The following is an 84,862-nucleotide window of genomic DNA, read 5'->3' on the forward strand; positions in this document are numbered from 1 at the left end:
GGCAGGCGCTGATTCGCCTCGGTGCGGAGGAAGACATCGGTTTCCTCGCCCCCAAACCGCCCCAAGACGGCTGGGATGCCGCAAGCCTCACCCAATTGCTCGACGACACCCGTCCCGATGCCTTGATCAACCTCGCCTACTATTTCGACTGGTTCCAGGCCGAAGCCGTGAGCGAAACCCGCTTGGCCGCCCAGGAGTTTGCCATCGAACGCCTGGCCGAGCTGTGCCAGCATCACAGCATCACCCTGCTGCAACCGTCCAGCTACCGCGTATTCGATGGCTCCCGCGCCACGGCCTACAGCGAGAAAGACGAGCCGGTGCCCCTGGGCCTGCGCGGCCAGGCGTTGTGGCGTATCGAACAAAGCGTGCGCGCTACGTGCCCGCAGCATGTGCTGCTGCGGTTTGGCTGGTTGCTCGATGACAGCGTCGACGGCACGCTCGGGCGCTTCCTGGCCCGGGCCGAGAACGCCGACGAGCTACTGATGGCCGACGACCGCCGGGGCAACCCGACGCCGGTGGACGATGCGGCGCGGGTGATCATCTCGGTGCTCAAGCAACTCGATTGCGCTGCGCCGCTATGGGGCACCTACCACTACGCCGGCCACGAGGCGACTACCCCGTTGGCGCTGGGGCAGGCGATTCTGACTGAAGCGCGCAACTTCCATCCGCTGGCCATCGAGTCCCCCACCGCCCAGGCTCACGCAGCGCGGCCGGATGCGGCGGATGAACCGCAGCATGCGGTGTTGGCCTGCAAGAAAATCCTCCACACCTTCGGCATCAAGCCCAGGGCATGGCGGGCAGGCTTGCCGGCGCTTCTGGATCGCTTCTACCGCCATAGCTGACACCCTCAAAACCAAAATGTGGGAGGGGACTTATGTGGGAGCTGGCTTGCCTGCGATAGCATCACCTGGGTATCACTGATACACCGTGGTGTCTGCATCGCGGGCAAGCCCGGCTCCCACATAAGCCCCCTCCCACATGGGTTATGCGGTGTGGCTTAAACCGAACTCAGAACTTGTAGCCGATACCCACCATGTAAACCATCGGGTCTACATCCACATTGACCTTGGCCCGAGTGCCCTGGCCCAGCGCGTTGTTATCCACAGTCGCCTTGGTGCTGATGTCGATATAGCGCGCCTGGGCGTTGATCATCCACTTGTCGTTGATCATGTAGTCGGCGCCGATCTGTGCAGCCCAGCCCCAGGAGTTCTCGGCCTTGAAGTTGCTGAAACCAGCCTGTTCGGCGCGGCTGCCCACGTGCTCGTCGTAGATCCAGGTGTAGTTGATACCGGCGCCCACATACGGTTGGAACGCGGATTTGTGGTCCAGCGGGTAGTACACGACGCTCAAGGTCGGCGGCAGGTGCTTCAGCGTGCCGAGCTTGCCATTGGCGGCGCCCAGGGCGGTGTTCTTGATCTTCACGTCATGCTCGAACGGTGTGGCCGCGAGCAATTCGATGCCGACGTGGTCGGTGATCATGTAGGCGAAGTTCAAGCCCAGTTGGGTGTCGCTGCTCATGGTCGCCTTGCCGCCCAGATTGGTGCCGGCCAATGGGCCCTGGTCAACCTTGACGCTGCTGCTGTCGGCCTTCGGGTTCACGGTAATTGCACCGGCGCGAACCAGAATATCGCCCGCCTGGTGAGCGTGAGCGACGGGGGCGACGAGGGCGAGCGCGAAGAGGGACGCGCCGAGCAGAGACTTGTTCATGGGAGCTCCAAAGGACGTTTAAAAGTTGTACGTCCAATGGTAAAGATCGTTCCGTACGGTCTTTTGACTCAGCTCAATGAAAGGGTGATCAGTCACTTGCGCCACTGATCTAAACCTGTGGGAGCTTCGGTGTGTGGAGTTATTCCTCAAGCTCGTACATGTAAATCTTCTGTGCATCCATCTGGTAGCCAGCGTCCGCCAACTCGCTGGACGATGGCTTGACCTGCATCGCACCCTCGATCCAGTACGGTTGATACAGCTCATCGAGCTTCACCCCGACTTCACTTTTAACATGCACGATCTGGTTCGATGGCGGTGGGGGCACGTGTATGCATGCGCCGAAATACGGCACCAGCAGAAACTCCGTGGTGCGGCCTTCTTCGCTGACTTCCAGAGGCACGATATACCCCGGCAGGCGAATGTGCTGGCCGTCCAGGCTCTGTACCACTGGCGCGTTAGGCATGTCCTGCTTGGCCGCCGGCGCGGCTTCGACGGACAAGGCATCGGCCATGTTCGACAGGTCGTGCAGCGGCTTCATATTGGGCACTTCAGGTGGCGCATCCGGTGGGATCATCTCCTGCCAGGACAGATCCTTGGGCTGTTCCTGCGCCCAGGCAGGCACGGCTATCAACAACAACAGGGCAAACAGGGCACGACGCATCGAAGCCTTCCTCATAAACGGATGGACAGGCCATCGGCCAAAGATTGGCGGTAGGCGCGCCACGCGGGCACGCTGCCCATCAACAGGGCGGCTGCCAGGATACCGGCGAGCAACGTCCATTCATATTCGCTCGGCCACGACATCGGCAGGTCCAGACCGTAGTTGGCCTGCAAATAACCCCGCGAGGCGGCGATGCACAGGTACAGCAACCCCAGGCCCGCCACCACGCCAGACAAGGCCAAGGCGAAGGCTTCGAAGATCAGCAGCGTTGCGATGTGCCAAGGACGCGCGCCCACCGACCGCAGGATCGCCATCTCGCGGCGACGCTCGTTAAGGCTGGTGAGAATCGCGGTGAGCATGCCGATCAAGCCGGTCAGCACCACGAACAGCGAGATCACAAACAAGGCTTTTTCGGCAGTGCCCATCATGCTCCAGAGTTCTTGCAGCGCGACACCGGGCAGGATCGCCAGCATTGGCTCGCCACGGAATTCATTGATCTCCCGTTGCAAGGCAAAGGTGGAAATCTTGTTGTTCAGGCCGAGCATGAACGCGGTAATGGCCTGCGGCGTCAGGTCCATATTGCGCGCCTGGTCGGCACTGATGCGGCCTTTGCCCTGAGCCGGCACGCCGTTGTGCCAGTCGATATGGATCGCTTCCATGCCGCCGAGGCTGATATGCAGCGTGCGGTCCACCGGCGTGCCGGTGCGCTTGAGAATGCCGACCACCGTGAACGGCTTGTCGTCATGCTTGACCAGGCTGACCACCGCCACGCCGTGGGCCAGCACCAGCTTGTCGCCGAGTTTGTAATGCAGCGCGTCGGCCACTTCGGCGCCGAGCACCACCTCGAACGGGTCGGTGGCGAAGGCGCGGCCGCTGGCCAGCGCGAGGTTTTGCTTGCGCCCGTACTGGTAGTGCTCGAAGTAGGATTCGTTGGTGCCCATCACCCGGTAGCCGCGATGGGAGTCGCCGAGGGAGATCGGGATCGCCCATTTCACTTGAGGGTTGGCGGCGAAGTGCTCGTAGCTGTCCCAACGGATGTTGTTGGTGGCGTTGCCAATGCGGAACACCGAATACAGCAGCAGGTTGACCGAGCCGGAACGAGCGCCGACGATCAGGTCGGTGCCGCTGATGGTGCTGGCGAAACTGTTGCGCGCCTCGACGCGCACACGCTCCACCGCGAGCAGCAAGCAGACGGAAAGCGCGATGGCAAACGCGGTGAGGATCGCGGTAAAGCGGCGGTTAGCCAGGCTGGCCATGGCTAGACGGAACAGATACATCTCAAACCTCTGCGGGCATGGCGGCGCGATTGAGTTCGGCCAGCGACAGGTTGCGGTCGAACAGCGACGCCAGGCTCTGGTCATGGCTGACAAACAACAGGCTGGCGCCCGCTTCGCGGCATTCTGCGAACAGCAACTGCAGGAAGGCTTCGCGGGCGTCGTAGTCCAGGGCCGAGGTGGGTTCGTCGGCAATCACCAGTTCCGGTTGTCCGATCAGCGCTCGGGCAGCGGCCACCCGTTGTTGCTGGCCGATGGACAGCGAATCGGCACGGCGTTCCAGCAGGCTCTGGTCCTTCAAACCCAAATGTGCGAGCAAGGTCGCCGCGGCCTGGTCGACACTGCCGTGGCGCTGTTTGGCCCGTTGCGCGCGCAGCTTGGAAAAGTGGCAAGGCAGCTCGACGTTCTCGCGCACCGACAGAAACGGCAGCAGGTTGAACTGCTGGAAGATATAGCCGGTGTGGTCCACACGGAAACGGTCACGAGCACCGGCCGAGAGTTCGGTCAACTCCTGGCCGAGCAGGCGGATGCTGCCCTGGCTGGATTTCTGCACGCCTCCCAACAGCCCGAGCAGAGTGGTCTTGCCACTGCCGCTCGGGCCCTTGAGGAACAGGGTTTCCCCGGGTTCCAGGCGGAACGCGGGAATGTCCAGCAACTGCGGATGACCGGGCCAGTTGAAGCCCAGGTCGGACAGTTCGATTAACGCTTGAGTCATGGGAAGTCAGTGTCGCCTGGTAGTCGAAAATGGCGCCGATCCACTGTGGGAGCTGGCTTGCCCGCGATGGCATCGCTACGGTGTGCCTGCTGCACCGCATCGCCTGTATCGCAGGCAAGCCAGCTCCCACAGGGACTGTGCTTTCAAGTCAGAACTTCAGGGTGGCGGCGGTGGCCGTCGCTTCAACACCTTGCTGACCGCTAGGGCCGATCAGTTGTACCTGAATTTTCTGCGTGGCGGGGAAGGTCTTGAACACTTGGCTCAAGTCCAGGTTGCCCAGGGCCGCCGGCGTGGCGCAGGTGAACTGGTAATGGGCGTGGATTTCACTGTGGTCGTGATCATGCTTGTGGGCGGCTGCGCCCTTGCCATCGGTGGCGTGGTCATCGTCGTCATGCTCGGCTTCTGGTTTGTCACCGAACAACGGGCTGTTGAGTTCCTGGCTGCTGACCACGCAACCTGCGGCCTTGGGCAGGTTGAACAGTGCCGATGGATTTTCCAACTGCTTGCGTACGGCGGCGACCTTGGCTTTGTCGGCGGCGCTGGTGGCGGCATGTTCGAAACCCACCAGGTTCATGGCCGGGCTGTCCAGTTCCAGCTCCAGGGCCTGGCCGTCCAGTACGGCATTCAGGCGCCCGACGCCATGTTCATGGGCGCCGAGGCTGCCGTGCTCGTGGTCGTGGTCTTCGTGAGCATGAGCGACAGCCAGTGGCAGCAGGGCAAACGGCAAAGCAAGCAGCAAACGGCGCATGAGAGGGCTCCAGGATGAAAGTTTTGTTATGTGATCTTATAACAATTGATCCGAGAGTTTGACCGCCCGCTTGGTGTTGCGCAAGCTGCATGGGAGCATGCCCGTCAGAAAAATGCAGGAGTAAGGACGATGTTGCGAATTCGTGGAACCATCGGTGAGTTGCCGGTGGACTTGACCCTGGAGCTGGACGACGGCGATTGGGCGCGATTAGGCGCTCAACTGCAGGCCGCTCCAACGCCCAGCGCACCGGCTGCGGCGCCGGTCAAACAGAACGAAGACCTGTGGCAGAACGCCCAGGATTTGCTACGCAAGGCCGGGCAACTCAATGGCCTGGAATTGCTCGACCAACTCGAAGGCTTGGCTGGCGATGCCGGGGCGGGCAAGCGCCTGTTGGTGCGTCTGCGCCACAGCGCGAACGTGAAGGTGGCCAGCGGCGGCGACACACCGCTCTACACATGGATTGGCCCTTTGTAGGAGCGAGCTCGCTCGCGAAAAAACCTCAGGCTCCGCGTTCATTCAGGATGCCCGCGTTATCGTTGTCGTTTTTCGCGAGCAAGCTCGCTCCTACAAGGTTGGGTTAATACAACGCGGCAAACAACTTGCGGCGGTACACCGTGACCAGCGGGTGATCATTGCCCAGCAATTCGAACACCTGCAGCAAGGTCTTGTGGGGCAGGCCTTCGCTGTAGCTGCGGTTGCGGATAAACAACTTGAGCAAACCTTCCAGTGCCGCGTCGTATTGCTGGCGCGCCAGTTGCTGGATCGCCAACTGATAGGCCGCTTCGTCATCCTGCGGGTTTTGCGCCAGGCGGCTTTTCAGCTCGGCAGCGTCCGGCAAATCCGCAGCCTGGCCAAGGAAGGTGATTTGCGCCTTGGCCCCGGCCAGGGCGGCCTTGTGGTCGTCGCTCTTGACCGCGTCGAGCACGGCCTGGGCTTCACCCAATTCACCGCGTTCGGCCAGGCAGCGTGCATACAGGATCAGAGCGGCGGCGTTGGTATTGTCCTCGCCCAACAATTGCACCAGCAACGCTTCGGCCTCGCTGATACGCCCTTCGCTGAACAGCGCCTGAGCCTGCTCCAACGGATCCGCCGCAGCCGGCGGTGGCATTTGCACATGGGGCTCCAGCATCGCCCGCACTGCCGACTCCGGCTGTGCACCGGCAAAACCGTCCACCGGTTGGCCATCCTTGAACAGCACCACCGTCGGCAGGCTTTGAATGCCAAAACGCGCCACGATGTCCTGTTCGGCTTCGCAGTCGATCTTGGCCAGCAGCAACTCACCCTGATAACTCTCGGCAATCTTCGCCAGCATTGGCATCAGTGCTTTGCAGGGGGCGCACCACTCGGCCCAGAAATCGACCAATACGGGCTTTTCAAAGGAGTTCTGGATAACGGCCTGGTCGAAGTTGGCGGTGGTGACGTCGAAGATGTACGGCGTGGGCTCACTCATGGGGCGTCTCGAATAAAGCGGGAATGGGGGCAACTATAAGGGCTGGCGAGGTTGGCTGAAAGCATCCTGGATTCAAGACCGCTATCGCAGGCAAACCAGCTCTCACCTTGAAATGCATTCCCCTGTGGGAGCGGGCTTGCCCGCGATGGCCTCAAGCGCGCCGCGAATGGTACAGGCTCACCTTGCGAAACTCCCAAGGCTCGGCCAGGTCCGGCAGGGTCAAGGCTTCGAGGATCTCCAGCCGCTGGTAATCCGGATGCTGGAAGTCCCGTACCCGCGAATCCGCCACCAGCGCTTCGCGGCCGCGGGTGAGGAACTGATCCAGCAACGGCAGGTTGGCGCGGTCGTAGAGCACGTCGGCCACCAGGATCAGGTCGAAGCGGTCGGCTTCGGCAAAAAAGTCTGCCGAATAACTCAGTGACACCTGGTTGAGCTCGGCATTCGCACGGCAAGCGGCCAAGGCCAGTGGGTCCAGGTCGCAGGCCACCACCTCCAAGGCCCCAGCCTTGACGGCGGCGATCCCGGCTACTCCCGAACCTGCGCCGAAATCCAGCACGCGTTTGCCGGCGACCCACTCGGGATGCGCCGCCAGGTAGCGGGCCAACGCCAGGCCGCTGGCCCAGCAAAAGCTCCAGTAGGGCGGCTCATGCAGGATGCGCCGGGTTTCTTCCTGGCTGAAGGCGCGGTCCATGTTGTCGGCGTCGAGCAGCCACAGCGACAATTCGGTGCCCGGCAGTGGGCAGGGCACTAATTGCGCGTCGCCGATCAGTTCGCTCAAGGCACGCTGCAGGTGCAGCGGTGGTGTCATGGTGCCTTGACGAGTTGCAAGGGGCCGGTGCTCTGGGTGATCGCCTGGGTGACGCGCACGGCGGGTAGATGCAGGATCAACTGGCCGGACTGGCTGGCGCGACCGCGCAATTCCACGCGGGCACCGGCCGGGAAGGCTTCAGGGTTGAAGCGCAGGCGGAAGGCCAAAGGCTTGCCGTTGCCGCTCAGTACGCTGCTGGCGAGCAGTTGCTGCGGGCGCGAACGCTCGTCGATCACCAAGAGCGCCATCTCGACTTCGGCACCGGCGGGCACGTTGGTCAGGCTGCCGCTGATTTCGCGCTGATAGGCGGGCAGGGGGCCGAGGTCTTCAATGCCCGGGACTTTCTTCTCTTGCGCGGGTGTCGGTTGAGGCGCGGCCGGCTTGGGGGCTTCGCTGCTGCAGGCGACCAGAAAACTGAACAGGCTGAGTAGAACGAGTGGTCGTAACTGCATGTACGGCTCCAGAAAGGACAAAATCCGTGGCTTAAAAAATATCAAACATATAAGCCTGCCTATATACCGTAAAGGCTATGGCTTGTCTTGCCACAGGGATGCGCTACCATGGCCCTCCCATTTTTTGTTGCCTGCCAACCATGCACTGTCCCTTCTGCGGTGCCAACGACACCAAGGTCATCGACTCGCGTCTGGTCGCCGAGGGCGACCAAGTGCGTCGCCGGCGCGAATGCCTGGCCTGTGGTGAACGTTTCACCACCTTCGAAACCGCCGAACTGGTGTTGCCGCGTCTGATCAAGTCCGACGGCAGCCGCCAGCCTTTCGACGAAGAAAAACTGCGCGCCGGTATGCAGCGCGCCCTGGAAAAACGCCCGGTGAGTGTCGAGCGCCTGGAAGCGGCGCTGGTGCATATCAAGCACAAGCTGCGGGCGACCGGCGAGCGCGAGGTCAAGAGCCTGGTGGTCGGCGAGTTGGTGATGGGCGAGCTGCAAAAGCTCGACGAAGTCGCCTATATCCGTTTTGCCTCGGTGTATCGACGCTTCCAGGACCTCAATGAGTTCCGCGAAGAGATCGACCGCCTGGCCCGTGAGCCCTCCAAACAATGACATCTGAACAGGCTGTGCTTGACGCCCACTACATGGCCCGCGCCCTCGAATTGGCGCGCAAGGGCCTGTACACCACCCACCCCAACCCGCGGGTCGGCTGCGTGATAGTGCGTGACGGGCAGATTGTCGGCGAAGGCTGGCATGAGCGCACCGGCGAGCCCCATGCCGAGCCCAATGCCCTGCGCGCCGCTGGCGACAAGGCCCGTGGCGCGACAGTGTACGTGACCCTTGAACCGTGCAGTCATCATGGCCGTACGCCGCCCTGTGCCGATGCGCTGGTGACCGCCGGCGTCGCGCGGGTGGTGGCTGGCATGCAGGACCCGAACCCCGAAGTGGCTGGCCGAGGTATGCAGCGCCTGGCCCAGGCGGGTATCGAGGTGCGCAGCGGTGTGCTGGAAACCGAAGCGCGGGCGCTTAACCCCGGCTTCCTCAAGCGCATGGAGCACGGTCTGCCGTTTGTGCGGGTCAAGCTGGCGATGAGCCTGGACGGCCGCACGGCGATGGCCAGCGGCGAAAGCCAATGGATCACCGGCCCCGCCGCCCGTGCTGCGGTGCAACGCTTGCGTGCCGAGGCCAGCGTGGTGCTGACCGGTGCCGACACGGTACTGGCCGACGGTGCCCGCTTGACCGTACGCGCCGCCGAACTGGGCCTGGACGACGCAACCACCGCCCTGGCCATGTCGCGCCCGCCGTTGCGCGTGCTGATCGATGGCCGCCTGCGGGTGCCGCTCAACGCACCGTTCTTCAAGGCCGGCCCGGCATTGGTCATCACCTGCGTGACTCCGGAGAACCAGTTCCCCCGCGGGCCTGAGTGCCTTGTGGTTCCAGGTGTGGAGGGGCAGGTTGACCTGCGCTCGGCATTGGTCGCCCTGGCCGCCCGTGGCGTCAACGATGTGTTGGTGGAAGCCGGCCCAAGCCTGGCCGGCGCGTTTGCCCAACAAGGCCTGGTGGATGAATACGTGATATTCATCGCCGGCAAGTTCCTCGGCTCCGCTGCCCGCCCGTTGCTGGACTGGCCGCTTGATAAGTTGGCCGATGCTCCCCAACTCAAGATCACCGAAATGCGCGCTGTGGGCGACGACTGGCGAGTCACTGCCATCCCCGTCCCAGCAGTGAGCGTATAATTCCCGGCCTGCGCTTGAGCGTCAGCCCCCTCGTTTTCAGGAGAACGAAATGTTCACCGGCATTATCGAATCCATCGGCAGCATCCGTGCAATGACCCCCAAAGGCGGGGATGTCCGCCTGCTGGTTGAAACCGGCAAGCTGGACCTCGGCGACGTCAAGCTGGGCGACAGCATCGCCGTCAGCGGCGTGTGCCTGACCGTCATCGAGCTGCCGGGCAACGGCTTTGCTGCCGATGTCAGCCGGGAAACCCTGGACTGCACCGCGATGAACGATCTTGCGGCCGGCAGCCCGGTCAACCTGGAAAAAGCCCTGACGCCCACCACACGCCTGGGCGGTCACCTGGTCAGCGGCCACGTCGACGGTGTCGGCGAAGTGGTGGCCCGCAGCGAAAACGCCCGCGCCGTGGAATTCCGTATCCGCGCGCCAAAAGAGCTGGCCAAGTACATCGCCCACAAAGGCTCGATCACCGTCGATGGCACCAGCCTGACCGTGAACGCCGTGAATGGCGCTGAATTTGAACTGACCATCATTCCCCACACCCTCAGCGAAACCATCATGGCCTCGTACCAGCCGGGTCGCCGGGTGAACCTGGAAGTGGACTTGCTTGCCCGTTACCTGGAGCGCCTGTTGCTGGGCGAAAAGGCCGCAGAGCCTGCATCAGGCAACATCACCGAAAGTTTTCTGGCCGCTAACGGCTACCTGAAATCCTGACCAAGGGGGTGCCGCGTGGCGCTCAATAGCATCGAAGAACTGGTTGAAGACATCCGCCAAGGCAAGATGGTCATCCTTATGGATGACGAAGATCGCGAGAACGAAGGCGATATCATCATGGCCGCCGAAGCGTGCAAGCCCGAGCACATCAACTTCATGGCCAAGCACGCCCGGGGGCTGATCTGCATGCCCATGAGCCGTGAACGCTGCGAATTGCTCAAGCTGCCCTTGATGGCGCCGCGCAATGGCTCGGGTTTCGGCACCAAGTTCACCGTATCGATTGAAGCCACCACGGGCGTCACTACTGGCATTTCCGCCGCTGACCGCGCCCGCACCGTGCAAGCTGCGGCGGCGAAAGACGCCAAGGCCGAAGACATCGTCAGCCCCGGCCACATCTTCCCGCTGATGGCCCAACCGGGCGGTACCCTGGCCCGCGCTGGTCACACCGAAGCCGCCTGCGACCTGGCGCGCATGGCCGGTTTCGAGCCAAGCGGGGTGATCTGCGAAGTGATGAACGACGATGGCACCATGGCCCGTCGTACTGAACTCGAGGCCTTTGCCGCAGAGCACAACCTCAAGATCGGCACCATCGCCGACCTGATTCACTACCGGATGATCCACGAACGTACCGTTCAGCGGATTGCCGAGCAGCCACTGGACAGCGAGCTGGGCCAATTCAATTTGGTGACCTACCGTGATTCAGTGGAAGGCGACGTGCATATGGCCCTGACCCTGGGCAACATTTGCGCAGAAGAACCGACCCTGGTACGCGTACACAACATGGACCCACTGCGTGACCTGTTGATGGTCAAGCAGCCCGGTCGCTGGAGCCTGCGCGCCGCCATGGCTGCGGTTTCCGAGGCCGGCAGCGGTGTGGTGCTGTTGCTCGGTCACCCGCTCGATGGTGATGTGCTGCTGGCGCACATCCGCGAAACCGCCGACGCCGTGCCGGTGAAAAAACCGACCACCTACAGCATCGTCGGTGCCGGTTCGCAGATCCTGCGCGACCTGGGCGTGCGCAAAATGCGCCTGATGAGCGCACCGATGAAATTTAATGCGATATCCGGATTCGACCTGGAAGTTGTAGAATACGTGCCCTCCGAATAAAGGCTGGCGATTTTTGCCCCTTGTTCGCGGTTAAATCATCACTGAGGGACGCACTTTTCGCGTCCCGGCTCTTTAAGAGATTTGTCGAATGACCCTGAAGACCATCGAAGGTACCTTCATCGCCCCCAAAGGCCGCTATGCCCTGGTGGTTGGCCGCTTCAACAGCTTCGTGGTTGAGAGCCTGGTAAGCGGTGCGGTTGACGCCCTGGTTCGCCACGGTGTGAGCGAGAGCGATATCACCCTTATCCGTGCCCCTGGCGCCTTCGAAATTCCACTGGTTGCGCAAAAAGTTGCTCAGCAGGGTGAATACGCGGCGATCATCGCCCTGGGCGCGGTCATTCGTGGCGGCACCCCGCACTTCGAATACGTAGCCGGCGAATGCACAAAGGGCCTGGCCCAGGTGTCCATGGAGTTCGGCGTGCCAGTCGCTTTCGGCGTACTGACCGTGGATTCCATCGAGCAAGCCATCGAGCGTTCCGGCACCAAGGCCGGTAACAAAGGCGCTGAAGCTGCCTTGTCCGCCCTGGAAATGGTCAGCCTGCTGTCGCAGTTGGAGGCCAAGTGATTTCCGACGAAAGCGATCAGTTCAACCCTCAGGACCCGCGTCCTGCCGATGCCGGCAAACCGTCCAAGAGCGAGAAGCGCCGCAAGGCGCGTCAACTCGCGACCCAGGCGCTGTACCAGCGTCACCTGGCGGGCGCTTCGCTGAACGAAATCGAGGCACAGTTTCGCGTCGATAACGATTTCACCTTCGCCGACCAGAGCTACTTCCACGACATCCTGCACGGCGTGCATGCCAACCTGACCGAGATCGACACAGCCCTGGCGCCATGCCTGGACCTGACCATCGAAGAACTCGACCCGGTTGAGCTGTGCGTGATGCGCCTGTCCACCTGGGAGCTGCTCAAGCGCGTCGACGTGCCGTACCGCGTCGTGATCAACGAAGGCATCGAACTGGCGAAAGTCTACGGTTCGACCGACGGCCACAAGTTCGTCAACGGCGTGCTCGACAAGCTGGCCCCACGCCTGCGTGAAGCCGAAGTGAAGGAACACAAGCGCTAATCTGCGCTTGATTCCTCAATGGGTGAGTTTGAGCTGATCCGCACATACTTCGCCGCCGCGCCTTGTGCGCAAGGCGGCGAAGGCATTGCCCTGGGGATCGGCGACGACTGCGCCTTGCTGGCGCTTCCCGCCGGGGAGCAACTGGCAGTCTCCACCGATACGCTGGTGGCTGGCGTGCATTTTGCCGACCCCTGTGACCCGTTCCTGCTCGGCCAGCGCTCGCTGGCCGTGGCGGTGAGCGACCTGGCCGCCATGGGCGCCCACCCCCTCGCCTTTACCCTTGCCCTGACCACGCCGAGCGTCGAAGCCGATTGGCTGCAACGCTATGCCCAAGGCTTGAACGCCATGGCGCAAAGCTGCGGCGTAGGCTTGGTGGGCGGCGATACCACCCGTGGGCCGCTGAGCCTGACCCTGACCGTGTTCGGCCGTGTGCCGGCTGGCCAGGCCTTGACGCGCAACGGTGCACAGCCGGGCGATTTGCTGTGTGTGGGCGGCGAGTTAGGCAATGCCGCTGGTGCCTTGCCGCTGGTATTGGGGCAACGCACGGCTGACGCAGCAATCGCCGAGCCGCTGTTGGCGCATTACTGGTCGCCGCAACCGCAGCTGGCCTTGGGGCTGGCGCTGCGGGGCAAGGCGACAGCGGCGATGGATATCTCCGATGGGCTGTTGGCTGACTGTGGGCATATCGCCAAGGCGTCAGCGGTGCGCCTGGTGGTTGAGCGCCAGCGGTTGCCGTTGTCCGAGGCCTTGCTGGCGTTTGTCGGTGAAGACCAGGCTCAAGTAGCGGCGTTGAGCGGGGGCGACGACTATGTGTTGGCGTTCACTTTGCCACCGTCCGAGTTGGCGCCGTTGCAGGCGGATGGCTGGCCGGTGCATGTGGTCGGTCGGGTCGAAACGGGGCACGGCGTGACGCTGCTCGACGGCGACTGCCAGGACATCACCCCGGCTGTGCGCGGCTACCAGCATTTTCGCCAGACGCCCTGAGCCGGCGGTCTGCGCTACCCTTTAGACGATTATCCCGAGTAAGAGGCCGTGACTATGGCTGCATGCCGCTGGCTGCTGATCGTGCTGTGTTCCTTCGTTTCCCTGGCCCAGGCGGACACTCCCGTGCCCGGTAAAATCGTGCTGGCCAGTGAGGAGTGGAACGACTACACCAACAGAGATGGTAGCGGCCTGGCCTGGGACCTGCTGCGCCGCGTCTTCGAGCCAGCAGGCATTACCCTGGAAACTCGCAGCGTGCCCTATACCCGATCGGTCGGCCTGGCCCAGCGTGGTGAGGCGGATGGTTGTGTCGGCACCTACCGCGATGAGGTCAGCGCAGTGCTGTACCCGCGCTGGAACTTCGACGCCGATCATGTCTACGCTCTCGGGCTGGCAACTTCACCCACGCCGACGTTGGCGACCCTGGGCAACTACCGCCTGGCCTGGGTGCGCGGCTATAAATACGAGGAATACCTGCCCACCGTGCGCCGCTTCAACCAGATCGAGCGGCGCAGCGGCATTCTGCCAATGCTGCAACACGGCCGTGCCGATTTTTATATCGACGCCCTCACCGAAGCCAAATACGTGCTCAGCCAGGCGCAAGACCCGGCGCTGTTCAAACTCACCCATATCGCTGAGCTGCCGCTCTACGTAGGCTTTGCCGACACCGAGCGTGGCAGGGCATTGATGGCCGTGTATGACCAGCGTTTGGGTATCCTGGTCCAGACCGGTGAGTTGAAATCGATATTCGAACGCTGGAAACAGCCGTATCCGTTCTGACGCCCATAGAACTGACTCAAAGGCCAATCGAACCTATTGATCTTTATCAGCGATAATTCAGCTTAAGCGTCTGTAGGAACGTGCTGTTACAATGCCCGCCTCTGTGAAATCTGAAATCAGGAGCACACGGTGCCCGTCGTTTTCGTCGCCGCTTCCAAGCTGCCTACCCCTTTTGCCACGTTCACCATGAACGGCTTTCTTGAAGAAGCCACCGGGCGCGAGCACGTTGTGCTCAGCCTCGGCGACATCACCGATGGCGCGCCGGTGCTGGGGCGTGTGCATTCCGAGTGCCTGACCGGCGATGCGCTGTTCAGCCAGCGCTGTGACTGCGGCTCGCAACTGGAGGCCGCACTGCAGGCCATCGCCCGTGAAGGGCGTGGCGTGCTGCTGTACTTGCGCCAGGAAGGCCGGGGCATTGGCCTGTTGAACAAGATCCGCGCCTACGAACTGCAAGATGGCGGCGCCGACACCGTGGAGGCCAACGAGCGCCTGGGCTTTGCTGCCGACCAGCGCGACTACGCCATCTGCCTGCCGATGCTCGAGCACCTGGGGGTCAAATCCCTGCGCCTGATGACCAACAACCCCCGCAAGGTCAAAGCCTTGACCGAGATGGGCATCACCGTGGCCGAGCGCGTGCCTCTGCACACCGGGCATAACCCGCACAACAAGCTCTACCTGGCCACCAAAGCCAGCAAGCTCGACCATATGATGGGCAATGAGCACCAGGGCGAGGTCGACCGCGCGTGACCCGTGGCCAGGTGAAACGGCGACTGTCCTTCAACTGGTGGCAGTACCTGGCCTTGGCGTTGCTGCCCTTGTTTTTGATCAACCTGCTGTTTGGCCGCGCTGAATCCTTGCTACCGGTACTGGCCATGCCGTTCTTCATCGCTGGCGTGGCCTCGATGTTTCTTAGCCTGCGTTATTTTCATGGCTATAAACACGCGCTTATCGCCACCTCCAAAGCCCTTGATACTGCTGAAGAACCCGCCGCTTGGATCACCCTGGCGGCGCGTCGGCGCACGGCCTTGCTGGTTGCAGCGTTACCGGCCTGGATCGGTGCGCTGGCGGTGTTCGTCGGCCTGGAGGCGGTGCCGCTGTTTCTGTTGGCGCTGTCGACGCTGGTGCTGTTCTACCTCTATCGCATACCGCGTCAGTTGGGATGAAGCGCTATTGGCTGGCGCTGCTGCTGGTAGTCAGTGCCCAGGCGTTGGCGGTCGAGCGGGTTGTCAGCCTGGCGCCGTCACTGTCCGAAATCGTGCTTGAGCTGGGTGCCGAGGACTTGCTGGTCGGCGTGCTTGACGGTGGTGACCGCCCGGCGGCGTTGGCGAAGGTGCCCTCGGTCGGGCACTACGGCCAGTTGGACATGGAGCGCCTGCTCAGCCTCAAGCCCGACTTGATCCTGCTGTGGCCTGGCAGCGTCGGCCCGGCCCAGCGCGAGCAGCTCCAGCGGTTGAATATCCCGGTGTACGTCGCAGAACCCCACAGCCTTGAACAACTGACCGCCCAGGTGCAGGCCATTGCCGAGCAATTGGGCCGCGCTGAGGCAGGGCACCAGCTCGCGGTACAACTGCGTCAGCGCTTGGCCGAGTTGCGCCAGCGCTACCAGCGGGCCGAGCCGCTGCGGGTGTTTTACCAAGTGTGGAACCAGCCGCTGTACACCGTGGGCGGTGGGCAGATCATCAGCGATGCCCTCAGCGTGTGCGGGGCGCGCAATGTGTTTGATGACCTGAAGTTGCCGGCGCCGCAGGTGAATATCGAATCGGTGCTGGCGCGAGACCCCGAGGTGATCCTGGTGGGGGATCAGGCTCAGAAGGAGGCCTGGAAGGCATGGCCGGCGATGGCTGCTCGGGTGCGGTTGGTGCCGGACAAGGGCCTGGAGCGGCCCAGCGGGCAGATGTTGGAGGCGGTGGGGCGGTTGTGCCAGGTGATTGCGCCGAACTTGTGACAACGCTATCGCAGGCAAGCCAGCTCCCACTGGGGAATGCATTTCAATTGTGGGAGCTGGCTTGCCTGCGATGACGCCGGATCAGGCTACTTAGATCTCAGGTGTCCACGTCACCCCAACCATCCACACCCGACCTTCTTCACGATAATTCTGGCTTTCCCCGAGGTAGCTGTACTTCGCCCGTGCGTAAGACTTGTCCAGCACGTTATCCACCTTCAACGACAACGACACCTCCCGGTTCAACGCCCAACTACTGCGCAGCCCCAACAAGGCATAACCGCCCAGACGGTTGCGGTTGGCTTCATCGTCGTAGCTGCTGCTGATCGCTTGCCAGCTGGCGCCGAGACCGAGTTGATCAAATTGCCGGTCCAGATCCAGGTTCACCGTTCGCCGGGCGCGACGTGCCAGGGTGTGGCCGTTGTCACGGTCACGCGGGTCGATAAGCGACAGGCCCAGGTTGCCCTGCCAGCCAAACAGTTCCTGCTTGAGCGCCGCTTCAAAGCCGTTGATCCGCGCCGACGCCACGTTTTGCGGCTTGCCAGCGTCAAGGATGATCGCGTCGCTCAGGTCGGTGCGATACAGCGAGGCTTCCAGGCGCGTGCTGTCGCTCAGTTGGCTGCGCCATTGCAGCTCGTAGCTCTTTGATGTCTCGGGCTGCAGGTTGGGGTTGCTGTACTGGGTGTCGGGGTAATAGAGGTCGTTGAAGGTCGGCGCGCGAAAGCCTTCGCTGTAGCTCAAGAGCAGGTCATTGTCAGGGTTGACCGGCAAGGTCAGGGTGCCGCTCCAACTGTTCTGGCCGCCGAACTGCTGGTTCTGGTCGCGGCGCAGGCCCAGCTCGGTGGAAAACCACTGGCTATGGAAGCGATGCTGCACGAACGCTGCCCGGTTCCAGCGGCTGTTCTCGGTAAAGGTGGTAGAACCGTGGAAACGATCTTCGTACCAGTCGCCGCCGACGATCAGGCTGTTTTGCTCATCCAGGGTCAGGTCGTTCTGCCAATTGACCGAGTCGCGGTAGGTGTTGAATGCACTGTAATCATCGCTGAGGGTATCGCGCTTGGTGTCGCGGTTTTCACTGTGGCCCAGCTCCAGGCGCGACTGCCAGCTGTCATTGAGCTTGGCATCGAGATAGCCGCTGGCGCTGCTCACGGTGTAGTCGGTGTAGGGTTTCTGGCCCAGGCTCTGCCCGGTGGCGCCGTCGTAGCGGCCATAACTGTTGTCGTACTCCGACTTGCCACGGTTATCCAACAGGTTGAAGCCCGCCTCCAGCTCATCGCTGAACGAATGGCTGAGGTTCAGGCTGATGGACTGGTTGCGGTAGGCATCATGGTCGCCGTCACTGGGAAACGACGCGTGGCTCGCATTGATACCGGCGGTTTCATCCAGGCTCGCGCCCAGGTTGAAACGCGTGTGTTCATCGCCGCCCGACAGGCCCAAGCTGCGCTCCCAGGTCTGGTTGCTGCCAAAGCCCAGTTTCAAGCGCGGCTGCAAGCCTTGCTCGGCATTGCGCCGGGTAAACACCTGAATCACCCCGCCAATCGCATCGCTGCCGTAAATCACCGAACGTGAACCGCGCAGCACTTCCACCCGTTCAATCTGATCGACGTTGAGGTATTGCAAGCCGCTGTCGCCGGAGGTGGTGTTGGCGATGCGTTGGCCGTCCACCAGCACCAGGCTCTGCGCCGACTTGGTGCCGCGAATGAAAATCCCCGGCAAACTGCCACGCCCACCGGTTGGCGCAACTTGTACGCCCGGCACGCGGCTGAGCAGGTCGGTGATGGTGGTGGGCTGAAGGCGGTCGATGTCGGCGCGGGTGAATACGGTGTTGGCGGCGCTGCTGTCATTACGCGCCTGGACTTGGCGGTTGGCGCTGATGACCACGTCGGAGAGCTTCAGGGCCTGGTCGCGGGTGTCGGCGAGCAGGTCAGCGCAGGGTAGCAGCAGCAGGGCAAGGCACAGGCGTTTCATGGGCTGTCCATAGCATTCGAAGGTCATGCAAAACCACTGTGGGAGCTGGCTTGCCTGCGATAGCGGTGTATCTGACACATTGTTAGCGAATGTGCCGCCGTCATCGCAGGCAAGCCAGCTCCCACATTTGGGGCAGATTACAGATTCAGTAGCGCCAAGCGCTCGCGAACGGACGCCTCGATACCCGCCTCGTCCAACCCGCATTCAGCCAGCATCTGTGCCGGCTTGGCGTGCTCGACGTATACATCCGGCAAGCCCAGGTGCAGCACCGACTTGAGGATATTCTCCCGCGCCAGGAACTCGCTGACCGCCGCACCGGCGCCGCCCATGATGGCGTTCTCTTCGACGGTCACCAGCAGCTCATGGCCAGCGGCGATCTCGCGCACCAACGCGTCATCCAGTGGCTTGACGAACCGCATGTCGACCACGGTGGCGTCGATCTTCTCAGCGACTTTCAAGGCTTCGGCCAGTTGTACGCCAAACACCAGGAATGCAGTCTTGCTGCCTTGGCGACGCACGATGCCTTTACCGATTTCAATCGGCTCCAGGTCTTTCTCGATCACGGCATTCGGGCCTGTGCCGCGCGGGTAGCGCACGGCGGCCGGGCCGTTGTACAGGTGGCCGGTGCTGAGCATCTTGCGCAGTTCGTTCTCGTCGCTCGGAGTCATCACCAGCATGCCGGGGATGCAGCGCAGGTACGAGAGGTCGAAACTGCCGGCATGGGTCGGGCCGTCTTCGCCTACCAGGCCGGCGCGATCGATGGCGAACAGCACATCGAGGTTCTGCACCGCCACATCGTGAACCAGCTGGTCATAACCACGTTGCAGGAAGGTGGAGTAGATCGCCACTACTGGCTTGGCGCCTTCGCAGGCCATGCCGGCCGCGAAGGTAACGGCGTGTTGCTCGGCAATCGCCACGTCGAAGTAACGCAGCGGGAAACGCTCGCTGAACGCCACCAGATCGGAGCCTTCCTTCATCGCCGGGGTAACCCCTACCAGACGCGGGTCGGCGGCGGCCATGTCGCACAGCCATTCGCCAAACACCCCGGAATACTTCGGCCCGCTGGCTTTTTTCGGCGCGGCGGCGGGGGCATCGAGGGGTTCGAGCTTGGTGATCGCGTGGTAACCAATCGGGTCGACTTCCGCCGGAGCGAAACCTTTGCCTTTTTTGGTGACGATATGCAGGAATTGCGGGCCCTTGAGGTCGCGCATGTTGCGCAACGTGGCGATCAGGGTGGGCAGGTCGTGGCCGTCGATAGGGCCGATGTAGTTCCAGCCCAGCTCTTCGAACAGGGTGCCGGGTACCAGCATGCCCTTGGCGTATTCTTCGGTGCGACGCGCGATTTCCCACGCGCCAGGCAGGCGCGACAGCACTTTCTTGCTGCCTTCGCGCATGCTGGCGTAGGTACGGCTGGAGAGGATCTTCGCCAGGTAATTGGACAGGCCACCCACGTTGCGCGAAATCGACATGTCGTTGTCGTTGAGGATCACCAACATGTTGGCGTCCACTTCCGGCGCATGGTTCAGCGCTTCGAAGGCCATGCCTGCGGTCAGCGCGCCATCACCAATCACCGCAATCGCCTTGCGCTCACTGCCTTGCAGGCGGGCGGCAATCGCCATGCCCAGCGCTGCACTGATGGACGTGCTGGAGTGGCCGACGCCAAAGGTGTCGTACTCGCTCTCGGAACGGCGCGGGAAGGCGGCCAGGCCGTCCTTCTGGCGCAGGCTGGCCATGCGCTCGCGACGGCCGGTGAGGATTTTATGCGGATACGCCTGGTGGCCCACGTCCCACACCAGCCGGTCGTCCGGGGTGTCGAACACGTAATGCAAGGCGATGGTCAGCTCGATCACGCCCAGCCCGGCGCCAAAATGCCCACCGGTCTGGCCGACCGTGTAGAGCAATTCCAGGCGCAGCTCATCGGCCAGGGTTTCCAGCTCGGCTTCACCCAGTCGACGCAGGCCGTCCGGCGTGGCAGCACGGTCGAGCAGGGGCGTAGACGGGCGTTTGCGGGGAATCTCTTGAAACGTCGTGGGCATCAGGCGAATCGTTATAGGTATAGAAGAGGCGGCAGTTTACCTCAAGCCGTGCAAACTGCCCACGCAGAGGGCCTAACTTGGCCGATATGCGGCGCAAATGGCCGCGGCTGTCAGTGGCGACGTTCGACGATATACCGCGCCAGGTCACGCAGTGGCTCGGCCGCCGCGTCGAAAGGTCGCAGGGCATCCAGGGCCTGGTCGCGCAGCTCGACGGCATACGCCTTGGCGGCTTGCAGCCCCAGCAATGCAGGATAAGTCGGCTTGTCCCGTGCGATATCGGCGCCTTGGCGTTTGCCGAGGGTGGCGGTATCACTTTCCACGTCGAGAATATCGTCCTGCACCTGGAAGGCCAGGCCGATAGCGCGGGAGTAGGTCTGCAGGGCCGCCAATTGCTCGGCGCCGGCGCGGCCACTGGCCAGGGCGCCCAACTGCACGGCCGCCTCAATCAGCGCGCCGGTCTTGTGGCGATGCATGTGTTCCAGGGCTTTTTGATCCAGCTTGAGGCTGACCGAGCCCATGTCGATGGCTTGCCCGCCGACCATACCGGCCGGGCCTGCGGCGTGGGCCAAGGCGGTGACCATGCGCAGGCGGATCTCGGCGTTGACGCTGCTCAAGCGCGGGTCCAGCAATGCGCTGAACGCCAGGCTTTGCAAGCCGTCACCGGCCAGGATCGCATAGGCTTCATCAAAGGCTTTATGGGTGGTGGGCTGGCCGCGACGCAAATCGTCATCGTCCATTGCTGGCAAATCGTCATGCACCAGGGAATAGGCGTGGATCAACTCGACCGCACAGGCCGCACCATTCGCCTCGGCTGCCGGCGCCCCGAGAGCTTCGCAGGCGGCATAGGCCAGCAACGGGCGCACACGCTTGCCGCCATTCATCACGCTGTAGCGCATGGCTTCATAGAGGCGCGTCATTTCCGGGCTTGGCGCAACAAACAGAGGCTCCAGCGCGGCATTCACCCGGGCTTGGCTACTGGCCTGATATGCGCTGATCATTCCGGCTGTTCCGCATCGAAAGGTTCTTCGGCCAACTCCCCGTCACGCTCCAGCAACACCTGGACCTTCTGCTCCGCCTGCGCCAACGCGCTCTGACAGTCGCGGGTCAGGCCGATGCCTTGCTCAAACGCTGTCAACGAGTCTTCCAGCGACAACTCGCCGTTCTCCAGACGCTCGACCAGGGCTTGCAGGTCGGCGAGGGATTGTTCGAAATCGAGTGCAACTTTTTTGCGGGCCATGGCGGCAATTCCGGTAGACGGTAAACCGGCGCGACACTAGCAGACATGGGGGATTGGGGCAAATGAGTGGCGCACAGACGGTGATGTGAGCCGATTGATGGGTTTATTCGGCTCACCGAGTCTCAGCTTGCCTTCGTGGCCACCGAGCACTCCCCCTGCGCCGCTTTCAATTGGGCCTCGAAGACCAATAAACCCCGATGCATATTCTGCAATGCCACAATTTGCATGGCTAACGCTTGCTTCTTATTGGCGATGGCTTGATCAGCCTTGTCCCAAGGAAGTGCATCACCCTCGTACCCCTGCAAAATCTCCTGTAATTCCTTGAGCTTGAACCCCAGTTGTTGCGCGCACTTTATAAACATGAGCCGCTCGACACTCTGCTCGGTATAAACGCGATAACCGCCCCGACGCGCAGGCGCTGGCATCAGCCCGATCGCCTCATAGTGACGAATCGCCTTGATGGTCGTGCCGGACAACTGCGCGGCTTTGCCGATGTACATGAAAATTCCCTTTTTCAAATAGTGCGCCGGCCTGTTTCAGCCACTTGGCCCGCTGCGTCAGCGAAGAGCCCAGCACCGGCCCCAACAGCAGCGTCTTGCTCGTCGCGATGCCGCACAGCGCCAGCGTGGTGCGCCGCATCTGGTAGATGGCCGGCATGCGATAAACCCAGCGGTAATACCACGACGGCGTGTCCAGGGTCACTAACAAGTGCGCGGTTCTGCCCTTTAATAACTTGTCTGGGAATGCCTTGCCTGCGCGGTATTTGAAGGCAAAGCCGGGTAGGAAAACGCGGTCGATAAAGCCCTTCATCAGTGCCGGGACACCGCCCCACCAGACAGGGAACACCCACGCCAGGTGCTCGGCCCAAAGGATGTCGGACTGGGCGCTGAGCAAGTCGGGCTCCAGCGTCTGTGCCTGGGTATAGCCATGATTAAGGATGGGGTCGAACCTGAGATCACCCAGGCGCAGGACGCGGACTTCGTGGCCGGCCGTTTTCGCAGCGTGGATATAGGTGCGCGCGAGGGCGGAACAAAAGCTATCGGAGGACGGGTGGCCGAGAATGACCAGAATGCGCTGACTCATGGTGATAAGTTCTGAGAAAAGGGCATTCAGGGTAGGGGGTGCCGTATAGGGGAGAGTCAAGTGCCAGCAGGACCTTTCTGTGAGGTACGCGGGACCCTTCCTGAACTGTTCTCGAATGCTTGTGACGGTACTGTGGGCTGGCTAGCCTGCCTTCCCTGACATCAGGGTTCTTCGCCGCGCGATTTCAAGTACAGGCGTGCTTTTGCTAAGGCGTGGTCGGATTCGGAAAATTGTGCAACAGGCTGCTGCACAATTGTCTTGGTGCCATCAAGTCGCGCTTTTGGACAAACTTCCCGGCAGACGAGCAAATCGAGCGAGAGTTGGCGGGGTAGCCAGGGGCTTTTCGGTGGTTGAAAAATGTAAGGAAAAATCTCACGCGTGAGCTATTGAGTACCTTGCGGATTGCCTGTAGATTTTCTCACGCGTGAGTTTTTCACAGCGAGGTCAGTACCATGAACAGCAGCTCTCCATCGAGCCCATCAACTGGGCCCGATACCGATTCAACAAGCCTCAAGGGAGAGCGCTTGAAGCCGTCCGCAAAAAAGCCGTCGAGCTTTTACATGAAGCAGATGCGTGCGGGGCTGGCGGCGGCCGGTTATGTGAAACACGAGACTTGGGTGCTTCCCGAAAACCGAAGCCTGCTCAAGCAAATGGAGAAACAGCTACGCCAACCGATCCTGGCTGGCTCATTCATGTCGGAGAATTTCATGAGCGCAGGTACCAACTGGAATATCGATCGCCTCTTCAGTGCTCTTCAGGCGCTGGATGACGTGACGTCCAATGACATTACGCTTTCTCTCGTCCAAGGCTCCGAGTCCAGCATCAAGCTGGAGATGAACGACTTTGGTGGCTTGCCGATTTACATCGCGGTGGTGGGCGAGCAAATCATCGTGGATACCGTCCTGGTCGACGCCGAGTCCATCAACGATGTCGCGAAATTCAACGACGCCGTGCTGCGCAGCCGGGAGATGTTCCCGTTGTCGTCCATCGGTATCGAGTCCATGCCGAACGGGCAGGTGGTTTACAACATGTTCGGTGCGCTCAGCTCCGACTCCAGCCTGACCAACATCGTGACCGAGGTGAAAACCCTGGTTGATAACGTGCAGCGCGCCAGCGAAGCCTTCGAACGTTTCTTCATTTAATTATTCGGGAAAACCCAATGACTCAGTCCATCTGGAGCAAATTGTTCACCGCGTTGCGTGGCGGTGCCAGCGAAGTCGGCGAATCGATCGTCGACCAACAGGCCCTGCGCATCCTCGACCAGGAAATTCGCGATGCCGACAGCGCCTTGGCCAACGCCAAGCGTGAATTGGTAAGCATCATGGCCAAGCACAAACTGGCGGCTGATCGCGTTGGCGAGTACGACGCCAAGATCAAAGACCTGGAATCCAAGGCGATGGCCGCTATCCAGGCCAACCGTGAAGACCTCGCCCTGGAAGTGGCCGAAGCCATTTCGACCCTGACCAACGAGCGGGACGTGGAGCAAAAGCAGACCACCGAGTTCGGTGGGTACGCTGAGAGCATGCGCAAAGACATCACCAAGGCCGAAAGCCGCATCAAAAGCCTGCGCCAGCAAGTGGACATGGCCAAGGCTCGCGACAGCGTGCAAAAGGCCCAGGTCAGTGCCTCCATTGCCAGCGGCGGTGCCAACGGCAAGCTGGAAACCGCCGTCGGTACGCTCAATCGCTTGCAGGCCAAACAGCAACAACGCGCCGCTGAGCTGCAAGCCCAGGATGAGCTGGCTGAAGCGTCGACGGGGACAGACCTGGAACGCAAACTGCGCGATGCCGGCATCACGCCGAACGAAGGCAGTGCCAATGCGATTCTGGAGCGTCTGAAGCAAAAGTCGGCTGAGTAATCAACGCAGGTCAGTTAAGCCTGCAACTCTGTGGGGAGGGAGCTTGCTCCCGCTGGGCTGCGCAGCAGTCCTGTTTTTGGGGCCGCTTCGCGCCCCAGCGGGAGCAAGCTCCCTCGCCACAGTCGCAGTGCTCTTCTTTTGTATGTTGAGGTCAGGATGAACGCCTTGAAGGGTTTCAAGACAATCGCAGGCCTGGCCCTCTTCATGGTCGCGCTGCAACTGCTCAATGTGGCGACCGGTTACAGCCTCATGGCATTCGGGCTGATCCCTAGAACGGTGCAGGGTCTGTTCGGCATACTCTCCTCGCCGTTTTTGCACGCCTCCTTCGCTCACCTGAGCGCCAACCTGATTGCCTTTTTGGTCTTGGGCTCTCTGGTCATGATCGAAGGGGTCAACCGGTTCATCGCCGTCAGTGCCATCGTCATTCTGCTGGGCGGCTTGTTGGTCTGGCTGTTCGGTTTTTCAGGCGTACACGTCGGCGCCAGCGGCTGGGTGTTCGGGCTATGGGCCTATCTGCTGTCTCGCGCCTGGTTTCACAGAAGCTGGGGCAACCTGCTAACAGCCGCTGTTGTGGCTTTGCTGTATGGCGGACTGGTCGTGGGCTTCCTTCCGCGGCAGGGCGTTTCCTTCGAAGGGCATCTGTTTGGTGCGCTCGCCGGATTTATTGCAGCCAAGGTACTTCTATCCACGCCGCGCAGCGGGTTTAATGCCGGGTGAACGCACTTGAGCATCCAGACGCCGAGGCGATGCTGTCGTCAGGATTCAAGTACCCAGGGAGCCAGGGGCTAAATGTCGATTTTCCTACTGTTACGCATGTACGCCTCGTCCCTCTTTCATCGCTTCGGTTGGGCAGGCCTGATCGTTGCCTTGGGTGTCCACCTGAGCACGGCTTATCTGGGCCTGGTGTTGCTGGGCGAACAACACCTCACCGCTCCCGCCACGTTTATCTACTTCTATCTCACCACCACACTCACCGTCGGCTATGGCGACCTCGCACCGCAGACTTCTGCTGGGCGAATTTTCGTGGCGGCCTGGGTCATGCTCGGGGGCATTGCGCTGCTCACGGCAGCCATCGGCAAAACCACCAGCAGTGTTATCGATGCATGGAGAAAAGGCATGAAGGGCAAAGGTGATTTCACCGGCAAGGTCGGCCATACCGTGCTGATCGGCTGGGAGGGCGCGTCCAGCGAGCGGGTGATTGAGTTGTTGCTGCAAGACGAAACCTCGAACGACAACCTGATCGTGATCTGCGATTGCAGCCTTGAAGAAAACCCGATGCCGGGCAAAGCAGCGTTCATCCGCGGCGAAAGCCTGTCTTCCACCGCACTGTTGCTGCGTGCCGGTGTGCCCGGTGCCGAGCGTGTGCTGGTGCGAACCCCGTCTGATGACCTGACGCTGGCCACCGTGCTGGCGGTGAACCAACTGAGCCCCGTCGGGCATGTGGTCGCCCACTTCAACGAAAGTGAAATCGCTGCACTGGCCAGCTCCTACGCCCCGCGCCTGGAATGCACGTCCAGCATGGCGATCGAAATGCTGGTGCGCGCCTCTCAGGATCCGGGCTCGTCGGTGGTCATCAATGAGTTGCTGTGCGTGGGGCAGGGCGCCACCCAGTACCTGATGAAATTGCCCGACGCCTTTGAGGCAACGTTCGGCGAGCTGTACACGCAGATGAAGGAGCGCCACAACGCCACCCTCATTGGCTATCGCGCCAAAGGTGTTCAGCAGCCGTCGATCAACCCGCCCAGTGCCACAGCGGTCAAAGGCGGCGAACTCTTCTACATCGCTTCCACTCGCCTTAAGGAAATCTCCCATGGGATGGCTTAAACAGTTGATGGGGCTTGAGGCCCCAAAAGCCACTACCGACTCGAGCCGAACCGCCAGCCCAAGCCTGCCTGCCACTGGCCCTTTGGGCCTGGCGCCGGGCAAGGGCGTGATGTTTGACACGACTCTGAAATTGCTGCTCGATGAAAAAACTAACGTGGTGATCCCCGGCTCCCAGGAAATCTGGAGCAACGGCACCATCGACCTCGGCCAGTCCACCTGGCTGTCGCGCTATTACATGAACGACGAAGATTATTGGTTGCAGGTGCACACCACCGGCCAGATAGCGGGCCAGGTCGAGTCAGTGATTCTGTTCAACTACCTGAGTTACGTCACCATCAGCAGTGAAGCGGAACTGAGCAGGCTGGCGGGCCCACAGAGCATGATCGGGCTGCCGACCTACACCCACGACGGCGTCGAGTACTTCCGGGAGTGGGGCAGCGAGGACGGCCAGACCGAATTGGTGGCGATGAGCGAACAGGTCACCAGCCCAGAAGCCACCTACAGCGTCGAGCACCGTTCGATGCTATACGCCCGCGACACCGGCTTGACCGACCGCCGAGAGTTCCTGCTGTTCTCCGTCGAAGAAGATGCCGAAGGCACCATCAGCCTGAGCACATCCCTGGGCATTTCGCTGTACACCACCGACCTGACTACGCTCTAAAAAAAGGAAGCCGTCCATGCTAGAAGCACTCTCCATCTCCCTCAACAAAGCTGCGGTGCTCGGCTTTGTCCTCTACATCCTGGGGGCTGCGGTACTGTTCGCGCTGTTCCAGTTCATCTACACCCGCATCACCCCGCATAAGGAGTTCGAACTGATCCGTGCGGGCAACACCTCCGCAGCGGTCGCCCTGGGCGGTGCCATCGTCGGTTTCGCCATTCCGGCCAGCAATGTGATTGCCTACTCGATCAACGTTCTCGACTTCATCGTCTGGGCCGTGATCGCCGCCGTCGTCCAGCTGCTGGCGTTCCTGCTGACCAGCCTGGTGCTCAAAGGCACGTCCGAGCGCATCAAGAAGGGCGAACTGGCGGCCGGTATCTACGTGGCCGCGGTGGCCATCAGCGTCGGCATGCTGAATGCCGCGTGCATGACGCCCACCTCGAACTGATTGCCCACGGAGCTCCCGATGAAACGAAGCAAGTACGTCCAGCTGTCGCTGGCAGCGTCGGTCGCCATGGCGATATCCGGCTGCGGCCCAACGGAAAAAACCTACGATCTGCAAAAGAAGTACAACTTCCAGTCGGTACAGCAATGCGCCGATGAAAAGCTTCCGGTGGACGTCTGCTCGGACGCCTACATGACGGCCATGGCCGAGCATCGCCGCATTGCGCCGGTGTATGACAGCCAGGCCGATTGCGACGCCGACTTTGTCGCTGATTGGTGCCAGCAAGACTCCACCGGCAAATTCATCCCGCGCTTGGGCGGTTTCGAACTGACCGCCGAAGGCCAGGTGACCCAATCCCAGGTCGACGCTGCCAATGCGCAAGCGGCCAATGCTCAGGCCAGCAGCGGCGGCTCAGGCTTCTCCACCAGCAGCCTGCTGACCGGCTTGCTGATCGGCAACATGCTGAGCAACAACCGCAACAGCTACCGTTCGGAACCGGTGTACCGCTATCGCGATGATCGCGGCAACTACGGTAATTCGACGCTCAACCAGCGCGTGTCCAATGGCGCGACCTTTGGCCGTTCCAATCAGGCCCGGTACGGCAGCAGCAATTACACCAACACGCTGCGCTCTTCACCTAAGTCGAGCTCGGTTTCATCGGCCACCTCCCGCGGCGGCTTCGGCAGCAAAGCCAGCGCACGCAGCGGCTGGGGCGGCGGGTCGAGCAGCTAAGGAAACCGGCCATGAAGAAGATCCAATGCGCAGAGCGTCATGACTGGAAACACACAGCCGAGAGTCTTGGCTTCCTGTTCCATACCATCGACGACGAACCTTACTGGGACGAAAGCGCGTACTACCAGTTCACGCTCAAACAAATCGAGCGCGACCTCGAAGACCCGACCACCGAGCTCCATGACATGTGCATGGACCTCGTCGCCCGCGTGGTCCACAGCGAAGAACTGCTTGAACGCCTGAGCATCCCCGCGCCGTTCTACGACATGATCCGAACCTCATGGCTCGAAGGCCACCCGCACCTGTACGGGCGCATGGACTTCTCCTACAACGGCAGCGGGCCCGCCAAGTTGCTGGAGCTCAACTACGACACCCCCACCAGCCTCTACGAAGCAGCTGCGTTTCAGTGGGGCTGGCTGGAACAATGCATCGAACGCGGCCTGCTGCCCAAGCACGCCGACCAGTTCAATAGCATCGACACCAAACTGCACCAGGCCTTCGCCCAACTGCAGGTCAACCAGCCGTTCTACTTCGCCTCGATGAAAGACTCCATCGAAGACAAAGGCACCACCGACTACCTGCGCCTGGTCGCCGAAAAGGTCGGCATCGAATCGCGCCACATCGACATCGAAGACATCGGCCTGACCAGCGAGGGCCGCTTCGTCGACCTTGAAGATCGCTGGATCCCCCACCTGTTCAAACTGCACGCCTGGGAGTTCATCTTCCACGAGCCCTTTGGTGCCGCGATTGCCAAGAGCGACACGCAGTTCTTCGAACCCGCGTGGAAATCCGTCCTCTCCAACAAAGGCATCCTGCCGCTGCTGTGGGAATTCAACCAAGGCCACCCCAACCTGCTCGCGTCCCACCTGGACACCGACCCAGGCAAGGCCGTGCCAAAAGGCTGGGTGCGCAAGCCGTTCTTCTCCCGGGAAGGCGCCAACATCGAACTACAAACCGCCGACGGCCTGATCGTAAAAGAAGACGGCCCCTACACGGATGCGCCATTCATCCTTCAGGAGTTCGCACCGCTGCCAAAATTTGGGGACAGCTACACGCTGATCGGCTCTTGGGTAATTGGCGACCAGGCCGCTGGCATAGGTGTGCGAGAGGACAATAGCTTGATCACCAAGGACTCAAGCCGGTTTCTGCCGCACTTGATCCTGGATTAAGGAAGTTGATCGTTCCCACGCTCCGCTTGATCGTTCCCACGCTCCGCGTGGTAACGCTTCCAGTGACGCTCCGCGTCACCCACACGCATCTCAATCTACGCCCATAAAAAAGCCTGCCTTTTCAGGCAGGCTCAATACGGAGCATGGCAGTCTTAGCTCTGGCGAGCAGACAGGGCCGAGTAGCTGTTCATCAAATTGCGATAGTTAGGAATCCGCTGGGACAACAAATTCCCCAGCCCTTCGATATCGTTGCGCCAGTCGCGGTGCAACTCACACGCCACCGAGAACCAGTTCATCAACTGTGCACCGGCCTGTGTCATCCGGCTCCACGCCGCCTGCTGCACCGTGGTGTTGAACGTGCCCGACGCATCCGTCACCACAAACACCTCAAACCCTTCCGCCAGCGCCGACAACGTCGGGAACGCCACACACACATCCGTCACCACACCGGCAATGATGATTTGCTTACGCCCCGTGGCCTTGATCGCCTTGACGAAATCCTCGTTGTCCCAGGCATTGATCTGACCAGGGCGAGCGATATACGGCGCGTCCGGGAACATCTCCTTCAACTCCGGCACCAGCGGGCCGTTAGGGCCTTGCTCGAAACTGGTGGTGAGGATGGTCGGCAAGTTGAAGAACTTGGCCAGGTCAGCCAGAGCCAGCACGTTGTTCTTGAACTCGTTGGGGGAGAAGTCCTGCACCAGGGAGATCAGGCCGGTCTGGTGATCGACCAGCAGAACAATGGCGTCGTCTTTGTTCAAGCGGTTGTAGGTTGCAGTGCTCATGGTTGAATCCTTTTTTGTTTAGGTTGGTTGGGCGTTGCGTTCAACATGGGCACAGATTAATGGGTGGGTGACGAGGGATAAATCGGGTGGAAGGAGTCTTACTGTCAACTTAAAAGAGACAGTTGTTGGCGCATAATGTTTGCATCGGATTGCTGCGCAAAGGATCCCCATCGCCTGCATCTTATGGTAGCTGTGCGCAGCACACCCTCGTGTGCGCCGGGTTCCAAGCGACCGGTGGACTAACTGCTTACGGCTGCCACCGTTTGTTTAGTTCCACAAATGACCGCTTCAATTAGCGATTGGAACTTTGCTATGGATAACGTTGTTTTGGATTCGATGTCGTCACGCGACTCATGTCTCACTGACATAGCAATTTTATTGAGTGGCAGTTTTTCAAGCGTTGGTGGTAGTTGCGGAAAATACTCAATTCGGTCAGGCCGGTTCTACTCGTTGTCTAAGCGTATTGGGACGATCGAGAGGTCACGATTTTTCGGTTTGCTCTCCCGTTTTGCTTATTCAGACGATTTTCTCGAGCAGATTGTCTCCTAGGTGACACTTTGGGCTTTCTCGCCTTAATAGAATTAGAACTCCCATGTTTCACGCACGTTGTGAAAAGTGCATGCGCGCGTGGTAGGGCCCTTTGTGTATTCGTCAAAGGGCCATTTTACGAATCGGAGTCGGATAACAATGTATAAAAAGGCTGTTTCTCGAGTTTTTGCCCTGAGTGCTTGTGCAATATCGCTTCAAGCATATTCCAACGGCGTCACAGTTAATGAACAGAGTGCAAGTGGGGCGGGCACGGCATTTTCTGGCAGGGCATCGACTGTTCTGGACGCAAGTATTATCTACGGAAATCCCGCAGGATTAGTAAAGCTCAAGCGTTCGGAGGTCAGCGGTGGTTTTGCAGTCATTGATCCGAGCATTGATATAAAAAATGTATCGAGCAGTGCTCGAGGTACTAATAAGGGTGATTCAGCTCCTATTACAACCATTCCGTTTGGGTACGCTTCGTCCCCCTTGAGTGATGACGTCAGTGTTGGGATAGGTGTGTATGCGCCGTTCGGACTGATCAACGACTATGAGTCTTCGTTCCAAGGTCGCTATCACGGATCATATAGTATGGTAAAAGTCATCACTTTCCAGCCAACCATCAGCTTCCGAATCAATGACTTCATTTCTGTCGGAGGAGGTTTAACCATAAATCGTCTTGATGGCAAGTTGAAGAATGACTTGGCCACCGCAGCGCTTAACCCAACTGGAAAAGATACCGAACTCAAGATTAAGGGGGATGATACTGCTATCGGTTATAACCTTGGTGTGATGATCGACATCAGTGAGTCCGCCACGTGGGGCTTAGCCTACCATTCCAAGGTTGATTATAGCCTCAAAGGCCACATCAGCGTTTCGGAGTCCCCCGCTGCTTTTCGCTTGAACGGTCGATACGGCACGAGCATGGATGTCACTCTTCCAGAGTCTGTCGACACCTCACTGACATACCGCTTCGATGAGAAGTTGATTGGTTACCTTGGCACAACTTGGACACGCTGGAGTCGCCTGAAGAATTTGACTGCTGAGAATGAGGGAATCCCTCCGCTCGGCGTCGCTTTAGGATTTGGGACGGTGGGTGAGGAGGTCAACTTTCGTGATATTTGGTCGGTGGCTGTAGGTACTGCCTACCAATTGACACCGCAGTGGGTGCTGCGAACTGGCTTTGCCTACGATCCGTCTCCGACGACGAACGAAGATCGGATCGTTCGCATCCCTGTGGGGGATCGTCGAACAGTGACTGTTGGCGCAGGTTACTCTCCCTTGAGCGAGGTGACATTCGACATTGCATATGCTTACCTTTGGGAAAACGCTGCTCCGGTCAGTCAGTCAAACTCATCCGGTCTCCAGCCCGCATACAGCGCGAAGTACGAAAATAGCGCACATGGACTGACAGCGCAGATGACTTATCGCTTTTGAGCGGGCGATGTTGATATCGCACTTCGGCGCCCTGCCGGGTAATTGCTCCGCTACGGTGGTTGTCAGATTTACTGGCTGTTCCTCATCTTTGCCAGAGCAACCCTGACGATATAAAAGCTTCGTCTTTAAACGACCTCTACAGTGGTTTTCTGGCCGCCGTCTGTACCGACAATGTCATGGTATATCGCCTGTCGCTATACAGGGTATTCTGGATAGCGATGGGTCCGAGGCCGACTATATAACTCTGATAACATGATCTTCGCGCCTCGGTCATACCAAGGTTTCCAGATACTTGGGTCAGTTTAAACCCCCGTTGACCAATTGGATGTAAGTTGTATAAGGCTGCGCGCTGCAATAGGCGTTTACGCGTGATGACCGGACGATTTACCAATTCACATAGAGTGGCCGATTCGGCGTAAGATCAGTCAAAGTTTCAGAGCGTGAAGTTGGCATTACGTTAATGAGTCATGTGGCAGAACTCCAACACCTGATCGGTCATGATTTGTAATTGTTTACCCACCAGTTCGTCATTGCATGCACCGTCCGCCTCGAAAGTTGTCTGCGTCGAATTGATCACAACGCCCATAGGTGTGGGCCAGCCACGCAATGCATGAACAATACTGCGCAATCCCACTAGGGTAGCCGCGCCGGCCTGCCAGCCTGCCGCTAAACCGATGCAACCCACGGCGCGACGACTTAGGTAGGGATGCGCGTCGCCACGCGCCTCCTCCAAATAGTCGAGAGCGTTTTTCATCAATCCAGAAAGCGCTCCGTGATAACCGGGGGAGGCCAGAATCACGCCATCGGCTTGCCGTATCTCGTTGAGCAAATCCTGCACCAGTGGGTGGGAAACCGGTGCTGAGCCATACAGGGGTAACTGCAGTTTTTCTCCCCCCAACAGTTTGATGCGAGCTCCACCGTTTTCTGCATGACTGAGGACGTTGAGCAGCACTCGCTCAGTCATTGAACCGGAGCGAGTAGTGCCACCGATAGCCACGATATAAGGTTTTTTCATTTCAGTGTCTCTTCCGTGCAGATGAAGGCCGGCCGGCGAACGGCCTGCCAGTAGTCGTTGACCAAACCGGCGATTAGCTCGCGTGCGGGCTCCGAACGCTTGATCGCATCCACGCCGTGTCCCGCGGACCGTACTTGAGTCCAGCGTCGTTTTGCGCCTTTGGGATCGGCGAAGTCGATCGCCGTGGACTTGCCCGGGTTGTCATCAGTGATATCCGCAAGATCCAAACTCTGCCGCAACCAGTTGGCTGCCACACCGGTGACTTGGTTGCTTAGCACCAGATCCTCGAAGCCAGATTCCACTAGCATTTTCCTGTAGTGCTCATCAGCGAGGCTTTCTTGGCAAGGAATGAAACGCGTACCCATGGATGCTAAATCTGCACCCAATAATTCGGCGGAGCGTACTGAAGCCCCCGTCATCAAGCCTCCGGCCAGTACCAAAATGCCGTCGAAGAACTCACGAACGGCGCCGACCATGGCGAAGCCGTTCATCTGTCCCGTATGCCCGCCAGATCCGGCACTGACTAAAATCAGGCCATCAGCGCCTGCCTTAGCGGCCTCCCTTGCATATTTCAGCGAGTTGACATCCGCTAGCACGCGGCCACCGTATCTCTGTACCCGCTCGATTACCGCCTTGGGACTGCCAAGCGCAGTGATCACGAGTGGTGGCTTGAACTCTTCAACTAACTCGAGATCTTGCGATAGACGATCATTACTGCGGTGTACCACTAGGTTGACCGCCCAAGGCGCATCCTTTTCGGTAAGCGTCTGGCTAATCTGCAATAGCCATTCTCGAAGAATCGCAGGAGTGCGGGCGTTGGGAGTCGGAAAGCTACCGATTACACCGTTTCGGCAACACTCGATCACCATTTGCGGTCCAGAAATGAGGAACATTGGAGCCGCGATTAGCGGCAATGCAAGACGTGAACGCCACTCCGTAGGAATGCTCATTGGAGGTCTCCTCTGTTTCAGAACATAGAGACGTTGGTATCGAGCCCAAGGAATAGCCGCCCCACCACTTCATAGGTGGATTCACTCACCATGAAGTGTTGGGTGACTACATGGATGTCACGCAGACATTGCTGCAGGGGCGAACTGTCAAAAATCGAAGAGCCACCACCCAGTTGATACATGCTGGTAACGATGTTACGGGCGATCTCTACTGCGTAAGTCGTAGCCAAGCGAATATCGCGGCGCTTTTCAAGGGCAATCACACCTTGCTGCTCGGCCTCATTCCACGCCTGACGAACGGATTCCATCAAGAAAGCCCTCGCTGAGCGCAAGCCAGCCTCGGCCTTTGCTATTGCCTGTTGCGTGCCCGGACGTTGATCCAGGGTTTTGCCGCTGAACTGCGGTGTTCGCACTTTGGCTAGGTCGCACAGGCTGTCCAGCGCATGTCGGGCTATACCCAGCGCCACAGCACCTACGCCAATACCGAGCAGGCCGAATGCGGGAAACCGATAAAGCGTTCGAGGCAGCGGCTCATCATCCGTAAGCGAGGCGCTGTGATGTTCAGCTACGAATACGTCATGCACTTCGAACTCGCCGCTGCCACTTCCACGTAGCCCAAACGTGTCCCAGTTGTTCAGCCAAGTCACTTGGTCTCGACGGAATACCATCATCTGCACACGTGTAAAACCGTCGGCGAGGATTTCTGGTTTGCCCTGCGCGTTGAGGACCATGCAGCCACCGAGGACGATGTCAGCATTTTTGCTTGCCGACCCCCATGCCCAGCGACCACTGATGCGAAAGCCCGGTACGCCGTCGCGCACTTCACGTGTGGCTTTGCCACGCGGAGCGAACACACCCGCCGCCTTTAGCTGAGGATTGGAAAACAGTTCGGACGCGCCCTCATTGGGTAAATAGGCGGCGAGAATACAAGCGGTGCAGTCGATGAATGTGCACCAGGCAGCCGAGGCCTCGTAGCTTGCCAGCCGCTCAATAACTTCGACAAAGGTCTCCACACTCACTTCCAGTCCACCATACTCGTGCGGCGTCAGCATACGGTACAGTCCGGCGCCGGCCAGCGCTTCGGCCAAGTCTTGAGGCAGGAATCGATTGGCTTCGATCTCCTTGCTCCGGGCCGCACAGCGACGCCCAAGATCATCGGCCGAGGCCAAGAGGTCTTCACGCTGGGAATCGGAAGGGGCAACAGTGCTCATTTATTGTTCTCCTGTTTTCAAGCGGGTGGCAGACAGCTGCACAAAAAAGTACTCCAAGTGGAGTACTTTAACTTTTATCCGAGTGGATAATTTTGTCAATAGGCGCGTATCTGAAATAATCACCCCTCATGCCGCAGCCGGAAAAATTGGCCGTGGAGAACCGTCTTCCTCCTCAGGTCTTGTCATGACAGAACTGCATTCGAATAAACCGTCGCCGTCCCGCTGCGACGAAAACCTTTCCGCCAAAGGGGAGCAGCGCCGCCTTTCGCTGATTGAAGCAGCCATGCGTCTGATCGTTCGCGATGGGCATCACAGCCTCAGCTTGCGCAGCGTGGCCAAGGAGGCGGGTTGCAGTCATGGCTCGGTTGCTTACTATTTCGGTTCGAAGGGCGCATTGATGTCGGCAGCCATCGACCATGCCTGCGAGAAAATCGCCATCAGTTTCAGCGAAATCGCTCCTGACTTAGAGGCCTGTGCACACGACCCAGCACGGTTCGCTACGCTCATCGCCCAATACAACACTCGCCTGCTGATTGAGGATCGCAGTATGGGGATCGCTGTATACGAACTGAATCTTGCCGGTGCCCACGACCCGAGCTTGCGCCCAGCCCTATCAAAGTGGGGACGTATACACGCTGACCTTTGCAGAGAGGCGTTTCTGAAGCTCGGCTCGCAGGACCCAGGCGCCGACTTTGCCTTCGTCTTGCATGCCATCGGCGGCTTGGTCATTGCTCAGTTATCCCTTCCACGCAAGGACTTCGAACATCGGATTTTCCTACCCGCCATCGAGCGTTTGGTATTCAGTGTTGCTGGACTCGCGCCGAGAGCTGCTCAAGCTAAATCCTAGTGTGGCGTGTTAATACGTAGAATAATAAAGCATTAAATAATATATAAATTATTGCGTTACTCATGATTGTTGTGGGGACTGACCTACCACGTTGAAGGTGGGGGGGGCGCATTTGCCAGTCTGATCGAGTGGGCAGTGTTCGGTATTTAGATCGGTTTTTTTTGCAGTTGTCTTAATATATAAGGCTGAGGTTGTGGAGGGTTGGCTTCTAATCAAGTCTGGCGCGTAGTCTCCTTTTCGTAGGTCAATAACAGTAATCGACGAACGTATCGCCAACCACGGGTTGTCCGAATTTGCGTGACGGCTTGTAGTCGTGATTTGATGTGGTCAGGGCGCAACCTGGTAAGCCGTACCTTGAACATATTCTGGCGGCGGATAGGTCGGTTGGTTAGAGACGATTGATTACATGCGAAAGGGGAGTGATGAAATGACCGGTTTTAATTGGATCGAAGACTTGAGTCCTTCGGCTAGCGAAGCTTTGCGTGAAAAGTCACGCATACGTAGCCTGTCTGGTGGCATTACTCTGTACCGTCAGCGTGATCCAATGACGGAGGTCTTTCAGATTGTTTCTGGCGCGGTTCGGCAATGTATATTAACCGCGGATGGTCAAGAAGTTCTGATCTATATCTATAGGCCCGGAGATGTAATCGGTGACAGCGCTGTAGCTAGCAATGAATCGTATTCGATAAACTTTATCACGCGGGGGAAGTCGGTATTAAGAGTATGGGGTGCGCGTGACTTTAATGATCTTAGGGCTCGTTATCATGACATTGAAGCGGCTATAGTTGCGCAGACTAATCGTCGACTCAAAGGTGCGCTTCAGATAATCGAGGAGCTTTTGACGCTGCCGGTCGCCGCCCGCATAGCGTCTCGGTTTGTTTCTTTGGCACAGATGCAAAAGTCAGAAAAAGTTGCTGTCAGCCTGAGTTTGTCCCAATCAGATATAGGCTTGATGGTTGGCAGTGCTCGACCTAATGTTAACCGAGCAATAAGGGAATTGCGCGAGTTGGGTCTAATAGAAACCGATTACGGTAGAATTTTGGTAAAGAATAGGGAAGGGCTTGTCCGCTACATACACGATCATGGTCGTCAAACTAAAAACAATATAGATGATGAATGATACGACATCGCGACGGGTGATGTTGCATGAGAAGGTACAAGAGTGTCATTTGTATGACGTTGTTAGGGAGCGACTCTTTCTATCATAGGGGCCCGGTGTGTGACCCAAGGCGGATCGGGTTCATTACAAAAATCGAAGCGCTTTAAAATTGTTCTCTGATACGCACACGTCCGGTGGGTAGCATTAAAAATGAATAGTAATAATAAGCTTTTTGATGTGTCTGGCAAGGTTGCTGTCGTAACTGGAGGCACTCGAGGGATAGGTTTCATGATTGCCAAAGGGCTGGTGCAGAACGGGGTTAAAACCTATGTGGTATCTCGCAGTTCTGAAGCCTGTGCACAAGCAGAAGCTGATTTGAAACAATATGGTAAGGCGATCGCAATCGCTGCCGACTTGGCAGACCTAGCGCAGTTGGACGTTGTGGTCGAAAAAATTTTGGCGCGTGAGCCAGAAATCGACATTTTGGTAAATAATGCTGGCGTCACTTGGGGGGCGAGTTTTGATGCGTTTCCTGAAGCTGGGTGGGATAAGGTGATTGATCTCAATGTGAAATCTGTCTTCTTCTTAACTCAGCGCTTGGTGAACGCGTTAAAGGCAGCCGGCAGCCTCGCGGATCCATCTCGAGTGATTAACATCGGTTCTGTCGACGGGATTAGTGTTCCTGAGTTTGAAAATTATTCATATTCCACAAGTAAGGCAGCGGTGCACCATTTGACCCGCCATTTAGCGTGCGATCTCGCGTATGCAAACATTAACGTTAATGCTATAGCGGTAGGCCCTTTCAAAACTAAAATGACAGAGTTTATGCTTGGTAAGCATGGCGATGCTATAATAAAGTCAATGCCGCGCGGACGTCTTGGTATTGAATCAGATATCGTTGGAACCGTTATTTTTCTAACGTCCGCGGCATCGTCGTTTATGACTGGAGCAGTGATTCCGCTTGATGGCGGTTGTTCAATCAGTCGATAAGAATGCACCCGCTGATAGACTTTAAAAAGATCGAAATATTCTCTATTAGAGTAATTGAGGTGACCGGGTAGTTGTGAAAAATCAGTTTTTTCCGCGGTCCACTCGCTGGTAAAAATCAAAGAATATTTAATATTGGTGTTGCAATGTTCTGGAGGCGATAGTGGCCGCTGTGCTTGCGATGCTCTGTTTTGCAGCTTGAGCGCGCGTGAATATTTTCAGGGCGTTGCGGGGTTGTGAGTTAGAATTTTTTCCCAATGGGTTTAGGGAGGCGGAAGCCACGACCTTCTGGAATACTTCCCATTTTTTATTGCGGTAAAATTATTGTCTGCAGTGTACTTCGCTTTGGGGGCTATTGTTAATGCAATTGAGTTATGGTCTGTGTGTCATCTAATATTAAATGTGATTTCTGTGTTCGATATGCTATTAATTATCTGCCAGGTGTTTGCTGTTTCTCTATGGTTGCAGTAATTAAATATCAAGCGCGTTTTTTCTTGGTGGTGATTGCGGTTGTTGTAAAACTCGGCTAGCTGAGTTTTCCCTAAAGCCATATTTACGGATGGGTTAATTAAAGAACACCATGGGAAAGAGAAATGCCCCGAAAGCCCCGAAATATCTTAGCTATCAGGAAAATTCTCGGATGGGGCAGGATTATTTCGGACATTAAAAAGCCGGCTTGTGGCCGGCTTCTCGGGGACTGCCTCAGCTTGTTTTTGACAAACCTCACCAGCCTTCAAATCGCTCAGCCCACATTGCGTCAGGCTGAATAGTAGGGGCATCCGCGGGAACTCCTCCGCTTCGCCGGCAGGAAATCAGCTAAAAGCGACCCCTGCCAAATGTGCGGCGCATGATACCCACATTCACCTCAGTTGCCCACCTCCGGTTCCGATTTAGAGCCTTCCCAGCCCAGCAGGTGTTCATCCAGTGGCACCGGTGGGCGGCGGTTGTTGAGGGTGGACCACCAGAATACCCAGCCGACGATCTTGAAGCTTTGTTCGAAGCGTTCTTCGTGGTTGAGGTATTCGTCCGGGTGTTCGCTGGCGTTGTGGCTGCGCATGCGCAGGCCGCCGCCAGGACGGTTGTAGAGGTATTTGATGCGCAGCATGCCGTCGTGTTCAACGGCGTAGATTTCACCGTCGATGATTTGGGTGCGGCCTCGGTCGATGGCGAGGGTGGCGCCTTGTTGGATGATGTCGATCATGCTGTTGTCGACCATGTAGGCGCCTATCGCGCGGTCGGGGTTGACGTTGAGGGTTTCCAGATTGTGCAAGGAGACGCGGATGCGTTCGGTTGAGGTGAAGGTGGGGTGGAGAGGGATCTCCACGTCGGTTTTTTCCGGGCGGCAGGCGGGGCCTGTGAGGTATTTGCCTGTGTCTTCGCGGGTGGTTGCAATCCTTGCGATGGGGCCTTCCAACAGGTAGTTGGCAGGCGGGTGCTTGGGGCCTTTACCGTCGCTTAACCAGCGACTTGAGACGCACAGCAATTCTGCGATCTCGTTGAGTCGGCCCATGGGGACGCCGCGTTTGAACCAGTTGTTCACGTGCTGAGGCGTGACGCCGCGGTTCTTGGCGAAGTCGGAGGCGGAAAGATGAACTTCCCGTAGTAGTGCTTTTAAACGATCACCTGATGTATTCATAAACGCAGAGTTTACTGGCCGGAAAGTCCCATCAAATAAACCATGCGTTGATTTGCAGTTGTAGGATCTGGCTTAGTTATGGCTTGATTTTTCATATGTGCAACTTGGTTAAACGCTGCAACTAAACATTGAACTTGATGTTTAGTCTGGCCCATAAAAAAGCCCCGAATTAACGGGGCTTTTTATTTGCCGTGGCACTGAGGTGCGGGTATCAGCCTTTGTAGGCAGCAACCGACTTCATGATCTCGGCGCGGGCGGCGTCTGCGTTGCCCCAACCGTCGATCTTCACCCATTTGCCTTTTTCGAGGTCTTTGTAGTTCTCGAAGAAGTGCTTGATCTGTTCCAGCAGCAGTGGCGGCAGGTCGGTGTATTCCTTCACGTCCACGTACAGCTGGGACAGCTTGTCGTGTGGCACTGCGATGACTTTGGCATCGCCGCCGCCGTCGTCGGTCATGTTCAGGATGCCGACTGGACGGGCGCGGATAACCGAGCCTGGGGTGACCGGGTAAGGGGTCACGACCAGCACGTCGAGGGGGTCACCGTCGTCAGCCAAGGTGTTGGGGATGAAACCGTAGTTGGCCGGGTAGAACATCGGGGTGGCCATGAAACGGTCAACGAACAGGCAGTCGCTGTCTTTGTCGATTTCGTATTTGATCGGCGCGTGGTTGGCCGGAATTTCGATGGCGACGTAGATGTCGTTCGGCAGGTCTTTGCCAGCCGGAATCTTGCTGTAGCTCATTGGGCGTTGCCCCCGTTAGTTGGCCATATGACATGGCCGGATTGGCCTAAAAGTGGCGGCGATTATAGGCATATTCTGACGCCGATGCCATGCGCCAAGCGTCGTACGGTCATTCGCCCTGTGGCGAGTAGCGCGGGTCGCTGGCTTGCAGTTGAGTCAGGCGGGCCAGGGGATCCTGGCGATAAAAGCGGCTGAGTTGGGCGTACACCTGTGGATAACTGTTGACCAGTAAATCCGGGGCGCTGAAGAAATACTCGCTGGTGACGGCAAAGAACTCCGCCGGGTTTTCCGCAGCGTAAGGGTCTATCTCGGTCTCGGCGTCCGGGTTGGCGTCCAACTGGCGGTTGAGGTCATCGAAGGCGCCTTGCATGACGCTGGCCCAGTCCTGCACGCGCATGTCATGGTGCAGCGGCGGCAGGCCGTTGGCGTCGCCGTTGAGCATGTCCAGCTTGTGCGCCAGTTCGTGGATGACCAGGTTGTAGCCTTCCCATTGGCCGCTGGCGAGCACACCAGGCCAGGCGAGGATCACCGGGCCCTGTTGCCAGGCTTCGCCGCTGTGTTCGCCGTCCCACTCATGCTCCACGCCGCTGGCATCGCGATGGCGTTGCGGGCTGAGGAAGTCGTCGGGGTACAGCACGATCTCATGGAAACCCTGGTACCAGTCGAGGTCGCCCAGGTTCATCAGCGGCAATTGCGCCTGGGCGGCGAGCAGCAGGCGTTGTTCCTGGTGCAGTTCGACGCCGGGCAGGGCGGTGAGGTGTTTTTCGCTGAGGAACACCACGCAGGCTTCGCGCAGCCATTGGTCTTGCTCCGGCGTGATGCCGTCGAGGAAGGTCAGGTGGTGGCGCACCCGTTGCCAGGTGTCATCGGCAATCGGGTGCTTGGCCAGCAGGCGCCGGCGACGCCAGGCGCTGAGGGACCACACGGGGGGTCAGTGCGGGTTGGCTTCGGAGGACGTGCGGCCAAAGCGGCTGCGCACTACGCCAATAATCATCGGCACCAGTGACAGCAGGATGATGAACACCACCAGCAGCGACAGGTTCTTCTTGATAAAAGGCACGTTGCCGAAGAAGTAACCCAAGGTCACCAGGCCACCGACCCACAGGATGGTGCCCAGTACGCTGAAGCCGAAGAAGCGCGGATACGGCATCTTGGCCACGCCCGCGACGAACGGCGCGAAGGTGCGCAGGATCGGCAGGAAGCGCGCCAGGGTCACGGTCTTGCCGCCGTGCTTGTCGTAGAAGTCGTGGGTTTTTTGCAGGTAGTCGCGGCGGAAGATCTTGGAGTTCGGGTTGCTGAACAAGCGCTCGCCCGCCGTTCGTCCGATCACGTAGTTGGTGCTATCGCCGAGGATGGCCGCCAGCATCAGCAGGCCGGCCAGCAGGACTGGGTCCATACCGCCGCCAGCCGCTACAGCACCGGCGATGAACAACAAGGAGTCGCCCGGCAGGAAAGGCATGACCACCAGGCCGGTTTCGCAAAAAATCACCAGGAACAGAATGGCGTAGATCCACGGACCGTAATTGGTTACCAGCATGTCGAGGTAGACGTCGAGATGCAGGATAAGGTCGAGCGGGTTGAAATCCATGGATGGCACCTGTGTGAATAGCCCGACTCAGCGGGCTTGTGCGGAAGCTCAGGCAATAAGGCTACAAGTAATTGTCGCGGTTCTTACAACCCTGAAAGGTCGGCATTATACGGATTGAGAGGTGAAAAGCGTGTGGCTTTTGTAGCGGGGAGTGTCGCGAAATTGTGAAGGGGTTGGGCTTCAAGCCCGTCGCCGGATCCAATGTGGGAGTTGGCTTGCCTGCGATAGCGGTGGGTCAGTATGAGAAATGCTCGCTGACACTCCGCCATCGCAGGCAAGCCAGCTCCCACAAGGATATTGCGGTGTCTGGCTGACTGGTTTTCAGTCTTCGTTGATCGGCAACACGTAGTTTTTGAATTCGGTGTCTTCGCGAAACCCAATCGACTCATAGGTCTTCTGCGCCACGTCGTTATCGCTGCTGGTCGATACCCGCAGCCGCACCGCGTGGGTGTCCTTGGCCATTTTCTTGGCCGTGCGCATCAGGTTGTCCGCCACCAGTTGCCGGCGTGCGTCCTCGGCCACATAGATGTCGTTGAGGATCCACACCCGCTTGAGCGACAGCGAAGAAAAACTCGGATACAGCTGGCAAAACCCCAGCAGCCGCTTGTCGTCATCGTCGGCCAGGGCCAGGTAGATCACCGACTCCTTGCGCCGCAGGCGCTTTTCCAGGAAGGCCCGTGACGAGTCCGGGAACGGCAAGGCCCCGTAGAACTCGCGGTATTTGACGAACAACGGGGTCAACAGGTCCAGGTGTTCCAGGGTCGCTTGAGTAATCCGCATGCCAGGCCTCAACTTCCAAATGGGGTATGACCACACGAGCGGCCGTGACTCGATGCTGCCTAATGACGCCAAAAAGCGCAATCGTGCCGCTAGCGGTCATCCGGCGGGCTGAGCAGGAAATTGCCTTTCATCAGGTCCGGGTTGTCGGATTCGAGGGTCTGAACCTGCGCCTCATCCTTGAGATTGACCCCCGACAACTGCCGGCGACAGGCTTCTCGCATCAAGTACAGCAGGCGATGGGCCGCCATGCCATAACTCAAGCCCTCCAGCCGCACATTGGAGATGCAGTTGCGATAGGCATCGGTGAGGCCGACCTTGGGGTTGTAGGTGAAATACAGGCCCAGGCTGTCCGGCGAGCTGAGCCCCGGCCGTTCGCCGATCAGGATCACCACCATCTTGGCGCCCAGTAGCTGCCCGATTTCATCGGCCACCGCCACGCGGCCTTGCTCCACCAGGATCACCGGTGACAAGGACCAGCCTTCGGCGTGGGTCTGTTCTTCCAGGCGCGCCAGAAACGGCGCTGTATGTTTATGCACGGCCAGTGCCGACAGGCCATCGGCCACCACGATGGCCAAGTCCACGCCACCGGGCTGGGCCAGGGCGTAGTCGCGCAGCGTTTGCGCCGAGTCATCGCTCAGGCGTCGCCCAAGGTCCGGGCGTTGCAGGTAGATATGCCGGTCCGTGGCGGCGCTGTGCAACAGCAGGCTGTCTCGGCCACGTTCGGCCAATTGGTGGCTGAGCCCGGCGTGATCGAAGGGCAGGTGCACCGCGTCCCGCGCCTGGGCGTGGGCAAACTGGAAGTCCAGTTGGGCGCTGGTGGGAAGGCTGGTGCCGGTGCGGCCCAGGGCAATACGCGCCGGGGTCAGGCGGCGCAGTTCCAGCCACGGGTTGTCAGGCAATTCTGGTTGCACAGTCGGCTCCTTCATCCCAATTGCGCCAAGGCGTGACGAAAGGCCGGTGGCAGGCTGTTGCCAAAGTGTACCTTGCCATCGGCCTGCGTGAAGATGCCCATTTTCGCCAGCCACTGCTCGAACTCCGGCGCCGGTTTTAAACCCAATGTTTGCCGCGCGTACAGAGCGTCGTGGAACGAGGTGGTCTGGTAGTTGAGCATGATGTCGTCGGAGCCGGGGATGCCCATGATGAAGTTGATGCCGGCCACACCGAGCAGGGTCAGCAGGGTGTCCATGTCGTCCTGGTCGGCTTCGGCGTGGTTGGTGTAGCAGATATCGCAACCCATGGGCACGCCGAGCAGTTTGCCGCAGAAGTGGTCTTCCAGGCCGGCGCGGATAATCTGCTTGCCGTTGTACAGGTACTCCGGGCCGATAAAACCGACCACGGTGTTCACCAGAAACGGCTTGAAGTGCCGCGCCACGGCGTAGGCACGGGTTTCACAGGTTTGCTGGTCGACGCCAAAGTGCGCATTGGCCGACAAGGCGCTGCCCTGACCGGTTTCGAAGTACATCAGGTTCTGGCCCAGGGTGCCGCGCTTGAGGCTCAAGCCGGCGTCGTAACCTTCCTGCAGCACGTTCAGGTTGATCCCGAAACTGGCATTGGCCGCTTCGGTACCGGCAATTGACTGAAACACCAGGTCCAGTGGTACGCCGCGGTTGATCGCTTCGATGGAGGTGGTGACGTGGGTGAGCACGCAGGCCTGGGTGGGGATTTCGTAGCGCTGGATGATCGCGTCCAGCATCTCCAGCATGGCGCAGATCGAGGCGATGCTGTCGGTGGCCGGGTTGATGCCGATCATGGCGTCGCCGTTGCCGTACAGCAGGCCGTCGAGAATGCTCGCGGCGATGCCGGCCGGTTCGTCGGTGGGGTGGTTGGGCTGCAAGCGCGTGGACAAGCGCCCGCGCAGGCCCAGGGTGCCGCGAAACTGGGTTACCACGCGGATCTTCTGCGCCACCAGCACCAGGTCTTGCACGCGCATGATCTTGGACACGGCCGCGGCCATTTCCGGTGTCAGCCCTGGCGCCAATGCGCGTAGGGCCTGTTCATCGGCCGCGTCGCTGAGCAGCCAGTCGCGCAGGCCGCCGACAGTGAGGTGGCTGACCGCTGCAAACGCCTGTTTATCGTGGGTGTCGATGATCAGCCGGGTGACTTCATCGCTTTCATAAGGAATCAGTGCTTCTTGCAGGAAGTGCTTGAGCGGGATATTTGCCAGCGCCATCTGCGCCGCCACACGTTCGCCGTCATTCTGGGCGGCGACACCGGCGAGGAAGTCCCCGGAGCGTGCGGGGCTGGCCCTGGCCATCACGTCCTTGAGGCTGTCGAAGCGGTAGGTTTGAGCACCCACCGCGTGGGAAAAGCTTGCCATACAGTGTCTCCTTGATGACGCGGGCCTGGCGTGGGCAAGGCGCCGCGTCGAGGTTTTCGGCAGTTAGTGCAGAGCGGCCTCTGCGGCCTGGATCGCCGCGAATTCCTCTTCCGGCGTGCCCGCTACCAAGTGATGCCGGCTGTAGAAAGCAAAGTAAGCAATTAATACTCCATAGATGATCGCCGCGCCAATCACCACGCGCGGGTCCACCAGAAAGCCCGCCACCACGGCCACGCAAGCCAGTACCAGTGCCACGCCTGAAGTGAAAATGCCCCCCGGCGTGCGGTATGGCCGCTCCATTTTAGGGCGACGGATGCGCAGGGTGATGTGGGCGGCCATCATCAATACGTAGGAAATCGTGGCGCCAAACACCGCCACCAGGATCAGCAAGTCACCCTGGCCGGTCAGCGACAGGCCAAAGCCGATAATCCCGGGGATCACCAGTGCCAATACTGGCGCCTTGCTCTTGTTGGTCTCGGACAATTTGCGCGGCAAGTAACCGGCACGGGACAAGGCAAAGATCTGCCGCGAATAGGCGTAGATAATCGAGAAAAAGCTCGCGATCAAACCGGCCAGGCCGACCAGGTTGACGAAGCTGCCCATCCAGGTGGAACCGCCGTAGGACAACGCCAAGGCTTCAACCAGCGGGTTGCCGGATTTGATCAGCGCGTAAGTCCCCGCACCGCCCGGCGCGATCACCAGGATCAACAGGGCAAAACTGGTCAGCACCACAATCGCGCCGATCAGCCCGCGAGGGAGGTCGCGCTTGGGGTTCTTGGTTTCTTCAGCGGCCAGCGGCACGCCTTCCACCGCCAGGAAAAACCAGATGGCATAAGGGATCGCGGCCCACACGCCGACGTAGCCGAACGGCAGGAAGTTGCTGGCGCCCTTGGCCTCGGTCACGGGTATATCCAGCAGATTGGCGACGTTGAAATGCGGCACCATCGACACCAGGAACACGCCCAGGGCAATCGCGGCGACAGCGGTGATCACGAACATCAGCTTCAAGGCTTCGCCCACACCAAAGATGTGGATGCCAATAAAGATGATGTAGAACGCCAGGTAGATCATCCAGCCGCCAATGCCGAACAACGACTCGCAATAGGCGCCGATAAACACTGCGATGGCGGCGGGGGCGATGGCGTATTCGATAAGGATGGCAGTACCCGTGAGGAACCCGCCCCAAGGGCCGAATGCGCTGCGGGCAAAACCGTAGCCACCGCCAGCAGTGGGGATCATGGAGGACAGCTCGGCCAGGGAAAAGCACATGCACAGGTACATGGTGGCCATCAGCAAAGTGGCGAGGAACATGCCGCCCCAGCCGCCTTGGGCCAGGCCGAAGTTCCAGCCGGCGTAATCGCCGGAAATAACATAGGCGACGCCAAGGCCAACCAGTAGTACCCAGCCGGCGGCGCCTTTTTTCAGTTCGCGTTGTTGAAAATAATCGGTGCCGACTTTTTCGAAGTCGACAGAAGAACCAGTGGGTTCGCTAGGCATGGGAAGTACCTTTGATTGTTATTGTTTTTAACTCGGCATCTGTGTGCCGAACGAGGTAGCAATTACTGGCGAAGTTCAAGTGTAGGAGCAGGCAAGCCAGCTCCCACACTTGATTGCATTTCAAGTTGGGAGCGGGTTGCTTGTTATGAGGCTAAGTTAGAAAAAGCCCAACGGATTAATGTCGTAGCTCACCAGCAAGTTCTTGGTCTGCTGGTAGTGATCCAACATCATCTTGTGGGTTTCACGGCCCACGCCAGACTTCTTGTAACCGCCAAACGCAGCATGCGCCGGGTACAGGTGGTAGCAGTTGGTCCACACGCGGCCGGCCTTGATCGCCCGGCCCATGCGGTAGGCGCGGTTGATGTCGCGGGTCCACAGGCCGGCGCCCAGGCCGAACTCGGTGTCGTTGGCAATCGCCAGGGCTTCGGCTTCATCCTTGAAAGTGGTGATGCTTACCACCGGGCCGAAGATTTCTTCCTGGAACACACGCATGTCGTTGGTGCCCTTGAGCAGGGTCGGCTGGATGTAATAGCCGGTGGCCAGGTCGCCCGTGAGCTTCTCGACCTTGCCACCGGTGAGCAATTGCGCGCCTTCGCCCTTGGCGATTTCCAGGTAGGACAGGATCTTGTCGAACTGCTGCTCGGACGCTTGGGCGCCGACCATGGTGTCGGTGTCCAGCGGGTCACCACGCTTGATCGACTCGACCTTCTTCATCACCACTTTCATGAAGTCATCGTAGATCGACTCTTCCACCAGAGCGCGGGAAGGGCAGGTGCACACTTCGCCCTGGTTGAAGAACGCCAGCACCAGGCCTTCGGCGGCTTTTTCGATAAATGCAGGTTCCGCTTTCATGATGTCGGCGAAGAAGATGTTCGGCGACTTGCCGCCCAGCTCGACCGTGGACGGAATGATGTTCTCGGCCGCGGCATGCATGATGTGCGAGCCCACAGGCGTTGAACCGGTAAAGGCGATCTTGGCGATGCGCTTGCTGGTGGCAAGGGCTTCGCCAGCTTCCTTGCCGAAACCGTGCACCACGTTCAGCACGCCCGGTGGCAGCAAGTCGCCGATCAGCTCCATCAGCACGCTGATGCCCAACGGCGTTTGCTCGGCTGGCTTGAGCACCACGCAGTTACCGGCGGCCAGGGCCGGTGCGAGTTTCCACGCGGCCATCAGCAGCGGGAAGTTCCACGGGATGATCTGGCCAACCACACCCAGCGGTTCGTGGAAGTGGTAGGCGGCGGTGAGTTCGTTGATTTCCGCGCTGCTGCCTTCCTGGGCGCGGATGCAGCCAGCGAAGTAGCGGAAGTGGTCGGCGGCCAGGGGGATGTCGGCGTTGAGGGTTTCGCGCACGGCCTTGCCGTTGTCCCAGGTTTCGGTGATGGCCAGCAGTTCGAGGTTTTGCTCGATGCGGTCGGCGATTTTCAGCAGTACCAGCGAGCGGTCCTGGGCGCTGGTTTTGCCCCAGGCGTCTGCGGCTGCGTGGGCGGCGTCCAGTGCTTTGTCGATGTCTTTGGCAGTGGAGCGCGGGAAGTCGGCGATGGGCTTGCCGTTGACCGGCGAGGTGTTGGAGAAGTAGTTGCCATCGACCGGCGCCACGAATTCGCCGCCGATGTAGTTGCCGTATTTGGCCTTGAACGAAACGATGGCGCCTTCGGTACCGGGGTGTGCATAACGCATGGTGGGCATCTCCTGCTTTTATGTTTATCGGAGTACAGCGCTGCGAGCGCGTTATAAAGCGTAGAGCAAAGGTCGGGCCATCGCCGTGCGGGCCAGCAGAATCAAGAGGTTGGGCTTTGTTGCAAGGCTTTGCCGTGACGGGAGTGATACAGGCAAGGTGACAGTTTGTGCCATAAACGATACAGCCTGTGACCGGTGGGTCGGGCCGGGATTGCAATGGCCGGATGGCTGGGGGATGCTGGGCGTTCTCACGCAGGGAGAATAATAAGAACATGCATAACGATCATTTCAGTCGCCATGCCCAGCAAGTCTTGACCGTCACCCGTGGCCAAGAGCTTTCCCAAGGGCCTGGCAGCGATCCGTCCATCGCCCGTTCCTGGCTGCGCTGCGTGGAGGATTACCACCTCGACCCGGCGCTGACCATCGCGCCCACCGTGCTCGAGCACGGGCGCTTGCTGGAAAGTCGCGAGCGCCTGCGCCAAGTGCTGCACATCGCCGGCAGCGAAATGAACAGCCTGCACCAGCAACTCTCCGGCGCCGGTCATGCGGTGCTGCTCACCGATGCGCGTGGGGTGATCCTCAACTGTGTCACCGCGCCGTCCGAGCGCAAGATATTCGAGCGCGCCGGCTTATGGCTGGGCGCTGACTGGAGCGAAGCCTGCGAAGGCACCAACGGCATCGGCACCTGCCTGGTGGAGCGGCAGTCGTTGACGATCCACCGTGACGAGCATTTTCGCGGCCGTCATACCGGGCTGACCTGTTCGGCCAGCCCGGTGTTCGACCCACATGGTGAATTGCTGGCGGTGCTGGATGTGTCCTCGGCCCGCGAAGCCGTGTCGCGCCAGAGCCAGTTCCACACCATGGCGCTGGTGAACCTGTCGGCCAAGATGATCGAAAGTTGCTATTTCCTGCGCCACTTCGAACACCACTGGCTGTTGCGTTTCCACCTGCAGGCCGAGTCGGTCGGGTTGTTCAGCGAAGGCTTGCTGGCGTTTGATGGCGAAGGGCGCATTTGTGCGGTCAACCAGAGCGCTCTGAACCTGTTGGGGCAGCTACGCGGCGGCTTGGTAGGCCAGCCGGTGGAGGCATTTTTCGACTGCTCCCTGGATCAGTTACTGGGGCGGGCCAGCGCGAATGCCACGGCCAGTTGGCCGCTGCGCACCCGCGATGGCCGGCCTTTGTTTGCAGCGCTGCGAGGCCAGCCGCGCAGTGTGCCGGTACCCATCATCAAGCCGCAGGCGCCACGGCCTTTGGGTATCTGCGTGGGCGACCCGGCGTTGCAAAATGAGCTACGCAAGGCCTCGCGAGTGTTCGAGCGCGACGTGCCCTTGCTGATCAACGGCGAAACCGGCTGCGGTAAAGAAGCCTTCGCCAAGGCTGTGCACCAGGGCAGCCAGCGGGGCGATAAGGCCTTTGTTGCGCTGAACTGTGCGGCGATTCCAGAAAACCTGATCGAGAGCGAACTGTTTGGCTATCGCGCCGGCAGTTTCACCGGCGCCCTTAAAGAAGGCATGCGCGGCAAACTGCAACAGGCCGACGGCGGCACGCTGTTTCTCGACGAAATCGGCGACATGCCACTGGCGTTGCAAACCCGCCTGTTACGGGTGCTGGAGGATCGCCTGGTGGTGCCTATCGGCGGCGAACCTCAAGCGGTGAACGTGCGCATCATCAGCGCCACGCACCGAAATTTGCTGGAGCGCGTGGCCGATGGCAGCTTTCGCGAAGACCTGTATTACCGCTTGAACGGCTTGGAAGTGGCCCTGCCGCCGTTGCGCGAACGCAGTGACAAGTCGCAACTGTTGGACTTCCTCCTGGCCCAGGAAGCGGGCACCGAGCAGGTGATGCTGGACGAGCCTGCGCGCCAGGCTCTGTTGGCATTCCACTGGCCCGGCAACCTGCGGCAGTTGCGTACGGTGTTGCGCACGGTAGTGGCGCTCTGTGAGGGCGGGCGAGTCGGTCTTGAAGACTTGCCGGCACTGATTCGCCAAGCGCAGCCGCAAGGGGCGAGGGTGGATGCGCCATGCGTCTCGCCGCTGGAGAACGCCGAGCGCCAGGCATTGCTCAACGCGTTGGCGCAGCAGCGCTGGCATATGAGCCATGTGGCTGAACAGTTGGGGGTCAGTCGCAATACGCTGTACCGCAAGTTACGCAAACATGGCATTTCACGGGACGCCATGCAGTAAGGGGCGCTGTCGGAGTAACCTGGTTATTGCGAACTGCTCGTTTTTTGTCTCACGCTCTACCTTGAAAGCCGCTGAGCTTAAAAACGCCGGCAGCGCGGTTTAAGACCTTCCTTGTGCCGGATCCTACCGGCGAGCGTTTCGTGCTCAGCTAAAGCGTGCGAACTTTCCCACCCTACGCTAACCTGCCTCGATGTTTACGAGGTCGACTATGCACATTCATATTCTGGGTATCTGCGGTACGTTCATGGGTTCGATGGCGGTTCTGGCCAAAGAGCTGGGCCATCACGTAACAGGCTCCGATGCCAATGTTTATCCACCCATGAGCACGCAGCTACAGGCGCAAGGGATTGAGCTGACCCAAGGTTACGACCCTTCGCAATTCGACCCGGTGCCGGACCTGGTCGTCATCGGCAACGCCATGTCTCGCGGCAACCCGGCGGTGGAATACGTACTGAACAAAGGCTTGCCTTACGTCTCCGGCCCCCAGTGGCTGGCGGACCATGTGCTGCAGGGCCGTTGGGTCCTGGCAGTGGCGGGCACTCACGGCAAGACCACCACCAGCAGCATGCTGGCCTGGGTGCTGGAGCATGCAGGCATGAGCCCGGGTTTCCTGATTGGCGGTGTGCCGCAGAACTTCTCGGTATCGGCGCGCCTTGGGGAGACGCCGTTTTTTGTGATCGAGGCCGATGAATACGACAGCGCCTTTTTCGACAAGCGCTCCAAGTTCGTCCATTACCGCCCACGCACAGCGATCCTGAATAACCTTGAGTTCGATCACGCGGATATCTTCCCCGATCTGCCGGCGATTGAGCGCCAGTTCCACCACGTGGTGCGCACTATCCCAAGTGAGGGCCTTGTCATTCATCCCACCACCGAGCCTGCGTTGCAGCGTGTGATCGACATGGGCTGCTGGACCCCGGTGCAAACTACCGGCGCGGACGGGCAGTGGCAGGCGAGGTTGCTCAGTGAAGACGGTTCGCGGTTTGAAGTGCTGTTCGAAGGCCAGCCCCAAGGCATCGTCGATTGGGGCATGACCGGCCAACACAACGTGGCCAACGCTTTGGTGAGCCTGGCTGCCGCTCGGCATGTTGGCGTGGTGCCAGCCATGGGCATTGCCGCCTTGAGCGCATTCAAGAGTGTGAAGCGGCGCATGGAGAAAGTCGCTGAAGTAAATGGAATTACCATCTACGACGACTTTGCCCACCACCCGACCGCAATTGCCACCACCCTGGATGGCCTGCGCAAGCGCGTCGGCGATGCGCAGATCATTGCCATCGTCGAGCCGCGCTCCAACTCCATGAAGCTGGGCGCGCACCGTGATGGCCTGCCCGAGAGCGTCAACGATGCCGACCAGGTGGTGTGGTATGCGCCGGCCAACCTCGGCTGGGATTTGCCCGCGATTGCTGCGCTATGCACCGTGCCCTCCACAGTCTGCGATTCGTTGGAAGGCATCATTGAGCATGTGAAATCCTTGGCCCAGCCCGGCACCCACGTGGTGGTCATGAGCAACGGCGGCTTTGGCGGCCTGCACGGCAAGCTGGCCGAGGCACTGAAATGAGCGGGCCGGAACGCATCACCCTGGCGATGACCGGCGCATCCGGTGCGCCCTATGGCCTGCGCCTGCTCGATTGCCTGGTGCGTGAAGACCGTGAGGTGCATTTTCTGATCTCCAAGGCGGCGCAATTGGTGCTGGCGACTGAGACCGATGTCGCGCTGCCTTCCAAAGTGCAGATGATGCAGGCATTCCTCACCGAGTACACCGGCGCAGCGGCGGGGCAGATCAAGGTTTACGGCAAAGAGGACTGGATGTCGCCGGTAGCCTCAGGCTCCGGTGCGCCAGCGGCGATGGTGGTGGTGCCGTGTTCCACCGGCACCTTGTCGGCGATTGCCACGGGCGCCTGCAACAACCTGATCGAACGGGCGGCGGACGTGACCTTAAAGGAGCGCCGCCAATTGATCCTGGTGCCGCGCGAAGCGCCGTATTCGAGCATTCACCTGGAGCACATGCTCAAGTTGTCGAACATGGGCGTGACCATCCTGCCCGCGTCGCCAGGCTTCTATCACCAGCCACAGACCATCGATGACCTGGTGGACTTTGTGGTGGCGCGCATTCTCAACCTGTTGAACATTCCCCAGGACATGCTGCCACGTTGGGGCGAGCACCATCTGGGCGGCGATGAATAAAGCACTGCTGCTGTTGATGGCGCTGCAACTCACCGGCTGTGCCACAGCGCGTACTCTGGATGCCGCGCAACCGGGCGCCCCGGTGGTGTATGCCGGCACACGCCTGGATCTGTACGCGATCAATGGCGGCTGCTGCGCCAAGGACCGCTTTGGTGCCGAGGCCCCGAGCTATCCCCATCTCGACCTGCCGGCCAGCGCGTTGCTCGATACCTTATTGTTGCCACTGTCGGTGTTGACGGTGCTGGGGGTTGGCTTCAACGCCACGGGCGGACTGTAAGATAAGGGCTACCTGGGTGGATCGTTCCCACGCTCCGCGTGGGAATGCAGTCGGGGACGCTCCGCGTCCCAAGCATGACGCAGAGCGTCATAACCGGCGTTACCACGCAGAGCGTGGGAACGATCCATACAAGCCCTGCATCATTACTTGCCGAGCTTGCGCAACTCGTCCGATTCCACCACCCGCACGCCATCCTGTTCTTCCAGCGCCAGGCGCCACATGGCGCGGGCCAGTTCGCAGACCTCAATACCGTGGTACTTACCGGGAATCAGCCGTGACAGCGGCCCGGCCAACTGCTCGGCCAGGCGCGGTTCCAACCGCTCCCCCAGCAGCAGCGAGGGACGTACGATGGTCAACTGCGGCCAGTCTTGCGCTCTCAGCGCCAGTTCCATTTCCCCCTTGACCCGGTTGTAGAACACCGAGGATTTCGGGTCGGCGCCAATCGCACTGATCACGATCATATGCCGCGCGCCCAGTTCCCGTGCGCGCTTGGCGAAGGCCACCACCATGTTCAGGTCGACCGCACGGAACGCCGCTTCCGAGCCGGCCTTTTTGATCGTGGTGCCCAGGCAGCAGAAGGCAATATCCACGCGGCCGCTCAGTTGCGGCAGGAACACCGCCGGGTCGCCCACCGGGTTTTCCAGGCGTGGATGTTCAGCCAATGGTTTGCGGCTGGGTGCCAGCACGCGGGTCACGGTGGGTTCGTTGAGCAGGCGGTCGAGCAGGTGTTCGCCAGTGAGGCCGGAAGCCCCGGCCAGCAAGATATGCTGCGGTGTCAGGTACATGGTGTTTCCCCCTTGTTACACGTTACAGCTTAGTTGCCTTTGGCTTCCTTGCTATTCATTGAGACGCTTTCGAGCGCCTTTCGTGCCTGCTGTTTACGTAATAATTGCCAATGGGCGATCACGCCTTTAGGGGCCAAGATCTGCGGTTCGGAGGCTTCGAAGTTGTCCGCCTGTTCGCGTTCGGCCACGTGCAGTTGCGCCAGTTTGAAGGCGTGTTGCAAATCATCCGTCTGGTTGAAAGCTTGTGCGAAAAGGGCATCACCGAAGTAGGTGAAGTCTGCTTCTTCCGAGCAGCCGAATGACACGCGGTCTGCACGGGAGGCGGTCATGATCAGGGTGCGCTCATCTTTGAGCGCCGGTATGAAACCGCCGGAGTAACACGCGGAGATCACGATGACCTTGTCGCGGTTTTTCAGCGGTGCGAGCACGGCGGCCAGCTCGTCGGCGGGCAGGTCGGCCAGTTCCATGCGCGGTTGGTCGAGCACCAGCTCATGCTCATGGGTGCCATGGCTGGTCATGTAAATGAACACCAGGTCTTCCGGCCCGGTCCGTTCGGCCAGGGTTTGCACCGAGCGGCGCAGGCTTTCACGGGTGGCCAGGGGGCGGTCGGCGATATGGTCGCGGTGGTTGACCAGGCGCACCTGCCCGCGCGCGCCGAAGCGGGTGGCGAGCAGGTTGCTGACGTAATCGGCCTCGCGCAGGAACACGCTTTGTTTGCCGTCGCCGGCCAGCACCAAGGTGTATAGCTCCACGGCCGGAGTGGACGCGGGCACTGTCGCCAGGGCGTCATCAAGCAAGCGGCCTTGAGCCAGTATGCCGGTCTCCAGAGGGTCGGGCAGCAGCTTGCCCTCGGCGTCGCGCACGCGCAGGCCGTTGACCCAGGTGCCGGACTGCACGGTGCCGTCGGTGAGTACCAGGGTGCCACGGCCTTGATAGTTGTCGCTGTCGAAGCCACCGATATAGAAACTGCCATCGGTGAGGTTCAGGCGCCCTTCGCCGGTAAAGCGCCAGTCACTGAACTGGCCGACATAGTGGCTGCCATCGACCCCGATCAATTCGCCTTTGCCGGTCAGCGCGCCTTCCTTGAACTGGCCGATCCACACATCACCGTCGGCGTTCTCGTAGCGGCCTTTACCGTTGAGCTGGTTCTGCTTGAATTGGCCGACATAGATATCGCCTTCGGCGCTATTGAAAGTGCCATTGCCTTCCAGTTGTCCATCGACAAAGCGGCCGCTGAACTGGTTGCCGCTGTCGTCATTGCGCTGGCCTTCGCCATTGGGCTTGCCGTGGGCGAACTGGCCCTGGTACTGACTGCCGTCGGCCAGTTCCAGGCGGCCGAGGCCTGAGTACTGGTCGTCCTGGAATTCGCCGCGATAAGTCATCTGCCCTTCTTTGAGGGTGCCTTCGCCGTTGCGTCGGCCGTTCTTGAAACCGCCCACGTAGCTGCTGCCCGAGGTGGTCAGGCTACCCTGGCCGTCAAACAGGCCCTGCTTGAATTCACCTTTATAGACTTCGCCATTGCTGCCATGCCATTCGCCCTGGCCGTGCCACTGGCCTTTGTCGAACTGGCCGGCGTACCAACTGCCGTTGGGGTAGTCCACACGGCCTTGGCCTTGCAGCAAACCGTTGACCACATCGCCACGGTAGCGGCCGCCATCGGGCAAGCGCGCATCGGGCGGCAACAGCGATTCGCCGTCTCCGCAAGCGGTGAGCAACAGGGCAAGGGCAAGGGGAGCGAGTGGGCGCATAGCGGGATCCGGATAATTGAGCGCCGAGTATGCCGTAGCCGGGGTGCCGAACCTAGTGGTCTATGCGCAGGATCCATCACCTGTAGGAGCGGGCTTGCCCGCGAAAACTCACAGGCGCCGCATTTGTTCAGCAAGCACGCGTTATCGCTGACGACCTTCGCGAGCAAGCTCGCTCCTACAGTGGGGGTGTGGCGATCATACGAAGCAGAGTGACAGCGACTCGGCAATATAGGCCGGCTTCTCCTGACCTTCGATTTCCAGGGTGGCGGTGGCCTTGAACAGCCATTGGCCCGGTTTTTTCTCGGTGACGTCAGTGAGGGTGACGTTCAGCCGCACCTTGGAGTTTACTTTCACCGGCTGGATAAAGCGCACGCTGTCCAGGCCGTAGTTGACGGCCATCTTCAAGCCTTCGGGCATGATCAGGATGTCTTCCATCAGCTTGGGCATCAGCGACAGTGACAGGAACCCGTGGGCGATGGTGCTGCCGAACGGGGTTTGCGCCGCCTTGACCGGGTCGACGTGGATGAACTGATGATCGCCGGTGGCTTCCGCGAACAGGTTGATACGCGCCTGGTCGATGGTGAGCCATTCGGAACGTCCCAGTTCCTTGCCGACGTAATCTTTGAGCTGCGCTACGGGTACATAGGGCATTGCGTCTCTCCTTGGTTCATCACTTATGTGCCCGTTGATAAGGGGCGTTTTTATGGGTTACAGAGAACCAATGTAGATCATCATGGGCAATCAGCCTGGTCAACCCAACATGCTTTTGGCGAATGCCGGAGCATAGGGCGGGCATGCTTATAATGCGCGCGAGTTTTGAGGGGGAGAGCGGGATGCTGTTACGTGGCCTGACCTGGCTGGTGCTGTTTCAACTGATCGGCACGGCGATCAATCATTTACTGGTGCCGGTACTGCCGGGGCCGATCATCGGCTTGTTGCTGATGCTGGGCTTTCTGGTCTGGCGCGGTGAAGTCGGCGAGCCCCTGAGCCTGGCGGCCGGCAGCCTGTTGCGTTACCTGCCACTGCTGCTGGTGCCGCCGGCCGTGGGAGTGATGGTGTATGCCAAGGACATCGTGGCGGATTTCTGGGCCATCGTCGGGGCGTTGGTGGTGTCGCTGGTGATCGCCATGGGCTTTGTCGGTGTGCTGATGCAGCAGATGGTCAAGCGCAAGGAGAAGGACCAATGATCCTCGACTGGCAGGGCGCCTGGACGGCGGTCATTCATCACCCGCTGTTCGGTATCGGTATCACCCTGGGCGCCTATCAACTGGTGCTGGCGGGGTTCGAGAAAACCCGCTGGATCTTCCTGCAGCCGGTGCTGGTGTCGATGCTGCTGGTGATCGGCGTGCTGCTCACCTGCGGGCTGAGCTACGCCGAATACCGCAAGAGCACCGAGATCATGGGCATCCTGCTGGGGCCTGCCACAGTGGCCCTGGCGGTGCCGCTTTATCTGAACCTGCGACGGATTCGCCAATTGTTCTGGCCGATATTTACTACGCTGGTGGTAGGCGGGGTATTGGCCACCGGCCTTTGTGTGGCGTTGGGATGGTGGTTCGGGGCCGAGCACAGGGTGCTGATGACCATGGCGCCCAAGTCGGTCACCTCGCCGATTGCCATGCTGGTGGCCGAGCAGATCGGCGGCGTGGCGGCCTTGGCGGCGGTGTTCGTGTTGATCACTGGGGTGGTCGGCGCGATGATCGGTCCAGCGCTCTTGTCGCGCCTGGGTGTACGCAGCCCCGAAGCGCGGGGCATGGCCCTGGGCATGACCGCCCACGCCGTCGGCACTTCAGTAGCCCTGCAGGAAAGCGAAGAATGCGGCGCCTTCGCGGCGCTGGCCATGAGTTTGATGGGCGTGGCCACGGCGGTGTTCCTGCCGTTGGCGGTGTCGGTCATTGTTTAACCCAGGTTTTAAGGAAGCCGTTATGAGTCTGGCGCTATTCCCCCTCAACACTGTGCTGTTCCCGGGCTGCACCCTCGACTTGCAGATATTTGAGGCGCGCTACCTGGACATGATCGGCCGTTGCATGAAAAAGGGCGAAGGCTTTGGCGTGGTGTGCATCCTTGAAGGCTCGGAAGTGGGCACGGCCCCTGACGGTTATGCGCTTGTCGGTTGTGAGGCGCTGATTCGTGACTTCAAACAGCAGGACAACGGCCTGCTGGGCATTCGCGTCGAAGGTGGCCGTCGTTTCCGCGTGCGTGAGGCCGGCGTGCAGAAAGACCAGTTGCTGGTGGCCGATGTGCAATGGCTGCAAGAATTGCCGGACCAGCCGCTGGGCGAAGAGGACGCCGACTTGCTGGCGTTGCTTGAGGCCTTGGCCGAACACCCGATGGTGGCGTCGCTGGACATGGGCGGCCAGGCCGAAGGCCAGCAAGCCCTGAGCAATCAGTTGGCCTATCTGCTTCCATTTAACGAGGCCGACAAGATCGACTTGCTGCAACTGGACGACCCAGGACAGCGCCTGGATGCGATCCAACTGTTGCTCGATGAATTGCAGGGTGAACTGTTCACCTGATGTTCGGATTTGTCTGGCAGGACTTTCAGACTTTGGTCGGTCGCCTCCACTGCGCCGCCTGCACTATTTTCCGATCGCACAACAATGATCGGAGATAACCATGATTCGGCTGACCCCCTCGGAACAAGTCGCGTGGGACGCTTATTTTGTCAGCGTGACCACGCAATTACTCCAGCAGGAAGCCACGCGTGGCGCGGAGTACATCACCGAGCGCGCCGCCGAAATGGCCGATGAGATGCTGCTGGAGCGCCGCGAGCGTTACGCTGAACGGCGCAGCGCCTCCGTGGACTGGATCGGCCCGGCCAAGGGTCAATAGGCGTACCTGAGCAGTGCGTGGGGCGTACCGGTAAAGGCGATGAAACCGAGCACGGCCACCACGGCGGGCAGCACCAGCCACCAGGCTTTTTGCGACATGGCTGGCAATGGTCTGCGGTGCTCGATTGCCGTCAGGCTGAACGCACACACGGTCATTGCCAGCAAGGTGCCGGCCAGGATGTCCGTGGGCCAATGGGCGCCCAGGTACACCCGCGACAAGGCAATGAACGCCGCGGGAATGCAGCCCAGCAGCATCCAGGTCAGGCGCAGCCGCGTAGGTTGGCCGCGACCGGCCAATACCGCGAGCGCCAGGAAGAAGGCAAAGGCCCCGGAGGCATGGCCGCTGGGCATGCTGAAGCTGGTCAGCGGGTCCGTTAGGATTTCCGGGCGGCCACGGGCGAAAAACAGCTTGGTGCCGGTGTTAATCACTGCCGCGCCAGCGAGGGTGGCGCCGACAAATACGGCGTGGTGCCACTGCCGTGCCAACAGCAACAGGCCAGTGAACACGGCGCTGGCGAAAAACATCTTCTTGAACTCACCCAGTTGGGTGACCCGCACCATCACCTCGTCCAGCCACGGGCTGCGATGTTCCTGCACCAGTGCGCTCAGGCCCTGGTCGAAGTCATTGAGATGGGGGTAGCCGATAAACAGCGCGATCAACAACACCAGGCTGGCGCAACCAATCCACAAGGTGGTGCGCCGATGCCCGCGCCAACTGCTGTTCAAACTCATCCCCAGCAACACCGCGAGACACGCCGCGATAATCGCCGCTTCCGGCCAGAAGCCTTCCGGCAAGGGCAGACGGAACGCGGCGCCGGCAGCCCAGCCCGGCAGCAGATAGGCCACGGTCCAACCCGCTGCGGCAATGATGCTCACAGCGGCAAAGCGCGGGAAGGGCATGTCGCACATGCCGGCGACCATGGGCAGCATGGGACGCAATGGGCCGATGAAGCGCCCGACCAACAAGCTGGCGATTCCGTACTTGTGGAAGTAGGTTTCTGCGCCGTTCATCCATTCAGGATGCTGGCGCAGGCCGGGCAGGCGCCGGATGTTCTGATGGAAATGGCGGCCCAGGTAATAGGAAACGCCGTCGCCCAATAAGCCGCCGAGGAAGCCCAGCAGCAGGGTTTCACTCAGCGACAGCGCACCGCTGCCAGCCAACGCGGCGATTGCAAACAGCAATACCGTGCCTGGCACGATCAACCCGGCAATCGCCAGGCATTCCACACACGCGACAATAAACACCGCCGCTGCCAGCCATTGTGGGTTGAGGGTCAACCAGCCGGTGATGCTATCGAGCCATTGGCCCATACAATCCACTCCATGCATACAAAACAGAATTTGAGACGGTGAAATTCAACTGTGGGAGCTGGCTTGCCGGCGATGGCTGCGGCATGGCCAGCATTGAAGTTGCCTGACACACCGCTATCGCAGGCAAGCCAGCTCCCACATGGGATGTGTCGCGCGTTAAATCAAAAAATAATCCCGGCCTTCGACCTGCCCCCGACGCAGCGGGTTCCGCGTGCAATAAGGCGCATAGCCAGCATCGACGAAACGGTACATCAAGTGCTCATCGCGCCCGCTGGGAATGCCCAGGCGCGTGGTCTGGATAATCTGCGTGGGCACCTGGCCCACGTCTTCGACATACAGCAGTTCCTGATCGAAGCGCTTGGCATCCCACATCGGCACTTTCAGGCCCAGTGCCTTGCACAGCAGCGTCTGGCCTGCACACAGCTTCTGCGAGGGGCGTGGGCTGCCGTCGGGATTGGGGTTGTTCAACAGCATCTGCGCCAGGCTCGCCGCCCCGGAAATTTCGTCGACCCAGGGATAGGCCGATTTGATCAGCACGGCATTGCCCGGGCCGTGGGCGCTGAAGTTCAACGAATCACCGCCACGGGCGTAGTACATGTAGATATGGCCACCATCCAGAAACAAAGCCTTACGCTTTTCTGTGTAGCCGAGTGAGGCGTGGCTGCCTTTTTCGGCCACGTAATAGGCTTCGGTTTCAATAATTCGCGCCGAAAGCCAGAGATCGCCCACACGATGACGAATGACTTTTCCGAGTAATTCACGCGCAAGCAGTTGGGCATCGCGGTCGAAGAAGCTATCGGGCAGCGGGCTGGCGGGGAGCAGCGGGGGAAAGTCGGGCATGGCGGTCAAGGGTTGATACGGCTAAATGTGACCGAATCATAACAACTCTCACCTTAATTACGGCTGAACCTGGGGTTTTTACAGTTCATTTCGACCATCCGCCCCTCACCGCTGTCAGTCGGGCGGCGTCACAGCTATAATCTGCCGCTTTCCTCTTTGCCAAGACTCCCTGACCATGACTGAGTCCGTTCTTGACTACATGACCCGCCTGGGTCGCGCTGCCCGGCAGGCCTCGCGGTTGATCGCCCGTGCGAGCACCGCGCAGAAGAACCGTGCGCTGCTGGCGGCTGCGGATGCTCTGGATGCTTCGCGCTCCGAGTTGACCGCCGCCAACGAGCTGGACCTGGCCAATGGGCGCGCTAACGGCCTGGAGCCAGCCCTGCTGGACCGCCTGGCGCTGACCCCGGCACGTATCGACGACATGATCGAAGGCCTGCGTCAGGTGGCCAAGCTGCCTGACCCCATCGGTGAAATTCGCGACATGCGCTACCTGCCGTCCGGCATCCAGGTGGGCAAGATGCGCGTGCCCCTGGGCGTGATCGGCATCATCTATGAGTCGCGTCCGAACGTGACCATCGACGCCGCGAGCCTGTGCCTCAAGTCTGGCAACGCCACTATCCTGCGTGGCGGTTCCGAAGCGATCAATTCCAACCGCGCCATCGCCGCCTGCATCCAGCAGGGCCTGGCCGTGGCCGAGTTGCCGGCTGAAGTGGTGCAAGTAGTGGAAACCACCGACCGTGCTGCCGTGGGCGCGCTGATCACCATGCCGGAATTCGTCGACGTGATCGTGCCGCGGGGTGGCAAGAGCCTGATCGAGCGCGTCAGCCGTGATGCCAAGGTGCCAGTTATCAAGCACCTGGACGGCGTCTGCCATGTGTTCATCGACATCGCCGCCGACCTCGACAAGGCGATTCGCATTGCCGACAACGCCAAGACCCACCGCTACGCGCCGTGCAACACCATGGAAACCCTGCTGGTGCACGCTGGCATTGCCGAGCGTGTGCTGCCGCCGCTGGCCGCCATCTACCGTGACAAGTCGGTAGAGCTGCGCGGTTGCGAGCGCACCCGTGCGCTGCTGGGTGCGGACGTCATCGAGGCGACCGAGCAGGACTGGTACACCGAGTACACGGCCCCGATCCTGTCGATCCGCATCGTCGACGATCTGGACCAGGCCATCGAACACATCAATACCTATGGCTCCAAGCACACCGACGCCATCGTTTCCGAGCATTTCAGCGATGCCCGGCGTTTCCTCAACGAAGTGGATTCCGCTTCGGTGATGGTCAACGCCTCGACGCGTTTTGCCGACGGCTTCGAGTACGGCCTGGGGGCTGAGATCGGTATTTCCACCGACAAGCTCCACGCACGCGGCCCGGTGGGCCTCGAAGGGCTGACCAGTGAGAAGTACGTGGTGTTTGGCGACGGTCATGTGCGCACTTGATGACTAAACGCATCGGGCTGCTCGGCGGTACTTTCGACCCCGTGCACATCGGCCATTTGCGCAGTGCCCTCGAAGTTGCGGATGCCCTTGCGCTGGATGAGCTGCGCCTGCTGCCCAATTTCCGGCCGCCCCATCGCGACACGCCGCAGGTGGCCGCCGAGCAACGCCTGGAAATGGTGCGTGTTGCCGTGGAAGGTATATCGCCGCTGGTGGTGGACGATCGCGAACTCAAGCGCGATAAACCGTCCTACACTATCGACACTCTGGAGCTGATGCGCGCCGAATTGGCCGCGGATGACCCACTGTTTCTGCTTTTGGGCTGGGACGCATTTTGCGGCCTGCCCTCTTGGCACCGCTGGGAGGAACTCCTCCAGCATTGCCACATCCTGGTTTTGCAACGCCCGGATGCCGACAGCGAACCGCCGGATGCCTTGCGCAACCTGCTGGCCGCGCGGTCGGTAAGTGACCCCTTGGCCCTGACCGGGCCGAACGGGAATATTGCATTCGTCTGGCAGACCCCGCTTGCGGTGTCCGCCACCCAGATCCGTCAACTGCTGGCCAGCGGGAAGTCGGTACGTTTCCTGGTGCCTGACGCGGTCCTGGCCTACATCGATGCGCACGGGCTGTACCGTGCGTCGAACTGAAAAGGCGCGCTTGAACGCACGAACCGTGCAGCAAGCGCCCGAACATACGAGCAAAACGAGTTTTATATGACGAACAAAGACGTAAGCAAAGTTAAGCGCAAAGGCACCTTCAAAAGCGCGCCGCTGCCGGTTGAAGCCCATGTCGGCCCGGAATTGGCTGGCGAAGAGCTGGTGAAAGTCGCCGTGGCTGCCCTGGAAGACGTTAAAGCCCAGGACATCCAGGTGCTGGACGTGCGCGACAAGCAGAGCATCACCGACTTCATGATCATCGCCACCGGTACCTCCAACCGCCAGATCGGCGCGATGCTGGACAAGGTTCGCGAAGCCGTCAAAGCCCAGGGCGTCAAGCCACTGGGTGAAGAAGGCAAGGGCGACAGCGACTGGGTGCTACTGGACATGGACGATGTGATCGTTCACATGATGACCTCCAACGCTCGCCAGTTCTACGACCTGGAACGTCTGTGGAAAGGCGCCGAGCAGAGCCGTGCCGCTGATGGCAAGCACCACAGCCCGGAAGTGGGCCACGCGCACTTCGACAAGCTCAACAAAGACCAGGAATAAGGAACGGCTGTGCGCCTGCGTCTGATCGCTGTCGGTTCACGCATGCCCAAGTGGGTGGAAGAAGGCTGGCACGAATATGCCAAGCGTCTGCCCGCTGAGCTGTCGCTTGAGCTGGTGGAAATACCGCTCAATACCCGGGGCAAGAACGCCGACGTGGCGCGCTTTATCCGTCAGGAAGGCGAAGCCATGCTGGCCAAGGTCGGCCCCAATGAGCGCATCGTCACCCTTGAAGTGCACGGCAAGCCCTGGAGCACCGAGCAACTGGCGGTGGAACTGGATCGCTGGCGCCTGGATTCGCGCACGGTCAATTTCATGGTCGGCGGCCCGGAAGGGCTGGCGCCGGAAGTCTGTGCGCGGGCCGATCAGCGCTGGTCGCTGTCGGCGCTGACGTTGCCGCACCCGTTGGTAAGGATTCTGATCGGTGAACAGCTGTATCGCGCCTGGACAGTTCTGTCCGGGCACCCTTACCACAAATAGTCTGCGCCGCCCCCGATGACCCAGCCGATCCGCATCAAGGACCACGAGAAAGACGCACGTCTGGTACGCGCGCGGGTGGTGTTCGGTGCTGTCTTGGTGGTGGTGCTGATGTGCGTGCTGATTGCGCGGCTGTATTTCCTCCAGGTGATCCAGTACGACTATCACTCCACGCTGTCGGAAAACAACCGGGTGCATGTGCAGCCGATTCCCCCGACCCGTGGGCTGATTTTCGACCGCAATGGCGTAGTGGTTGCCGATAACCGGCCCAGCTTCAGCCTGAGCATGACCCGTGAACGCTCCGGCGACTGGAAGCAGGTCCTCGATGTCATCGTCGAGGTGCTGCAACTGACGCCGGAAGACCGGGCCGTCTTCGAGAAGCGCATGCGGCAGGGGCGCCGGCCGTTCGAGCCGGTGCCGATCCTGTTCGAGCTGACCGAAGAGCAGATCGCCCGTATTGCGGTGAACCAGTTCCGCCTGCCGGGTGTGGAAGTGGTGGCGCAGTTGGTGCGGCATTACCCGCAAGGGCCGCACTTTGCCCACTCCGTTGGCTACATGGGGCGGATCAACGAGAAAGAGCTGAAAACCCTCGACCCGATCAACTACAGCGGCACCCATCACATCGGCAAAACCGGTATCGAGCGCTTCTACGAGGCCGAGTTGCATGGCCAGGTAGGTAACGAGGAAGTCGAGACCAATGCGCGTGGTCGCGTATTGCGCGTGCTCAAGCGCACCGATCCGGTGCCTGGCAAGGACATTGTCCTGAGCCTGGACATCAAGTTGCAGGAAGCTGCCGAGATGGCCCTGGGCGGTCGGCGGGGTGCCGTAGTGGCGCTGGACCCGAAGACTGGCGAAGTGCTGGCGATGGTCAGCCAGCCCAGCTTCGACCCCAACCCCTTTGTGACTGGCATCAGCTTCAAGGCCTACGCCGAGCTGCGTGATTCCATCGACCGGCCACTGTTCAACCGTGTGTTGCGCGGCCTGTACCCGCCGGGCTCGACCATCAAGCCGGCGGTGGCGATTGCCGGCCTGGATGCTGGCGTGGTCACGGCCTCAAGCCGGGTGTACGACCCTGGCTACTACATGCTGCCCAACTACGACCACAAGTACCGTAACTGGAACCGCTCCGGTGACGGCTATGTCGACCTGGACACCGCGATCATGCGCTCCAACGACACCTATTTTTACGACCTGGCCCATAAACTTGGAATTGATCGGCTGTCTGCCTACATGGGCAAGTTCGGCCTCGGTCAGAAAGTCTCCCTGGACATGTTCGAAGAATCCCCCGGCCTGATGCCGTCGCGGGAGTGGAAGCGTGCGACCCGCCGCCAGGCGTGGTTCCCCGGCGAAACCCTGATCCTGGGTATCGGCCAGGGCTATATGCAGGCCACTCCGCTGCAACTGGCCCAGGCCACGGCGCTGGTGGCGAACAAAGGCGTGTGGAACCGACCGCACCTGGCCAGAACCATCGAAGGCGAAAAGCCGGTGGACGACAATCCGATTCCTGACATTGTGCTGCGTGACCCGTCCGATTGGGCCAAGGTCAACCACGGCATGCAGCAGGTGATGCACGGCGCTCGCGGCACTGCGCGCAAAGCGGCAATTGGCGCTCAATACCGCATTGCCGGCAAAAGTGGTACCGCCCAAGTGGTCGCGATCAAACAAGGCGAAAAGTATGACCGCTCCAAGGTGCAGGAGCGCCACCGCGACCACGCCTTGTTTGTCGGCTTTGCCCCGGCGGAAGACCCGAAAATCGTGGTGGCAGTGATGGTCGAGAACGGCGAGTCCGGCTCCGGCGTCGCGGCCCCAGTGGTACGCCAGGTGATGGACGCCTGGCTGCTGGCCGACGATGGCCGGCTCAAGCCCGAGTATGGCGGCCCCCCTTCAAGCCCCGAGGTTACGGCCCGTGAAGAGTAATTTTGACCGCATCCTCTCCAGCGAAGATGTGATGCGTCGCCGTGCGACGTTGCTGCAACGCATGCACATTGATGGCCCCCTTCTGATCCTGCTGCTGACCCTGGCGGCCGGCAGCCTTTTTGTACTGTATTCGGCCAGCGGCAAGAACTGGGACCTGCTGATCAAGCAGGCGTCCTCGTTTGGCCTGGGCCTGCTGTCGATGGTGGTGATCGCCCAGTTGGAGCCGCGTTTCATGGCGCGCTGGGTGCCCTTGGGGTATGTCGCCGGCGTGTTGTTGCTGGTGGTGGTGGACGTCATGGGCCACAACGCCATGGGCGCCACACGCTGGATCAACATCCCCGGTGTGATTCGCTTCCAGCCGTCGGAATTCATGAAGATCCTCATGCCCGCCACCATTGCCTGGTACCTCTCCAAGCGCACCTTGCCGCCGCAGCTCAAGCACGTGGCGATCAGCCTGATCCTGATCGGTGTGCCCTTTGTGTTGATCGTGCGCCAGCCGGACCTTGGCACCTCGTTGCTGATCCTCGCCGGTGGCGCGTTCGTGCTGTTCATGGGCGGATTGCGCTGGCGCTGGATCCTCAGCGTGCTGGCCGCCGCCGTGCCCGTGGCGGTGGCCATGTGGTTCTTCTTCATGCACGACTACCAGAAGCAACGGATCCTGACGTTCCTCGACCCGGAGAGCGACCCGCTGGGCACCGGCTGGAACATCATCCAATCCAAGGCGGCCATCGGTTCCGGGGGGGTATTTGGCAAGGGATGGTTGCTGGGCACCCAGTCTCACCTGGACTTCTTGCCCGAGAGCCACACCGACTTCATCATCGCGGTGATGGGCGAAGAGTTCGGCCTGGTGGGCATTTGCGCGTTGTTGCTGATTTATCTGCTGTTGATTGGTCGCGGCCTGGTGATCACTGCCCAGGCGCAGACGCTGTTCGGCAAATTGCTCGCCGGCAGCCTGACCATGACTTTTTTTGTTTATGTTTTCGTCAACATCGGTATGGTCAGTGGCCTGCTGCCGGTGGTTGGGGTGCCGTTGCCATTCATTAGCTACGGTGGAACTTCGCTGGTGACATTGCTGTCAGCGTTTGGGGTTTTGATGTCGATTCATACGCATCGCAAGTGGATCGCACAGGTTTGAATAAGGTGAAGATGTCAATGCAAGTAATGCGCGGCTGGGCGACTCGGCATGCGACCTGGATGGGCCTGATCGGGCTGCTGGGGGCAACGCAAGAGGCGCAGGCCGGTGACTACGATGGCTCTCCCCAGGTTGCCGAATTTGTCGGTGAGCTGACCCGCGACTACGGTTTTGCTGGCGAGCAACTGATGGGCGTGTTCCGCGAAGCCCAGAAAAAGCAGGCGATCCTCGACGCCATCTCCCGACCTGCCGAACGTGTGAAGCAGTGGAAGGACTATCGCCCGATGTTCCTCACTGATGCGCGCATCGCCCGCGGCGTGGATTTCTGGCGCCAGCACGAGGCGGTACTGGCCCGCGCCGAGCAGGAGTACGGAGTGCCAGCCCAGGTGATCGTCTCGATCATCGGCATCGAAACCTTCTACGGGCGCAACACCGGCAGCTACCGAGTGATCGACGCCTTGTCGACACTGGGCTTCGATTACCCGCCCCGCGCCGAGTTCTTCCGCAAGGAACTGCGCGAATTCCTGTTGCTGGCCCGCGAAGAGCAGGTCGACCCGCTGAGCCTCAAGGGCTCCTACGCCGGGGCGATGGGCTTGCCGCAGTTCATGCCGAGCAGCTTTCGCGCCTATGCGGTGGATTTCGACGGTGACGGGCACATCAATATCTGGAGCAACCCCGACGATGCCATCGGCAGCGTGGCCAGCTACTTCAAGCGCCACGGTTGGGTCGCCGGCGAGCCGGTGGTTATCCGCGCCGATGTCACGGGCGAGCGCGCTGACGAGGGCCTGACCCAAGGTATCGAACCGGTCAAGACCGTCGGGGAGTTGCGAGCGCTGGGCTGGTCGAGTCAGAATGCGCCACGCGACGACATGCCGGTGACGGCATTCCGCCTGGAAGGCGCAAATGGCCCTGAATACTGGATGGGCCTGAAGAATTTCTACGCAATCACGCGTTATAACCGCAGTGTGATGTACGCCATGGCCGTGCATCAGCTGTCAGATGAGCTGGTTCAAGCACGGGGCAACAAGTAATGCGGGTATCGCCGTTCAAAAAACCGCTCAAGCTGGTGGCGTTCGCCGCGTTGTCCTTGTTGGTAGCCAGTTGCTCCACCACCCCTAACCGTGCGCCGGCCAAGAAGGCGGGCGGTGCGGTGGTCCGTGCCCAGCCGGGCCTGGACATCAACCGCGCGCACAAAGACGGCGCGCCGTGGTGGGATGTGGATGTGTCGAAGATCCCGGACGCCACGCCGACCCTGCATACCGGCCCGTACAAGGCCAACCCCTATACCGTGCTGGGCAAGAATTACTTCCCGCTGCAGGAATCCAAGACTTACGTGCAGTCGGGCACCGCTTCCTGGTACGGCACCAAGTTCCATGGCCAGAACACCGCCAACGGCGAAGTGTATGACCTGTATGGCATGAGCGCGGCCCACAAGACCCTGCCGCTGCCCAGCTATGTGCGCGTGACCAACCTGGACAACAATCGCACCGTGATCCTGCGGGTCAATGATCGTGGGCCGTTCTATTCGGACCGGATCATCGACTTGTCCTACGCGGCCGCCAAGAAACTCGGTTATGCCGAAACCGGCACCGCACGGGTCAAGGTCGAAGGCATCGATCCGGCGCAGTATTGGGCCCAGCGTGGCAAACCCGCGCCATTGATGCTCAACGAACCGCCAACCCCGCAACCGCAAGTGACGGCCTCCACCGGCAAGATCGAGCAATGGACCCCGCCACCTGCGCAGCATGCGCCTGATACCGTGGTGGTACCTCACGCGGCAGCGGGCGCCTCCATGGCCGGTGGGCAATACCTGCAGGTCGGCGCTTTCGCCAACCCGGATGCGGCAGAACTGTTAAGGTCCAAGCTCAGCGGCATGGTCAGCGCGCCGGTCTTCATCAGTTCCATCGTGCGTAACCAGCAAACCTTGCACCGTGTACGCATGGGCCCTATCGGCTCGCCGAGCGAAGTGGCACAAGTGCAGAACAGCGTGCGTCTGGCCAATCTGGGGCAACCCAGCGTGGTCACCGCAGAATAAGCAGTAACGGATTGATGGCTCAGACGCGCATGCGCGCTTGAACCCTGGTTGTTGGCTCGTTGAACAATAAAAACCCAGGGGCAAGGGGTGAGCGGGCAACCGAACACGTGACAGTCTGGAAGCGGGCTGTCTGAATAGTTTTGCCCGCGAGGGCAAGTTTCCATAAGCAATTTCGAGAGACGGATGAACATCACCACCTTAGCCAAACGTACGTGCCTGCTTATCTCGCTGATCATCACCCCAGCCGCCTGGGCGGTTGAAATGGTGCCGGCCTCCCCGCAACTGGCCGCCAAGTCGTGGGTCCTCATGGACGCCGCCAGTGGCAACGTGCTGGTCGAAAACGGCGGTGATGTACGCCTGCCGCCTGCCAGCCTGACCAAGCTGATGACCGCCTACATCGCGACCCTGGAAATCCGTCGCGGCCAGATCGGCGAAAACGACCCGGTTACCGTCAGCGAAAACGCCTGGCGTACCGGTGGTTCGCGGATGTTCATCAAAGTGGGTTCGCAAGTCACCGTGAGCGACCTGCTGCACGGCATCATCATCCAGTCCGGTAACGACGCCAGCGTCGCCCTGGCCGAGCACATCGCCGGCAGCGAAGACGCCTTCGCCGACATGATGAACAAAACCGCAGGTGAGCTGGGCATGACCAACAGCCACTTCATGAACCCGACCGGCCTGCCGAACCCAGAGCACTATTCGTCGGCTCATGACATGGCGATCCTGGCGCGCGCCATCATCCGCGTTGACCCGGTGCACTATGCGATCTACTCCCAGAAGGAATTCTTCTGGAACAACATCAAGCAGCCTAACCGCAACCTGTTGCTGTGGCGCGACAAGACCGTCGATGGCCTGAAGACCGGCCACACCGACGAAGCCGGCTACTGCATGGTGTCGTCCGCCGTACGTGATGGCCAGCGCCTGATCGCCGTGGTATTCGGCACCAACAGCGAGCAGGCCCGTGCGGCCGAGACGCAAAAACTGCTGACTTACGGCTTCCGCTTCTTCGAAACCCAGACCTTCTACCAGAAGGGTGCTGAGCTGGCGACCGCGCCGGTGTGGAAGGGCGCGACGTCGCAAGTCAAGGCCGGTCTGGCCGACGATCTGACCCTGACCATGCCTAAAGGCCAGCTGAAAAAGCTCGCCGCCAGCATGACCCTGAACCCGCAATTGGTTGCGCCAATCGCCAAGGGTGATGTGATCGGCAAGGTCGAAGTCAAGCTGGACGACAAGGTGGTGCACAGCGCCGACCTGATCGCGCTGGACGCTGTCGAGGAAGGTGGTATCTTCCGCCGCGTATGGGATAGCATCCGTCTATTCTTCTACGGCTTGTTCAACTGATTGTGTGCACCTGCAAAGCCCCGCGTTGATCCAACGCGGGGCTTTGCCCGTCGCCACGGCTTAGCGCTTACGAGGCTGTTCTGCCATGACCGATAAAGACGTAGAAGTAAAGGCGCCAAAGATCGAGTTTCCTGTGACGGATTATCCCGTCAAGGTGATCAGCGATACCGGTGTCGGCCGCAAGGACAAGATTCTCGAGATCGTCAGGAAGCACGCGACGATCAACGACAACCGCGTGGACGAGCGCCAAAGCTCCACCGGCAAGTACACCACGATCCAGTTGCACATCGTTGCGACCGATCAAGACCAGCTCTACAACATCAACAGCGAACTGCGAGCCACCGGCTTCGTGCATATGGTGCTGTGATGTCGCAAGTCCTGGGCTTTCGCGAGCTCGGCCGGATGGCATACGAGCCGGTCTGGCATGCCATGCAGCGCTTTACCAATGAGCGCGGCACTTCGGCCCCGGATGAAATCTGGCTGGTAGAACACCCGCCGGTATTCACCCAGGGCCAGGCCGGCAAGGCCGAGCACTTGCTGCTGCCGGGTGATATTCCGGTGGTGCAGGTCGACCGAGGGGGTCAAGTGACTTACCATGGGCCCGGTCAACTGGTGGCTTACCTGCTGCTGGACGTGCGCAAGCTGGGGTTTGGCGTGCGCGACCTGGTCAGCCGCATGGAGACGTGCCTGATCGAGCTGTTGGCCAGTTACGGCGTGACCGCCGTGGCCAAGCCCGATGCACCGGGTGTATACGTGGATGGCGCGAAAATCGCCTCCCTGGGGCTGCGCATTCGCCACGGTTGTTCCTTTCATGGCCTGGCCTTGAATGTGGACATGGACCTGGCGCCGTTCCGACGGATCAACCCGTGCGGTTACGCCGGGCTTGCGATGACCCAGTTGAGTGACCATGCAACATCCATAGAATTTGCCGAGGTAAGTGCCCGGCTGCGCGCGCAGCTCGTCAAACACCTCGACTATGCAGAGCAGACGACCCTGACGGGCGGAATCGATTGATATGACTACTGATGTTGTGCAAACCATGATCCCGACGCTGGACATCACTGAGCGTCCAGCCCCGGCCCCGCGTGCCAAGGTGGAAGCCGGCGTCAAGCTGCGCGGCGCCGAGAAGGTTGCACGCATCCCGGTCAAGATCATCCCGACCACCGAACTGCCGAAGAAACCTGACTGGATTCGCGTGCGCATCCCGGTTTCGCCGGAAGTCGACCGTATCAAGTCGCTGCTGCGCAAACACAAGTTGCACAGCGTATGCGAAGAAGCCTCCTGCCCGAACCTGGGCGAGTGCTTCTCTGGCGGCACCGCCACGTTCATGATCATGGGTGACATCTGCACCCGTCGCTGCCCGTTCTGCGACGTCGGCCACGGCCGTCCGAAGCCGTTGGACGTCAATGAGCCAGAAAGCCTGGCCATCGCCATCGCCGACCTGAAGCTCAAGTATGTGGTGATCACCTCGGTAGACCGCGACGACCTGCGTGACGGTGGTGCCCAGCACTTTGCCGACTGCATCCGCGAGATCCGCAAGCTGTCGCCGAACGTGATGCTTGAAACCCTGGTGCCGGACTACCGTGGCCGTATGGACGTCGCCCTGGAAATCACCGCTGCCGAGCCGCCGGATGTGTTCAACCATAACCTGGAAACCGTGCCGCGCCTGTACAAGGCGGCGCGCCCGGGTTCGGACTACCAGTGGTCGCTGACCCTGCTGCAGAAATTCAAGCAGATGATGCCGCACATCCCGACCAAGTCCGGCTTGATGCTGGGCCTGGGTGAAACCGACGAAGAAGTCATCGAAGTCATGAAGCGCATGCGCGAACACGACATCGACATGCTGACCCTGGGCCAGTACCTGCAACCGTCCCGCAGCCACTTGCCGGTGCAGCGCTTCGTGCACCCGGACACCTTCGCCTGGTTCGCCGAGGAAGGCTACAAGATGGGCTTCAAGAACGTAGCCTCGGGCCCGTTGGTGCGGTCTTCGTATCATGCCGATGAGCAGGCCAAGCTGGTCAAGGCGAGCCTGGTTTCGTAAGCCGCTCCAGAATCAATGTGAAATGCGGGCTTGTGTGGGAGCTGGCTTGCCTGCGATAGCATCACCTCGGTGTCACTGATACACCGAGGCGCTTGCATCGCAGGCGAGCCAGCTCCCACATTTCGTTCTGCGTCATATAGGGAGAACCATGGATGACCGCCGCCGTACCTGCACTGCGCCCCGAAGGCACCCTCGGCCTGATCGCCCCCGCCGGTCCCGCCGCGCTGGATGTTGAAAAAGCCCGGCAATGGATGCGTGCCCGTGGCTACGACCTGCACATTTTCCCCGGTGTGTACGAGCGCGACGGCTACCTGGCCGGTAGCGATGAAGTGCGCCTGCGCGATTTGCATGCCGCCTTCGCCAACCCCGACATCGATGCCATCCTCTGCCTGCGTGGCGGCTATGGCACGCCCCGTTTGCTCGATGCACTGGACTTCGACCTGCTGCGCGCCAACCCCAAGCCATTTGTGGGCTATAGCGATATCGCCGCCTTGCACCTGGCCATCAACCGCTATGCCGGCTTCGTGACGTTCCACGGGCCCATGCTCAATGCCGACCTGCTCGGTGGCAAACAGCCGCCCACCGAATCCTCCTTGTTCAGCCTGCTGCGTGGCCAACGGGGCGCCGGCAGTGTGCTGCCGCACCCGATGGCCTACCCGCTGACCACAATCGAGCCAGGTGTGGCTTGTGGGCGTTTGCTGGGCGGTAACTTGTCGATGATCGCCGCGGTCATGGGCACGCCTTACGAAATAGACGCTGATGGCATCATCCTGTTTATCGAAGACGTCAACGAACCGCTCTATCGCATCGACCGCCTGCTGACCCACCTGCGCCTGGCTGGCAAGCTGGCTCAAGTCGCTGGCGTGTTGGTAGGGGATGTGGCCGGTGTGGATAGCGCGGCATTGGCGCGTCTGCTGAAGCAGACCTTTGAGCCGCTGTGCATTCCAGTGCTGGCAGGCTGGCGCAGTGGGCATTGCGACCCGAACCTGACATTGCCGATGGGCGCCTTGGTGCGCCTGGATGCGGGGGAGCAGCGGGTGGTGTTGGAGCAGGATGTAGTGTTCAAGGCCTGATCGTTCCCACGCTCTGCGTGGGAATTCCTCCAGTGACGCTCTGCGTCACCCTCTTCAGCCGCCGACGCGGAGCGTCCAAGGCAGCGCTCCCACGCAGAGCGTGGGAGCGATCACTTCAGCGGTTCTGCAGCGATTCCAGCAATTTCACCGTCGGATACCCATCCGCCGGCCAGCCCAGCGCCTGCTGTGCAGCCCGAATCGCCTTGCGCGTGTTGGCGCCAATAATCCCGTCGGCATTACCCGCGTCATAGCCTTTGGCGCTGAGCGCCGTCTGCAGGTCTATGCGTTGCGAACGGCTCAGTGGCAGCTCATCTTTTGGCCAACTGCCCCGAATCACACCGCCGCCGCCAAATCGCTCCGACAGCAAACCAACCGCCAGTGCATAGGACGACGAATTGTTGTACTTGAGGATCGCGCGGAAGTTATCCAGCACCAGGAACGCCGGGCCACGGTAGCCGGCCGGCAGCAGCAGGGCGGCGGACAGCTGGTCGACATTGGCCGGCAGGCTCACGCCAGGCGGCAATTGGATGCCCAGTTGCAGCCATTGCGCCACGGTCTTGCGCACGCCGCCATCGGCCAGGCTGTAGTCGAAGCCCGACGGCAGCGGCTGTACTTCAACGCCCCACGGCTGGCCTTTCTGCCACCCCGAGCTTTGCAGGTAATGCGCCGTGGAGGCGAGGGCGTCGGACGGGCTGTTCCAGATATCGCGGCGACCGTCACCGTCAAAGTCCACGGCATGGGTGTTGTAGGTGGTCGGGATGAACTGGGTCTGGCCCATCGCCCCGGCCCAGGAACCTTTCATCTGGTCGGCCTGAATATCGCCATGCTGGATGATCTGCAGCGCTGCCAGCAACTGCGCTTGCGCAAAGGCCGGCCGACGTCCTTCATAGGCCAGGGTGGCCAGGGAGCGGATCACCGAGTTATTGCCCTGGAAAGCGCCGAAGTTGCTCTCCATGCCCCACACCGAGACCAGCGCCTGGCGGTCGACGCCATAGCGTTGCTCGATGCTTTGCAGAATATCGGCGTACTTGACCAGCAGTGCCTGGCCATTGCGCACGCGCACCGGCGACAGTGCACCGTCGAGGTATTCCCACACCGGGCGGGAAAATTCCGGTTGGCTGCGGTCGGCGCGAATCACCGCCATATCAGGAGTGACGCCGGCAAAAGCGTTATCGAACACGGCCGCAGTGATCCCGGCCTGCAGCGCTTGAGCACGGAAGCCAGCCTGCCATTCGGCAAAGGTCTGGGTCGGTTGGATATCGAGATTGTCCACCGCCAACGGGGCCACCACGGCAGGCGCGATAGCCGGGGCCGTCTGGAGCTTGGGCAGGGGTTGAGCGTCCGCAGCGGTAGGTTTTTCGGCGCAGGCGACGAGCAGAATGAGGCTGGAGGCAGCGATCAATTGGCGCAGGTGCCAATGACGAGAAAGACGAGAGGGCATGCACAGGTCCAGGGGGTTACAAATCAGGTACAGACCTTATCATGCCAGAGGGGCGCTTGCCTTCAGGCAGCCAGAAAGTAAGAAGCCTCCCAGCTATTAGACTGGAAGGCTTCGCGGCGGTAGCTGCCTTTGCCCTTGCCGGCGCGTTCCTGGCGGCTGCGGAACAAGGGCTGGGCGATGATGGATTTGGCCTTGTTGGGGCCATGCTTGGATGGCTTTTTGCTCATGGTGGATTCTCTCGCTTGGGGTGGAATGCAGCGGTGCAAATCATCTGCCGAAGTGGGCCGGCTGTAAAGCCCGTCGATAGGTGGGAAATGTTGCAAATAGGCAGTGGGCAGAGTCAATGTGGGAGCTGGCAAGCCAGCTCCCACAGGGTTTTGTGCCGTTGTACAGAGGTGGTTATTCGGCAGGCAACGCCAGGCGCTGGCCGGCCATCAACAGCGACAGACGGCTCAGGCTCATCCACGGCGAGCCGGCCGCCTGGCCTTTGATCTGTGCATCGATGCGCTGCGCTTCCAGCAACAGTTGCGCCCAGCGTTGCGCCGAGTGCCGTTGCAGGGCTTTGCTCATCAGGGGTTTGCGCTTGTCCCACACCGGTGGCCGGGCCTGGCTGAAGCATTTGTCCAGCGGTGTGCCCTGGCTGTATTGCAGCGCAATGTTCGCCAACACGCGCAGCTCACGGGCCAGGGCCCAGAGAATCACCGGGGGTTCCACCCCTTCGCCGCGCAGGCCTTCAAGCATGCGCAGGGCGTGGGCGGGCTCGCCGTTGAGGATGGCGTCCACCAGGCCGAACACATCAAAGCGCGCGCTATCGGCCACTGCGCCTTGCACGGTTTCGACGGTGATCTGCCCGTCTTCGGCCATCAGCTTGAGCTTTTCGATCTCCTGGGCGGCGGCAAGCAGGTTGCCCTCGACCCGAGCGGCGATCAGCTCCACGGCATCCTGTGTCGCTGCGAGCCCTGATTGCGACAGGCGCTGACGAATCCACTGCGGCAACTGGTTGCTGTCCACTGGCCAGATCTGAATGAACTGAGTCTGTGGACCTTCAACCAGGGCCTTGCCCCACTTGGTTTTCTGCGCGCTGCCGTCGAGCTTGGGCAGGCTGACCAGCAACACGGTGTCTTCGGCAGGGCGCGAGCAGTATTCCATCAAGGCCGCCGCGCCTTTATCGCCCGGCTTGCCCGAGGGCAGGCGCAGTTCCAGCAGGCGTTTCTCGGCAAACAGCGACATGCTCGCGCCGGCTTGCAGCAGGGTGCCCCAGTCGAAACTGGCGTCGGCGCTGAACACCTGGCGTTCATCGAACCCTTGCTGGCGCGCGGCAGTGCGGATAGCGTCGGCCGCTTCCTGGCACAGCAGCGGGTCGTCGCCGCTGACGATGTACACAGGCGCAAGGCCACCTTGCAGGTGCTTGGCGAGTTGGGCGGGGGCAAGTTTCATAGGCGGGGCGAACGGGGCGCCAGGGGCGCCCCGTCTGGCTTACTCGACAGGGACTTCAACAGGCGACTGTTTCGGTGTGTTGTCTTCATATTCCTGCGCGGCTTTCAGGGCGTCGGCGTCAGCCTTGGCCTTGTTGTCGGCCACTTGCTGCAGCTCAGCCAGTTTTTCCGGGGTGAGCATTTGCAGGCGAGTCATCATGCGCTGGATCAGCTCACGACGCATTTCCTTGCGCACCTGGATGGTCTCGGAGTCTGAACCCACCAGGTTGTTGCCATCGTGGCTCACCACTTTCTGCACCTGGATCTTGTCACCCATCAACGGCAACTGATCACGGCCTTGTATTTCGAACATCAGCGCTGTGTTCAGCTCGACGTCGGACGCACGGCCAGCGCTGGCGTAGCTGATATTGCGCTGGGTTTCTCGCTCATCCGTCAGGATCAGTTTGTAGGTCGCGCCGTTGTACACGTGCACACCGCTGTTTTCCAGGGTCTGGCGCAGCTGGGTGACGGTTTCGCCGTAGGCGTTGCGGGCGCTGACGTCGAGTTCCTTGAGCGACAGCTCATTGGTGCCGGTGCCGCGCAGCTGGAAGCCGCAAGCGCTCAACAGCACGGCAAGGCCCATAACCAGCAGATTGCGTTTGATCATTTTGTTGCTCCCCTTGAAACCAGGTGGGCCTTCTCGGGCCCTAAAGGTTTAGTTCGGCGTGGGGCCAAGCCCCGCGCCTGATCCGATTTAGCTGGCGACGATATTGACCAGTTTGCCAGGCACCACGATCACCTTGCGGATGGTCAGGCCTTCGGTAAAGCGCAGCACGTTCTCATTGATACGTGCAGCTGCTTCAACCTCTTCACGGCTGGCGCTGGCCGGCATGTCGATCTGGCCACGCAGTTTACCGTTAACCTGGATGACCAGTTGCAGCGTGTCCTGTACCAGGGCGCTGTCATCCTGCACCGGCCAGGCGGCATCGATGACGGCACCGCTGTGGCCCAGACGGCTCCACAGTTCATGGCTGATGTGCGGCGTGATCGGCGCGAGCAACAGGGTAACTGTTTCCAGGCCTTCCTGGATCAGCGCACGGTCTTGTTCGGTCGCCTGCGAGGCTTTTTCCAACACGTTCATCAGCGTCATCACCTGGGCGATGGCGGTGTTGAATTTGTGGTTCTGCCCAACGTCCTGGCTGGCCTGGCGGATAGCCAGGTGGATGCTGCGGCGAACGGCTTTCTGCTCGTCGTTCAAGGCGCCGATATCCAGCTTGCCCGGCAGACCCTGGCTGACATGAGCGTGGGCCAGGCGCCAGACACGCTTGAGGAAACGGTGCGAGCCTTCGACGCCCGAGTCGGACCATTCGGCGCTCATGTCAGGCGGCGAGGCGAACATCATGAACAGGCGGCAGGTGTCGGCGCCGAACTGATCGATCATCGACTGTGGGTCGACGCCGTTGTTCTTGGACTTGGCCATCTTCTCGGTGCCACCGATTTCCACCGGCAGGCCGTCGGCTTTCAACTTGGCGCTGATGACCTTGGCCTTGCTGTCACGCTCAAGCTCGACATCCGCCGGGTTGAACCAGGTGTAGGCGCCATTGGCTTCGCGGCGATAGTAAGTGTCGGCGATTACCATGCCCTGGGTCAGCAGGTTCTTGAATGGCTCATCGGAGCTCACCAGGCCTTCGTCACGCATCAGCTTGTGGAAGAAGCGCGCGTACAGCAGGTGGAGGATGGCGTGTTCGATGCCACCGATGTACTGATCCACTGGCAACCAATGGTCGGCTGCGGATTTCTCCACCAGGCCGCCTTCATAGTGCGGCGAGGCATAACGAGCGTAATACCACGAGGACTCGACGAAAGTGTCCATGGTGTCGGTTTCACGCTTGGCCGGCGCGCCGCATTTAGGGCAGCTGCACTCGTAGAACTCGGGCATGCGCGCCAACGGCGAGCCAGCACCATCCGGCACCACGTCTTCTGGCAGCACGACCGGCAGTTGGTCTTCCGGTACCGGCACGTCACCGCAGGCTTGACAGTGGATGATCGGGATCGGGCAGCCCCAGTAGCGCTGGCGGCTGATGCCCCAGTCACGCAGACGGAACTGGGTGCGCGAGGCACCGAGGTTTTTCTTGATCAGGGCCACTTCCATGGCGTCGAACGCGCCCTGGAAGTCCAGGCCGTCGAATTCGCCGGAGTTGATCAGCGTGCCGTGCTCGCCGTAGGCGTCTTGCCACGGAGCGGGGTTGGTATCACCCGAGCTGGTACGCACCACCGACTTGATCGGCAGGCTGTACTTGGTGGCGAATTCGAAATCGCGCTCGTCGTGGGCCGGCACGGCCATGACGGCGCCATCGCCGTAGTGCATCAATACGTAGTTGGCGACCCAAACCGGCAGTTTCTCACCGGTCAACGGGTGCTCGACGAACAGGCCGGTTGGCAGGCCTTTTTTCTCCTGGGTGGCGACGTCGGCTTCGGCCACGCTGCCGCCTTTGCATTCAGCGATGAACGCCTGCAGCTCAGGGTTGTTCTGTGCGGCCTGGGTGGCCAGCGGGTGTTCGGCGGCCACGGCGACGTAGGTCGCGCCCATCAGGGTGTCGGGGCGGGTGGTGAACACCTTGAGTGCGCCGGCTTCGCCGATGGAGTCGACGTTGTACGGGAACTGCACTTCCATGCCCTTGGATTTGCCGATCCAGTTGCGCTGCATGGTCTTGACCTGTTCAGGCCAGCCCGGCAGATCGTCAAGGCTCGACAACAGTTCATCCGCGTAGGCGGTGATCTTGAAGTAGTACATCGGGATTTCGCGCTTTTCGATCAGCGCGCCGGAACGCCAGCCGCGACCGTCGATGACCTGTTCGTTGGCCAGTACGGTCTGGTCGATCGGGTCCCAGTTCACGGTGCCGCTTTTTTTGTAGATCACACCTTTTTCGAACAGGCGCGTGAACAGCCATTGTTCCCAGCGGTAGTAATCCGGCTTGCAGGTGGTGACCTCGCGGGACCAGTCCACCGCCAGGCCCAGGCTGCGCAGCTGGGTCTTCATGTAGGCGATGTTTTCGTAGGTCCACTTGGCGGGCGCCACGTTGTTTTTCATCGCGGCGTTTTCTGCCGGCATGCCGAAGGCGTCCCAACCCATGGGTTGCAACACGTTCTTGCCGAGCATGCGCTGGTAGCGCGAAATCACGTCGCCGATGGTGTAGTTGCGCACGTGCCCCATGTGTAGCTTGCCGCTGGGGTAAGGGAACATCGATAGGCAGTAGTAAGTCTCCTTGCCCGGCTGTTCACTGACTTCAAAGGACTTTTGCTCGTCCCAGAAGGTTTGGGCGGCATTTTCTATTTCACGGGGCTGATATTGTTCGTGCATGGCTACTTTTGAACTGGATAAGGGTGGCCTAATCCTCTTCGGTGCACTGTCCGGGTTGTTCGACACCAAGAAGCGGCGCGTCCGTGCCCAAACCCTGCGGGAAGTGGAGTTACAGGAAGCGCCGTAGCATACATGACCCCACTCTATCGAGGGAAACCCTGATTGCGCGCCAAGGGCCGTCTGTCGCGGCACCGGGCAGGCGCAGCAACGGGGGCTACGCTGTTTAGTGGGGAGCAAGTATTTCTTCAATGAGGTGAGGGGATGGTTGAATCGCAGCGAACTTTAACGAAACCGCAGTTGTATGAAGGATTGATCGACCGTTTGGGTCGGGCATTGGACGCCGCAAGAACCGCAGGCCGATTGCGTGATGAACGGCCTCTGGAGCTGGAGTTGCGAGGCTTGAGCCTGGCGGAGCTTGAATTGATCAAGAACTATCTGGCGTTGAATCACGACCGCGCCTCCCATGGGCAGGCTTCCCCGCCCGCTCATTCGGCCAAGGTCATCTGGCTCAAAGACCTGGCGACCGGCCGCGGGCCAGGGAACTTCCGCTCCGTGCGGTGCAAGTGAGCCCCGCGTTATCCGTTAGCGTTATCAAAATGTTGTCGGTAAGGATTGTTGCAAAACCCCGATGCATCTAGGCTTCGGGCATCTTTGGAGATGCCCGATGCCTTTTCGTTATTTCATTAAACAACTGTTGTTGCCGCCCGGTATTTTTCTGCTGTTGTTGGCGTGTGCCTGGTGGTTTCGCCGCAGCCGTCCGCGCCTGGCGGGCTTGTGCTTTGCCCTGGGGCTGGGCGGAATGTGGTTGATCAGCCTACCAGTGATGGTGCAATGGGGCGCCCGTGCCCTGGAGACAGAGCCGCCTTTGGCCCGGGAAGACTGGGCCACCCTGGCCCAGCGTGCCGATGCGATTGTGGTGCTGGGCTCGGGGCGCGAGCGTGGAGACATTGCGTGGGGCAGCGACCAGCCCACCGGAATTGGCCTGGAACGTGAGCGTTTTGCCGCGCGGCTGGCCAAGGCATCCGGTTTGCCAGTGCTGACCAGCGGCGGCTTGCACTACGGCACGCCGCCCAGTGAGGCCGAGCTGATGGCCGTGTCGATGCAGGATGACTTCGGTGTCACCGTGCGCTGGAAAGAAGATCGCAGCCGCACTACCTGGGAAAACGCCCAGATGAGCGCCGAGATTTTGTTGCCGCAAGGCATCAAGCGTGTAGTGGTAGTGACCCAGGCCTGGCACATGCCGCGTTCGGTGTGGAGTTTTGAAAAGGCCGGCTTCACCGTGGTGCCGGGGCCGGTGGGCTTTTTGGGTGTCGACCATGGCCGACCGCTGGGTGGCTGGATGCCGGAGGTCAAGGCGGTGTGGCAAAGCGGGCAGTTGATCAATGAAGTGGTGGGGCAGGTGGGGTATCGATTGTTCTACCGATAGGTGCAACACAGGAGATCAAATGTAGGAGCTGGCTTGCCTGCGATGGCGGTGGGTCAGTGAGCACTCAGGGCACTGATACACCGCCATCGCAGCCAGCTCCCACAGGTCAGACCGTTTTGGCCATCCGAGCCGCCAACAGCGCCCAGCCAAAGAGCAGCACACACACAATGATCAACGGCCACGAACGCCATTGCAGGTACGGCGTGAGGTTATGCATCGGCACCACCTCCCCATAGAGAATGCCACGCTCGAACTGCGGGATCTGCGCGGTGATCTGCCCAAACGGGTTGATCAGCCCGGTCACGCCGTTGTTGGTGGCGCGGATCATCCAGCGGCCAGCCTCCAGCGCACGCATTTGCGCCATTTGCAGGTGCTGCAGCGGGCCGATGGAGCGGCCGAACCAGGTGTCGTTGCTGATAGTCAGCAGCAGGTCGCTCTGGGCCGACAGGCCGGCGGCGAATTCGGGGTACACCACTTCATAGCAAATGAACGGCGCAATCTGATAACCCTTGGCCTGCAGCATGGCCTGGTCAGAAGGGCCGCGGGCGAAGTCCGACATGGGCAGGTCGAAGAAGGCAATCAGCCCGCGCAGCATGTCCTGCAGCGGAACGTACTCGCCAAACGGCACCAGTTTTTGCTTGAGGTAGGTGCCGTCGCCTTCGCCGACCACGGTGATGCCGTTGAAGTAGCGCTTCTGGTGGTGCACTTCCTGGCGAATCGGTACCCCAGTGATCAACGCGCTGTCCCGGTCGGCGGCAAACTTGCCCATCATGCCCAGGTAGCCCTCCACGGACTCCTTGAGCACCGGCACGGCAGTTTCCGGCCAGACCAGCAGGTCGACGCGCTTGGAACTCAGGCTCATGTCGCGGTACAGCGCCAACTGTGCATTGAGCTGGTCCGGGTCCCACTTCATGCTTTGCTCGACGTTGCCCTGAATCGCAGCCACGCTCAGGGGCGCACCAGACGGCGATGTCCAGGCGTGATGCTTGAGTGCCAGGCCAATCGCCCAGGGCGCAACCAGCAATAACAGGCCCGCGCCGATGAAGGCATTGCGCTTGCTGGCCAGCAGGCGCGGCAGGTTGCACAGCAATGCGGCAGTGAGCGCGAGGGCGAAGGAAATCAGCCACATCCCACCCAATGGCGCGAGGCCGGTCAACGGCCCATCGAGTTGACTGTAACCGGAGTACAACCACGGGAAACCGGTAAGGAACCAGCCACGAAAGGCTTCCTGGCCGACCCACAACGCGGCGAACGTCAATGCATCCGCCAGTGGTGCTTCGTTACGGCGCAACCAGCGCGCCCATAGCCAGGCGGGCAGGGCAAAGAACCAGGCGATGGCGGCGGTGAACAGCAGCATCAGGAACCCCGCCAGCAGCACCGAAGCGCCGCCGAAGTGGTGGATGCTGTAGTAGATCCAACTGGTGCCGGCACCAAACAGGCCGAAGCCGAAACACCAGCCACGGCCCAGGGCCTGGCGGGGTGTCAGCTCCCGCAGGCCGATATAGAACAGGCCGACCGCTACCAGCGCCAACGGCCAGATATCGAACGGCGCCAGCGCCAGGGTTGTGATGGCGCCGGCCACCACGGCCAGCAAGTTACCGGGCCAGCCGGGTGAGGTGAGACGGCGCATGTCAGTCCTTAGCGGGCGATGGGTGTCAAACGGATCAGATGGATACGACGGCTATCAGCATTGAGGATGCGGAAGCGATAGGCGCCGATCTCGGTGGTTTCATTACGCTTGGGCAGGTGCCCGAACGCACTCATCACCAGGCCGCCGACGGTGTCGAACTCATCGTCCGAAAACTCGCTGTCGAAGAACTCGTTGAAGTTCTCGATGGGCGTCAGCGCCTTGATCAGGAAGTCACCGCTGGGCAGCGGCTTGATGTAGCTGTCTTCTTCGACGTCGTGCTCGTCTTCGATGTCGCCGACGATCTGCTCCAGCACGTCCTCGATGGTGACCAGGCCGGCCACGCCGCCGTATTCGTCAATCACAATGGCCATGTGATTGTGGTTGGCGCGGAACTCGCGCAGCAGCACATTCAGGCGCTTGGACTCCGGCACGAAGGTGGCCGGGCGCAGCAGGTCCTTGATGTTGAAGCTGTCGCCATTCTCCTTGAGGATCAACGGCAGCAGGTCCTTGGCGAGCAGGACACCCATGACGTCGTCATGGCTTTCACCGATCACCGGGTAGCGCGAATGCGCCGAGTCGATCACGGCCGGGAGGAATTCCCGTGGGGTCTGGGTCGCCTTGATGCTGATCATCTGCGAGCGCGGGACCATGATGTCACGTACTTGCAGGTCAGCCACCTGGATGGCGCCCTCGACGATGGCCAGCGCTTCGCTGTCCAGCAACTTGTTCTGGTGTGCATCGCGCAGCAGCTCCAAGAGCTCCTGGCGGTTTTTCGGCTCGTGGGCAAAAGCCTGGGTCAGTTTACCCAGCCATGACTTCTGCCCGTTGCTCGATCGGTCTTCGCTCATAGCGATTACTCTAAATCCTTTGATGTGACAGTTGAGTGTTGATCAGCTTTCGTCGTCTGCATATGGGTCGCGGTGACCCAGTTCTGCAAGCAACGTTCGTTCCAGTGCTTCCATTTCCTCGGCTTCGTCATCGTCTATATGGTCGTAACCCAAGAGATGCAAGCAGCCGTGGATGACTAGATGGGCCCAATGGGCCTCAAGTTCCTTGCCTTGTTCCGCCGCTTCTCGCTCGACCACCGCGACGCAGATCACCAGGTCGCCCAACAGCGGGATATCCAGCAATTCGTCGGGCACGTCGGCGGGGAAGGACAGCACGTTGGTCGCGTAGTCTTTCTGGCGCCAGGTGTGGTTCAGCTCACGGCCTTCGGCCTCGTCCACCAGACGAATGGTCAGCTCCGAGTCAGCGGTGCGCTGGCGCAAAGCCAGTTCACACCATTGGCGGAACTGGGCTTCGCTGGGGGCGGGCGCGTCGGTGGCCAGCTGCAGGTCTAGCTCAAGCATCGTGGCGAGCGTCCTTGGCGGGCGCGTCGTCGTGGTGTTCGAAACGCTCATAGGCTTCGACAATGCGCTGCACCAGCGGGTGGCGCACCACGTCCTTGGGCATGAAGTGCGTGAAGCTGATACCCGGCACGTCCTTGAGCACCTCGATCACCTGGCCCAGGCCCGACTTGGTGCCCTTGGGCAGGTCGACCTGGGTGATGTCGCCCGTGATCACGGCAGTGGAGCCGAAACCGATACGGGTGAGGAACATCTTCATCTGCTCGACGGTGGTGTTCTGGCTTTCGTCGAGAATGATGAAGCTGTTGTTGAGCGTACGGCCACGCATGTAGGCCAGCGGGGCGATCTCGATCACCTGGCGCTCGATCAGCTTGGCCACGTATTCAAAACCGAGCATCTCGTACAGCGCGTCGTAGAGCGGGCGCAGGTACGGGTCGATCTTCTGGGCCAGGTCGCCGGGCAGGAAACCGAGCTTTTCGCCGGCCTCGACCGCTGGGCGCACCAGCAAGATGCGCCGCACTTGCTCGCGCTCCAGGGCGTCGACGGCGCAGGCCACCGCCAGGTAGGTCTTGCCGGTACCGGCCGGGCCGATGCCGAAGTTGATGTCGTTGCCCAGGATTTCCTTGACGTACTTCTGCTGATTCAAGCCGCGTGGGCGAATCATGCCTTTTTTGGTACGCAAGGCCACGCTGGCTTCGGCCACCGGGTTATTGGCCAGGTCTTCCACAGCCGACTCCTGCAGGTACAGGTGCACGGTCTCCGGCGACAGCTCGCTACCCTTGGTTTCGCGGTAGAGACGGCGCAGCAGGTTTTCTGCAGACGTGGTGTGTTGGGGTTCACCAATGAGCTCGAACTGATTGCCGCGGTTGCGGATCTCGATGCTCAGGCGTTGTTCGATCAGGCGCAGGTGCTCGTCGAACTGTCCGCACAGGTTGGCGAAACGGCGAGCCTCAAAAGGCTCGAGGATAAAACGATGGGGTTCTGCTATGGGTGCGTTCAAGGTTGCTTTTAGCCGCCCTTTGGCTGATGAGGTGAGAGAGAGAATAACGCCAGGCGCTGGTGTGCGAAAGCACTTAAATAGCCTGGCCCCACTCTCGATAACCCTGAAGAACCCCTGTGGGGGGGGGGGGGGGGGGGGGGGGGGGGGGGGGGGGGGGGGGGGGGGGGGGGGGGGGGGGGGGGGGAGAGAAAGGAAGA

General features: G+C 60.4%; 90 protein-coding genes (1 of these 90 only partly in view). 49 read left to right on the top strand and 41 right to left on the bottom strand.

Features of this window, described 5'->3' with window-relative positions:
- A protein-coding gene (locus tag AC1RAC_RS19385; RefSeq protein ID WP_054896955.1) for a sugar nucleotide-binding protein crosses the window boundary here: on the top strand, positions 1 to 842 show its 3' portion. The gene continues 43 nt to the left of window position 1, outside the view; the window shows 842 of its 885 coding nt (coding positions 44–885); its start codon lies off the left edge, out of view; the stop codon is at positions 840 to 842.
- Positions 843 to 1,008: 166 nt separating this feature from the next.
- Here the strand turns inward: AC1RAC_RS19385 and AC1RAC_RS19390 are convergent, their stop codons facing one another.
- The 5 genes from AC1RAC_RS19390 to AC1RAC_RS19410 all read right to left on the bottom strand — a co-directional run bounded on the left by AC1RAC_RS19390 (position 1,009) and on the right by AC1RAC_RS19410 (position 5,105).
- Entirely contained in the window at positions 1,009 to 1,707 is a 699-nt protein-coding gene (locus AC1RAC_RS19390; protein WP_014720136.1) for an OmpW/AlkL family protein, read from the bottom strand.
- 139 nt (positions 1,708 to 1,846) lie between these two features.
- Positions 1,847 to 2,368, bottom strand: a complete 522-nt coding sequence (locus tag AC1RAC_RS19395) for a DUF3299 domain-containing protein (RefSeq protein WP_054896942.1) — start codon at positions 2,366 to 2,368, stop codon at positions 1,847 to 1,849.
- An 11-nt stretch (positions 2,369 to 2,379) separates the two neighbouring features.
- Positions 2,380 to 3,645 (bottom strand): ABC transporter permease, encoded by a 1,266-nt coding sequence (locus tag AC1RAC_RS19400; RefSeq protein ID WP_492616895.1) that lies wholly within the window; start codon positions 3,643 to 3,645, stop codon positions 2,380 to 2,382.
- Between the two features lies 1 nt (position 3,646).
- Positions 3,647 to 4,357: an ABC transporter ATP-binding protein gene (locus tag AC1RAC_RS19405; protein WP_236453004.1), complete on the bottom strand. Its 711-nt coding sequence runs from the start codon at positions 4,355 to 4,357 to the stop codon at positions 3,647 to 3,649.
- A gap of 148 nt (positions 4,358 to 4,505) precedes the next feature.
- Positions 4,506 to 5,105, bottom strand: a complete 600-nt coding sequence (locus tag AC1RAC_RS19410) for a DUF2796 domain-containing protein (protein WP_054896939.1) — start codon at positions 5,103 to 5,105, stop codon at positions 4,506 to 4,508.
- Between the two features lie 129 nt (positions 5,106 to 5,234).
- Here AC1RAC_RS19410 and AC1RAC_RS19415 point away from each other — a divergent pair, with 129 nt between their 5' ends.
- The gene (locus tag AC1RAC_RS19415; RefSeq protein WP_054896938.1) at positions 5,235 to 5,579 is read left to right on the top strand and encodes a hypothetical protein; all 345 of its coding nucleotides are present in this window, start codon (positions 5,235 to 5,237) and stop codon (positions 5,577 to 5,579) included.
- Between the two features lie 103 nt (positions 5,580 to 5,682).
- On the opposite strand, the gene trxA is transcribed toward AC1RAC_RS19415, so the two are convergent.
- The 3 genes from trxA to AC1RAC_RS19430 form a co-directional block, all read right to left on the bottom strand.
- Complete coding sequence (gene trxA / locus AC1RAC_RS19420; protein WP_492616896.1) at positions 5,683 to 6,555, bottom strand: thioredoxin; 873 nt, start codon at positions 6,553 to 6,555, stop codon at positions 5,683 to 5,685.
- A gap of 151 nt (positions 6,556 to 6,706) precedes the next feature.
- On the bottom strand, positions 6,707 to 7,363 hold the full coding sequence (locus tag AC1RAC_RS19425) for a class I SAM-dependent methyltransferase (protein WP_034126854.1): 657 nt from the start codon (positions 7,361 to 7,363) through the stop codon (positions 6,707 to 6,709).
- Complete coding sequence (locus AC1RAC_RS19430) at positions 7,360 to 7,815, bottom strand: YbaY family lipoprotein (RefSeq protein ID WP_034133864.1); 456 nt, start codon at positions 7,813 to 7,815, stop codon at positions 7,360 to 7,362. Before AC1RAC_RS19430 ends, AC1RAC_RS19425 begins: the two co-directional genes overlap by 4 nt.
- Before the next feature lie 140 nt (positions 7,816 to 7,955).
- Here AC1RAC_RS19430 and nrdR point away from each other — a divergent pair, with 140 nt between their 5' ends.
- From nrdR to AC1RAC_RS19485, 11 genes are all read left to right on the top strand, one after another.
- Positions 7,956 to 8,420, top strand: a complete 465-nt coding sequence (gene nrdR, locus AC1RAC_RS19435) for a transcriptional regulator NrdR (protein WP_019818855.1) — start codon at positions 7,956 to 7,958, stop codon at positions 8,418 to 8,420.
- Positions 8,417 to 9,544, top strand: coding sequence for a bifunctional diaminohydroxyphosphoribosylaminopyrimidine deaminase/5-amino-6-(5-phosphoribosylamino)uracil reductase RibD (gene ribD, locus AC1RAC_RS19440; protein WP_019818853.1), 1,128 nt, complete (start codon positions 8,417 to 8,419; stop codon positions 9,542 to 9,544). Before nrdR ends, ribD begins: the two co-directional genes overlap by 4 nt.
- Positions 9,545 to 9,593: 49 nt before the next feature.
- Positions 9,594 to 10,256, top strand: a complete 663-nt coding sequence (locus tag AC1RAC_RS19445; RefSeq protein ID WP_014720128.1) for a riboflavin synthase — start codon at positions 9,594 to 9,596, stop codon at positions 10,254 to 10,256.
- A 15-nt stretch (positions 10,257 to 10,271) separates the two neighbouring features.
- Positions 10,272 to 11,363 carry a bifunctional 3,4-dihydroxy-2-butanone-4-phosphate synthase/GTP cyclohydrolase II gene (ribBA, locus tag AC1RAC_RS19450; protein ID WP_003194579.1) on the top strand — a complete coding sequence of 364 codons (1,092 nt, stop codon included), beginning with the start codon at positions 10,272 to 10,274 and terminating at the stop codon, positions 11,361 to 11,363.
- A gap of 88 nt (positions 11,364 to 11,451) precedes the next feature.
- Positions 11,452 to 11,928 (top strand): 6,7-dimethyl-8-ribityllumazine synthase, encoded by a 477-nt coding sequence (gene ribH, locus AC1RAC_RS19455; RefSeq protein WP_003194576.1) that lies wholly within the window; start codon positions 11,452 to 11,454, stop codon positions 11,926 to 11,928.
- Positions 11,925 to 12,425 carry a transcription antitermination factor NusB gene (nusB, locus tag AC1RAC_RS19460; RefSeq protein WP_014720126.1) on the top strand — a complete coding sequence of 167 codons (501 nt, stop codon included), beginning with the start codon at positions 11,925 to 11,927 and terminating at the stop codon, positions 12,423 to 12,425. The genes ribH and nusB overlap by 4 nt, the downstream gene beginning before the upstream one ends.
- An 18-nt stretch (positions 12,426 to 12,443) precedes the next feature.
- On the top strand, positions 12,444 to 13,409 hold the full coding sequence (thiL, locus tag AC1RAC_RS19465; RefSeq protein ID WP_054918165.1) for a thiamine-phosphate kinase: 966 nt from the start codon (positions 12,444 to 12,446) through the stop codon (positions 13,407 to 13,409).
- A 54-nt stretch (positions 13,410 to 13,463) separates the two neighbouring features.
- Positions 13,464 to 14,186, top strand: coding sequence for a substrate-binding periplasmic protein (locus AC1RAC_RS19470; RefSeq protein ID WP_259284739.1), 723 nt, complete (start codon positions 13,464 to 13,466; stop codon positions 14,184 to 14,186).
- Between the two features lie 129 nt (positions 14,187 to 14,315).
- On the top strand, positions 14,316 to 14,933 hold the full coding sequence (gene ribA / locus AC1RAC_RS19475; protein ID WP_005791841.1) for a GTP cyclohydrolase II: 618 nt from the start codon (positions 14,316 to 14,318) through the stop codon (positions 14,931 to 14,933).
- Positions 14,930 to 15,349 carry a nuclear fragile X mental retardation-interacting protein 1 gene (locus AC1RAC_RS19480; protein ID WP_054896934.1) on the top strand — a complete coding sequence of 140 codons (420 nt, stop codon included), beginning with the start codon at positions 14,930 to 14,932 and terminating at the stop codon, positions 15,347 to 15,349. The genes ribA and AC1RAC_RS19480 overlap by 4 nt, the downstream gene beginning before the upstream one ends.
- Positions 15,346 to 16,131 carry a cobalamin-binding protein gene (locus AC1RAC_RS19485; RefSeq protein ID WP_492616897.1) on the top strand — a complete coding sequence of 262 codons (786 nt, stop codon included), beginning with the start codon at positions 15,346 to 15,348 and terminating at the stop codon, positions 16,129 to 16,131. The genes AC1RAC_RS19480 and AC1RAC_RS19485 overlap by 4 nt, the downstream gene beginning before the upstream one ends.
- A gap of 90 nt (positions 16,132 to 16,221) precedes the next feature.
- Here AC1RAC_RS19485 and AC1RAC_RS19490 read toward each other — a convergent pair whose 3' ends face one another.
- From AC1RAC_RS19490 to AC1RAC_RS19515, 6 genes are all read right to left on the bottom strand, one after another.
- Positions 16,222 to 18,096, bottom strand: coding sequence for a TonB-dependent receptor domain-containing protein (locus AC1RAC_RS19490; RefSeq protein ID WP_492616898.1), 1,875 nt, complete (start codon positions 18,094 to 18,096; stop codon positions 16,222 to 16,224).
- A gap of 137 nt (positions 18,097 to 18,233) precedes the next feature.
- Positions 18,234 to 20,132 (bottom strand): 1-deoxy-D-xylulose-5-phosphate synthase, encoded by a 1,899-nt coding sequence (gene dxs / locus AC1RAC_RS19495; protein ID WP_057975577.1) that lies wholly within the window; start codon positions 20,130 to 20,132, stop codon positions 18,234 to 18,236.
- Positions 20,133 to 20,242: 110 nt separating this feature from the next.
- Positions 20,243 to 21,130 (bottom strand): (2E,6E)-farnesyl diphosphate synthase, encoded by an 888-nt coding sequence (gene ispA / locus AC1RAC_RS19500; RefSeq protein WP_034126861.1) that lies wholly within the window; start codon positions 21,128 to 21,130, stop codon positions 20,243 to 20,245.
- Complete coding sequence (locus tag AC1RAC_RS19505; protein WP_003194556.1) at positions 21,127 to 21,369, bottom strand: exodeoxyribonuclease VII small subunit; 243 nt, start codon at positions 21,367 to 21,369, stop codon at positions 21,127 to 21,129. Before AC1RAC_RS19505 ends, ispA begins: the two co-directional genes overlap by 4 nt.
- Before the next feature lie 122 nt (positions 21,370 to 21,491).
- Entirely contained in the window at positions 21,492 to 21,869 is a 378-nt protein-coding gene (locus tag AC1RAC_RS19510; protein WP_089042523.1) for a MerR family transcriptional regulator, read from the bottom strand.
- On the bottom strand, positions 21,808 to 22,452 hold the full coding sequence (locus tag AC1RAC_RS19515; protein WP_127881474.1) for an NAD(P)H-dependent oxidoreductase: 645 nt from the start codon (positions 22,450 to 22,452) through the stop codon (positions 21,808 to 21,810). The genes AC1RAC_RS19510 and AC1RAC_RS19515 overlap by 62 nt, the downstream gene beginning before the upstream one ends.
- Positions 22,453 to 23,012: 560 nt before the next feature.
- On the opposite strand from AC1RAC_RS19515, the gene AC1RAC_RS19520 reads away from it, so the two are divergent.
- From AC1RAC_RS19520 to AC1RAC_RS19555, 8 genes are all read left to right on the top strand, one after another.
- Entirely contained in the window at positions 23,013 to 23,594 is a 582-nt protein-coding gene (locus tag AC1RAC_RS19520; RefSeq protein WP_034126864.1) for a YjfI family protein, read from the top strand.
- 17 nt (positions 23,595 to 23,611) lie between these two features.
- Positions 23,612 to 24,310 carry a PspA/IM30 family protein gene (locus tag AC1RAC_RS19525; protein ID WP_014720114.1) on the top strand — a complete coding sequence of 233 codons (699 nt, stop codon included), beginning with the start codon at positions 23,612 to 23,614 and terminating at the stop codon, positions 24,308 to 24,310.
- 156 nt (positions 24,311 to 24,466) lie between these two features.
- A complete protein-coding gene (locus AC1RAC_RS19530) occupies positions 24,467 to 25,027 on the top strand; it encodes a rhomboid family intramembrane serine protease (RefSeq protein ID WP_197880345.1) in 561 nt (186 codons plus the stop codon).
- Positions 25,028 to 25,099: 72 nt separating this feature from the next.
- Positions 25,100 to 26,134, top strand: coding sequence for an ion channel (locus AC1RAC_RS19535; protein ID WP_490613929.1), 1,035 nt, complete (start codon positions 25,100 to 25,102; stop codon positions 26,132 to 26,134).
- A complete protein-coding gene (locus tag AC1RAC_RS19540) occupies positions 26,121 to 26,795 on the top strand; it encodes a DUF2491 family protein (RefSeq protein WP_198791691.1) in 675 nt (224 codons plus the stop codon). The genes AC1RAC_RS19535 and AC1RAC_RS19540 overlap by 14 nt, the downstream gene beginning before the upstream one ends.
- Before the next feature lie 16 nt (positions 26,796 to 26,811).
- Entirely contained in the window at positions 26,812 to 27,240 is a 429-nt protein-coding gene (locus AC1RAC_RS19545; RefSeq protein ID WP_003194539.1) for a DUF350 domain-containing protein, read from the top strand.
- An 18-nt stretch (positions 27,241 to 27,258) separates the two neighbouring features.
- The gene (locus tag AC1RAC_RS19550; protein ID WP_181125279.1) at positions 27,259 to 27,969 is read left to right on the top strand and encodes a DUF1190 domain-containing protein; all 711 of its coding nucleotides are present in this window, start codon (positions 27,259 to 27,261) and stop codon (positions 27,967 to 27,969) included.
- 11 nt (positions 27,970 to 27,980) lie between these two features.
- A complete protein-coding gene (locus AC1RAC_RS19555; protein ID WP_236453015.1) occupies positions 27,981 to 29,138 on the top strand; it encodes a glutathionylspermidine synthase family protein in 1,158 nt (385 codons plus the stop codon).
- A 152-nt stretch (positions 29,139 to 29,290) separates the two neighbouring features.
- Here the strand turns inward: AC1RAC_RS19555 and ycaC are convergent, their stop codons facing one another.
- Positions 29,291 to 29,923: an isochorismate family cysteine hydrolase YcaC gene (ycaC, locus tag AC1RAC_RS19560; protein WP_014720109.1), complete on the bottom strand. Its 633-nt coding sequence runs from the start codon at positions 29,921 to 29,923 to the stop codon at positions 29,291 to 29,293.
- A 687-nt stretch (positions 29,924 to 30,610) separates the two neighbouring features.
- Here ycaC and AC1RAC_RS19565 point away from each other — a divergent pair.
- Positions 30,611 to 31,888 carry an outer membrane protein transport protein gene (locus tag AC1RAC_RS19565; RefSeq protein WP_492616899.1) on the top strand — a complete coding sequence of 426 codons (1,278 nt, stop codon included), beginning with the start codon at positions 30,611 to 30,613 and terminating at the stop codon, positions 31,886 to 31,888.
- Between the two features lie 457 nt (positions 31,889 to 32,345).
- On the opposite strand, the gene AC1RAC_RS19570 is transcribed toward AC1RAC_RS19565, so the two are convergent.
- Genes AC1RAC_RS19570 through AC1RAC_RS19580 form a run of 3 tightly spaced genes read right to left on the bottom strand, consistent with a single transcriptional unit; the run spans position 32,346 to position 35,064 of the window.
- Complete coding sequence (locus tag AC1RAC_RS19570) at positions 32,346 to 32,903, bottom strand: NADPH-dependent FMN reductase (protein ID WP_198862896.1); 558 nt, start codon at positions 32,901 to 32,903, stop codon at positions 32,346 to 32,348.
- Positions 32,900 to 33,853, bottom strand: coding sequence for an NAD(P)H-dependent flavin oxidoreductase (locus AC1RAC_RS19575; protein WP_054896921.1), 954 nt, complete (start codon positions 33,851 to 33,853; stop codon positions 32,900 to 32,902). The genes AC1RAC_RS19570 and AC1RAC_RS19575 overlap by 4 nt, the downstream gene beginning before the upstream one ends.
- 17 nt (positions 33,854 to 33,870) lie before the next feature.
- Complete coding sequence (locus AC1RAC_RS19580) at positions 33,871 to 35,064, bottom strand: acyl-CoA dehydrogenase family protein (RefSeq protein ID WP_492616900.1); 1,194 nt, start codon at positions 35,062 to 35,064, stop codon at positions 33,871 to 33,873.
- A gap of 184 nt (positions 35,065 to 35,248) precedes the next feature.
- Between AC1RAC_RS19580 and AC1RAC_RS19585 the strand changes: the two genes are divergently transcribed.
- The 3 genes from AC1RAC_RS19585 to AC1RAC_RS19595 all read left to right on the top strand — a co-directional run bounded on the left by AC1RAC_RS19585 (position 35,249) and on the right by AC1RAC_RS19595 (position 38,000).
- The gene (locus tag AC1RAC_RS19585) at positions 35,249 to 35,911 is read left to right on the top strand and encodes a TetR/AcrR family transcriptional regulator (protein WP_082423385.1); all 663 of its coding nucleotides are present in this window, start codon (positions 35,249 to 35,251) and stop codon (positions 35,909 to 35,911) included.
- 427 nt (positions 35,912 to 36,338) lie between these two features.
- Entirely contained in the window at positions 36,339 to 37,031 is a 693-nt protein-coding gene (locus AC1RAC_RS19590; protein ID WP_492616901.1) for a Crp/Fnr family transcriptional regulator, read from the top strand.
- A 189-nt stretch (positions 37,032 to 37,220) separates the two neighbouring features.
- Positions 37,221 to 38,000, top strand: coding sequence for an SDR family NAD(P)-dependent oxidoreductase (locus tag AC1RAC_RS19595; RefSeq protein ID WP_089042515.1), 780 nt, complete (start codon positions 37,221 to 37,223; stop codon positions 37,998 to 38,000).
- 862 nt (positions 38,001 to 38,862) lie between these two features.
- Here AC1RAC_RS19595 and AC1RAC_RS19600 read toward each other — a convergent pair.
- The 9 genes from AC1RAC_RS19600 to exaC form a co-directional block, all read right to left on the bottom strand.
- On the bottom strand, positions 38,863 to 39,633 hold the full coding sequence (locus AC1RAC_RS19600) for a LexA family transcriptional regulator (protein ID WP_034126892.1): 771 nt from the start codon (positions 39,631 to 39,633) through the stop codon (positions 38,863 to 38,865).
- Positions 39,634 to 39,844: 211 nt separating this feature from the next.
- The gene (ppa, locus tag AC1RAC_RS19605) at positions 39,845 to 40,372 is read right to left on the bottom strand and encodes an inorganic diphosphatase (protein WP_003176323.1); all 528 of its coding nucleotides are present in this window, start codon (positions 40,370 to 40,372) and stop codon (positions 39,845 to 39,847) included.
- Positions 40,373 to 40,481: 109 nt separating this feature from the next.
- Positions 40,482 to 41,297: a M90 family metallopeptidase gene (locus AC1RAC_RS19610; protein ID WP_057975558.1), complete on the bottom strand. Its 816-nt coding sequence runs from the start codon at positions 41,295 to 41,297 to the stop codon at positions 40,482 to 40,484.
- Positions 41,298 to 41,303: 6 nt separating this feature from the next.
- Positions 41,304 to 41,960, bottom strand: coding sequence for a DedA family protein (locus AC1RAC_RS19615; RefSeq protein WP_003194521.1), 657 nt, complete (start codon positions 41,958 to 41,960; stop codon positions 41,304 to 41,306).
- A gap of 321 nt (positions 41,961 to 42,281) precedes the next feature.
- A complete protein-coding gene (locus AC1RAC_RS19620) occupies positions 42,282 to 42,740 on the bottom strand; it encodes a GNAT family N-acetyltransferase (RefSeq protein ID WP_014720105.1) in 459 nt (152 codons plus the stop codon).
- An 89-nt stretch (positions 42,741 to 42,829) separates the two neighbouring features.
- The gene (gene eutC / locus AC1RAC_RS19625) at positions 42,830 to 43,666 is read right to left on the bottom strand and encodes an ethanolamine ammonia-lyase subunit EutC (protein WP_492616902.1); all 837 of its coding nucleotides are present in this window, start codon (positions 43,664 to 43,666) and stop codon (positions 42,830 to 42,832) included.
- Entirely contained in the window at positions 43,663 to 45,057 is a 1,395-nt protein-coding gene (locus tag AC1RAC_RS19630) for an ethanolamine ammonia-lyase subunit EutB (protein ID WP_492616903.1), read from the bottom strand. Before AC1RAC_RS19630 ends, eutC begins: the two co-directional genes overlap by 4 nt.
- Before the next feature lie 63 nt (positions 45,058 to 45,120).
- Positions 45,121 to 46,554 carry an ethanolamine permease gene (gene eat / locus AC1RAC_RS19635; protein WP_492616904.1) on the bottom strand — a complete coding sequence of 478 codons (1,434 nt, stop codon included), beginning with the start codon at positions 46,552 to 46,554 and terminating at the stop codon, positions 45,121 to 45,123.
- Between the two features lie 156 nt (positions 46,555 to 46,710).
- Positions 46,711 to 48,231 carry an acetaldehyde dehydrogenase ExaC gene (gene exaC, locus AC1RAC_RS19640; RefSeq protein ID WP_005791797.1) on the bottom strand — a complete coding sequence of 507 codons (1,521 nt, stop codon included), beginning with the start codon at positions 48,229 to 48,231 and terminating at the stop codon, positions 46,711 to 46,713.
- A 272-nt stretch (positions 48,232 to 48,503) separates the two neighbouring features.
- On the opposite strand from exaC, the gene AC1RAC_RS19645 reads away from it, so the two are divergent.
- The 4 genes from AC1RAC_RS19645 to AC1RAC_RS19660 all read left to right on the top strand — a co-directional run bounded on the left by AC1RAC_RS19645 (position 48,504) and on the right by AC1RAC_RS19660 (position 52,875).
- A complete protein-coding gene (locus AC1RAC_RS19645; RefSeq protein ID WP_072448246.1) occupies positions 48,504 to 50,414 on the top strand; it encodes a sigma-54-dependent Fis family transcriptional regulator in 1,911 nt (636 codons plus the stop codon).
- 208 nt (positions 50,415 to 50,622) lie between these two features.
- A complete protein-coding gene (mpl, locus tag AC1RAC_RS19650; RefSeq protein ID WP_492616905.1) occupies positions 50,623 to 51,972 on the top strand; it encodes a UDP-N-acetylmuramate:L-alanyl-gamma-D-glutamyl-meso-diaminopimelate ligase in 1,350 nt (449 codons plus the stop codon).
- On the top strand, positions 51,969 to 52,598 hold the full coding sequence (gene ubiX / locus AC1RAC_RS19655; protein ID WP_032895136.1) for a flavin prenyltransferase UbiX: 630 nt from the start codon (positions 51,969 to 51,971) through the stop codon (positions 52,596 to 52,598). Before mpl ends, ubiX begins: the two co-directional genes overlap by 4 nt.
- Positions 52,591 to 52,875 (top strand): YceK/YidQ family lipoprotein, encoded by a 285-nt coding sequence (locus AC1RAC_RS19660; RefSeq protein ID WP_003194502.1) that lies wholly within the window; start codon positions 52,591 to 52,593, stop codon positions 52,873 to 52,875. Before ubiX ends, AC1RAC_RS19660 begins: the two co-directional genes overlap by 8 nt.
- A 143-nt stretch (positions 52,876 to 53,018) precedes the next feature.
- On the opposite strand, the gene AC1RAC_RS19665 is transcribed toward AC1RAC_RS19660, so the two are convergent.
- The 3 genes from AC1RAC_RS19665 to AC1RAC_RS19675 form a co-directional block, all read right to left on the bottom strand.
- Positions 53,019 to 53,660, bottom strand: a complete 642-nt coding sequence (locus AC1RAC_RS19665; protein WP_492616906.1) for an oxidoreductase — start codon at positions 53,658 to 53,660, stop codon at positions 53,019 to 53,021.
- 29 nt (positions 53,661 to 53,689) lie between these two features.
- Entirely contained in the window at positions 53,690 to 55,408 is a 1,719-nt protein-coding gene (locus AC1RAC_RS19670; RefSeq protein ID WP_492616907.1) for a C13 family peptidase, read from the bottom strand.
- Between the two features lie 195 nt (positions 55,409 to 55,603).
- Entirely contained in the window at positions 55,604 to 56,059 is a 456-nt protein-coding gene (locus tag AC1RAC_RS19675; RefSeq protein WP_003194496.1) for a MaoC family dehydratase, read from the bottom strand.
- A gap of 182 nt (positions 56,060 to 56,241) precedes the next feature.
- On the opposite strand from AC1RAC_RS19675, the gene AC1RAC_RS19680 reads away from it, so the two are divergent.
- The 4 genes from AC1RAC_RS19680 (at position 56,242) to AC1RAC_RS19695 (ending at position 58,237) form a co-directional block, all read left to right on the top strand.
- Positions 56,242 to 56,595 (top strand): CidA/LrgA family protein, encoded by a 354-nt coding sequence (locus tag AC1RAC_RS19680; protein WP_054918124.1) that lies wholly within the window; start codon positions 56,242 to 56,244, stop codon positions 56,593 to 56,595.
- A complete protein-coding gene (locus tag AC1RAC_RS19685) occupies positions 56,592 to 57,308 on the top strand; it encodes an LrgB family protein (RefSeq protein ID WP_034126899.1) in 717 nt (238 codons plus the stop codon). The genes AC1RAC_RS19680 and AC1RAC_RS19685 overlap by 4 nt, the downstream gene beginning before the upstream one ends.
- 22 nt (positions 57,309 to 57,330) lie before the next feature.
- Positions 57,331 to 57,921: an LON peptidase substrate-binding domain-containing protein gene (locus tag AC1RAC_RS19690; RefSeq protein ID WP_057975552.1), complete on the top strand. Its 591-nt coding sequence runs from the start codon at positions 57,331 to 57,333 to the stop codon at positions 57,919 to 57,921.
- Between the two features lie 100 nt (positions 57,922 to 58,021).
- A complete protein-coding gene (locus AC1RAC_RS19695) occupies positions 58,022 to 58,237 on the top strand; it encodes a hypothetical protein (RefSeq protein ID WP_034126901.1) in 216 nt (71 codons plus the stop codon).
- On the opposite strand, the gene AC1RAC_RS19700 is transcribed toward AC1RAC_RS19695, so the two are convergent.
- On the bottom strand, positions 58,231 to 59,547 hold the full coding sequence (locus tag AC1RAC_RS19700) for a bifunctional DedA family/phosphatase PAP2 family protein (protein WP_492616908.1): 1,317 nt from the start codon (positions 59,545 to 59,547) through the stop codon (positions 58,231 to 58,233). The genes AC1RAC_RS19695 and AC1RAC_RS19700 overlap by 7 nt on opposite strands.
- Positions 59,548 to 59,703: 156 nt before the next feature.
- The gene (locus AC1RAC_RS19705; protein WP_054918120.1) at positions 59,704 to 60,387 is read right to left on the bottom strand and encodes a DNA-3-methyladenine glycosylase; all 684 of its coding nucleotides are present in this window, start codon (positions 60,385 to 60,387) and stop codon (positions 59,704 to 59,706) included.
- Between the two features lie 175 nt (positions 60,388 to 60,562).
- On the opposite strand from AC1RAC_RS19705, the gene AC1RAC_RS19710 reads away from it, so the two are divergent.
- The 13 genes from AC1RAC_RS19710 to AC1RAC_RS19770 all read left to right on the top strand — a co-directional run bounded on the left by AC1RAC_RS19710 (position 60,563) and on the right by AC1RAC_RS19770 (position 73,046).
- Positions 60,563 to 61,828 (top strand): glutamate-5-semialdehyde dehydrogenase, encoded by a 1,266-nt coding sequence (locus AC1RAC_RS19710; protein WP_034126904.1) that lies wholly within the window; start codon positions 60,563 to 60,565, stop codon positions 61,826 to 61,828.
- Complete coding sequence (gene nadD, locus AC1RAC_RS19715) at positions 61,828 to 62,472, top strand: nicotinate-nucleotide adenylyltransferase (protein ID WP_003194480.1); 645 nt, start codon at positions 61,828 to 61,830, stop codon at positions 62,470 to 62,472. The genes AC1RAC_RS19710 and nadD overlap by 1 nt, the downstream gene beginning before the upstream one ends.
- Before the next feature lie 66 nt (positions 62,473 to 62,538).
- Complete coding sequence (gene rsfS / locus AC1RAC_RS19720) at positions 62,539 to 63,033, top strand: ribosome silencing factor (protein ID WP_003176298.1); 495 nt, start codon at positions 62,539 to 62,541, stop codon at positions 63,031 to 63,033.
- A 9-nt stretch (positions 63,034 to 63,042) separates the two neighbouring features.
- The gene (rlmH, locus tag AC1RAC_RS19725) at positions 63,043 to 63,510 is read left to right on the top strand and encodes a 23S rRNA (pseudouridine(1915)-N(3))-methyltransferase RlmH (protein ID WP_003176297.1); all 468 of its coding nucleotides are present in this window, start codon (positions 63,043 to 63,045) and stop codon (positions 63,508 to 63,510) included.
- A gap of 15 nt (positions 63,511 to 63,525) precedes the next feature.
- Positions 63,526 to 65,424, top strand: coding sequence for a penicillin-binding protein 2 (gene mrdA / locus AC1RAC_RS19730; RefSeq protein ID WP_034126905.1), 1,899 nt, complete (start codon positions 63,526 to 63,528; stop codon positions 65,422 to 65,424).
- A gap of 31 nt (positions 65,425 to 65,455) precedes the next feature.
- Positions 65,456 to 66,559: a rod shape-determining protein RodA gene (gene rodA, locus AC1RAC_RS19735; RefSeq protein ID WP_044268991.1), complete on the top strand. Its 1,104-nt coding sequence runs from the start codon at positions 65,456 to 65,458 to the stop codon at positions 66,557 to 66,559.
- A gap of 17 nt (positions 66,560 to 66,576) precedes the next feature.
- Positions 66,577 to 67,587: a lytic murein transglycosylase B gene (gene mltB, locus AC1RAC_RS19740; protein ID WP_054896188.1), complete on the top strand. Its 1,011-nt coding sequence runs from the start codon at positions 66,577 to 66,579 to the stop codon at positions 67,585 to 67,587.
- Positions 67,587 to 68,591, top strand: a complete 1,005-nt coding sequence (locus AC1RAC_RS19745) for a septal ring lytic transglycosylase RlpA family protein (protein WP_032895156.1) — start codon at positions 67,587 to 67,589, stop codon at positions 68,589 to 68,591. Before mltB ends, AC1RAC_RS19745 begins: the two co-directional genes overlap by 1 nt.
- 183 nt (positions 68,592 to 68,774) lie before the next feature.
- Positions 68,775 to 69,932 carry a D-alanyl-D-alanine carboxypeptidase family protein gene (locus AC1RAC_RS19750; protein WP_003194468.1) on the top strand — a complete coding sequence of 386 codons (1,158 nt, stop codon included), beginning with the start codon at positions 68,775 to 68,777 and terminating at the stop codon, positions 69,930 to 69,932.
- Positions 69,933 to 70,017: 85 nt separating this feature from the next.
- Positions 70,018 to 70,299, top strand: a complete 282-nt coding sequence (locus AC1RAC_RS19755) for a DUF493 domain-containing protein (protein WP_005791752.1) — start codon at positions 70,018 to 70,020, stop codon at positions 70,297 to 70,299.
- A complete protein-coding gene (gene lipB / locus AC1RAC_RS19760) occupies positions 70,299 to 70,946 on the top strand; it encodes a lipoyl(octanoyl) transferase LipB (RefSeq protein WP_034126907.1) in 648 nt (215 codons plus the stop codon). Before AC1RAC_RS19755 ends, lipB begins: the two co-directional genes overlap by 1 nt.
- A 25-nt stretch (positions 70,947 to 70,971) precedes the next feature.
- Positions 70,972 to 71,973 carry a lipoyl synthase gene (gene lipA / locus AC1RAC_RS19765; RefSeq protein ID WP_161794304.1) on the top strand — a complete coding sequence of 334 codons (1,002 nt, stop codon included), beginning with the start codon at positions 70,972 to 70,974 and terminating at the stop codon, positions 71,971 to 71,973.
- Between the two features lie 152 nt (positions 71,974 to 72,125).
- Positions 72,126 to 73,046, top strand: a complete 921-nt coding sequence (locus AC1RAC_RS19770; protein WP_492616909.1) for a S66 peptidase family protein — start codon at positions 72,126 to 72,128, stop codon at positions 73,044 to 73,046.
- Between the two features lie 115 nt (positions 73,047 to 73,161).
- On the opposite strand, the gene AC1RAC_RS19775 is transcribed toward AC1RAC_RS19770, so the two are convergent.
- The 5 genes from AC1RAC_RS19775 to leuS form a co-directional block, all read right to left on the bottom strand.
- Positions 73,162 to 74,487, bottom strand: a complete 1,326-nt coding sequence (locus AC1RAC_RS19775) for a lytic murein transglycosylase (protein ID WP_003194458.1) — start codon at positions 74,485 to 74,487, stop codon at positions 73,162 to 73,164.
- A gap of 62 nt (positions 74,488 to 74,549) precedes the next feature.
- Positions 74,550 to 74,714, bottom strand: coding sequence for an alternative ribosome rescue factor ArfA (gene arfA, locus AC1RAC_RS19780; protein ID WP_003176285.1), 165 nt, complete (start codon positions 74,712 to 74,714; stop codon positions 74,550 to 74,552).
- Between the two features lie 172 nt (positions 74,715 to 74,886).
- Positions 74,887 to 75,924, bottom strand: a complete 1,038-nt coding sequence (holA, locus tag AC1RAC_RS19785) for a DNA polymerase III subunit delta (protein ID WP_003194456.1) — start codon at positions 75,922 to 75,924, stop codon at positions 74,887 to 74,889.
- A 39-nt stretch (positions 75,925 to 75,963) separates the two neighbouring features.
- On the bottom strand, positions 75,964 to 76,569 hold the full coding sequence (locus AC1RAC_RS19790) for an LPS-assembly lipoprotein LptE (RefSeq protein WP_014720078.1): 606 nt from the start codon (positions 76,567 to 76,569) through the stop codon (positions 75,964 to 75,966).
- Between the two features lie 87 nt (positions 76,570 to 76,656).
- Positions 76,657 to 79,263: a leucine--tRNA ligase gene (leuS, locus tag AC1RAC_RS19795; RefSeq protein WP_034126910.1), complete on the bottom strand. Its 2,607-nt coding sequence runs from the start codon at positions 79,261 to 79,263 to the stop codon at positions 76,657 to 76,659.
- Between leuS and AC1RAC_RS19800 the strand changes: the two genes are divergently transcribed.
- The 3 genes from AC1RAC_RS19800 (at position 79,262) to AC1RAC_RS19810 (ending at position 80,689) form a co-directional block, all read left to right on the top strand.
- Positions 79,262 to 79,390 carry a hypothetical protein gene (locus AC1RAC_RS19800; protein ID WP_258191622.1) on the top strand — a complete coding sequence of 43 codons (129 nt, stop codon included), beginning with the start codon at positions 79,262 to 79,264 and terminating at the stop codon, positions 79,388 to 79,390. The genes leuS and AC1RAC_RS19800 overlap by 2 nt on opposite strands.
- Before the next feature lie 134 nt (positions 79,391 to 79,524).
- The gene (locus tag AC1RAC_RS19805) at positions 79,525 to 79,830 is read left to right on the top strand and encodes a hypothetical protein (RefSeq protein ID WP_492616910.1); all 306 of its coding nucleotides are present in this window, start codon (positions 79,525 to 79,527) and stop codon (positions 79,828 to 79,830) included.
- Positions 79,831 to 79,927: 97 nt separating this feature from the next.
- Positions 79,928 to 80,689 (top strand): YdcF family protein, encoded by a 762-nt coding sequence (locus tag AC1RAC_RS19810; RefSeq protein WP_492616911.1) that lies wholly within the window; start codon positions 79,928 to 79,930, stop codon positions 80,687 to 80,689.
- Between the two features lie 106 nt (positions 80,690 to 80,795).
- On the opposite strand, the gene lnt is transcribed toward AC1RAC_RS19810, so the two are convergent.
- The 4 genes from lnt to AC1RAC_RS19830 are packed head-to-tail and all read right to left on the bottom strand — an operon-like array spanning position 80,796 to position 84,665.
- Positions 80,796 to 82,319 carry an apolipoprotein N-acyltransferase gene (gene lnt / locus AC1RAC_RS19815; protein WP_034126913.1) on the bottom strand — a complete coding sequence of 508 codons (1,524 nt, stop codon included), beginning with the start codon at positions 82,317 to 82,319 and terminating at the stop codon, positions 80,796 to 80,798.
- Between the two features lie 8 nt (positions 82,320 to 82,327).
- Complete coding sequence (locus tag AC1RAC_RS19820) at positions 82,328 to 83,167, bottom strand: CorC family transporter (protein ID WP_003194444.1); 840 nt, start codon at positions 83,165 to 83,167, stop codon at positions 82,328 to 82,330.
- Between the two features lie 42 nt (positions 83,168 to 83,209).
- On the bottom strand, positions 83,210 to 83,668 hold the full coding sequence (gene ybeY, locus AC1RAC_RS19825) for an rRNA maturation RNase YbeY (RefSeq protein WP_003194442.1): 459 nt from the start codon (positions 83,666 to 83,668) through the stop codon (positions 83,210 to 83,212).
- The gene (locus AC1RAC_RS19830) at positions 83,661 to 84,665 is read right to left on the bottom strand and encodes a PhoH family protein (protein ID WP_492616912.1); all 1,005 of its coding nucleotides are present in this window, start codon (positions 84,663 to 84,665) and stop codon (positions 83,661 to 83,663) included. The genes ybeY and AC1RAC_RS19830 overlap by 8 nt, the downstream gene beginning before the upstream one ends.
- Positions 84,666 to 84,862: the final 197 nt, after the last annotated feature.

This window comes from Pseudomonas sp. GW823-FHT02F05 (assembly GCF_058797315.1).

Excerpts from the sequence above, each read along its gene's own strand:
- AC1RAC_RS19390 (WP_014720136.1), bottom strand. The coding sequence starts at position 1,707 with ATGAACAAGTCTCTGCTCGGCGCGTCCCTCTTCGCGCTCGCCCTCGTC.
- AC1RAC_RS19395 (WP_054896942.1), bottom strand. The coding sequence starts at position 2,368 with ATGCGTCGTGCCCTGTTTGCCCTGTTGTTGTTGATAGCCGTGCCTGCC.
- AC1RAC_RS19400 (WP_492616895.1), bottom strand. The coding sequence starts at position 3,645 with ATGTATCTGTTCCGTCTAGCCATGGCCAGCCTGGCTAACCGCCGCTTT.
- AC1RAC_RS19405 (WP_236453004.1), bottom strand. The coding sequence starts at position 4,357 with ATGACTCAAGCGTTAATCGAACTGTCCGACCTGGGCTTCAACTGGCCC.
- AC1RAC_RS19410 (WP_054896939.1), bottom strand. The coding sequence starts at position 5,105 with ATGCGCCGTTTGCTGCTTGCTTTGCCGTTTGCCCTGCTGCCACTGGCT.
- AC1RAC_RS19415 (WP_054896938.1), top strand. The coding sequence starts at position 5,235 with ATGTTGCGAATTCGTGGAACCATCGGTGAGTTGCCGGTGGACTTGACC.
- trxA (WP_492616896.1), bottom strand. The coding sequence starts at position 6,555 with ATGAGTGAGCCCACGCCGTACATCTTCGACGTCACCACCGCCAACTTC.
- AC1RAC_RS19425 (WP_034126854.1), bottom strand. The coding sequence starts at position 7,363 with ATGACACCACCGCTGCACCTGCAGCGTGCCTTGAGCGAACTGATCGGC.
- AC1RAC_RS19430 (WP_034133864.1), bottom strand. The coding sequence starts at position 7,815 with ATGCAGTTACGACCACTCGTTCTACTCAGCCTGTTCAGTTTTCTGGTC.
- nrdR (WP_019818855.1), top strand. The coding sequence starts at position 7,956 with ATGCACTGTCCCTTCTGCGGTGCCAACGACACCAAGGTCATCGACTCG.
- ribD (WP_019818853.1), top strand. The coding sequence starts at position 8,417 with ATGACATCTGAACAGGCTGTGCTTGACGCCCACTACATGGCCCGCGCC.
- AC1RAC_RS19445 (WP_014720128.1), top strand. The coding sequence starts at position 9,594 with ATGTTCACCGGCATTATCGAATCCATCGGCAGCATCCGTGCAATGACC.
- ribH (WP_003194576.1), top strand. The coding sequence starts at position 11,452 with ATGACCCTGAAGACCATCGAAGGTACCTTCATCGCCCCCAAAGGCCGC.
- thiL (WP_054918165.1), top strand. The coding sequence starts at position 12,444 with ATGGGTGAGTTTGAGCTGATCCGCACATACTTCGCCGCCGCGCCTTGT.
- AC1RAC_RS19470 (WP_259284739.1), top strand. The coding sequence starts at position 13,464 with ATGGCTGCATGCCGCTGGCTGCTGATCGTGCTGTGTTCCTTCGTTTCC.
- AC1RAC_RS19485 (WP_492616897.1), top strand. The coding sequence starts at position 15,346 with ATGAAGCGCTATTGGCTGGCGCTGCTGCTGGTAGTCAGTGCCCAGGCG.
- AC1RAC_RS19490 (WP_492616898.1), bottom strand. The coding sequence starts at position 18,096 with ATGAAACGCCTGTGCCTTGCCCTGCTGCTGCTACCCTGCGCTGACCTG.
- dxs (WP_057975577.1), bottom strand. The coding sequence starts at position 20,132 with ATGCCCACGACGTTTCAAGAGATTCCCCGCAAACGCCCGTCTACGCCC.
- ispA (WP_034126861.1), bottom strand. The coding sequence starts at position 21,130 with ATGATCAGCGCATATCAGGCCAGTAGCCAAGCCCGGGTGAATGCCGCG.
- AC1RAC_RS19505 (WP_003194556.1), bottom strand. The coding sequence starts at position 21,369 with ATGGCCCGCAAAAAAGTTGCACTCGATTTCGAACAATCCCTCGCCGAC.
- AC1RAC_RS19510 (WP_089042523.1), bottom strand. The coding sequence starts at position 21,869 with ATGTACATCGGCAAAGCCGCGCAGTTGTCCGGCACGACCATCAAGGCG.
- AC1RAC_RS19515 (WP_127881474.1), bottom strand. The coding sequence starts at position 22,452 with ATGAGTCAGCGCATTCTGGTCATTCTCGGCCACCCGTCCTCCGATAGC.
- AC1RAC_RS19520 (WP_034126864.1), top strand. The coding sequence starts at position 23,013 with ATGAAGCAGATGCGTGCGGGGCTGGCGGCGGCCGGTTATGTGAAACAC.
- AC1RAC_RS19525 (WP_014720114.1), top strand. The coding sequence starts at position 23,612 with ATGACTCAGTCCATCTGGAGCAAATTGTTCACCGCGTTGCGTGGCGGT.
- AC1RAC_RS19530 (WP_197880345.1), top strand. The coding sequence starts at position 24,467 with ATGAACGCCTTGAAGGGTTTCAAGACAATCGCAGGCCTGGCCCTCTTC.
- AC1RAC_RS19535 (WP_490613929.1), top strand. The coding sequence starts at position 25,100 with ATGTCGATTTTCCTACTGTTACGCATGTACGCCTCGTCCCTCTTTCAT.
- AC1RAC_RS19540 (WP_198791691.1), top strand. The coding sequence starts at position 26,121 with ATGGGATGGCTTAAACAGTTGATGGGGCTTGAGGCCCCAAAAGCCACT.
- AC1RAC_RS19545 (WP_003194539.1), top strand. The coding sequence starts at position 26,812 with ATGCTAGAAGCACTCTCCATCTCCCTCAACAAAGCTGCGGTGCTCGGC.
- AC1RAC_RS19550 (WP_181125279.1), top strand. The coding sequence starts at position 27,259 with ATGAAACGAAGCAAGTACGTCCAGCTGTCGCTGGCAGCGTCGGTCGCC.
- AC1RAC_RS19555 (WP_236453015.1), top strand. The coding sequence starts at position 27,981 with ATGAAGAAGATCCAATGCGCAGAGCGTCATGACTGGAAACACACAGCC.
- ycaC (WP_014720109.1), bottom strand. The coding sequence starts at position 29,923 with ATGAGCACTGCAACCTACAACCGCTTGAACAAAGACGACGCCATTGTT.
- AC1RAC_RS19565 (WP_492616899.1), top strand. The coding sequence starts at position 30,611 with ATGTATAAAAAGGCTGTTTCTCGAGTTTTTGCCCTGAGTGCTTGTGCA.
- AC1RAC_RS19570 (WP_198862896.1), bottom strand. The coding sequence starts at position 32,903 with ATGAAAAAACCTTATATCGTGGCTATCGGTGGCACTACTCGCTCCGGT.
- AC1RAC_RS19575 (WP_054896921.1), bottom strand. The coding sequence starts at position 33,853 with ATGAGCATTCCTACGGAGTGGCGTTCACGTCTTGCATTGCCGCTAATC.
- AC1RAC_RS19580 (WP_492616900.1), bottom strand. The coding sequence starts at position 35,064 with ATGAGCACTGTTGCCCCTTCCGATTCCCAGCGTGAAGACCTCTTGGCC.
- AC1RAC_RS19585 (WP_082423385.1), top strand. The coding sequence starts at position 35,249 with ATGACAGAACTGCATTCGAATAAACCGTCGCCGTCCCGCTGCGACGAA.
- AC1RAC_RS19590 (WP_492616901.1), top strand. The coding sequence starts at position 36,339 with ATGACCGGTTTTAATTGGATCGAAGACTTGAGTCCTTCGGCTAGCGAA.
- AC1RAC_RS19595 (WP_089042515.1), top strand. The coding sequence starts at position 37,221 with ATGAATAGTAATAATAAGCTTTTTGATGTGTCTGGCAAGGTTGCTGTC.
- AC1RAC_RS19600 (WP_034126892.1), bottom strand. The coding sequence starts at position 39,633 with ATGAATACATCAGGTGATCGTTTAAAAGCACTACTACGGGAAGTTCAT.
- ppa (WP_003176323.1), bottom strand. The coding sequence starts at position 40,372 with ATGAGCTACAGCAAGATTCCGGCTGGCAAAGACCTGCCGAACGACATC.
- AC1RAC_RS19615 (WP_003194521.1), bottom strand. The coding sequence starts at position 41,960 with ATGGATTTCAACCCGCTCGACCTTATCCTGCATCTCGACGTCTACCTC.
- AC1RAC_RS19620 (WP_014720105.1), bottom strand. The coding sequence starts at position 42,740 with ATGCGGATTACTCAAGCGACCCTGGAACACCTGGACCTGTTGACCCCG.
- eutC (WP_492616902.1), bottom strand. The coding sequence starts at position 43,666 with ATGAAGGAGCCGACTGTGCAACCAGAATTGCCTGACAACCCGTGGCTG.
- AC1RAC_RS19630 (WP_492616903.1), bottom strand. The coding sequence starts at position 45,057 with ATGGCAAGCTTTTCCCACGCGGTGGGTGCTCAAACCTACCGCTTCGAC.
- eat (WP_492616904.1), bottom strand. The coding sequence starts at position 46,554 with ATGCCTAGCGAACCCACTGGTTCTTCTGTCGACTTCGAAAAAGTCGGC.
- exaC (WP_005791797.1), bottom strand. The coding sequence starts at position 48,231 with ATGCGTTATGCACACCCCGGTACCGAAGGCGCCATCGTTTCGTTCAAG.
- AC1RAC_RS19645 (WP_072448246.1), top strand. The coding sequence starts at position 48,504 with ATGCATAACGATCATTTCAGTCGCCATGCCCAGCAAGTCTTGACCGTC.
- mpl (WP_492616905.1), top strand. The coding sequence starts at position 50,623 with ATGCACATTCATATTCTGGGTATCTGCGGTACGTTCATGGGTTCGATG.
- ubiX (WP_032895136.1), top strand. The coding sequence starts at position 51,969 with ATGAGCGGGCCGGAACGCATCACCCTGGCGATGACCGGCGCATCCGGT.
- AC1RAC_RS19660 (WP_003194502.1), top strand. The coding sequence starts at position 52,591 with ATGAATAAAGCACTGCTGCTGTTGATGGCGCTGCAACTCACCGGCTGT.
- AC1RAC_RS19665 (WP_492616906.1), bottom strand. The coding sequence starts at position 53,660 with ATGTACCTGACACCGCAGCATATCTTGCTGGCCGGGGCTTCCGGCCTC.
- AC1RAC_RS19670 (WP_492616907.1), bottom strand. The coding sequence starts at position 55,408 with ATGCGCCCACTCGCTCCCCTTGCCCTTGCCCTGTTGCTCACCGCTTGC.
- AC1RAC_RS19675 (WP_003194496.1), bottom strand. The coding sequence starts at position 56,059 with ATGCCCTATGTACCCGTAGCGCAGCTCAAAGATTACGTCGGCAAGGAA.
- AC1RAC_RS19680 (WP_054918124.1), top strand. The coding sequence starts at position 56,242 with ATGCTGTTACGTGGCCTGACCTGGCTGGTGCTGTTTCAACTGATCGGC.
- AC1RAC_RS19685 (WP_034126899.1), top strand. The coding sequence starts at position 56,592 with ATGATCCTCGACTGGCAGGGCGCCTGGACGGCGGTCATTCATCACCCG.
- AC1RAC_RS19690 (WP_057975552.1), top strand. The coding sequence starts at position 57,331 with ATGAGTCTGGCGCTATTCCCCCTCAACACTGTGCTGTTCCCGGGCTGC.
- AC1RAC_RS19695 (WP_034126901.1), top strand. The coding sequence starts at position 58,022 with ATGATTCGGCTGACCCCCTCGGAACAAGTCGCGTGGGACGCTTATTTT.
- AC1RAC_RS19700 (WP_492616908.1), bottom strand. The coding sequence starts at position 59,547 with ATGGGCCAATGGCTCGATAGCATCACCGGCTGGTTGACCCTCAACCCA.
- AC1RAC_RS19705 (WP_054918120.1), bottom strand. The coding sequence starts at position 60,387 with ATGCCCGACTTTCCCCCGCTGCTCCCCGCCAGCCCGCTGCCCGATAGC.
- AC1RAC_RS19710 (WP_034126904.1), top strand. The coding sequence starts at position 60,563 with ATGACTGAGTCCGTTCTTGACTACATGACCCGCCTGGGTCGCGCTGCC.
- nadD (WP_003194480.1), top strand. The coding sequence starts at position 61,828 with ATGACTAAACGCATCGGGCTGCTCGGCGGTACTTTCGACCCCGTGCAC.
- rsfS (WP_003176298.1), top strand. The coding sequence starts at position 62,539 with ATGACGAACAAAGACGTAAGCAAAGTTAAGCGCAAAGGCACCTTCAAA.
- mrdA (WP_034126905.1), top strand. The coding sequence starts at position 63,526 with ATGACCCAGCCGATCCGCATCAAGGACCACGAGAAAGACGCACGTCTG.
- rodA (WP_044268991.1), top strand. The coding sequence starts at position 65,456 with ATGCGTCGCCGTGCGACGTTGCTGCAACGCATGCACATTGATGGCCCC.
- mltB (WP_054896188.1), top strand. The coding sequence starts at position 66,577 with ATGCAAGTAATGCGCGGCTGGGCGACTCGGCATGCGACCTGGATGGGC.
- AC1RAC_RS19745 (WP_032895156.1), top strand. The coding sequence starts at position 67,587 with ATGCGGGTATCGCCGTTCAAAAAACCGCTCAAGCTGGTGGCGTTCGCC.
- AC1RAC_RS19750 (WP_003194468.1), top strand. The coding sequence starts at position 68,775 with ATGAACATCACCACCTTAGCCAAACGTACGTGCCTGCTTATCTCGCTG.
- AC1RAC_RS19755 (WP_005791752.1), top strand. The coding sequence starts at position 70,018 with ATGACCGATAAAGACGTAGAAGTAAAGGCGCCAAAGATCGAGTTTCCT.
- lipB (WP_034126907.1), top strand. The coding sequence starts at position 70,299 with ATGTCGCAAGTCCTGGGCTTTCGCGAGCTCGGCCGGATGGCATACGAG.
- lipA (WP_161794304.1), top strand. The coding sequence starts at position 70,972 with ATGATCCCGACGCTGGACATCACTGAGCGTCCAGCCCCGGCCCCGCGT.
- AC1RAC_RS19770 (WP_492616909.1), top strand. The coding sequence starts at position 72,126 with ATGACCGCCGCCGTACCTGCACTGCGCCCCGAAGGCACCCTCGGCCTG.
- AC1RAC_RS19775 (WP_003194458.1), bottom strand. The coding sequence starts at position 74,487 with ATGCCCTCTCGTCTTTCTCGTCATTGGCACCTGCGCCAATTGATCGCT.
- arfA (WP_003176285.1), bottom strand. The coding sequence starts at position 74,714 with ATGAGCAAAAAGCCATCCAAGCATGGCCCCAACAAGGCCAAATCCATC.
- holA (WP_003194456.1), bottom strand. The coding sequence starts at position 75,924 with ATGAAACTTGCCCCCGCCCAACTCGCCAAGCACCTGCAAGGTGGCCTT.
- AC1RAC_RS19790 (WP_014720078.1), bottom strand. The coding sequence starts at position 76,569 with ATGATCAAACGCAATCTGCTGGTTATGGGCCTTGCCGTGCTGTTGAGC.
- AC1RAC_RS19800 (WP_258191622.1), top strand. The coding sequence starts at position 79,262 with ATGGCTACTTTTGAACTGGATAAGGGTGGCCTAATCCTCTTCGGTGCA.
- leuS (WP_034126910.1), bottom strand. The coding sequence starts at position 79,263 with ATGCACGAACAATATCAGCCCCGTGAAATAGAAAATGCCGCCCAAACC.
- AC1RAC_RS19805 (WP_492616910.1), top strand. The coding sequence starts at position 79,525 with ATGGTTGAATCGCAGCGAACTTTAACGAAACCGCAGTTGTATGAAGGA.
- AC1RAC_RS19810 (WP_492616911.1), top strand. The coding sequence starts at position 79,928 with ATGCCTTTTCGTTATTTCATTAAACAACTGTTGTTGCCGCCCGGTATT.
- lnt (WP_034126913.1), bottom strand. The coding sequence starts at position 82,319 with ATGCGCCGTCTCACCTCACCCGGCTGGCCCGGTAACTTGCTGGCCGTG.
- AC1RAC_RS19820 (WP_003194444.1), bottom strand. The coding sequence starts at position 83,167 with ATGAGCGAAGACCGATCGAGCAACGGGCAGAAGTCATGGCTGGGTAAA.
- ybeY (WP_003194442.1), bottom strand. The coding sequence starts at position 83,668 with ATGCTTGAGCTAGACCTGCAGCTGGCCACCGACGCGCCCGCCCCCAGC.